At 61.7% G+C, this 110066-nt stretch carries 120 protein-coding genes and 4 tRNA genes (2 of these 124 running past the window's edge); 65 read left to right on the top strand and 59 right to left on the bottom strand.

Features of this window, described 5'->3' with window-relative positions:
- Positions 1-26, bottom strand: the start of a protein-coding gene (locus B208_RS0113055; protein WP_007979784.1) for a creatininase family protein. 712 nt of this gene lie to the left of the window's left edge; 26 of the gene's 738 nt are visible here — the first part of the coding sequence; it begins with the start codon at positions 24-26; its stop codon lies beyond the left edge, outside the window.
- Between the two features lie 81 nt (positions 27-107).
- Between B208_RS0113055 and B208_RS0113050 the strand changes: the two genes are divergently transcribed.
- From B208_RS0113050 to B208_RS0113035, 4 genes are all read left to right on the top strand, one after another.
- A complete protein-coding gene (locus tag B208_RS0113050; protein ID WP_007979786.1) occupies positions 108-422 on the top strand; it encodes a DUF5789 family protein in 315 nt (104 codons plus the stop codon).
- Between the two features lie 189 nt (positions 423-611).
- On the top strand, positions 612-2114 hold the full coding sequence (locus B208_RS0113045; protein WP_007979789.1) for an alpha,alpha-trehalose-phosphate synthase (UDP-forming): 1503 nt from the start codon (positions 612-614) through the stop codon (positions 2112-2114).
- A complete protein-coding gene (gene otsB, locus B208_RS0113040) occupies positions 2111-2956 on the top strand; it encodes a trehalose-phosphatase (protein WP_007979791.1) in 846 nt (281 codons plus the stop codon). Before B208_RS0113045 ends, otsB begins: the two co-directional genes overlap by 4 nt.
- A 109-nt stretch (positions 2957-3065) precedes the next feature.
- On the top strand, positions 3066-3656 hold the full coding sequence (locus tag B208_RS0113035; protein ID WP_007979792.1) for a hypothetical protein: 591 nt from the start codon (positions 3066-3068) through the stop codon (positions 3654-3656).
- 63 nt (positions 3657-3719) lie between these two features.
- Here the strand turns inward: B208_RS0113035 and B208_RS0113030 are convergent, their stop codons facing one another.
- Positions 3720-5675, bottom strand: coding sequence for an ABC transporter ATP-binding protein (locus B208_RS0113030; RefSeq protein ID WP_007979794.1), 1956 nt, complete (start codon positions 5673-5675; stop codon positions 3720-3722).
- A gap of 276 nt (positions 5676-5951) precedes the next feature.
- Positions 5952-6221: a DUF7538 family protein gene (locus B208_RS0113025; RefSeq protein WP_007979796.1), complete on the bottom strand. Its 270-nt coding sequence runs from the start codon at positions 6219-6221 to the stop codon at positions 5952-5954.
- Positions 6222-6306: 85 nt separating this feature from the next.
- Here B208_RS0113025 and B208_RS0113020 point away from each other — a divergent pair.
- The 3 genes from B208_RS0113020 (at position 6307) to B208_RS23895 (ending at position 8894) form a co-directional block, all read left to right on the top strand.
- A tRNA-Val gene (locus B208_RS0113020) sits at positions 6307-6380 on the top strand.
- A 1147-nt stretch (positions 6381-7527) separates the two neighbouring features.
- The gene (locus B208_RS23900; RefSeq protein WP_007979798.1) at positions 7528-8151 is read left to right on the top strand and encodes a hypothetical protein; all 624 of its coding nucleotides are present in this window, start codon (positions 7528-7530) and stop codon (positions 8149-8151) included.
- 2 nt (positions 8152-8153) lie between these two features.
- Positions 8154-8894 carry a hypothetical protein gene (locus B208_RS23895; protein WP_139025505.1) on the top strand — a complete coding sequence of 247 codons (741 nt, stop codon included), beginning with the start codon at positions 8154-8156 and terminating at the stop codon, positions 8892-8894.
- Between the two features lie 431 nt (positions 8895-9325).
- On the opposite strand, the gene B208_RS0113010 is transcribed toward B208_RS23895, so the two are convergent.
- The 4 genes from B208_RS0113010 to B208_RS0112995 all read right to left on the bottom strand — a co-directional run bounded on the left by B208_RS0113010 (position 9326) and on the right by B208_RS0112995 (position 12356).
- Positions 9326-10450, bottom strand: coding sequence for a hypothetical protein (locus B208_RS0113010; RefSeq protein ID WP_007979800.1), 1125 nt, complete (start codon positions 10448-10450; stop codon positions 9326-9328).
- Between the two features lie 273 nt (positions 10451-10723).
- On the bottom strand, positions 10724-10861 hold the full coding sequence (locus tag B208_RS23890) for a hypothetical protein (RefSeq protein ID WP_154652461.1): 138 nt from the start codon (positions 10859-10861) through the stop codon (positions 10724-10726).
- Positions 10862-10969: 108 nt separating this feature from the next.
- Complete coding sequence (locus tag B208_RS0113000; protein ID WP_007979805.1) at positions 10970-11926, bottom strand: alpha/beta fold hydrolase; 957 nt, start codon at positions 11924-11926, stop codon at positions 10970-10972.
- A gap of 1 nt (position 11927) precedes the next feature.
- Positions 11928-12356 carry a hypothetical protein gene (locus tag B208_RS0112995; protein ID WP_007979807.1) on the bottom strand — a complete coding sequence of 143 codons (429 nt, stop codon included), beginning with the start codon at positions 12354-12356 and terminating at the stop codon, positions 11928-11930.
- Positions 12357-12671: 315 nt separating this feature from the next.
- Between B208_RS0112995 and B208_RS0112985 the strand changes: the two genes are divergently transcribed.
- Positions 12672-12745: transfer RNA gene (locus B208_RS0112985), tRNA-Phe, on the top strand.
- Between the two features lie 416 nt (positions 12746-13161).
- A complete protein-coding gene (locus tag B208_RS0112980; protein WP_007979808.1) occupies positions 13162-14547 on the top strand; it encodes an MFS transporter in 1386 nt (461 codons plus the stop codon).
- A 234-nt stretch (positions 14548-14781) separates the two neighbouring features.
- Here B208_RS0112980 and B208_RS0112975 read toward each other — a convergent pair whose 3' ends face one another.
- Positions 14782-15093 carry a DUF7521 family protein gene (locus B208_RS0112975; protein ID WP_007979810.1) on the bottom strand — a complete coding sequence of 104 codons (312 nt, stop codon included), beginning with the start codon at positions 15091-15093 and terminating at the stop codon, positions 14782-14784.
- A 33-nt stretch (positions 15094-15126) separates the two neighbouring features.
- Positions 15127-15492, bottom strand: a complete 366-nt coding sequence (locus B208_RS0112970) for an ArsR/SmtB family transcription factor (RefSeq protein WP_007979811.1) — start codon at positions 15490-15492, stop codon at positions 15127-15129.
- Positions 15493-15664: 172 nt separating this feature from the next.
- On the opposite strand from B208_RS0112970, the gene B208_RS0112965 reads away from it, so the two are divergent.
- Positions 15665-15958 carry a HalOD1 output domain-containing protein gene (locus B208_RS0112965; protein ID WP_007979813.1) on the top strand — a complete coding sequence of 98 codons (294 nt, stop codon included), beginning with the start codon at positions 15665-15667 and terminating at the stop codon, positions 15956-15958.
- A 147-nt stretch (positions 15959-16105) separates the two neighbouring features.
- On the opposite strand, the gene B208_RS23340 is transcribed toward B208_RS0112965, so the two are convergent.
- Positions 16106-17497, bottom strand: coding sequence for an aryl-sulfate sulfotransferase (locus B208_RS23340; protein WP_049940975.1), 1392 nt, complete (start codon positions 17495-17497; stop codon positions 16106-16108).
- A gap of 239 nt (positions 17498-17736) precedes the next feature.
- Between B208_RS23340 and B208_RS0112955 the strand changes: the two genes are divergently transcribed.
- The 6 genes from B208_RS0112955 (at position 17737) to B208_RS0112930 (ending at position 23316) form a co-directional block, all read left to right on the top strand.
- Positions 17737-19434, top strand: a complete 1698-nt coding sequence (locus tag B208_RS0112955) for a glycosyltransferase family 39 protein (protein ID WP_232423793.1) — start codon at positions 17737-17739, stop codon at positions 19432-19434.
- A gap of 118 nt (positions 19435-19552) precedes the next feature.
- Positions 19553-21001, top strand: coding sequence for an MATE family efflux transporter (locus B208_RS0112950; RefSeq protein ID WP_007979819.1), 1449 nt, complete (start codon positions 19553-19555; stop codon positions 20999-21001).
- An 85-nt stretch (positions 21002-21086) separates the two neighbouring features.
- On the top strand, positions 21087-21872 hold the full coding sequence (locus B208_RS0112945; RefSeq protein WP_007979820.1) for a DUF2182 domain-containing protein: 786 nt from the start codon (positions 21087-21089) through the stop codon (positions 21870-21872).
- A gap of 78 nt (positions 21873-21950) precedes the next feature.
- On the top strand, positions 21951-22076 hold the full coding sequence (locus B208_RS24940) for a hypothetical protein (RefSeq protein ID WP_007979823.1): 126 nt from the start codon (positions 21951-21953) through the stop codon (positions 22074-22076).
- 69 nt (positions 22077-22145) lie between these two features.
- Complete coding sequence (locus tag B208_RS0112935; RefSeq protein ID WP_007979825.1) at positions 22146-22340, top strand: cold-shock protein; 195 nt, start codon at positions 22146-22148, stop codon at positions 22338-22340.
- Between the two features lie 265 nt (positions 22341-22605).
- On the top strand, positions 22606-23316 hold the full coding sequence (locus tag B208_RS0112930; protein ID WP_007979826.1) for a DUF2270 domain-containing protein: 711 nt from the start codon (positions 22606-22608) through the stop codon (positions 23314-23316).
- 114 nt (positions 23317-23430) lie between these two features.
- Here the strand turns inward: B208_RS0112930 and B208_RS0112925 are convergent, their stop codons facing one another.
- Positions 23431-24048: a hypothetical protein gene (locus B208_RS0112925; protein ID WP_007979829.1), complete on the bottom strand. Its 618-nt coding sequence runs from the start codon at positions 24046-24048 to the stop codon at positions 23431-23433.
- 111 nt (positions 24049-24159) lie between these two features.
- Between B208_RS0112925 and B208_RS0112920 the strand changes: the two genes are divergently transcribed.
- Together B208_RS0112920 and B208_RS0112915 are read left to right on the top strand one after the other, a co-directional pair.
- Positions 24160-24774: a hypothetical protein gene (locus B208_RS0112920; RefSeq protein WP_007979831.1), complete on the top strand. Its 615-nt coding sequence runs from the start codon at positions 24160-24162 to the stop codon at positions 24772-24774.
- A gap of 59 nt (positions 24775-24833) precedes the next feature.
- Complete coding sequence (locus B208_RS0112915; RefSeq protein WP_007979833.1) at positions 24834-25364, top strand: 50S ribosomal protein L16; 531 nt, start codon at positions 24834-24836, stop codon at positions 25362-25364.
- 56 nt (positions 25365-25420) lie between these two features.
- Here B208_RS0112915 and hisE read toward each other — a convergent pair whose 3' ends face one another.
- The 4 genes from hisE to B208_RS0112895 form a co-directional block, all read right to left on the bottom strand.
- Complete coding sequence (gene hisE, locus B208_RS0112910) at positions 25421-25705, bottom strand: phosphoribosyl-ATP diphosphatase (protein WP_007979835.1); 285 nt, start codon at positions 25703-25705, stop codon at positions 25421-25423.
- Positions 25702-26154 (bottom strand): bifunctional nuclease family protein, encoded by a 453-nt coding sequence (locus B208_RS0112905; RefSeq protein ID WP_007979837.1) that lies wholly within the window; start codon positions 26152-26154, stop codon positions 25702-25704. The genes hisE and B208_RS0112905 overlap by 4 nt, the downstream gene beginning before the upstream one ends.
- 87 nt (positions 26155-26241) lie before the next feature.
- A complete protein-coding gene (pdxT, locus tag B208_RS0112900; RefSeq protein WP_007979839.1) occupies positions 26242-26826 on the bottom strand; it encodes a pyridoxal 5'-phosphate synthase glutaminase subunit PdxT in 585 nt (194 codons plus the stop codon).
- A gap of 36 nt (positions 26827-26862) precedes the next feature.
- Entirely contained in the window at positions 26863-27027 is a 165-nt protein-coding gene (locus tag B208_RS0112895) for a preprotein translocase subunit Sec61beta (protein ID WP_026177836.1), read from the bottom strand.
- A gap of 102 nt (positions 27028-27129) precedes the next feature.
- On the opposite strand from B208_RS0112895, the gene B208_RS0112890 reads away from it, so the two are divergent.
- Complete coding sequence (locus B208_RS0112890) at positions 27130-28101, top strand: phosphotransferase family protein (protein WP_007979843.1); 972 nt, start codon at positions 27130-27132, stop codon at positions 28099-28101.
- 102 nt (positions 28102-28203) lie between these two features.
- Complete coding sequence (gene trxA, locus B208_RS0112885; RefSeq protein WP_007979845.1) at positions 28204-28473, top strand: thioredoxin; 270 nt, start codon at positions 28204-28206, stop codon at positions 28471-28473.
- A gap of 70 nt (positions 28474-28543) precedes the next feature.
- Here trxA and npdG read toward each other — a convergent pair whose 3' ends face one another.
- Positions 28544-29212, bottom strand: a complete 669-nt coding sequence (gene npdG / locus B208_RS0112880; protein ID WP_007979847.1) for an NADPH-dependent F420 reductase — start codon at positions 29210-29212, stop codon at positions 28544-28546.
- 123 nt (positions 29213-29335) lie between these two features.
- Here npdG and B208_RS0112875 point away from each other — a divergent pair, with 123 nt between their 5' ends.
- The 3 genes from B208_RS0112875 (at position 29336) to B208_RS0112865 (ending at position 33188) form a co-directional block, all read left to right on the top strand.
- A complete protein-coding gene (locus B208_RS0112875) occupies positions 29336-30151 on the top strand; it encodes an aldo/keto reductase (RefSeq protein WP_007979849.1) in 816 nt (271 codons plus the stop codon).
- An 88-nt stretch (positions 30152-30239) separates the two neighbouring features.
- Positions 30240-31193 carry a bifunctional 2-dehydro-3-deoxygluconokinase/2-dehydro-3-deoxygalactonokinase gene (kdgK1, locus tag B208_RS0112870; protein WP_026177835.1) on the top strand — a complete coding sequence of 318 codons (954 nt, stop codon included), beginning with the start codon at positions 30240-30242 and terminating at the stop codon, positions 31191-31193.
- Positions 31194-31739: 546 nt separating this feature from the next.
- Entirely contained in the window at positions 31740-33188 is a 1449-nt protein-coding gene (locus B208_RS0112865; protein WP_007979852.1) for a dihydrolipoyl dehydrogenase family protein, read from the top strand.
- 46 nt (positions 33189-33234) lie between these two features.
- Here the strand turns inward: B208_RS0112865 and B208_RS0112860 are convergent, their stop codons facing one another.
- Positions 33235-33600, bottom strand: a complete 366-nt coding sequence (locus B208_RS0112860; protein ID WP_007979854.1) for a DUF7344 domain-containing protein — start codon at positions 33598-33600, stop codon at positions 33235-33237.
- Between the two features lie 127 nt (positions 33601-33727).
- Positions 33728-34213 carry an Lrp/AsnC family transcriptional regulator gene (locus tag B208_RS0112855; RefSeq protein ID WP_007979855.1) on the bottom strand — a complete coding sequence of 162 codons (486 nt, stop codon included), beginning with the start codon at positions 34211-34213 and terminating at the stop codon, positions 33728-33730.
- Between the two features lie 208 nt (positions 34214-34421).
- Between B208_RS0112855 and B208_RS0112850 the strand changes: the two genes are divergently transcribed.
- The 3 genes from B208_RS0112850 (at position 34422) to B208_RS23010 (ending at position 36947) form a co-directional block, all read left to right on the top strand.
- Positions 34422-34718, top strand: coding sequence for a DUF6432 family protein (locus B208_RS0112850; RefSeq protein ID WP_007979856.1), 297 nt, complete (start codon positions 34422-34424; stop codon positions 34716-34718).
- A gap of 42 nt (positions 34719-34760) precedes the next feature.
- The gene (gene ygfZ / locus B208_RS0112845; RefSeq protein ID WP_007979857.1) at positions 34761-35879 is read left to right on the top strand and encodes a CAF17-like 4Fe-4S cluster assembly/insertion protein YgfZ; all 1119 of its coding nucleotides are present in this window, start codon (positions 34761-34763) and stop codon (positions 35877-35879) included.
- 144 nt (positions 35880-36023) lie between these two features.
- Positions 36024-36947 carry a sulfide-dependent adenosine diphosphate thiazole synthase gene (locus tag B208_RS23010; protein WP_049805642.1) on the top strand — a complete coding sequence of 308 codons (924 nt, stop codon included), beginning with the start codon at positions 36024-36026 and terminating at the stop codon, positions 36945-36947.
- 73 nt (positions 36948-37020) lie between these two features.
- Here the strand turns inward: B208_RS23010 and B208_RS23885 are convergent, their stop codons facing one another.
- Both B208_RS23885 and B208_RS0112830 read right to left on the bottom strand, forming a co-directional pair.
- A complete protein-coding gene (locus B208_RS23885; protein ID WP_139025506.1) occupies positions 37021-37581 on the bottom strand; it encodes a hypothetical protein in 561 nt (186 codons plus the stop codon).
- 170 nt (positions 37582-37751) lie between these two features.
- On the bottom strand, positions 37752-38432 hold the full coding sequence (locus tag B208_RS0112830; RefSeq protein ID WP_007979860.1) for a class I SAM-dependent methyltransferase: 681 nt from the start codon (positions 38430-38432) through the stop codon (positions 37752-37754).
- A 172-nt stretch (positions 38433-38604) separates the two neighbouring features.
- Here B208_RS0112830 and B208_RS0112825 point away from each other — a divergent pair, with 172 nt between their 5' ends.
- Both B208_RS0112825 and B208_RS0112820 read left to right on the top strand, forming a co-directional pair.
- A complete protein-coding gene (locus B208_RS0112825) occupies positions 38605-38847 on the top strand; it encodes a hypothetical protein (protein ID WP_007979861.1) in 243 nt (80 codons plus the stop codon).
- 172 nt (positions 38848-39019) lie between these two features.
- Positions 39020-39355 (top strand): hypothetical protein, encoded by a 336-nt coding sequence (locus tag B208_RS0112820; protein ID WP_007979862.1) that lies wholly within the window; start codon positions 39020-39022, stop codon positions 39353-39355.
- Here the strand turns inward: B208_RS0112820 and B208_RS0112815 are convergent.
- The 3 genes from B208_RS0112815 to B208_RS0112805 are packed head-to-tail and all read right to left on the bottom strand — an operon-like array spanning position 39352 to position 41603.
- Positions 39352-40251, bottom strand: coding sequence for a thiamine-phosphate synthase family protein (locus B208_RS0112815; RefSeq protein ID WP_007979864.1), 900 nt, complete (start codon positions 40249-40251; stop codon positions 39352-39354). The genes B208_RS0112820 and B208_RS0112815 overlap by 4 nt on opposite strands.
- Positions 40248-40838: a dCTP deaminase gene (dcd, locus tag B208_RS0112810; RefSeq protein WP_007979866.1), complete on the bottom strand. Its 591-nt coding sequence runs from the start codon at positions 40836-40838 to the stop codon at positions 40248-40250. The genes B208_RS0112815 and dcd overlap by 4 nt, the downstream gene beginning before the upstream one ends.
- Before the next feature lie 42 nt (positions 40839-40880).
- Entirely contained in the window at positions 40881-41603 is a 723-nt protein-coding gene (locus tag B208_RS0112805) for a Yip1 family protein (protein WP_007979868.1), read from the bottom strand.
- Between the two features lie 81 nt (positions 41604-41684).
- Between B208_RS0112805 and pth2 the strand changes: the two genes are divergently transcribed.
- The 4 genes from pth2 (at position 41685) to truD (ending at position 45966) form a co-directional block, all read left to right on the top strand.
- Positions 41685-42023, top strand: a complete 339-nt coding sequence (pth2, locus tag B208_RS0112800; protein ID WP_007979870.1) for a peptidyl-tRNA hydrolase Pth2 — start codon at positions 41685-41687, stop codon at positions 42021-42023.
- A gap of 111 nt (positions 42024-42134) precedes the next feature.
- The gene (locus tag B208_RS0112795) at positions 42135-44126 is read left to right on the top strand and encodes a PAS domain S-box protein (RefSeq protein WP_007979872.1); all 1992 of its coding nucleotides are present in this window, start codon (positions 42135-42137) and stop codon (positions 44124-44126) included.
- A 117-nt stretch (positions 44127-44243) separates the two neighbouring features.
- Positions 44244-44603 (top strand): DUF7344 domain-containing protein, encoded by a 360-nt coding sequence (locus tag B208_RS0112790; RefSeq protein WP_007979874.1) that lies wholly within the window; start codon positions 44244-44246, stop codon positions 44601-44603.
- Positions 44604-44640: 37 nt separating this feature from the next.
- Positions 44641-45966: a tRNA pseudouridine(13) synthase TruD gene (truD, locus tag B208_RS0112785; RefSeq protein ID WP_007979877.1), complete on the top strand. Its 1326-nt coding sequence runs from the start codon at positions 44641-44643 to the stop codon at positions 45964-45966.
- 96 nt (positions 45967-46062) lie between these two features.
- Here the strand turns inward: truD and B208_RS23005 are convergent, their stop codons facing one another.
- Positions 46063-47493: a DUF2339 domain-containing protein gene (locus B208_RS23005; protein ID WP_007979879.1), complete on the bottom strand. Its 1431-nt coding sequence runs from the start codon at positions 47491-47493 to the stop codon at positions 46063-46065.
- A gap of 95 nt (positions 47494-47588) precedes the next feature.
- Between B208_RS23005 and B208_RS0112770 the strand changes: the two genes are divergently transcribed.
- Positions 47589-48305: a DUF2103 domain-containing protein gene (locus tag B208_RS0112770; RefSeq protein WP_007979881.1), complete on the top strand. Its 717-nt coding sequence runs from the start codon at positions 47589-47591 to the stop codon at positions 48303-48305.
- Between the two features lie 806 nt (positions 48306-49111).
- Here the strand turns inward: B208_RS0112770 and B208_RS0112765 are convergent.
- The gene (locus B208_RS0112765; protein ID WP_007979884.1) at positions 49112-50089 is read right to left on the bottom strand and encodes an ROK family protein; all 978 of its coding nucleotides are present in this window, start codon (positions 50087-50089) and stop codon (positions 49112-49114) included.
- A gap of 130 nt (positions 50090-50219) precedes the next feature.
- Here B208_RS0112765 and B208_RS0112760 point away from each other — a divergent pair, with 130 nt between their 5' ends.
- The gene (locus tag B208_RS0112760) at positions 50220-50612 is read left to right on the top strand and encodes a hypothetical protein (RefSeq protein ID WP_007979886.1); all 393 of its coding nucleotides are present in this window, start codon (positions 50220-50222) and stop codon (positions 50610-50612) included.
- Positions 50613-50646: 34 nt separating this feature from the next.
- On the opposite strand, the gene B208_RS0112755 is transcribed toward B208_RS0112760, so the two are convergent.
- A complete protein-coding gene (locus tag B208_RS0112755) occupies positions 50647-51096 on the bottom strand; it encodes a universal stress protein (protein WP_007979889.1) in 450 nt (149 codons plus the stop codon).
- A gap of 105 nt (positions 51097-51201) precedes the next feature.
- Here B208_RS0112755 and B208_RS0112750 point away from each other — a divergent pair, with 105 nt between their 5' ends.
- Entirely contained in the window at positions 51202-51939 is a 738-nt protein-coding gene (locus tag B208_RS0112750; RefSeq protein WP_026177833.1) for an SDR family NAD(P)-dependent oxidoreductase, read from the top strand.
- 8 nt (positions 51940-51947) lie between these two features.
- On the opposite strand, the gene B208_RS23880 is transcribed toward B208_RS0112750, so the two are convergent.
- Positions 51948-52721 carry a transcriptional regulator FilR1 domain-containing protein gene (locus B208_RS23880; RefSeq protein ID WP_139025507.1) on the bottom strand — a complete coding sequence of 258 codons (774 nt, stop codon included), beginning with the start codon at positions 52719-52721 and terminating at the stop codon, positions 51948-51950.
- A gap of 139 nt (positions 52722-52860) precedes the next feature.
- Here B208_RS23880 and B208_RS23875 point away from each other — a divergent pair, with 139 nt between their 5' ends.
- Positions 52861-53724 (top strand): hypothetical protein, encoded by an 864-nt coding sequence (locus B208_RS23875; RefSeq protein WP_139025508.1) that lies wholly within the window; start codon positions 52861-52863, stop codon positions 53722-53724.
- 91 nt (positions 53725-53815) lie between these two features.
- Entirely contained in the window at positions 53816-53986 is a 171-nt protein-coding gene (locus tag B208_RS23870; RefSeq protein WP_154652462.1) for a hypothetical protein, read from the top strand.
- A gap of 212 nt (positions 53987-54198) precedes the next feature.
- Here the strand turns inward: B208_RS23870 and B208_RS0112740 are convergent, their stop codons facing one another.
- Positions 54199-54777 (bottom strand): LURP-one-related/scramblase family protein, encoded by a 579-nt coding sequence (locus tag B208_RS0112740; RefSeq protein WP_007979893.1) that lies wholly within the window; start codon positions 54775-54777, stop codon positions 54199-54201.
- Positions 54778-54822: 45 nt separating this feature from the next.
- Positions 54823-56712 (bottom strand): ABC transporter ATP-binding protein, encoded by a 1890-nt coding sequence (locus tag B208_RS0112735; RefSeq protein WP_018128906.1) that lies wholly within the window; start codon positions 56710-56712, stop codon positions 54823-54825.
- A gap of 188 nt (positions 56713-56900) precedes the next feature.
- On the opposite strand from B208_RS0112735, the gene uvrA reads away from it, so the two are divergent.
- The 4 genes from uvrA (at position 56901) to B208_RS0112715 (ending at position 62692) form a co-directional block, all read left to right on the top strand.
- On the top strand, positions 56901-59843 hold the full coding sequence (gene uvrA / locus B208_RS0112730; protein ID WP_007979897.1) for an excinuclease ABC subunit UvrA: 2943 nt from the start codon (positions 56901-56903) through the stop codon (positions 59841-59843).
- A gap of 253 nt (positions 59844-60096) precedes the next feature.
- On the top strand, positions 60097-60642 hold the full coding sequence (locus B208_RS0112725; RefSeq protein WP_007979899.1) for a DUF7344 domain-containing protein: 546 nt from the start codon (positions 60097-60099) through the stop codon (positions 60640-60642).
- Positions 60643-60696: 54 nt separating this feature from the next.
- Entirely contained in the window at positions 60697-61785 is a 1089-nt protein-coding gene (locus B208_RS0112720; protein ID WP_007979901.1) for a geranylgeranyl reductase family protein, read from the top strand.
- Between the two features lie 310 nt (positions 61786-62095).
- On the top strand, positions 62096-62692 hold the full coding sequence (locus tag B208_RS0112715; protein ID WP_232423792.1) for an N-acetylmuramoyl-L-alanine amidase: 597 nt from the start codon (positions 62096-62098) through the stop codon (positions 62690-62692).
- Positions 62693-62819: 127 nt separating this feature from the next.
- Here B208_RS0112715 and B208_RS0112710 read toward each other — a convergent pair whose 3' ends face one another.
- The 5 genes from B208_RS0112710 to B208_RS24395 all read right to left on the bottom strand — a co-directional run bounded on the left by B208_RS0112710 (position 62820) and on the right by B208_RS24395 (position 66372).
- Positions 62820-64331 carry a carboxypeptidase M32 gene (locus tag B208_RS0112710; RefSeq protein WP_007979906.1) on the bottom strand — a complete coding sequence of 504 codons (1512 nt, stop codon included), beginning with the start codon at positions 64329-64331 and terminating at the stop codon, positions 62820-62822.
- Between the two features lie 71 nt (positions 64332-64402).
- Positions 64403-65485, bottom strand: a complete 1083-nt coding sequence (locus B208_RS0112705; RefSeq protein WP_007979908.1) for a M20 family metallopeptidase — start codon at positions 65483-65485, stop codon at positions 64403-64405.
- A 24-nt stretch (positions 65486-65509) separates the two neighbouring features.
- Complete coding sequence (locus tag B208_RS0112700; protein ID WP_232423791.1) at positions 65510-65770, bottom strand: hypothetical protein; 261 nt, start codon at positions 65768-65770, stop codon at positions 65510-65512.
- Positions 65771-65824: 54 nt separating this feature from the next.
- Positions 65825-66151 (bottom strand): DUF7344 domain-containing protein, encoded by a 327-nt coding sequence (locus B208_RS0112695; RefSeq protein ID WP_007979912.1) that lies wholly within the window; start codon positions 66149-66151, stop codon positions 65825-65827.
- A gap of 59 nt (positions 66152-66210) precedes the next feature.
- Entirely contained in the window at positions 66211-66372 is a 162-nt protein-coding gene (locus tag B208_RS24395) for a hypothetical protein (RefSeq protein ID WP_007979913.1), read from the bottom strand.
- 81 nt (positions 66373-66453) lie between these two features.
- Between B208_RS24395 and B208_RS0112685 the strand changes: the two genes are divergently transcribed.
- Positions 66454-68286: a PINc/VapC family ATPase gene (locus tag B208_RS0112685; protein WP_007979915.1), complete on the top strand. Its 1833-nt coding sequence runs from the start codon at positions 66454-66456 to the stop codon at positions 68284-68286.
- 33 nt (positions 68287-68319) lie between these two features.
- Here B208_RS0112685 and B208_RS0112680 read toward each other — a convergent pair whose 3' ends face one another.
- On the bottom strand, positions 68320-69339 hold the full coding sequence (locus B208_RS0112680; RefSeq protein ID WP_007979918.1) for an NAD-dependent epimerase/dehydratase family protein: 1020 nt from the start codon (positions 69337-69339) through the stop codon (positions 68320-68322).
- 86 nt (positions 69340-69425) lie between these two features.
- Positions 69426-69704: a winged helix-turn-helix domain-containing protein gene (locus B208_RS0112675; RefSeq protein WP_026177832.1), complete on the bottom strand. Its 279-nt coding sequence runs from the start codon at positions 69702-69704 to the stop codon at positions 69426-69428.
- Between the two features lie 284 nt (positions 69705-69988).
- Here B208_RS0112675 and B208_RS0112670 point away from each other — a divergent pair, with 284 nt between their 5' ends.
- The 4 genes from B208_RS0112670 (at position 69989) to B208_RS0112655 (ending at position 74256) form a co-directional block, all read left to right on the top strand.
- On the top strand, positions 69989-70300 hold the full coding sequence (locus tag B208_RS0112670; RefSeq protein WP_026177831.1) for an EMC6-like membrane protein: 312 nt from the start codon (positions 69989-69991) through the stop codon (positions 70298-70300).
- A gap of 2 nt (positions 70301-70302) precedes the next feature.
- Positions 70303-72114 carry a ribosome biogenesis/translation initiation ATPase RLI gene (locus B208_RS0112665; RefSeq protein ID WP_007979924.1) on the top strand — a complete coding sequence of 604 codons (1812 nt, stop codon included), beginning with the start codon at positions 70303-70305 and terminating at the stop codon, positions 72112-72114.
- 126 nt (positions 72115-72240) lie between these two features.
- Entirely contained in the window at positions 72241-72957 is a 717-nt protein-coding gene (locus tag B208_RS0112660; RefSeq protein ID WP_007979926.1) for a DsbA family protein, read from the top strand.
- A gap of 45 nt (positions 72958-73002) precedes the next feature.
- Complete coding sequence (locus tag B208_RS0112655; RefSeq protein WP_007979928.1) at positions 73003-74256, top strand: hypothetical protein; 1254 nt, start codon at positions 73003-73005, stop codon at positions 74254-74256.
- On the opposite strand, the gene B208_RS0112650 is transcribed toward B208_RS0112655, so the two are convergent.
- On the bottom strand, positions 74253-75623 hold the full coding sequence (locus tag B208_RS0112650; RefSeq protein WP_007979930.1) for a cytochrome P450: 1371 nt from the start codon (positions 75621-75623) through the stop codon (positions 74253-74255). The genes B208_RS0112655 and B208_RS0112650 overlap by 4 nt on opposite strands.
- 81 nt (positions 75624-75704) lie before the next feature.
- Between B208_RS0112650 and B208_RS0112645 the strand changes: the two genes are divergently transcribed.
- The gene (locus B208_RS0112645) at positions 75705-76364 is read left to right on the top strand and encodes a helix-turn-helix domain-containing protein (RefSeq protein ID WP_007979931.1); all 660 of its coding nucleotides are present in this window, start codon (positions 75705-75707) and stop codon (positions 76362-76364) included.
- On the opposite strand, the gene B208_RS0112640 is transcribed toward B208_RS0112645, so the two are convergent.
- Positions 76352-76888: an archaemetzincin family Zn-dependent metalloprotease gene (locus B208_RS0112640; protein ID WP_007979933.1), complete on the bottom strand. Its 537-nt coding sequence runs from the start codon at positions 76886-76888 to the stop codon at positions 76352-76354. The genes B208_RS0112645 and B208_RS0112640 overlap by 13 nt on opposite strands.
- Before the next feature lie 39 nt (positions 76889-76927).
- Here B208_RS0112640 and B208_RS0112635 point away from each other — a divergent pair, with 39 nt between their 5' ends.
- Positions 76928-77317, top strand: a complete 390-nt coding sequence (locus B208_RS0112635; RefSeq protein WP_007979935.1) for a UPF0146 family protein — start codon at positions 76928-76930, stop codon at positions 77315-77317.
- 15 nt (positions 77318-77332) lie between these two features.
- Here the strand turns inward: B208_RS0112635 and B208_RS0112630 are convergent, their stop codons facing one another.
- A complete protein-coding gene (locus tag B208_RS0112630) occupies positions 77333-77944 on the bottom strand; it encodes a methyltransferase domain-containing protein (protein WP_007979937.1) in 612 nt (203 codons plus the stop codon).
- 99 nt (positions 77945-78043) lie between these two features.
- Between B208_RS0112630 and B208_RS0112625 the strand changes: the two genes are divergently transcribed.
- From B208_RS0112625 to B208_RS0112600, 6 genes are all read left to right on the top strand, one after another.
- On the top strand, positions 78044-78916 hold the full coding sequence (locus B208_RS0112625) for a TIGR01548 family HAD-type hydrolase (RefSeq protein ID WP_026177830.1): 873 nt from the start codon (positions 78044-78046) through the stop codon (positions 78914-78916).
- Positions 78917-78941: 25 nt separating this feature from the next.
- Positions 78942-79331, top strand: a complete 390-nt coding sequence (locus B208_RS0112620; RefSeq protein WP_007979941.1) for a hypothetical protein — start codon at positions 78942-78944, stop codon at positions 79329-79331.
- A gap of 128 nt (positions 79332-79459) precedes the next feature.
- Positions 79460-80899 (top strand): PKD domain-containing protein, encoded by a 1440-nt coding sequence (locus B208_RS0112615; protein ID WP_007979943.1) that lies wholly within the window; start codon positions 79460-79462, stop codon positions 80897-80899.
- Between the two features lie 73 nt (positions 80900-80972).
- Positions 80973-81521, top strand: coding sequence for a GMP synthase subunit A (locus B208_RS0112610; RefSeq protein ID WP_007979944.1), 549 nt, complete (start codon positions 80973-80975; stop codon positions 81519-81521).
- Between the two features lie 36 nt (positions 81522-81557).
- Positions 81558-83411 carry a DUF2070 family protein gene (locus B208_RS0112605; protein WP_007979946.1) on the top strand — a complete coding sequence of 618 codons (1854 nt, stop codon included), beginning with the start codon at positions 81558-81560 and terminating at the stop codon, positions 83409-83411.
- Positions 83412-83476: 65 nt separating this feature from the next.
- Positions 83477-84868 (top strand): FAD-binding oxidoreductase, encoded by a 1392-nt coding sequence (locus B208_RS0112600; RefSeq protein ID WP_007979949.1) that lies wholly within the window; start codon positions 83477-83479, stop codon positions 84866-84868.
- A gap of 633 nt (positions 84869-85501) precedes the next feature.
- Here B208_RS0112600 and B208_RS0112595 read toward each other — a convergent pair.
- From B208_RS0112595 to B208_RS0112585, 3 genes are all read right to left on the bottom strand, one after another.
- Positions 85502-85753: a DUF3194 domain-containing protein gene (locus B208_RS0112595; RefSeq protein ID WP_007979951.1), complete on the bottom strand. Its 252-nt coding sequence runs from the start codon at positions 85751-85753 to the stop codon at positions 85502-85504.
- A gap of 3 nt (positions 85754-85756) precedes the next feature.
- Positions 85757-86155: a prefoldin subunit beta gene (locus B208_RS0112590; protein ID WP_007979952.1), complete on the bottom strand. Its 399-nt coding sequence runs from the start codon at positions 86153-86155 to the stop codon at positions 85757-85759.
- Between the two features lie 193 nt (positions 86156-86348).
- Positions 86349-87017 carry a helix-turn-helix domain-containing protein gene (locus B208_RS0112585; RefSeq protein WP_018128904.1) on the bottom strand — a complete coding sequence of 223 codons (669 nt, stop codon included), beginning with the start codon at positions 87015-87017 and terminating at the stop codon, positions 86349-86351.
- An 84-nt stretch (positions 87018-87101) separates the two neighbouring features.
- On the opposite strand from B208_RS0112585, the gene B208_RS0112580 reads away from it, so the two are divergent.
- Entirely contained in the window at positions 87102-88088 is a 987-nt protein-coding gene (locus B208_RS0112580) for an NAD-dependent epimerase/dehydratase family protein (RefSeq protein WP_007979958.1), read from the top strand.
- 18 nt (positions 88089-88106) lie between these two features.
- On the opposite strand, the gene B208_RS0112575 is transcribed toward B208_RS0112580, so the two are convergent.
- From B208_RS0112575 to B208_RS24390, 5 genes are all read right to left on the bottom strand, one after another.
- Complete coding sequence (locus tag B208_RS0112575) at positions 88107-88397, bottom strand: hypothetical protein (protein WP_232423790.1); 291 nt, start codon at positions 88395-88397, stop codon at positions 88107-88109.
- Positions 88398-88540: 143 nt separating this feature from the next.
- Entirely contained in the window at positions 88541-88807 is a 267-nt protein-coding gene (locus tag B208_RS0112570) for a KEOPS complex subunit Pcc1 (protein ID WP_007979963.1), read from the bottom strand.
- 5 nt (positions 88808-88812) lie between these two features.
- Positions 88813-88947: a DNA-directed RNA polymerase subunit P gene (locus B208_RS0112565; RefSeq protein ID WP_007979966.1), complete on the bottom strand. Its 135-nt coding sequence runs from the start codon at positions 88945-88947 to the stop codon at positions 88813-88815.
- On the bottom strand, positions 88947-89225 hold the full coding sequence (locus tag B208_RS0112560; protein WP_007979967.1) for a 50S ribosomal protein L37ae: 279 nt from the start codon (positions 89223-89225) through the stop codon (positions 88947-88949). The genes B208_RS0112565 and B208_RS0112560 overlap by 1 nt, the downstream gene beginning before the upstream one ends.
- 42 nt (positions 89226-89267) lie before the next feature.
- Positions 89268-89423: a hypothetical protein gene (locus B208_RS24390; RefSeq protein ID WP_007979968.1), complete on the bottom strand. Its 156-nt coding sequence runs from the start codon at positions 89421-89423 to the stop codon at positions 89268-89270.
- A gap of 194 nt (positions 89424-89617) precedes the next feature.
- On the opposite strand from B208_RS24390, the gene B208_RS0112550 reads away from it, so the two are divergent.
- A complete protein-coding gene (locus B208_RS0112550) occupies positions 89618-91156 on the top strand; it encodes an LVIVD repeat-containing protein (RefSeq protein WP_007979969.1) in 1539 nt (512 codons plus the stop codon).
- Positions 91157-91238: 82 nt separating this feature from the next.
- Positions 91239-91625 carry a NifU family protein gene (locus B208_RS0112545; RefSeq protein ID WP_018128903.1) on the top strand — a complete coding sequence of 129 codons (387 nt, stop codon included), beginning with the start codon at positions 91239-91241 and terminating at the stop codon, positions 91623-91625.
- A 371-nt stretch (positions 91626-91996) separates the two neighbouring features.
- Here the strand turns inward: B208_RS0112545 and B208_RS0112540 are convergent, their stop codons facing one another.
- Complete coding sequence (locus B208_RS0112540) at positions 91997-93424, bottom strand: DUF402 domain-containing protein (RefSeq protein WP_007979971.1); 1428 nt, start codon at positions 93422-93424, stop codon at positions 91997-91999.
- Positions 93425-93541: 117 nt separating this feature from the next.
- Positions 93542-93715, bottom strand: coding sequence for a hypothetical protein (locus B208_RS24385; protein ID WP_007979972.1), 174 nt, complete (start codon positions 93713-93715; stop codon positions 93542-93544).
- A 161-nt stretch (positions 93716-93876) separates the two neighbouring features.
- Between B208_RS24385 and B208_RS0112530 the strand changes: the two genes are divergently transcribed.
- Positions 93877-95103, top strand: a complete 1227-nt coding sequence (locus B208_RS0112530; protein WP_007979973.1) for a PrsW family intramembrane metalloprotease — start codon at positions 93877-93879, stop codon at positions 95101-95103.
- On the opposite strand, the gene B208_RS0112525 is transcribed toward B208_RS0112530, so the two are convergent.
- Positions 95100-95693, bottom strand: coding sequence for a riboflavin synthase (locus B208_RS0112525; protein WP_007979974.1), 594 nt, complete (start codon positions 95691-95693; stop codon positions 95100-95102). The genes B208_RS0112530 and B208_RS0112525 overlap by 4 nt on opposite strands.
- A 90-nt stretch (positions 95694-95783) precedes the next feature.
- On the opposite strand from B208_RS0112525, the gene B208_RS0112520 reads away from it, so the two are divergent.
- Positions 95784-96026 (top strand): DUF7533 family protein, encoded by a 243-nt coding sequence (locus B208_RS0112520; RefSeq protein ID WP_007979975.1) that lies wholly within the window; start codon positions 95784-95786, stop codon positions 96024-96026.
- 545 nt (positions 96027-96571) lie between these two features.
- On the opposite strand, the gene B208_RS0112515 is transcribed toward B208_RS0112520, so the two are convergent.
- The 5 genes from B208_RS0112515 to cca all read right to left on the bottom strand — a co-directional run bounded on the left by B208_RS0112515 (position 96572) and on the right by cca (position 102062).
- Positions 96572-98083 carry a carboxypeptidase M32 gene (locus B208_RS0112515; protein WP_007979976.1) on the bottom strand — a complete coding sequence of 504 codons (1512 nt, stop codon included), beginning with the start codon at positions 98081-98083 and terminating at the stop codon, positions 96572-96574.
- A 99-nt stretch (positions 98084-98182) separates the two neighbouring features.
- On the bottom strand, positions 98183-100009 hold the full coding sequence (locus B208_RS0112510; RefSeq protein WP_007979977.1) for a UvrD-helicase domain-containing protein: 1827 nt from the start codon (positions 100007-100009) through the stop codon (positions 98183-98185).
- Positions 100010-100079: 70 nt separating this feature from the next.
- Complete coding sequence (locus B208_RS24380) at positions 100080-100238, bottom strand: DUF7563 family protein (RefSeq protein WP_198292366.1); 159 nt, start codon at positions 100236-100238, stop codon at positions 100080-100082.
- A gap of 139 nt (positions 100239-100377) precedes the next feature.
- Positions 100378-100557 carry an HVO_0416 family zinc finger protein gene (locus B208_RS0112505; RefSeq protein WP_007979979.1) on the bottom strand — a complete coding sequence of 60 codons (180 nt, stop codon included), beginning with the start codon at positions 100555-100557 and terminating at the stop codon, positions 100378-100380.
- A gap of 155 nt (positions 100558-100712) precedes the next feature.
- A complete protein-coding gene (cca, locus tag B208_RS0112500) occupies positions 100713-102062 on the bottom strand; it encodes a CCA tRNA nucleotidyltransferase (protein WP_018128902.1) in 1350 nt (449 codons plus the stop codon).
- A gap of 102 nt (positions 102063-102164) precedes the next feature.
- Here cca and B208_RS0112495 point away from each other — a divergent pair.
- Both B208_RS0112495 and B208_RS0112490 read left to right on the top strand, forming a co-directional pair.
- Positions 102165-102237 (top strand) — tRNA-Asn (locus B208_RS0112495).
- A 102-nt stretch (positions 102238-102339) separates the two neighbouring features.
- Positions 102340-102414: transfer RNA gene (locus B208_RS0112490), tRNA-Ile, on the top strand.
- A 219-nt stretch (positions 102415-102633) separates the two neighbouring features.
- Here the strand turns inward: B208_RS0112490 and B208_RS0112480 are convergent.
- From B208_RS0112480 to B208_RS0112470, 3 genes are all read right to left on the bottom strand, one after another.
- Positions 102634-103140, bottom strand: a complete 507-nt coding sequence (locus B208_RS0112480) for a DUF7519 family protein (RefSeq protein ID WP_007979985.1) — start codon at positions 103138-103140, stop codon at positions 102634-102636.
- Positions 103130-103384 (bottom strand): hypothetical protein, encoded by a 255-nt coding sequence (locus tag B208_RS0112475; protein WP_007979987.1) that lies wholly within the window; start codon positions 103382-103384, stop codon positions 103130-103132. Before B208_RS0112475 ends, B208_RS0112480 begins: the two co-directional genes overlap by 11 nt.
- A 76-nt stretch (positions 103385-103460) precedes the next feature.
- Entirely contained in the window at positions 103461-104240 is a 780-nt protein-coding gene (locus tag B208_RS0112470; protein ID WP_007979989.1) for an SDR family NAD(P)-dependent oxidoreductase, read from the bottom strand.
- A gap of 141 nt (positions 104241-104381) precedes the next feature.
- Between B208_RS0112470 and B208_RS0112465 the strand changes: the two genes are divergently transcribed.
- Positions 104382-105107 carry an HAD family hydrolase gene (locus B208_RS0112465; protein ID WP_007979991.1) on the top strand — a complete coding sequence of 242 codons (726 nt, stop codon included), beginning with the start codon at positions 104382-104384 and terminating at the stop codon, positions 105105-105107.
- A 15-nt stretch (positions 105108-105122) separates the two neighbouring features.
- On the opposite strand, the gene B208_RS0112460 is transcribed toward B208_RS0112465, so the two are convergent.
- Positions 105123-106340: an acyl-CoA dehydrogenase family protein gene (locus B208_RS0112460; RefSeq protein ID WP_007979993.1), complete on the bottom strand. Its 1218-nt coding sequence runs from the start codon at positions 106338-106340 to the stop codon at positions 105123-105125.
- Positions 106341-106519: 179 nt separating this feature from the next.
- On the opposite strand from B208_RS0112460, the gene B208_RS0112455 reads away from it, so the two are divergent.
- From B208_RS0112455 to B208_RS0112445, 3 genes are all read left to right on the top strand, one after another.
- The gene (locus B208_RS0112455; protein WP_018128901.1) at positions 106520-107650 is read left to right on the top strand and encodes a phosphotransferase family protein; all 1131 of its coding nucleotides are present in this window, start codon (positions 106520-106522) and stop codon (positions 107648-107650) included.
- 158 nt (positions 107651-107808) lie between these two features.
- The gene (locus B208_RS0112450; protein ID WP_007979998.1) at positions 107809-109770 is read left to right on the top strand and encodes a 3-hydroxyacyl-CoA dehydrogenase/enoyl-CoA hydratase family protein; all 1962 of its coding nucleotides are present in this window, start codon (positions 107809-107811) and stop codon (positions 109768-109770) included.
- 1 nt (position 109771) lies between these two features.
- Positions 109772-110066 carry the 5' portion of a MaoC/PaaZ C-terminal domain-containing protein gene (locus B208_RS0112445; protein WP_026177829.1) on the top strand. 143 nt of this gene lie beyond the right edge of the window, so the window shows 295 of its 438 coding nt (coding positions 1-295); its start codon is at positions 109772-109774; its stop codon lies beyond the right edge, outside the window.

The following is a 110066-nucleotide window of genomic DNA, read 5'->3' as shown; positions in this document are numbered from 1 at the left end:
GTCCACGTCGCATCGGAGAGGTGCATACGGGTTTCGTGTTCGGCAATCCCCTTGTAATCGCGGGGTCGGCCGGAAGGACTTACTAACTCAGTGCTGTCGTTCCGTCCATGTCCGACCGCGAGCGAGAGCAAGGTGTGGAATTGGGGGAACTGAGCGGCAAACTGGAGGAACACGACTATCCCGCGGACGTGGACGAACTCGTCTCGGAGTACGGCGAGTACGAAATCGACTATCCGAAGGGATCGGAAACGTTCGAAGAAGTGCTCGGACCGATGAACGATACCTTCGATTCGGCGGAGGAAGTTCGACAATCAATCATGACAATGGTTGACAGTGATGCGGTCGGTCGCCAACGCTACTCCGACCGCGGCGGCGTCGAACAGTCCGCGGCCGACGAAGACCCGGATACGGAGTCGTTCTGACGGAATCGTAACGAGAGGATTACCGCGACTAGTTGTAGCCTACGAGCGCTGTAAGTGGTCGTTACCATCGTTTTTCACGGCGAAACCAGTTGAACGGACGACTGCCTTATTCGTCGCAGTCACGACCCACCGATAACTGATGAACGAATACAGACGTGCAAGTCTCGACCGGGGGTCAGAAGCGAAATCATGACAGGGGATGGACCGACGGCCGAAACCGTCTCCTCGCTCCTCGGGGACCGGGAACTGATAGTCGCATCGAATCGCCAACCGTACAGCCACGAACGTGAGAACGGCGAGATTTCCGTCAGCCGTCCGGCGGGGGGGCTCACGTCGGCGCTCGACCCCGTGATGCAGTCCGCCGGTGGGACGTGGGTGGCGTGGGGGAGCGGCGACGCCGATTTCGACGTGGCCGACGAGGACGGGCGCGTTGGCGTACCACCCGAGTCGCCAGCCTACGACATTCGGCGCGTCGAACTCACGGACGAGCAAGTTGAGGGATACTACTACGGCTACAGCAATCAGGTGCTCTGGCCGATCTGCCACATCGACCCGGCGAAGATGAACGCCGACACCGCGTTTTGGGAGCATTATCAGCGGGCGAACCGCGCCTTCGCGGACGCCATCGCCGACGAGACGACCGAGGAGTCGGTGGTCTGGTTTCAGGATTACCATCTCGGGCTGGCTCCCCGGATGGTGCGCGAGGAACGACCGGACGCGTTCTGCATGCAATTCTGGCACATCACGTGGCCGTCGTGGGACGCGTTTCAGGCGTGCCCGCACTACGAGCAACTGCTCGACGGATTGCTGGCGAACGATCTCGTCGGATTCCACACGGAGCGATACTGCCAGAACTTCCTCGACTGTGCCGCGATGCTCTCGGGGACGCGAGTCGATAGAGCGACGCGAAGCGTGGTCTACGAGGGCGGGCGGACGTTCGTTCGACCGTTCCCGCTCGGCATCGACGCCGACAATCGACAGGAACTCGCCGACTCGACGGAGACGACGGCGTTCTGGGAGTCGTTCCGACGGGAGCACGACCTCGGCGAGACGGTCGCGGTGGGGGTCGAACGACTCGATTACACCAAGGGAATTCCCGAGCGACTCACCGCGCTGGAGCGGTTCTGGGAGCGACACCCGGAGTGGCGCGGCGAGTTCACGTACGTCCAAAAGGCGAGCGAGAGCAGGAGCCAGATAGACGCGTACGGGGAGTTACAAGCGGAGGTCGAATCGGAAATCGAGCGAATCAACGACCGGTTCGGGACCGACGACTGGGTGCCGGTCGTCTATCTGAACGAGCATCTCCCGAAGGAAGGGTTGGCGGCGCTGTACCGCGAGGCGGACCTCGGTATCGTCAGTCCACGGCGCGACGGGATGAATCTCGTGGCGAAGGAGTTCGTCGCCTCGCAAGTGGACGAACCGGGCGTGCTTCTTTTGAGCGAGCTGACGGGCGCGAACGAGGAACTCGGCGACGAGGCGGTGACCGTACACCCCCATCACACGAACGAGTTCGTGGAAGCCATCGAACGCGCGCTCTCGCTCCCCAAGTCGGAGCGAAAACGACGGATGCACGACCTCAGAAAACAAGTGCATTCGAACGATGTGTACGCATGGATGAACGCCCAGTTCCGAACCATCGAAGCGATTCGACGAGGCCGTGAAGTGGCCGCGAAATCACCACAGAGACGATGAGTGAAGACGTACCCGACCCGCTCCACCACCACCTCTACGCGTTGGTACGGCGATTGCGGGACACGGACGGGATGTTGTCGATGTTCGATTTCGACGGGTCGCTCGCACCGATAGAAGACCACCCCGACGACGTTCGGCTGCCACCGGCGACCCGGACCGTCATCGAAGACCTCCGCGATTCGCCGGACGTCCAGGTTGGCATCGTCAGCGGACGGGGATTGGACGACCTCCAAGAACGAGTCGATGTGGACGGCATCGCCTACGCCGGAAACCACGGGTTGGAAATCGGAACGAGCGACGAACGACATACCCACCCGGTCGCGGAAGACGCGACGGACGAAATCGGACGCCTCTCCGCAACTCTCGATTCGAAACTCGCCGCGATAGACGGAGCCTTCGTCGAGGACAAGGGCGTCACCGCGTCGATTCACTACCGACTCACCGACGACGACCGCGTTCCGGAGGTTCGGGAGGCGGTCCGCGATGTCGTCGCGGACGTAGAGGACGTGCGCGTCACGACCGGAAAGCAGGTCATCGAACTGCGCCCGGACGTCGATTGGCACAAGGGACGGGCGATTCGGTGGCTCTACGAGCGGCGCGTCCCGGACGACGAAACGTGGCTTCCGCTGTACGTCGGCGACGACCGAACCGACGAGGACGCGTTTCACGTCCTTCCCGACATGGGACTCGGGGTCAAAGTGGGACACGAACCGCCGACGATGGCGAGCTATCGCGTCGCCGACCCCGCCGCGGTGCAAAAAACGCTCTCGTGGTTGGCCGAGTACGGAGTCAAGTTTCTGCAATCCGAACCCGCGATGAACAGGACATCGCCACAGAGCTAAGGAAACCCTCCGTTACCCGTTTCGAAACAGCCGACGGAACTCCGACAAACCGTCTGAACAGTCACGCCGGTTTATTCGCTATTTGCGAGTATTTCGGGCCAGAGAGACAATGGTATCAGACGAGAACACCGGACGGGAAACGGAAGAGGAGCGAATCACGGACGAGACGACGGAGGAGATATCGGACTACGACGAGGAGCGCGGCGAGGAAGGACGACGAGAGGTAGAAGGACGACGAGAAGTGAAACGACGGCGGGAGGAAGAGCGACCGCATCCACCGGCGGGTCCGGCGCGGTACGAGGGAAAACGACAACCGGAGGGCGAGTACGAACGACCGGCGAAATCATCCTCGTACGGCGGACGGTACGGAAGCAGGGTTCCGAAACGCGGGGCGGAGGAAAACGAACAGAATGCACGCGAACAGCGCGAACGGGAAGGACGCGCGCCGCGAGAGAGCGAGGAGGAAGTCGCCACTGAATCGTCGGAGGAACCGGTCCGTAAATCGGAGACAGGCGAGATACCGAAGTACGGCGGTCGCCGCGACCCGAATTGGAAGCAGCAACGACAGCGGGCGAAAAGCCGACAGCGACAGCGCGAGGAGGTGGTTCGACGATACGAACGACAGGCGAACGCGGCGCTTTCCCGACAACGGGATTTGCAGGTCGAAAAAGGCGGACGACGGTACCACCGCGGGCGGTGATAACCGCCTTCGAGTCGGACCAAATCGCCGCCGTCAGTGACCGTCAGCGGTGCGTAACCGCGGTCAGTCGTTGGCGTCCGTTCGCGCCGTTCTCCGGGCGGCGCGGTCGATGAACTCCTGTGGAAGCTCGTCGATTTCTCCGGCCTGAACGCCCCAGAGATGCGCATACAGGCCGTCGTTGCCGATGAGTTGGTCGTGGCGACCGCGTTCCACGATTTTGCCGCCTTCGAGGACGACGATTTTGTCCGCGTCCTTGATGGTCGAGAGGCGGTGGGCGATGGCGAACGTCGTCCGGTTCTCGGTGAGTTTGTCGAGGCTGCGCTGGATGAGCATCTCCGTCTCCGTGTCCACGTCGCTGGTCGCCTCGTCGAGGATGAGGATTTCCGGGTCCTTCAGAATGGCGCGGGCGATGGAAATCCGCTGGCGCTGACCGCCCGAAAGCTTCACGCCGCGCTCGCCGACTTTGGTGTCGTAGCCGTCGGGCAGATTGGTGATGAACTCGTGCGCTTCGGCGGCCTTGGCGGCCGCCTCTATCTCCGCGTCGGTCGCGTCGAACGTTCCGTACTCGATGTTCTCCTTGACCGTCCCGTAGAAGAGGAAGGTGTTCTGGCTGACGTACCCGATGTTCCGGCGGATGCTCGGCAAACTCACGTCGCGGATGTCGGTGCCGTCGATGCGGATGGCACCTTCGTTTACGTCGTACATGCGGAGCAGGAGTTTGAGGACGGTGGATTTTCCGGCCCCGGTCGGGCCGACGAGCGCCAGCGTGTCGCCGCCCTCGACTTCGAAGGTGATGTCCTCCACGATGGTTTCGCTCTCGTCGTAGCCGAAGGTCACGTGGTCGTAGACGACCTCTCCCTCGGTGACGTCGAGGTCCTTCGCGTCGGGGTCCTCCTGAATCCGACTCGGTTCGTCCATCAGCCCGAAGATGCGGGCACTGGAGGCGTACGCGCGCTGGTACATGTTGATGATGGACCCGAACTGCGCCATGGGCCAGATGAACCGCTGGGTGAGGAGCATGAACGTGACGAACTCACCGGCTTCCAAGTTCCCCGAAAAGAACCACGGTCCTTCGCCGTTGAACACCCAGAGGCCGCCGACGATGAACGTCAGTGCGAAGCCCAGCCCGGAGAGAATCTGGAGCGACGGGAAGAACTTTATCCGGGTGACGATGGCGTCCCAGTTCGCGCCGAAGTAGTCGTTCGACACGTCGTCCACGCGGTCGGACTCGAAGGACTCCGTGTTGCTCGTCTTGATGACCTGAATGCCGCCGAGGTTGTTCTCCAGTCGGGAGTTGACCTTGCCGACCGACGAGCGGACGTCGGAGTACTTGGGTTGAATTATCTGGATGAACTTGTAGGTGAACGCCGCGATGAGCGGCACCGGCACCATCGCCACAAGCGCGAGTTGCCAGTTGATGGTGAAGAGGATGGCCGCGATGGCGACGACCATCACGCCGAGTCGGAAGGCGGAGTTCATCCCGTCGTTGAGGAACCGCTCCAAGCGGTTCACGTCGTTCGAGAGGATGGACATCATCTCACCGGTCTGCTTGTCCGAGAAGAACTCCATGTCCAGTCGCTGCATCTTGTCGTACGTGTCGGTGCGAATCGAGTGCTGGATGTTCTGGGCGAACGAGTTCCAGCCCCAGTTACGCCCCCAGTGGAACATCGCCCCCACGCCGAACGCGAGCGCGATGACGACGACCGAGAACCAGAACTGACCGATTTCGGTGCCCGGTGTAATTCCCTGGGCCATGCTCGCGGACAGGAACGGAACCTGCCCGGAGAGCGCCTCCGAGTAGGGTATTTTCTTGTTCGTGTTGATGAGAGAATCGAGGGCGACGCCGAGAATTATCGGCGGTAAGAGGTTGAGAATACGGGCAAAGAGACTGGAGACGACCCCGACGACGAAGGCGAAGCGATTTTCGCCCCCGTATTCGACGAACAGACGCCGCATCGGATTGTCGGCGTTCTCCCGCTGTTCCTCGAACGGGTCGTCTTCGTCCGTGTGTATGCTCATTATTCTCTCTCAAGGGACACCGTATTGATAAGAGTTTCCTACGAACCGAAACACCGTCACTTCAGTCGATGTTGCACCAACGCAGGAACGGCCAAGTCACGCATAAGCGTTCGGGCAGGGAGGATATCCGAAGCGATGGTCGCTATCGCGGAGGGACGGATACACCAGGGTTCGTTCTCCGTCCGATCACAGGGAGAGAAGGAACAACTGCGGGAAAGATACATTGTTTCTAGAAACGAGATACGTGGTCACTCGAAAACGGAGACGTAGCGGCGGTTACAGGCTACGACTTTCGACGTCGGGGTCGATACCGGCTTCAGTCAAATCCATACGCACGCGTTCCCGGAGCGGGCCGGGCACCGTCCCGCGGCCGACCGGAACCGCCACGTCGCCGTCCCCCTTCACTTTCCAGTAAAGCACGCATTGGCTGGGGTGATAGTACTCGATGCTGTAGTAGTCGTCAGCGCCGCGGTAGTGGACGCGGGCGGCGAACCCGTCCACCTTCCAGCCATCCTGTTCGCCGAGTTCGGAGAGCGTGTCGTCCATACTTGCGGATTGCTAGCGAGCGTGGTAGTCGTTACGAAACCGAGAAAGTAACAGTTATTCCTCCGGAGCGATTTTTCCACGGTACGGGTTCGTGGTCTAGTTGGTTATGACGCGGCCCTTACAAGGCCGAGGTCGGTGGTTCGAATCCGCCCGAACCCATAATTCTGCGCGATGCAACGTGACGAGCGAAGCGAGTCACCGCATCGCGGAAAATTCTCGTGAGGGCGATTGGAAGTAGACCGGGCACGCGCAACGTAGTGAGCATGTCCGGGCGTCGTTCGAATCCGCCCGAACCCATCCACATTCTGCACGATTTTGAGCCAACGGATTTGTGCCCTACAGGGCTTCTATCCGTTATTTTCTGCTTTTGGGGTCGGAGACTAGTTTCAACCACTTCTGAGTTCAACCATTCAGTCTCCTCGGGTCGCTCCTGTCTTGCCTTCACTGCGAGCCGACGGTTCGATAGGAGGTAATCAATCGCCGATTGCGTGACCTGCAGCGTCAATTTTATTGATCAATTCACGATTGATGACACAACTGAATTACGAGTAGTAGTTTAGTCAAATAGAAGAAAAATGGGGTTGTATTATTTGTCTTCAGTCGTACTCCCAACATCACGGGAAACGGCTTTTGCTCCGTCAGGGTTTCCAAAAAGTGGACAAATCGAAACGTTCGACGCACCGACAGTGTTAGTAGTAATCAGACGCCACAATCGAGGATATAATTTACTTAAGTTGAGAATTTATTCCAGAGCCATTACTTTGCTCGATGTCAACTGCCCCCCACTACCTATTTTAAAGGAAATATTTTCCCCCCGTATTTTTCCATCTCTCTTTTGAAGTGTTATTTTCATCGAAGTTTTTGATGCACCCGATAACAAACGACATTCAACTATGTAGGTACCTTCCCAACGTAGAAATTCGTGAACGGCCTTTCGCTTGTGCGATTGGATCGTGAATGATGTGTGTGAGAAGGTTCCTGCAATCGGTTCATTAGCCGGTGCTCTCGTAACCCGAATAGCAACCACGTGAGGAAAAGAGTGATTGTTTTCTACAATAACCCCTCCGGCTTGAACTGGGTTCGATTTCTGTAATGAAGGGAAATCCGAACATCCTGCAAGGGATGAGATTCCAGTGAGTGCGGTGATTCCAAAAAACCGGCGAGTACAGCGCATTTCATACTTCACTACGAGTGAACGAGATATAAAATCTACCGAATTTATTTGAGCTGCAATCTATTCTCAAATATATATTTATATATTAAAATTATAAAAATTTTAATTTTTATTATTTCTTGAATAGTTTGCATGGCGTTAAAAGATAGCCATAAAAATAGGCGTACCGTCCTCAAGACAATCGGTGCGAGTGGGTTTGGTATCGTAGCAGGTACCGGGATCACCAGTGCAAAGAAGGGCTCTCAGTATGTGGGTTTCACCTACGATCCCGTTACTAGAGAGATATACGAGCCAGCATCCGCAATTATCAACAAATCTGGCGATGAAATCTCAGGTCGGTTTCAGCTGAATAATCGAACAGGTATCATCAATACAAAAGAGCAAAAAGTAACGGTCCCACTTGCAAAGCTAAACCCGGTCAATCGATTCTCTTCCACAACTGTTCCAAGCTCCACCATTTACGAAGACCGGTCGAAGAACTTCGGAAAACAAGTTCCCACCTCGAAAGCGGTTGGGTCTGATAGCAACAAGATAGTACCGCTGAGTATTGAGATTCACGATGCACAAAACCTCACTGGTGTATTCAAGTATCCAGATGAACGGCACGGTCTTGGCTATGCGCTCGAGCCGGTCGAAGAATTCACGACGAAAGCAAAGGCACGTAAGTCAATCAAACACTCGCTGAAACTGCGACAGCAGGTCGAATATGGCGAGCGTACGGAGTACCACCCAGCTGCCAATAAACTCAACAAATAACGATGAGTAAAGATATACATCCGATTACGACAGGAACCGTTCCCCTACGCAATACTAGCTCCCAGGGAGGGCAAAGCTATACGACGACCTGTGAGATTGCGTATGGTACGAGCGGATATGACCGAGAGATCGGTGAGACACGGTATTATCAACTCCCATCACAAGGCAGAAATAAATGGGTTCAGCAGATCTGGTTTTCCGACAAACCTTCGAATCCATATGAATACGGCGACTACATCTATCAGTGTGAGTTTACACATTCGATCAATGTCTTACCGACAACGGCCCCGGACGGCAAGTCTATTAGCGAACCGGCCTATCTCGAATACCCACACCCCGATAATGACGAGTGGGTTTCCCATGGCTTGGTCATCCAACCAAGTGCAGCGATTGGTCCATTCTCAGTGACATCAGAGCAGGGATACGTTCTAGATATTGGTCCGACTTCAACAGTAAAACAAGACAATGAGCCATATGGTAAGATCACGTGGGATCGCTCACATTTAACTACCAACTCTGGTTGGTCGGACTCCCAAGACACTGCAAGGGGCGTTCGTGTCGATGTCGTTGCCACCAACCTTGACCCAAGCAAAGATTATGCGCCAAATGGCAACGAATATCAAAGTGGAGATATCGGTGTCGAGAGCACGGGAACGTTGTCGTACACATACGATATCGCGGGTACACGGATCTATGAGACTGCAGATCCGGGTCCGTGGTATGAGTGGATCTCACTAGTGTAACTGATCCCCATATCTTTTTACATCATATCATCAGAATTATTTACAAAGTAGAGACATTTCTTTCGCAGTCAACGGGTCAAGGGGGTCGAGGTCTGATCCAATAGTTGAGTCCTATCGAGGGCGACAGAACCCGAATCCCAAACCCTCGTTTGAGGGCTTGCAACGCTGGAGAACTGATGGCTGAGCCGTCCGAGGAATCTGGATTAGTCCAACCCATTGGATTTTCGTGGCATTTCGTGGTGAGCGAAGCGAACCACCGAGGCCACGAAAGGAAACGTTCGGCGGTTCGAACGAAGCAAGTCACAGCCCGCGGAGCGAGCAACGCGAGTGAGCAGGAATGTCTTGCACGTAGTTCGAATCCGCCCGAACCCATAATTCTGCGCGATGCAATCCACCAAAGAGCAGTGCGACACCTTCGACGGCGAACGCTTCTATCGCGGGGAATCGTCGTGCTGACCGCGAGCAGGAGGTCGCTCACGACCAGTGCGCCGACGTTCCTCCGACGACGAGAACCCGTCCCGGCCGATCGTGAAGAACTGCTGATAGCCGATACTCGCTAACAGAGCGAGGAAGGGAAGCGGGTACAGCCAGTACGCGCGATAGGCGCGGACGAACAGGGGAATCGTCATCGCGAACGCGAGGAGGGTCGCCGTGACGACGGGAGCGTTCGTCGAACGAAGGACGCGTTTCGAACCGCGTTCGGTGACGAGTTGGTGGACGACGACAGCGGCCGGAACGAGGAGGAAGAGGTGTTTGATGGTTTCACGGTAGAGAGCGGCGAGCCACCGGCTCGTGTCGCCGATGAGCGACGGAACGGCCGGGTTGGTCGTGTACTTCTTCGCGGCACCGAACGACCAGTAGAGCGCGCCGTGGAAGGACGCCGACCCCCATACGGCGTACACGAACGCGAAGGAGACGGCGACGACGACGAGCCCACCGGCGACGAATTTCGTGAGCCACGCCGTCCAATCATCGCGTTCGAGGTAGCGAAGACCGTCGTAGGCGAGAACGGGAACGGCGAACACCGCGTGCTGGGAGAACAGACCAGCCGCCGCGATGACTGCACCGCGTGCGAGGGGATGTTTGACCCAGAGCGCGAGGAGGATACCCGCGATGGCGAACGAGCGAACGTTGACTACGGTACCCCCGGTGGCCGGAACGCTCGTCAGGAACAGTAGTCCGGCCATCAGTCCGACGCGGGAGGCGTTGCGCTCGGCACAGATTCGCCAGAGGAGGATGGCGGAAAACGCGTTCACGATGCCGATGAGCACGAAGAAGACCAGCAGATACTGGCCGGTCGCCGCGACGGCGACGTTCAGCAGTTCGAACAGGGGCGGTTTGTTGTCCACCGCCGGACGGACGTACATCGGCTTCCCGGCGAGGACGGCCTCGGCGAAGGGTCGCCAACAGCACCGGACGTCGATGTGCGCCTGCCGTCTGCCGGATAGAATTCGAAAATACCGATTCAGCGTTTCGAGGATGCCCAACAGGATGAAACCGGGGACGATGAAGGCGGGTGATTTGAGCGTTTCGCGTTCGAAGGATGAGACGTGCATTGTACTAGCGGGGAAGGAATCTGAACGGTGACGGTGGAGGGTCCGTCTTCCCGTTCGAACCTGTTTGCATATTCACACCAATTGGTAGAATAAATATTTTCTCTTGTTATCCGACGATATGGTCAAGTAAAATATGTATCTGGATTTGCCACCAATTAGCCATTCCAAGAGCGGTCGAGGGGGGGGGAACGGTCGCAACGCGAGGGGAGCACTCGCGTGTTCACCAGCCGGAAATCGCTCGTTACTCGGGTGCAGCTCGATAGACCGCCGAAGTTACGCTTCCCACGAGAGTTCTACGCCGAGATCGGACCAAATCCACGCGTCTTCGTTTTCAGGGTCGTACAGTTCGACCCCGCCGTCGATTTCGCGTTCCAAGCAATCATCCCATCTATCGGTGTTCTCTTGCACCATTTGGGTATCTCGAACTGCGGTACCGTGTAGCAATAAGCTTTCTCCCGGTCGCGGTATTCACCGCTTACTCCGTTCCTGACGGCGACCAGACTGAAAAATGAGACGACACTATTCCGCGGGTTTTTCCCGAGCGGGTGCGGGTGGTTGGAGTTCGATTCCCACGTCGTCGGGCGTCAGAACGTCCGGGAGCGTCTCGTCTCGGTCCCCGGTAATGTCCGCGAGTATCTCTTTCAGGTACGCGTTGAACAGTTCCGGGTGCTCGCTCATCGGGAAGTGGCCGATTTGGGCCATCTCGACGGCAGTCGCTCCGTCGCCGACCCCTTTTGCCGTTTCCCGTCCATCGTCCGGCGTCGTGAGGTAATCGTACTCGCCGTTGACGATGTACAACGGGCACTCGTCGGCGTTCACTTGGTCGAGTTTGTCCCGGTAGTCGTGGTCAACCGAGTAGTAATAGAGGTCGCCCTTGAACACGCCGTTCGCACCCTGTTCGTACAGGTACATCGTCTCTCGTCGCGTCTGCTCCGGGCTCTGTGGAGCCATCAATCCCCAGCAGGAGTAGGCGTTCACCTCGGTGGTGTTGACCTGCGGATGGTCGAGCCAGTCGATGTAAAAGCCCGGACTGTGCGCACCACACTCCAGTCCGATGAGCGCTCGGAACCGGTCGGGATACCAATCGGCCAGTTCGAGCGCGATGTTGCCGCCCATCGACGACCCCATGTAGATAGGGTCGTCGAGGTCGAGCGCGTCCGCGAGCGCGACCAGCGTCTCGGTGAACTGCTTCGCCGTCATCGTGTAATCTTCCTCCCACCACGATTGGCTGGTCGGGGGAACCGACTTCCCGTGATACGGCAGGTCGTGGGCGATGACGCGGAAGTCCTCGGTTATCTCCTCGTCGGTGAGGAGGTGGCGCCACTCCTGACAGTTGTTGCCCGCGGTGTGCTGACAGAGGAGCGGAATCCCGTCTTCCGGTCCGTTTTCCTCGAAGTAAATCCGGTGGTCCGTACCGCCGATCTCCGTGTGGACGTACTTGCCCGTGATCGGCTCGACGGTCCCGTGCTCGGCCATGTTAGCTCCCCCCGTTGTTGTGTGCGACGCGCATCAAATCGAGGGTTCGCTGAAACGCGCGCAAGTTCTGGAATATCTTCTTGTTGTCTCCCCGCATCTGGAGGTGGCCGTCCTCGTTTCTCACCGCGCTGCGATAGTGCGAGGCGACGATTTCGTGATTGAACGCGGGCGGGTTCTCCTGGACGAACTCCTCCCACGCCTCGCGGGAGCCTTCGACGCCGAACGACCAGCGGTCGTTCAAGGTCGGATTCGGCATGATGTCTCGAACCTTCCCGCCCTGCATCTCGACGAGGAATCGCTCGTCGCCGATCTCAACGTAGAAGTTGTCGTTGAACTTGTCGTGGCCCCGAACGCCCATCTCGGGGTCGCTATTCACCGTTTCCTTGTATCGTTCCCACCACTCGTGCGTGGCGAGGTCTGTGTCGTTCATGCTCTCCCCCCAAGACAGGGGGACAAGACCCAGCGTGATAAAAAATCACATAATCAATCCGGTGCGTGAGACGCGGAATCAGACAGCGATCTCCCGCAGTCGGGACACTGCTCATCGACCATCGTCACCGATGCGTCGCACGCGGGGCAAAACTCCAGATAGCAAGCACGTTCACCCATGCGAGAACGTACCACGACAACGGATAAATGGCTTCTGTTACCCGTGCGTGGGTGCGTTAGGAGTTTTCCCTCCGCCCGCCTCCCCTCCGGTGGATTTCGAAATCCTTTTTTGTACCATCCGCCTTTTCCAGAATGAGCCGCCTTAGCTCAGACTGGGAGAGCACTCGACTGAAGATCGAGCTGTCCCCGGTTCAAATCCGGGAGGCGGCATGTTTCTACGACCGACAATGTGAACGAGCGGAGCGAGTGAGCCGTCGGTCGTAAAACTGCACCCGAGCAGATTTTTGAACCCTGCAAGACACAGCCCGCGAACGAGCGTAGCGAGTGAGCCGGAATGTCTTGCTTCGGTTCAAATCCGGGAGGCGGCACTTCTGCGATTTCAAACCGACGAGCGGAGCGAGTCGCGTTGAAATCCAGAGTGGTCCCGAACGGATTTGAAGTAGACCGGACGTAGCGCCAAGCGATAGCGAGGCGACCGTCCAGGCGTAGTTCACAATCCGGGAGGCGGCATTTTCCTGCGAACAACGTGAGCAACAGAAACGGCATCATCCAATCACAGCCACGAAGGGATATCTTTCCAACCGTAACCCTCCAAATTCATACGGAATCCATACAGAGTCCCAACTATGAAAGAACGGTGGCTCTACTCGTGGGCGCTCGGTTCGATTTCGTTCGGCGGTGCGTCCCTGCTGATACCGCTCTACATCGTCGAACTCGGTGCCTCAACGGTGGAGCTGGGTATCTTGGCGGCGACGGCCGCACTCATCGGTGCCCCGGGAGCGATAGTGTTCGGCCGACTCGCCAATCGTGTCGACCATCGGCGGCCACTGGTGGTGATAACACTCGCTACCGTCGCCATCTTCCTCGCCGCGATTCCCTTGTTGAGCAGCGTGACTGCGGTCATCGTCGCCAACGCCGTCATCTGGCTGGTCGTTTCGTCCATCGCACCCGTGTTGACGATGCTGGTCGTGGACGACGCGCCGGAATCCGCGTGGAGTGAGCGTATTGGGGTGCTGAACAAATATCAGGGCTATGGCTGGGCTGGTGGTCTCGTGCTTGGGACCATCTGGCCGTTTGTCGGGGGACAACTCGTCGGGGAGGAAACCGTCACTCGCGCGCTCTTCTGGGTGTTCGCCCTCAGTGCGGGGATGAGCGTGATAGGGGCTGTCCGGTCGCTTCCGCGTCCCGACCCGAGCGCCCACGTCACGAGCGAACGAAAAATCCGCAAGGTTGCGCGACTCCTCTCGACCTCAAATCGAGGCATAAAGGGAACCGCCTTCGTGTTCTCACCGAACCGGTTGTACTGGACCACCCGACAGTTCCATCCGCGCAGACTCCTCAACCGGATCAATCCGGCCTTGGCGACCTACCTAGTTGCCGCCGTGCTTTTTTTCACTGGGTTCGCTGTCTTCTGGGCACCACTGCCCTTGTTTCTCACAGAGACCGGCTTCGACTCCGAGGAGGTGTTCGCCCTCTACTTGGCTTCGAGTCTCGCCTCCGCGGTTCTCTACGAGGGCGTCGGGACGTTCGCATCGCGATACGATGTTCGGCTCCTTCAATCTGGTGCGCTCGCGGTTCGTAGCGTGCTCTTTCCGGGAACTGCACTGGTGGCCGGTTTGGGGGCCGTGACGCTCGGATTCGGGGCCGCTGGCGTCGGTCTCGCCGCGATCGGCTTGACGTGGGCGGTCATCGCCGTCGTCGGCACTGCAATCGTCACCCGTCTCGCACCACGGAACGTCCGTGGCGAAGTTCTCGGGGTCTACACGGCCCTCAGTGCCATCGCAGGTGGTATTGGTGGGGTACTCGGTGGGTGGGTCGCTACCTTCGGTTACGGCGTCGCGTTCGGCGTCGCGGGCGGATTGGTGCTCCTCGGAGCCATTCTTGTCCTATCGCTCCGAGCACTATCGAAGGAGGGTCATGCGACCGAACCACGCCCGGATACGGATGCTTCTCGTGTCGATACGGCCATTCCGACATCGACGAGCGAAGGTAGTGAGAAGCGCGCCGGATGACATCGATTCTCTCACTCACGAGGTCAGTCGCCTCGACCAACTCATCGAGAGCGGAGCGAACTAACATGCACCCGACCGCGATTTGAATTAGACGAGACGCAGCGGGAGCGGAGCGAGGCGACTGTCTCGACGTAGTTTCAAATCCGGGAGGCGGCATTCTTGTGATTCTGATCCGCGAGCGAAGCGAACGACGGCAGAATCACGAATACACGCAACAGTGATTCCCACACCCGCTCACGACCGGTCGGGAGTCATCAGCGAGTAGAACAGAAAGACGAGTCCCAGACCGATGAGTGCCGATTCGCCGGTACGGAGGACGAGCAGTTCGGTCATGTCGAGTTCGTTACTCCGCTTTATCAGGAGTTCGTAGACGAGTTCGGTCAGCGAGCCGACGGTCACGGTGCCGAATCCGAGAATCGCGTATCGGAAGGAGCGCTGTCCCACCCGTCGGTACGCCGCATAGCTCAGATACGTGAGCGCCGAGCCGACGACGAAGACGAACAGGTTCGTGAGGACGAACGTCCAGAAGAGGACGCCGTTCACCACGAGCGCTCACCTCCGGTGTGGACGAGCGACACGTCAATCAACTCCGTTTTCCGGCCCTCTGAGACCGGTCCACGCCGATACGAATCGGTCGATGAGGTCCTCGTCGAACCGAATGGTGACGACGAATTCGCTGTCACTGATTTCGAAGCAGATGCGGTCCATGTTCGTCCGGTACGTGTTGTAATGGTTCCCCCTTTCGTCGATGACGACCTCCTGTTCGAGCAGGTCGTACTCGTGGAGTTTGTTGATACGCCGATACACGGTGGGTTTCGACGCGCCACACTCCTCCGCGAGTTGCTGTACGGACATCGCCGCGGAGCTGCTCAAGAGTAGTATCTCCCTCGCCGTTCCGCTCGCCAGAACGTCGAAGATGTCGTCAGGTCCCCATTCCTTGCTCACAGACGAACGTAGGGCCGCATCGGATAAAAACGTCGGTCCGGTAGGCGGGCGATTTCGGACCCCGAAATAGCGCGCCTGTCTTTAATCACGTGGCGCTCCATACGTCGTTACAGGGCGGGTCGAAATCCGAGTGGTTTGCTCTTAACGTTCGACTCGCCAACGAGTGAGACCCATGAAGGAATCAACGAGCAGCATGCCGGTCGAACCGGCCAACACTCAATCACGGGACAGTTACGAACGCGGTATCGGTTCGGACGAATCCGTCTGTGAAGCCGTGGTATCGGCAGTAATGGCGGCGGAAAACGCCGACATGGACGACCTCGATCCGCTCTACTTCGTCGTCGATGGCGATGCCCTCGAACGGATCACCTCCTCCGACGCGGTGTCGTCCGTCGCGTTCGACTATCTCGGTTATCGGGTGGAAGTGACGGGGGATTCGCGCGTGGTTCTCACCCCGGAGACGTGAGTCGAGACGGAAACAGAAACGGAACGATGCGAACTCCCACTTCCCTTACCGCATCTGAAAAGAACTTTTAGTTTCGATTCGAAACAACCTTCGTGGACGCTCGTTTCCCGAACCGCGACATCCTTCAGCAGCAGTAGTATCCTCGAGTTACCGATGAACGCGTACAGGTGACTGAATGGAGATAGAAAGGGTTGTCCACAGTAATTCGAGGCAGACCCAAGCGGCGATTACGATACCGATACCGATCATCCGTCCGATATCAGAGAACGTTAGCCAGGTGGGCTTTACGAACATTATCGCGTTAAGTATTTTCGTCGGGAGTACCTGTTTCACGCCAGACCACAGGTTTTGTAGTCGAGACCGTTCTATGGTGTGTGACGCTTTTCCATCGACAGTTGTCATACCTCGGCTCTGTAGATTTGCTGTACGGGCGCTCGGACCACCCGCGCTTTCATCACCGGTACCAACTCGCTCGGATTCGTATATTCGACCCGGACCGTGGTAGTTAATCACCGTCTTCTTCTTCCCAGATTTATTTACCTCGATGATACGTCCGGAGTTGGTGTCGGTGATAAGTGTATTTCCGTTCGGAAGGCGATCAGCGTCACGAGGCCAGAGCATTTCACTATCGCTCCAAACCCACGTTTGTTCCCATTTTCCATCGGTTCGTTGATATTCCACGATACGATTATTTTGGGAGTCAGCAAGTACGACAGCGGGGCCACCGTTACTTTTGGAGATATAATCCGGGTTGTGTTGTTCGTACATTATATCATACTCGTTATCAGACCCCAAAGTCCAGTTCTTTTGGAAACCAGTCGTTCTATTGATGAAAATTACCGCATCCTGGTTCCGAAGACTGAGCATGATTCGACCATCATCGAGAACTTCTATATCGTTCAGATGTGTCCAATCGCCAGGGAAATTCGTCCCAAACGCGTTCGAACCCCCCGAAGACAAAGGAAACGCATCTTGTGCATTCCACCGCCAGACGGTTACTCCGGTCCGAACATTTACGATGTATGCCTCGTTTCGTTTGATATCTGCGATGGCGTAGTGAGTGTCATTAATTCGATCAATATCATGCCACTCATTATTTATCGTACCTCGACGAATCCTAGAGAAGATAGAGTTGACACGTCCAGTAGTCAGATTGATTTCTTCCACGACATTGCGGACACATTTCGTATCTGCATGACATTCTGAGCGGGTGAGAACATCTGTTGCGGAATATACATACGTGGACTTCGTTCCCCTGACGGGATCAACATCCCAGTAAGAGTGGTGTGACCTGTTTCGATATAGAAGACCACCACTCCGATTATAGACAGAAAGTGGGCCGTGGAACGCCGTAACAATAGTCAATCTAGATTCATTTTTAAACGTTGAAGGAGATATATTTGAGCCGGCGGACGTTTTCTCGACAGAACGACCACCAGTGGTAACGATAGCTGCAGAGAGGAGCACTAAAATAACGAGAAATAAAATACGGAGCGTAATTTTCGTTCGTTTTGAGAGTACTGAAATTCGATCAATCATATTTAGGAAGGGAATGACACATCACGTAACTGTTTTGGATTAGTAGCGGAAAGCGGTCCTATTCGAGAGATGAATAGAACGATCTGATACTGGAATGTAAAAAGTAGATTCTCGATACAGAATAAAGGGCGTCGACAGGAAGGAATTCTAATGCGAACCGCAAGGTGTGTTTAGATATGTGAAACAGTAGAGTGGTGAAAAGCAAAATACTCATTTCCAGTAGGTCAAATATTCGGGATATGGTTGTTAGAGACATACATCAAACTCTTCGGCATAGACTCCAAAGCGAAGGAGAGATTTGGCTTATTCTATTATTTACTGGAATCTGGTACGGTATGAACATGGACGGAGCCATCTTCATGGATGGAGCCATATTTGCACGAGCAAGTAAATCGATGTTAGAAGGATACATATATGGAAATCCGACTCATTCGCATGCACCCGTAGCAAAATATTTTATGGCGATTAGTCAGGCAGTGTTTGGTCCGACCGAATTCGGAGTGAAATTACCAAGCGTCGTATTCGCACTCGGAACACTGTATGTAACATACCACCTTGGGGAAGAACTCTTTTCACGACGAGTAGGAATAGTAGCAGCAGTCGCGCTTGCTGGCAACCCAGTGTTCACACGATGGACCGCAACCGCCTATCTCGATATAACGTTCACGTTTTTCGTAGTGCTCCTTATGTATTCCCTCGTCAGATGGAGTTCTACCAACTCACTACACACGAAATACGGACTCCTCGTAGGTGCGTTGATAGTAACGACTGCTGCAACGAAACTACAAGGGGCGATATTCGCGCTTGCAATCGCCGTCGGGGTTCTCTATACTATCAAACATCGAATGAACGATAGGCGCGAGGCATTGGAAGATGTTAAAAGACTGCTTACGGGAGGAGTCATCGGTCTCGTAGTTATCTACATTCCATTTCTGTTCTCACCGCATCCCGACTACTATGCGGGACATAGTTTCCCGTTGGTGGTTGAGTTGATATTTCAGATTCCACTTTTGAGTAACATCGTGTATGCTTTTGGAGAAGCCTTCGCACACAACATGGACCACATAAATACGGGGCATCGAGTTCTAGTCGCAGGAAAAGAGTATCAGAAGCCGCCATTTTGGTCGTATCTCTACTGGATGGCCAACGGAAACGGGATTATTCCAGCACTAGGTCTTATCGGACTGCCATACCTGTTCCTCCGCTCGGGTATCAAAAAGAGAGTTCCCGTAATCAAACGCCAAAAAATCGTTCTGATCACCATCGTTACATTGTCCCCACTGATACTCATCAGTTCAGTCAGCGTTAAAAATCCGAAATACGTTCTTCCACTCTATCCTCTCCTCATCATCATTGCGTCCGGGTTCGTCTTCGGAATTCTCGATGAAATACTAGACTTCAAAAATATAGTTCCCTATCGGTACATGGCAACCATAGCTATCGCTCTTTTGTTAGTGTTTTCTGCGCCAGTTCTTGGAATCAGCGGAACTTTCACTAAATCCCCTCGTTCGGATTCTCAGTACGATGATGTGACATCATACGTAATAAATGACACGATGACACGAGAATCAAAGCAACCGGTCCGCGTTGCTGCGGGTGTCCCACTTCCCATTCGTTGGTATCTCGGAGATAAACGAACTATCGACTACTCGTTTGAATCAGAAGCGACAAAACGCTATGACATCGATAATGACGGATCCACGGATCTGGTTCTATCAGGAATCGGATATCAAAACGCTAGCGTCGAAAAAAAGACACGGAAAGCGATACAGGAAAATAAACTTTGCTTCGCGATTGATACGGTTGGCCGGACACCAAAACGCGATGACACGATGCGAAAATTGATATCGTCGAACGGAACAGCCGTGCTTGAACTTGAGAGGACCAGTAAAGGAAAGAAACTCGTGCTGTACCGATTCAAATCAGGTTGCAAATAATTCTGAATGGGAACCATTCAAATCGATTGATATAGAGAGTATATATCGGAATATCCAAACACCCCAGTCTTTTACCGCATCTGAAAAGAACTTTTAGTTTCGATTCGAAACAACCACTGTGGACGCTCGTTTCCCGAACCCGGCACGGTGGACTATTCTCGCAATCGGTCTCGTACTCTCCCGTCTGGGCCTCGTCGACGCGAAAAACGTGCGGCGAACGACGGATTTAGCGTGGCCGCGCATCGTCACCGGCATCGCTCGAATGTCGAAAAACGCCGTCGACGTGGCGTTCGTCGGCATCGCCATCGGACCGGCGGCCATCGCGGGCGTCGGCTTCGCGGCACCGTTTTGGGGCATGGCGTTCTCGCTCGGCGGCGGCTTTGCGGGCGGGACAATCGCGCTCGTCTCACAGCGATACGGGGCGGGCGCGTACGAGGAGATGGGCCAAGCGATTCGGTCGAGCGTCGCGCTCGTGCTGCTGGTCTCGCTTCCGGTTGCGGCCGCCTTCTGGCTATTTCCAACGGAACTCGTCTCGTTGATGACGGGCGACGAGATGACCGTCGAACTGGGTGCGCGATATCTGCACATCGTCTCGCTCGGAGTTCCGCTCGCCGCCCTCAACCTCGTCGGAAGTCGGATTTACATCGGCGCTGACGACGCGTGGACGCCGATGCTGCTTCGGGCGGGCGGCGCGGTGACGAACATCGTCCTGAGCGCCGTGTTCGTCTTCCAGTTCGGGATGGGCGTCGCCGGTGCGGCGTGGGGAACGGTCCTCTCGAACGTCGTCGTGACCGCGGTGTTCGCCGTCGGGGTCGTCGCCGGTCGGCTTCCCGGCGTGGGCGAACTGCCCGTGAAGGTGGACCCGACCGGGACGTATCTCGACGTGGAAACGGTCCGGCAGGTGGTGCACATCGGCTTGCCGGTCGTCGGGCGGAACATGGTGTGGACGGTCGCCAAGTTTCCGATGCTCGCCATCGTCGCCCTGTTCGGCCCGAGCGTCGCGGCGGCGTACGTCATCAGCCGTCGGATTTGGGGCCTGATGAACACGCCCGGCTGGGGATTCGGCTTGGCGTCGAGCAGCCTCGTGGGGCAAGAACTCGGAGCGGGAGACGAGCGGAGTGCCGAGACGTACGCCCGCGATGTCATTCTCTTCTCCGTGGCGACGTACGTCGTCGCGGCCGCTCTCGTGTTCGCGTTTGCAAAACCCATCGTGCTCTCGTTCGTCGCCGACTCGGGAGACCCGTCGATTCCCGTCGCGGTGTCGCTCGTGTACGTCTCGTGCGTCGCCATCCTAGCACAGGGAGTGAACGGGTCGGTCGCGGGGCCGCTCGACGCCAGCGGCGACACCCGCTGGCCGTTCATGGCACAGGCGGTTGGGATGTTCTGCTGTTCGATTCCGCTGGCGTACCTCGGGGCGACGACGGCGCTCGGAATAACGGGGTTGTACCTCTCGTTCGTCGCCGAGACGACGATTCCGGCGGTCCTCAACTACTATCGGTTCTCGACGGGACGGTGGAAAGTCATCAGCCGACAGTTCCGCCCCGAAGCGTCGTACGCGGACGACTGAGCGGGATTCAGCGAGAGCAGAGCAGTCTTATGCCGACTGCTATCGTATGTCTGTTGAGCGATGGCGGAACCACTCGGAGGAAACTATGCACGTCTGGAATACCTCACGTCGGTTCTTCGCCCGCCAACGACATCCCGTCGTCCTGTTCACCTACGGCGTCGCGCTTCTCGCGTGGATACTGCTCGCAACTCGCGTCCTTCCCATGCCGGGGTCGGCGATGGCGATGCACATGTCCGCTCCCGGAGTCCCGGAGGCGATGGCGCTGTCGAACGGGGTGGCCGGTGTCGGCCTCTATCTGGTCCTGTGGGGGGCCATGATGACCGCGATGATGTACCCGTCGTCCGCACACGCGTTTCGAGCGTACGCCGACGCGGTTGGGCAGACGACGAAGGTGAGACGGACGGCGACCGTCGTGTCGGTGATGGGAACGTACACGCTCGTCTGGGTCCTCACGGGGGTCGTCCCGCTCGCGTTCAATCTCGTTGTTCCCATCGGATCCATCGCGCCGGAGAACCGCGTTTTCCTGCTGGCGGCGACGCTGTTGGTGCTGTCCGCGTATCAACTGTCGCCGTTCAAACGCCACCATCTGGAACACTGTCGGCGACCCAGCGGGTTCTTCGAGGGGGACGTTTCGGGGATTCGCGGTGCGCTCCGTTCCGGATGGCGACTGAGCGTGGATAGCGTCGGGTGCTGTTGGGCGCTGATGGCGTTGATGGTCGTCGTGGGTTCGATGAACCTTCTCTGGATGGTCGCCGTCACCGCGCTGATATCCGTCGAGATACTGGCACCCGACGGCGAACGACTGGCACGAGGCATCGGGGCACTCTCGGGTGTCGCTGGAGTCGGACTGGTGGTCTTCGCGGTCGTCTGACGAAACCTCGCTCGACTCCCGTTATGTCCCTTTTCGCCCACAAACCGTAACCGTGGGCCGGATGAATCCCAGTTCGTCATGAAAACATCCACGCTCGTTCTGGTCCTCGGTCTCGCCCTGTTCGTCCTCCCGGTTCCCGGGACGTTCATCACCGGTGCGCTCGTCCTCATTGCGGGAGTAGTTGCACGGATTCTCGGGGAGTAAAAAACCGACGGTCGTGGTAACACAACTCTCGGAAGTGTTATCCGTGGGGCACCATTCCATACAAAAGCAATGGCGAAAGGCAAAGTTGATTTCTTCAACGACACTGGCGGCTACGGTTTCATCTCGACGGACGACGCGGACGACGACGTTTTCTTCCACATGGAAGACGTGGGCGGCGCTGACCTCGAAGAGGGACAGGAGATCGAATTCGATATCGAACAGGCCCCCAAAGGCCCCCGAGCGAAGAACGTCACCCGTCTGTAATCGGGCGACGATTTTGTGAGGAATACCCTACTACAACACTTTTACCGACGCGAACCCGCATAGCAGCGCGGCCGAGCGGTTCGTTTGCGTCAGTTGGAACTAATCACGAATCTGAACGCGAGAGCGACGGTTATCGACGGAGAGAGAGACGACAAACGACCGAGAAAGGGACACGGTGAGACGAAAGTCGGCGATACGGAACCACGACGGTTTTTACTCTACAGCACAATACTGTAGACATAGAAACCGACACCTCTCACCGATTATGACTGACGAAGATACACCCGAACCACCGGATACCAGTGGCACAGAGATCGGCGCGGGACTGCTGGAGCAGAACATGGGGCCGAGTTCCTCGCTCGCGCACCTGTACCGTGGCGAGATTCACCGAATGAAGTTCTGGCGCGAGCGGTTGGACCGGACGAGCAACTGGGCGATAACGCTGATGGCGGCCATCCTGACGTGGGCGTTCTCCAGTCGAAGCAATCCCCATTACATCGTCCTCCTCGCCATCATCACGGTGAGCATCTTTCTGCTCATCGAGGCGCGTCGCTACCGCGCCTACGACATCTGGCGCTCGCGGGTCCGGATGCTCCAGCAGAACGTGTTCGCACTCGGACTCGACGACTCCAAAGGCGTCGTGGACGAGGAGTGGCGACGAAAGCTCAGCGAGGACTACCGCTATCCGAAGATGAAGGTCTCACTGGAAGAGGCGCTGGCACACCGTCTCCGTCGAGTGTACACGCCGCTCTTCTTCGTCCTGCTCGTGGCGTGGGTGTTCCAGCTGACGGCCTACACGAACGACACGTGGCCGGAAGCGGCCGCCATCGGTCACATTCCCGGAACCATCGTCACGGGCATCGTCGTCGCGTTCTACGCGGGCATCCTCGTCGTCGCCTACCGGCCCCGGACGTGGCACATCAACGGCGAAATCCTCCCGAGCGACGTGACGGGGTGGGATTACTCGCGGGAGTGAGTCGGAACGGCTTCGCCGCGAGCCACGTCCCGTTCCGGGTCGGGAACGAAACGGAACAGCAGCACTGATTTTTATCGATATTTCGCCCCAGCGAACGGGCACGAACGGTGTCGGTCAGTCGCTCTCCCTCGAAAACCGGGCGAGGAGCGTCTCGACCGTCTCGGAGAGGACGCTGGTTCCGAACAGCGCGACTAGCACCGCGCCCGCGGCGTCGAAGATGAGGTCGACGATGGTGTCGTCGAGTCCGTACTGAATGAGCACGGGTTTTACACCGATGATGTGAGCACTCCCTCGCGCGGCGAACTCCAGAACTTCCCAGAGGACGCCGGACGCGAGCGTGAACAGGAGGACGTAGACGAACATGAACCGGGGCGGGAAGAACACCGCGTCGGAGTGTTCGTCGAAGGCGCGCGCAGTGGAGTATCCGACGCCCGCGACGAGCGTCGCGGAGAGCAGGTGCGTGAGGTGGTCCCACCACCAAACCTCGTCGTAGAGTCCGAGCATGCCGATTGCGTGGAGGAAGACGGCGGCCGTAATCCACAGCGTCAGCGACGTGTCGAGCGAGAGGCGATAGTCGCGCCGCAACACCCCGGGGAGAACGGTGATGCCGAATGCGAAGACGCCGTTCACGAACACTCCGACGTTCCTCGTCACGAGGCCGACGAACGTGATGCCGAGGATGGCCAACTGCATCAGTCGGACGAGACGAGACGAAGAGATGCCGATTTTCATCCCGATTTGCGCTAAGTGTCGGGAGAAGTAAACAGTGGCTATCGACGTGTGCTATGTAGTACCACGAATTTCCGACAGGTGTTTATGCGAACCTTGCGTATCGATGGTACTATGATGGCAACGACGCACGCCCTTATCGGCGTGCTGCTCGGGAGTGCCTCGCTCTTCGTCGCACCGGAGTTGGCTCCCGTCGCCGTTTTCGCCGGGCTCGCCGGTGGGGTGTTTCCCGATTTCGACCTGTATTCGGGACACAGGAAGACGCTGCACTTCCCGGTGTACTACTCGATTGCGGCGACAGCGGCGCTCGCCGGGGCGATGTTGGTACCGAACCCGTGGACCTTCGCGCTCGGGTTCTTCCTCCTCGCGGCGGCCGCACACTCCGTTTCGGACGCCTTCGGAGGCGGGTTGGAACTGAAACCGTGGCTCGGCCAGTCCGAACGTGCGGTGTACAGCCACTTCCACGGGCAGTGGATTCCGCCGCGTCGCTGGATTCGGTACGACGGCGCGCCGGAGGACTTCGCGCTGGGTGTCACACTCGCGGTGCCGAGCCTCGTGCTCTACGACGGGACGATTCAGACGCTCGTCGTCCTCGCGGTCATGATTTCGGGGGTTTACGCGCTCCTTCGGAAGCCCCTCGTGAACATCGCGGAATGGCTGGTCGGGCGGATTCCGTCGCACATGCTGGCGTACGTCCCTGACCGCTTCGTCGGCGATTTCGTCCAGTAAGCGTCGAACGCGCTTCGAAGGGTTTATTCACGCCCTGACCAACAGATTCAGTAGTAACTATGTCCGACAAACCTGCCTCGATGTACCGGGCCATCGACAAGCCCTCGTACACGCGACGCGAATACATCACCGGAATTCCGGGTTCGAAGATCGCACAGCACAAGATGGGCGAAGTGGACAGCAACGAGGACGACTACCCCGTTCAGATTTCCCTCATCGTCGAAGAAGAATGCCAGATTCGCCACGGTGCGCTGGAGGCCTCCCGCCTGTCCGCGAACCGCTTCCTGCTCAAGAACATCGGCGAAACCGGCTACAAGATGATTCTCCGCAAGTTCCCCCACCAGGTCCTGCGCGAGAACAAGCAGGCGACCGGTGCGGGTGCGGACCGTGTTTCCGACGGAATGCGACAGGCGTTCGGTAAGCCGGTCGGAACGGCAGCACGAATCGCCAACGGTGATCGAGTGTTCACCGCGTGGTGTACCGTGGACGACGCGCCCCTCGTGAAGGACGCGCTCCGCCGTGCCTACAACAAGATCTCCCCGCCGTGCCGCATCATCGTCGAGCGCGGTGAAGAGAAACTCGTCAGCTAAATCCGATTCGTTCTTTTTGCTGCGACGTGCTTTCAGGTGAGCGATAGCGCCGCGATTCAGCGCCGCGATTCCAGTTCCGCGCGCAAGTCTGCGGGTTCCATGTCCTTCATCGAGAGCAGAACGAGCAGGTGGTAGATGACGTCCGCGCCCTCGTAGGCCATCTCCTCCCGGTCGTCGTCCTTCGCGGCGAGGATGAGTTCCGTCATCTCCTCGCCCAACTTTTCGAGGACGGCGTTCTCGCCCTTCTCGTGGGTGAACAGCGAGGCGGTGTAGGAGTCCTCGGGGAGCGTTTCCTTCCTGTCTTCGATGACCTCGAACAGGTCGTCCAGTACGTCGTTCATTGGCCTATCTGGGCGACTTCCCGGATGTCTTGAAGGTCGTCGAACTGTGCGCGTTCCTGGTGGCCGTGGTCGAACACCTCGTCAGCGACTTCGATGGGCGTGCCGGTACGGGCGGCGAGCGCGAGCGAGTCGCTGGGGCGGGCGTCCACGACTTCGTGGCCGCGCGGCGTCTGGATGTGAAGGTCGGCGATGTAGGTGTTGTCGTCCAACTCGGTGACGACGACGCGCTCGATGCGGCCACCGAGTTCCTCCATCACGTCGAGCAGGAGGTCGTGGGTCAGCGGTCGCCCGATATCCTCGGCTTCCATGCCACGGGCGATGCTGATACCCTCCTCGAATCGAATAAAAATCGGAAGCACGTCGTCGCCGTCGTCCGGTGCGAGGACGACCACGGGGAGCGGACCCTCCCCCGTGGCGGCGACACGTACCGCGTCGATTGTAACGTCCATAGCGGACCGAAGCGGCCCAGCGGCAAAAATCTGCTTACCGCGGGCGAATGGAAGCGCCCACAAAACCCGCGCCGACCGCCGAACGCCCTACTCGTCGGCGAAAAACGCGAGGCCGTGAATCCGACTGTCGGGGGTGAGTTCAGGGTGGAACGACGTCCCGACCACCGGTCCGTCCTGGACGGCGACGGGTCGGCCGTCCCACTCGGCGAGGACGGTCGCCGACCCGACGTCGCTGATGAGCGGCGCACGGATGAAGACGGCCGGGTACGGTTCGTCCAAGCCGGTCACGTCGAGGGGAGCTTCGAAACTGTCCTTCTGGCGGCCGAAGGCGTTGCGCTCGACGGTTACGTCCAGCAGGCCGAGGTTATCGACTCGCTCGTCATCGGCGTCGGTCGCGGCGACGATGAGACCGGCACAGGTGGCGAGAACCGGCTTTCCGGCCTCCACGTGAGCCTGTATCTCGGGGGCGATACCCTCCGACTGCAGGAGTCGAGAGATGGCGGTCGATTCGCCGCCCGGCATACAGAGGAGGTCACAGTCCGGGACGATACCGGACTGGCGGATTTCGGTGACTGCGACGGATTCGCCGTGGGCGGTTCCGGCCCGTCGAATCGCGTCGGCGTGTTCGCTCACGTCGCCTTGGACGGCGATGACGCCAGCGTTGAGACTCATATCGGCACTTCGGAACAGGTCGGGAAAAGGGCCTCGTTACAGCGCGAGGAAGTTCAGCACCATGATGAAGACGCCGAAGAAGACACCGAACGCGAATATCGTCTTGGGGTTGATTCGAATCGCGTTCCGGTCTTCGGCATCGAAGTATCGCACGAGTCCGGCGCTGGACATCAGCCCACCGGAGTTTTGACCACTGCTCATGGTTTCGGGTCCGAGAGCGGTCGGGGTAAACCTTTCGCAATGCTATCGAATCCGGTTCTCCAGACACCCAACCCATTTATCGGGGCAGGAGAATTAATGTCTATGGACGAACAGATCGCGGCGGCGCTCGACGACGCGTTCCCCGACCGCGACGTGGACGCGGTACATCCCTCCGGCCCCTCGTGGAACGACGAGAATCGAACCGTCGGCATCGACTTCCGCGACGGCGAGTCGGTGTATCTGAAGATGTCGAACGTCGGCGACGGGTCGCGTATCGCCCGCGAACGGGCCGTAATCGATTACGTGGACGAACACGGCGACGTACCAGTCCCGACGGTGCTGGCGAGTGACAGCGCCGGAGCGGTTCCGTATCTCGTGACGGCACCGGTGGTCGGAGAGAACCTGCTGTCTTCGTGGTCCGACGCGAACGCGACGGAGCGCGCGGAACTGGCCCGACAGGTCGGACTCTCGCTGGCGAACGTCCACGCGCTTCGTTTCGAGGAACACGGCCGCATCGTCGGCGGGAGCGCGGACGGTCTGGAACTGGAGACGAAACCGTGGACGGACGTGCTCGTCGAGACGATGACCGAGATGAGCGACATCGGGTCGCAAGACCGCTTTTCACACCACTTCGACGCCGTTATCGAGGCCGTGGAGGACAACCGAGAACTGCTGGACGACACACCAGCGACGCTCCTCCACGGCGACCCGGCGCGTCCGAACTGCTTCCACGCCGAGGGGCGAAACAAGGGGGAAATCGGATTTCTCGACTGGGAAATCGCGCACGTCGGCGACCCGGTGCGGGACGTAGAGCGCACGCGGGGCCTCCAGTTCGACTCGCTCCGTGCCGACGGTCCCGAGGAGATAGTCCGCGCGTTCTACGACGGCTATCGGGACCGGGCGGGCGGCCTCCCGGACGGGTTCGAGGAGCGCCGCCCCATCTACGACGCGGTTCGGTTTCTGGGACACACGGGATTCTATGACAAGTACGCCTCGTTCCGCGACGAGGACCCCGAGGAACTCGCCGCGTGGATGGACGGAGAGATGGAGCGACGAATCGAGAAAATCACCTGACTGGAGGGCGGCCGATGCGACTGAGAGTGACGAACAGGCGGCAGAGGACGAGGAGGAAGAAACCCTTATGCACGCGGCGACGGAACCTTCCAAGAGCAACGCATGACCGTCAAGTTACTCGACTTCTACGCAGATTGGTGTGGGCCGTGCAAGACACAAGACCCGATCCTCGACGAACTCGAAGAGGACTGGGACGAGAGCGTCGAATTCGAGAAAGTAGACGTGGACGAGCACCAAGACATCGCCAACGAGTACCAGGTTCGCTCGATTCCGACCATCGTCATCGAGGACGACGAGGGCGTCGTCGAGCGCTTCGTCGGCGTGACCCAGCGCGACGACTTGGAACGCGTCTTGGAGAAAGCCGGCGCATAATTCCGGTCCCGCCACAACGCAGTCTTTTTCGAACAGCTACGAACCGTCCGGGATTCACGACCAGCGGACGCTATTCGAACCGCACGCCGACGTCGTGCATCCCCTCGTTTTCGAGCGCGAGGTTGATGAGGAGCGGCGTCATGCTCTCGACTTCCGCGCTGTTTCCGATGCCACCGGCGTCGAGCGCCCGCAGTCCGTCTATCTCTTCGGCGAGTCGTCCGACGAGTTCCTTGGCATCGTCGTCGTCACCGACGAGGAGCGTGTCCTGGTCGAGGTCGAGGCTGAGGTCGGCGAGACGGTCGGCCGAGAGGTTGTGGAACGCGCCGACCACGGGAACGCCGTCCGGTGCGGTGTCCGCGACGAGTTCGCTGACGCTTCCGACGTTCGGCGGCTTGTAGTGGAACCCGGTTTCGTCGCGGTCCATCCCCACGGCGGGGGTGACGAGGACGTCCACGTCGTCGAGGCGGTCCGCGACCGCCTCGATAGTGTCGCGGATGTGGAACGGCGGAACGGCGAGCACGACCATATCTCCGCGTTCGGCGGCCATGCCGTTGGCGAAGCCGTTGATGGAGCGGGAGACGCCCAGACTGTCGAGTTCGGTTTCGTACTCTGTCGCCTTCGTGCGGGCTTTTTCGGGGTCGCGCGAGCCGATGATGACCTCGTGGTCCGTGTCGTACGCCCAACGGAGCGCGAGTCCCTGCCCGATGTCGCCGGTACCCCCTAAGAGTGCGATTCGCATACACGGCCAGTCTGTCGGAGCGCGGTTAAGTTCTCCGGAAGCGGGAATCGAAGGGACGATTCCCCCCACAGGATTTCCGCCGCCACAACCCCTTTTTCGTTGCTTCCCCTTGCAGGAAATACGATGACATACGACGCCAACAGCGACGGAATTCCGAAACTCGGACTCGGAACGTGGGAGAACACGGACAGCGACGAGTGTGCACACAGCGTCGCCTACGCCCTCGATTTGGGCTACGAACACGTCGATACCGCCCAAGCCTACGGGAACGAGGAGGACGTCGGCAGAGGAATCGCCGACTCGTCGGTGGACCGCGAGGACTTCTTCCTCGCCACGAAGGTCTGGATAGACAACCTCGCACACGACGACGTGCTCGAAACGACCGAGAAGAGTCTGGACAAACTCGGCACGGACTACGTTGACCTGCTCTACGTCCACTGGCCCGCTCGCGAGTACGACCCCGAAGAGACGCTCGCGGCGTTCAACGAACTGTACGACGAGGGCAAAATCAAGCACGTCGGCCTGAGCAACTTCGAACCCGAGCATCTGGAAGAGGCGAAAGAAATCCTCGACGCACCCATCTACGCCAATCAGGTCGAGATGCACCCGCTCCTCCAGCAGGACGAGCTGGTCGAGTACGCGCAGGAAAACGACATCACGCTCGTCGCGTACTCGCCGCTCGCCCGCGGCAACGTGTTTAACGTGCCCGAACTGACCGACATCGCCGAGAAGCACGAGACCAGCGAAGCGCAGGTCAGCCTCGCGTGGCTCATGTCGAAGGACAACGTGGTCGCCATCCCGAAGGCCACGGGTGAGGACCACATCGAGGACAACTACGACGCGCTCACCCTCGAACTGGACGACGAGGACATCGAGAAAATCGACAACATCGAGCGGGAAGAGCGCCAAGTTGACCCCGACTTCGGACCGTGGAACTGACTCGCTGAAGTCGGCACGGAGCTGAAACGAACTCGTTTTTCGACCCCGCACCGGGGAAACTATGGGCACCGGGGTGCATCTCGCGGGTATGACCGACCTCGTGACATTCGGCGAGACCATGTTGCGGCTCTCGCCGCCCGACCGCGAACGCATCGAGAGCACCTCGTCGCTCGAACTCCGTGCCGCCGGCGCGGAGAGCAACGTCGCTATCGCCGCCCACCGACTCGGTGCCGAGGCGATGTGGACCTCGAAGCTCCCCGACTCGCCGCTCGGACGGCGCGTCGTCGCCGGACTCCGACGGTACGGCATCGACACCGAAATCGCGTGGAGCGACGAGGGACGACAGGGGACCTACTACCTCGAACACGGCACCGACCCGCGCGGCACGAACGTCATCTACGACCGCGCCGACGCCGCGGTCACGACGGCAACCGCCGACGACGTGGCGCTCGACCGGATTCGAGACGCCCGAACCTTCTACACTAGCGGCATCACGCCCGCGCTGTCCGCGACGCTCGAATCCACCGTGGACGAGGTGCTCGCGGCGGCACAGGACGCCGGGACGACCACCGCCTTCGACGTGAACTACCGGTCGAAACTCTGGTCGCCCGCCGAAGCGCGCGAGTCGCTCACCGCGCTGTTCCCCCGCATCGACGTGCTCGTCACGGCCGAACGCGACGCCAGAACCGTCCTCGACCGCTCCGGCGACGCCGCCGACATCGCCCGCGGCCTCGCTGACGACTGGGACTTCGAAACCGTCGTCGTCACCCGCGGGTCGAACGGCGCGCTGGCGCTCCACGACGGCGAGATTCACGAGCAGTCCGCCTTCGACACGGACACCGTGGATCCCATCGGCACCGGCGACGCCTTCGTCGGCGCGTTCCTCGCCCGCCGCCTCGACGGCGAATCCGTCCCGACCGCGCTGGAATACGGGGCCGCCACCGCCGCCCTCAAGCGAACGATTCCGGGCGACGTGGCCGTCGTCACGCGGGCGGAAGTCGAGGGCGTGATGGACACGGAAGCGCGCGAGATTTCCAGATAGCACCGCGCGACCGCACTGTTCACGGCCGTTTCGACCTGCCGGTACACGCACCGTAGCGATTGACTCGTTCCCCGCATCTCGTCCGTTCATCGTGGCGCGCGCTGGCGGGGCGGCGCGGCCAGCTGTCGGCCGCGTCGCCTCGGTGAAGTTGCGCGAGGGATGAGCGAAGCGAATCGGTTGGGGAGGGTGTGGCTGATGCGGTTTGCGGTTGCGGTTTCAGTGACGTCTGTATTTGCAGTCCCGGACAAACCAATACCAACTCGTAACGAGCGTGGCGGTGGCTTTCGGCGTCTTCGTTACGGCAGTCCCGTTCGGAGGACTCCCGTAAGCGAACTCATTTCCGAGCGAGCGGTGATACTGAATCCCATCGCGTAATACTGAACTCCAGTTTAAAATCCCAAAGTGCACTGAATAATACTAAAAGATACTAAAACCCCCTGTATAGTACTGGAAAAACCGATTTCGAGCCGCCAGAGGCGGTTCGAGAAACCCACCATCCTCGCCGCCGCCTAAACCGCTAACATCCCTGACCGAGACTGGATACACATGACAACGCACGTCGTCATCATCGGCGCGTATGGAAGCGCGGGGGTCGCCGTGGCACAGAGTCTCGCGGAGGACCCGACCGTTCGACTGACCCTCGTCGATGACGGCGACCCCGGCGGCGGGTTGTGCATCCTCCGCGGCTGTATGCCGTCGAAGGAGGTGCTGTCGGCGGCGAGTCATCGGTATCAAGCGCGTCACGACCCGCGGCTGTCCGGGACGCCGGAGGTTGATTTGGAGTCGGTGGTGGAGCTGAAAAACGACCACGTGCTCGGCTTCGCGGAACACCGGCGCGCCGCGGTACACGACCTCGCCGAGCGGGAGAACGTGGCGTTCTATCACGACACCGCACGGCTCGTAGACGACCACACGGTCGAAATCGACGGGCGAGAAATCGAGGCCGATTACGTCGTCATCGCCACGGGGTCGAAAGTGAACGTGCCCGACCTACCCGGCATGAACGACGTGGACTACATGACCAGCGCGGACGTGCTGGACGCGACCGAGTTCCCCGACTCGGGCGTCGTGATGGGGTTCGGATACACCGGCCTCGAACTCGTCCCGTACCTCAGCGAGGCGGCGGGGATGGACCTCACCGTCATCGAACACGACGAGCATCCGCTGGACGAGGCCGATTCGCCGTTCGGCGACGAACTGCTCGACATCTACCGCGAGGAGTTCGGAATCGAGATACTGACCCGAACGTACGAAAAGCGGGTCGAATCGACGGGGGACGGGGTTCAGCTCCACGTCGAACAAAGAGGGAGTGGGAACGGAGGTAGAAACGGCGGCGGAGGCAGAGACGGGGACGGGGAATCGAGGACCATCGACGCGGACGAGTTGTTCCTCTTTACGGGACGGCGGCCAAACCTCGACGGACTCGGACTGGAGAACACCGCACTCGAATTCGGTGGCGGGTGGGTCGAAGACACGATGCAGGCCCGCGACGACCCCCGAACGTTCGTCGTGGGGGACGTGAACGGCAAGGAGCCGATTCTCCACGTGGCAAAAGAACAGGGCTTCAAAGCCGCCGAGAACATCCTCGCACACGCTCGCGGAGACGACCTCGAACCGTACGAGAACGTCCGCCACCACGTCATCTTCTCGGCGGTCGGGGTGTATCCCTTCGCCAGAGTGGGACTGTCGGAGACGGCGGCGGAAGCGACTGGGAGGAACTACGTCGCCGTTAGCCGACGCGCGGCAGACGACGGCGTGTTCAAGACGAAACAGGCGTCGAGAGGGCTGGCGAAACTCGTGGCGGATGCGGACGACGGCACCGTTCTCGGCTATCAGGGGTTGCACTACCACGCCGACGTGATGGCGAAGACGATGCAGGTCGTGATAGAGCGCGGTATGGACGTCCGCGACGTGCCGGACAGGGCGTACCACCCGACGACGCCGGAGATTCTGGACGGCTTGCTTCGGGACGCGAGCGAGCGGGTCGAAGAATAGGAATCCCTACCGCTGGCCGTCAAAACCGTGTTCTAGCGGGCGACGGTCACCCGTCGAACGCCGTAATCTCGTCCAACAGGCGTTCGAGCCGAGCGTCGGACCGATATCGCACGGCATCGGTCTCGGAGTCGTATGCCAGTAGCCCTGCATCGGCCATCTGTGGGAGGTGGGTGTGGTGCAGCGCGACCAGCAGCGACTCTCGGGACGTCGCGTCCCGTTCGGCAAGCAGTTCGTCCGCCAGTTCGTCGATGGAAATCCACCCGTCGCCGGAGGACAACAGGAGGAGTAGCCGCCGCCGTACCCGGTCGCTCAGTATCCGGAAGAGCACGTTCAATGGGACGTCGGAACGGGACGTCGAGTGAGACCGTTCCGCGAGTTCTCGGTTCGTGAGTCGCTTCGGTGCGCTGGGCATCGTTCGACGATGACGTATCGATATGCCAATCGCATAACTCATTTTGACGGCTCGGGCACAGAAGCTGTGAAAGTTTCAATTCGACTTATACCCAGTCGAAACTGTTTCGACCGCGGCGGAAGACGGGTCATTCCTCGCCGGTTCGGTCCTCGTCGATTCTGAACTGCTTCAACGGCTGAAAGTACTGGTCCCGAATCAGAATCTCGTCTTTGAGTACCAGCCCCAACTCGGGGAGCGCGGTTGCGATTCTCGTCAAATCGTCGTTCGACGTGCCGACGGTTTCTATCCGTATGTTGTTCTCGCCGATCATCAGTTCGCGCACGTTCACGACGCCGGGGATGTCGAGCACCCGTTGAGCCAATTCGCTCCGTTCGCCGACGGGCGCGGAACAGACCATCAACACGTTCAGCGGAAATCCGGCCCGTTCGTAATCGACCGTCGCTTGATACCCCGTGATGATGCCGTCGGATTCGAGTTGGTCGATTCGGTTACTCACCGTGCTGGCCGACACGCCGAATCGGTTTCCGAGGTCGGTCGTGGTCGAACCGCGGGCATCGCGCTGGAGCGCGTACAGGATTCCTTCGTCGATTTCGTCGAGCGCGCTGGATGTCATGAGTTAACAAATGTTATCATACACCATGATAGTTTCCTGGAGAATATTTGATACGGTTCCGCTATCGACAGTCGCGTTCCGGAGCACGTCGAAACCGTGCGGCGAGACGCTCCGTCGAGGCCGACGACGTGCTGATTTTTTCGGGGTCATCGGTCGCCGAGGTCGAACGGGAGGTAAGGCTAAAAACCGGGGTGACATAGGGACAAACATGAAGGCCAAGCGGGAGTACCGACGTCGGCCGGACATCGAGGTCCGGGTACTCGACGCCCTCGTCGACCGGAGTGAAGACGGCATGACGGTCTTCGAACTGCGCTCTCACGTGGAGGCGGGCATCGACGAGTTGGAGGACGCGCTCGCGAACCTGAAACAGGATGGGCTGATAGAAGCCGGAATGGAGGAGGGACGAACGCTCATCCGCCCGGACGAGCGCGTCGTTCCCGACCCCGAGGAGGTAGACGAGGAGCCGTCGTTCGTGGACAAGCTCATCGAGCGCCTGCCGCTGTAGCGCATCCGACGTTTTTACTCCCCTACGCACCCGACTACGTGTATGAGCCTCGAAGCGCTACACGAAGACCACGGAGCGACGTTTTGCTCGGTCGGGAATCGTCGGGTGCCACGCGACTACGGCCGACCCGAACGGGCACACAGTGCAGTCAGGAACGGCGTCGGACTCACGGAGATGCCCTACGGCGTCCTCGTCGTCTCGGGCGACGACAGAATCGAGTACGTCGATAATATCGTCTCGAACACGGTTCCGAGCGAGGACGGACGCGGAACCTACGCTCTTCTGCTCGACCCGCAAGGAAAGGTCGAACTCGACATGTACGTCTACTGTGCGGGCGAGCAACTCCTGCTCTTCGTGCCGCCCGGGGAGGCGACACCGCTCGCCGAGGAGTGGCGAGAGAAGGTGTTCATTCAGGACGTAGAAATTTCCGTCGCGACCGAGCGCTTCGTCGTCTTCGGCGTCCACGGGCCGTACGCCACCGAAAAGGTCGCCAGCGTGCTGAACGGCGCGAGCACCCCGGACGAACAGCTCTCGTTCATCCGCGGGAAGATGGCCGACGTGGGCGTCACGGTCATTCGAACCGACGCGCCGACGGGCGAGGAGGGTTACGAAGTGGTCTGCACGACGGACGAGACGGCGGACGAAATCGGACGCGAGCGGCCGAACGTCGAACTCGTCTTCGACGCCCTCGTCACGCGAGGGATGAACGCCGCTCCCTTCGGCCGGGTGACGTGGGAGTCGCTGACGCTCGAAGCCGGAACGCCGCTGTTCGAGTACGAACTACGGGGTGAAATTCCGAACGTGCTCGGCCTCCGGAACGCCCTCGACTTCGAGAAGGGGTGTTACGTCGGCCAGGAAGTCGTCTCGCGCGTCGAAAACCGCGGGCAACCGAGTCGGCGACTCGCGGGACTGCTCCCCGAATCCGTACCGGAAGCAGGCGCGGCGGTCTTCGCGGGCGATGAAGTCGTCGGCGAAGTCACCCGCGGAATCGAGAGTCCGTCGCGCGGGGAACCGGCCGCGATGGCGCTGGTGAACTACGACGTGGAAATCGGGTCGGGACTGACCGTCCGCATCGATGGTGAGGACGTCGGCGCGGAATTGGTGTCCCTGCCGCTGGTGGACGGCAGCGACGAATCCGGGCGCGTGCCGACCTACGACTGAGCGGTTCTCTCCGTGCCCGAAATCGACGCGAGACGCCACTGAATCGGAGTTTTTCGGCAAAATAGAGTCGAACCGATAGCGACGGCCACGTATCACCGACGGAGGAAAACCCTTTTCAACAACTTAGTAATATCACTGAGTGGTATGCAAGCATTCGATGGCTTTGCGGACGTGAGCGAGGCGGAAGTGACGCGAGCGATCGGCACCGCGTGGAGCGACGAGTTCACCGAGTTCTCGGAGACGGACGTCATCATCGTCGGCGGCGGCCCGTCCGGGTTGGTCGCGGCGAAGGAACTCGCCGAGCGCGGCGTCGAGACCATGGTCGTGGAGAAGAACAACTACCTCGGCGGCGGGTTCTGGCTCGGCGGATTCCTGATGAACAAGGTGACGGTCCGCGACCCGTCGCAGGCCGTCCTCGACGACCTCGGCGTCCCCTACGAGGAATCGGACGAGGCCGACGGACTGTACGTCGCAAACGGCCCGCACGCCTGTTCCGCGCTCATCGAGTCGGCCTGTGCCGCTGGCGCGAAGATGCAGAATATGACCGAGTTCACCGACGTCGTGGTCCGCGAAGGTCACCGCGTCGGCGGCATCGTCATGAACTGGACGCCGGTCCACGCCCTGCCGCGGGAACTCACCTGCGTGGACCCCATCGCGGTCGAGTCCGACCTCGTTATCGACGCCACGGGCCACGAAGCGGTCGTCGTCTCGAAACTCCAAGAGCGCGGCGTGCTCGACGCACCCGGCCTTCGCCACGCACGAGAGCACAACACGGGCATGGACAAGTCGGGAGACGGGGAGTACGGCGCGCCCGGCCACGACTCGCCCGGTCACGACTCCATGTGGGTCGCAAAGAGCGAAGACGAGGTGGTCGAACACGCGGGCAAAGTTCACGACGGCCTCGTCTCGACCGGCCTCGCCACCGCGACGACGTACGGCCTCACCCGGATGGGACCGACGTTCGGCGCGATGTTGCTCTCCGGCAAGCGCGCCGCACAGGTCGCGCTTGACGAGTTAGAGGTCGGCGGCACGGTGATGCTGCCGACCGTTACGGACGCCTCTCGGTGATCCACTCGAGGGATATACTGTTGGTGTTAATTCAGTCGTTTCGTGATCGAGAAGAGGTAGGGGAGGGAAACAACTACTTTATGTTGGCCTGTTCGATCAACATCTGTGTGTCATTTGTGGTAGCGTTAATGATCTTTATAGACCCTTCTCCATCCCAAACATCCGTATCGTCTCCATTCATATCACCGGTGCACTGATTCGTTGCCTGGATATAGTCTGTCGATTCGAGATCTGACTTTTCAGATATTTTGCTGGTCGTTCCAATGGTATAGTTGCCGTCTTGCCCGCTGACAGTAATATCCCCATATCGATTGAGACCATAAGAACCCATATCGAATCGCTGGATGAGCATACTACCGCGCAGGTGTGCAGCGTAAATATTCCCGTTTACAACGTAATTGTGATATGACCCATCACTGGTGGAACCCTCAAGCCACGAGATACCCGGAGCAGGGTGAGAGATGTTAGAGTTACTAACACCTTCTTTCGGAGCCACATCCTCGGTATTGACTCTAATAGTGTAGTAACCGGAATTCCGACCGTTGATTTCGAGTGTTGGTTCCGCCGCAGCCACTGTCTGAGCGCTACCGAGGAGGCCACCGGTAATCCCTGTTGTCGCTACTGCTTTCTTCATGAACGAACGTCGTGTGTCGGAGTTGTTTTGATTCATCTTAGTGCTACATTTTTATATTCCTCATATTACTTAATAAGTCTTTATATATAAATAATTTAATGATAAATTGTTAATATTTTATCAGACGATTCTTCTAACCAATTCTCGATCGCCTCAAGCATTTCAGTCAATCATTCCGCCACTCGTCCACCCGTAATCCGCACCACCCCGAGCGCGTGCTGGCTGTCGCGCACCGCCACCGTGCGGTCCGACAGCGCCCGCCGCGATTCCGCGATTCGTTCGTCCAGCACGTACCACGGCGGTTTCTCGAAGCCGCTCGTTCCGCCGGGCGTCGAGGCGAGCACGAGGCCGCGGAAAGCCTGATTCACGGGCCACGAGTAGGCGCGCGAACTCTGCCCGGCGTCGAGCAGGGCGAGACCCCCGCCCGGACGGATGCCGTCCAGCCACCGGGAAACGGTGCTATAGGGGTCGTCCAGCATGCCGATGACGAACGTGGCGAGCACGGCGTCCACATCCTCGCGGAGCGAGAACGTGGCGGCGTCGGCCTGCACGATGTGGACGTTCTCCCACCCCTCGCGGTCGATTCTGTCCCGCGCCTGTTCGAGCATTCCGCGGGTGAAATCGACGCCGATGACCCTACCCTCGGGACCGACGCGCCGCCGGAGGTGCGGGAAGTTCGCTCCGGTCCCACATCCCATCTCGACCACGGTATCGCCGGGCGAGAGTCGGAGTTCGTCCACGACTCGACTCCGGAGTCGGGAGAGGCCGGGAGTCGCTACTGCGAGCAGGTCGTAGAGTCGCGCCCAGCGGCCGTAGAACTGCTGGGCGGTTGACGGTCCGCGCCGTGACATGGTTTGCGGTACGACGGAGGCGGGCAAAAGGTGTTGGGCGGTCACTGGACCGTCGTCAGATGAGCCGATAGCACGGGTGGCGGGAATGGGCATTAATCAGACAGCTCGTGAAATAGAGTAGTCAGAAAAAATCCATAGTGCTAAAGGACCCTCCCGTTGGAGTTTATATTACATGACAACTGCCCTGACCGAAGACGACCAGGGAAAGCGTGTCATCGAGGCGGATGGTACGGCAGTCGGAATGGTCACGGAGGTACGACACGGGACGGCGCACGTCGAAGCCGACCCGAGCGTCGTCGAGACGTTACAAACCGAACTCGACACGGGGGGAAACAACGAGAACACGTACGCCCTCTCGGAGGGGGACATCGAACGAATCGAGGACGACACGATAGTCCTCCGGACTCGCGACTGAGCGGATAGTTTCGAAGAAAAAATTACCTCGTGTACCCCTACCCGAGGTAACTAAAGAGTGCGACCGGATTGGTATATACTTTGTGTGTGCCAATTCGATCGCTGGAGATAAACAGCTCGCACAGGCAAGCACGAGGCAAACATAAATGAGACAACGAAGAAACAAACGAACCATGAACGGTCAGCCGGATTCCGGGGATATCCCCGCTGGCTGGGAACGAGCACCCATCAGGGGGGACGAGATTCAACTCCAGCACGAGGACGGGAGCATCGCGGTGAAGGCGGTCAAAGCGACGATTTCGGACGAGTGGGAACTCGAACTGGAGGACAGCATCGGCAACAGATACACGACGATTCGGCCGGTCGGCCGCGTGGCGACGCGCGACCGCGCTGTTTCGGCGCTGGTATCGTTCGCACGGGAGGTCAACGACCTTCGTCACGAACGCGGGGAGGTGCTGCCGGACGACATCGTTCGGGAAGTACAGCGCAGCGAGCGAGTACCCGTTTAGACGATTTTTCGCGCGACTTCGGCCACGGCCTCGGCGGAGTCGCCGAGGATGTAGACGATGGGTTCGATGCCGTAGCCGCCGGTGTGATAGAGCACCGTCGCGTCCGGCGACTCGTCGAGGGCGGTGCCGACCGCCTCGCCGAGGTCGTCGTACTCGGCGTCGAACTCGGCGGTCACGTGGCCCGCCGATTCGAGGCGGGCCACGATGTCGGGGTCGTAGCGGACGTTGAGCGCGGCGTGAACGTCGGCACCGTTGTCCCGCGCCGCGAGCAGAAGGGAGGCGACGTGTGCGCTGACGCCGAACTCGGGGTCCGCCGGAATCGTCGCCCGACCCTTCACGTCGAAGATGCGGCCGGGGATACCAGCCACGTCGTCGATGCTCTCGGCGTTGGGCAGACTCTCACAGAGGTTCGAGCCAACCGCGGGGATGAGCGAGGTGAAACCGCTCGTTCCCTCCACGATGTGAATCCCGCGGCGCATGGACGAGAGGACGCGCTCGGTCGCCCGGAGCTCGTCGTCCGGGTCGTGGACGTTGAAATCGCCGCCGTGACCCGCCAGTTCGGGCATCGCCTCCTCGTGCAGCTGCGCGATGAGGTCGTGGTCTTCGAGCCGCCGGATGAGTACCTCCACTTCCACGAGCGCCTGCACCTGACTCATGCTTCCCGTCGCCAGCCCCTCACCGACCTCGGTTACGAGGCGGGAGACGCGCTCGTCGTCCCGAATACGGTCGTTTTGCGCGACGTCGCCGTGCGCGTACTTCGAGACGGCGCTCTGGCTGATACCGAGGGCGTCGGCCACCTCGCTCTGGGTCAGGCCCCGCTCGCGCAGGTCTTCCGCGAGCATCGAGCGAAACGTGGGCAGGAACTCCTCGACGACGACTTCCTCCGCGAACTTCACAGTTGGTCACCACCGAACTCGTGGTCGCTCCCGATTCGGGACGCCTGCGGTCCGGCTTGGTCCTGATATTTCGACCCGCGTTCGGACCCGTACGGCCGCTCCGACGGGTTCTTGAGTTCCGTGAAGATGAGCTGTGAGATGCGCGTGCCGGGTTTGAGCGCGACGGGAGCGGTCCCGAGGTTCGACAGTTCGAGGGTTATCTGTCCGCGATAGCCGGGGTCCACGACCCCCGCCGTAGCGTGGACGACGACGGCGAGTCGGCCGAGCGACGAGCGCCCTTCGACGTGGGCCAGCAGGTCCGACGGGATTTCGACGCGCTCCTTGGTCGTTCCGAGGACGAAATCGCCCGGATGGAGGATGAACTCGTCGCCCTCCTGGACGATGGTTTCCGTGACGTAGCTGTCCACCTCGTCCTCGCTATCGGGGTGGATGCACGGGATGTTGGTGCGCTGGAATTCGAGGAACTCCTCGCCGAGTCGAAGGTCGATACTCGCCGGTTGAATCTGCAGGTCGGGTTCGTCAATCGGTTCGACCACCAAGTCGCCGGAATCGAGACGGCGGCGGATGTCCGCGTCCGAGAGTATCATTGTCGGAAACAGGGGTGGGGGTGTGTAAAGACCCACCGGTCGTCAGGCGAGCGTGGGGAGGAACGAGAGGAAGGCGATGGCTCCGGCGGCCGCCGCGGCCGCCGCCGTCGAGAGCCGTCGCGCGTGTTTCAATCCGAACGTCCAGACGACCCACTGCCACGCCGTCCCGAGCGCGGACACGAACAACGTTCCCCCGCGCGCCGTCGCCACGAGCGATTGCAGTTGGTCGAGGACGACCTGCGGGTTGCTCCCCGAGAGGTCCGCCCCCCGAAGCGCGAGGAAGAACAACCCGATACCGACGAGCATCTGAACGAGGGAGGGGAGCATCCCCCATCCGGCGACCGCGAGCGTGTTCGAGAACGACCCCTCACCACCCGCCACCGCCGACGCGACGTGAAGGCCGACTGCAATCAGCGGCCACGCCAGGAGGACGGTGATGAAGACGAACGGGATTTTCTTCTGGAACCCTTCCCAGATGAGGTCGCCGATGACGACGGTCTTCTGTTCGGGTCTGTCACACCCCGTGGAGAAGTTCGCCGCACCACCGGCCGCGAACCCGTCGCAGAACACTTCATCCGGGCGGTTCGGATTGTCTATCTTCGTCGTTCCGGTCATCCGCTGGCTCATAGACCAACCGACAAATCCGAAGACGGCGGTCGTGACGAGCGCGACCACGAGGACGACGCCGAACGCGCTTGCGAGGCTCGGCCGGGGGGCACGGTTCTCGAAGAACCGATCGGGACGGACGAGGGCATCTAAAAGCATAGTTCTCGATGCTTGTCATGTGGTATAAGCTTTCTCGAATCGAGTAGCCAGCGTTTTGGTTCGCTACTACGACGCTCGACTATGAAGCAGGCAATCGTCGCCCGAACCGACATCGGAATGGGCAAGGGAAAACTGGCCGCGCAAGTGGCACACGCGTCCCTCTCGGCGTACGAGGACACCGGAGAGCGAGCGCGAAAGCAGTGGAAGGGAGAAGGGCAGAAGAAGGTCGTCCTGAAGGCCGGAGGCGAGGACGAAGTGTTCCGCCTCGCGGAGAAGGCGCGGGCGGAGGGACTCCCGCACGCCATCATCCGCGACGCGGGTCACACGCAACTCGACCCGGGAACCGTGACGGCGCTCGCCGTCGGCCCGGCCGACGACGACCTCGTGGACCGAGTGACGGGCTCGCTGTCGCTGTATTGATATCGAGCGCAACCTCACTAAAATATATCAGGCCACAAACCTTTTGCTGACCGAGTTTCTCACATCCGGTAGGCTACGAACTGTGTTACCAAAGACCTCACCCGACCACTGATGGACGAATCGACCGTCAACGCCGTACTCGACACGCTGCCGGACGTGTTCTATGTTTTCGACGCGGACGGGACACTCGTCGAGTGGAACGACCGACTCACGGAGGTAACAGGCTACGATGACGACGAACTCGACGGAATGGCACCGCTCGATTTTATCGCGGAGGAGGACAAACAGGAGATAGCGACGGCCATCGACGCGGTACTGCTGGGCGAGAGCACCGAGACGCGCCAGTCGGCGCTCGTAACGAAGGACGGCGAGCACGTTCCGTACGAGTTCAACGCGACGCGGGTCACCGACGAGGACGGGACCGTCACCGGGTTCACCGGAACGGGACGCAATCTCTCCAAACGCCGAAAGCGCGAGCGCACGCTTCGCAGGGAGCGCGACCGAACGAGACAGCTGCTCGAAACGAGTCCTATCGGCATCCTCATCCTCGACGGCGACGGCCGGTTCATCGAAGCGAACGAGCGCGCCGCGACCATTCTCGGCCTTTCGAAAAGAGAGATACTCGACCGAACGTACGACGACGACCGCTGGAACGCCACCGACGAAACGGGAGCACCCATGCCACCCGCCGAGTGCCCCTTTGCCAAAACCATCCGCAACGAAGAACCGGAGTACGACACGGTGATGGGTGTCGAACGGCCCGACGGAGAGCGCGTGTGGCTATCGGTCAAAAGCGCGCCGGTATTCGACGACGAAGGAACCCCCGTGGAAGTCGTCGCGTCGATTTCGAACATCACCGACCGCCGCCACCGTGAACGCGAGCTCCGTCAGCAGCGCGACGAACTGGAGACGCTGAACCGTATCAACGAACTCGTGCGGGAGGTGATTCACGAACTCGTCGGCGCGGCGACGCGCGAGGAGATAGAAGAGACGGTGTGTACTCGACTCGCCGACTCCGACCTCTATCGGTTCGCGTGGGTCGGCGATCAGGACCTCGTCGAGGGCAGTCTCGTCCCGCAAGCACTCGCCGGGGACGACCAAGCGTTCCACGAACTCGTCGGAGAGGTCGAGCGAGAGAACGAGGTGTGGGAACGCCCCGCGACGAAGGCATTCCGGACGGGACGACACGTCGTCGTCCGCGATTTCTCCAAAACGACCGTCCTCACCGACCGTCTCCGTGAGGGGGCGTTAGAGCGTGGACTCCATTCGGGAATCGCGGTCCCGCTCTCGTACGGGCAGACGACGTACGGCGTGTTGGTGGTGTATGCGACACGAACCGACGCGTTCAGCGAGCGGGAAGCCGCCGGGTTCGACACGCTCGGCGAACTCGTCGGGTTCGCCATCAACGCGACCGAGAACAAGAAACTCCTGGCGACGGACCAAGCGGCCGTCGAACTGATGTTCCGCGTCACGGACGAAGCACTGCTGGTTGACTTATCGCGCCAAATCGACGGCACGCTCGTCCTCGACGGTACCGTCCCGACGTCCGACGGTCGATATCTCTACTACGTCCGCGTCGAGGACGCGCAACCGAAACAGGTGGCGGATACCGCCGAAACGTTCTCGACCGTGAACAATTCGCGCGTCGTCTGGATTCACGACGACGAGGGGCTTCTCGTGTTGACGGTTTCGTCGTCGCTCGTCGAGAACTTCATCGAATCCAGCGCGAAGGTGCTGACGGCACGGGCACACGACGGCGTGGAGGATGTCGTCGTCGAGGTGACGCGGGAAACAGATATTCGAACCCTATTAACGTCGATTCAGTCCACCTATCCCGATATCGAACTCGTCGCAAAGCGTGACGTAGAGCGAACCGAACGGTCGGAGCGGAGGTCCCGAAACGTGCTTTCGACGGAACTCACCGACCGACAGCGGTCTGCGTTCCACGCCGCGTATCTGGCCGGATACTACGACTGGCCGCGCGAGAGCACGGCCGAACAGGTCGCGGAGTCGATGGGAATCGCACCGGCGACGCTTCATCAACACCTTCGAAAGGCGGAAGGGAAGCTCGCGTCGTCGTTTTTTGACAGCATGATGGAGTGAGGTGCGGTTTCGAGTACGGTGAATCGAGACCCGGTATCGATGTTCCCCGTGATGCGGGAGGCGAGCCAACGTACGTAGGTACTGCGTACTTACCTACGACGTACCACTACACGGGTAATGGAGAGACAAACAACGACCCGAACATCCCCGCCGAACACGCGAACCGAGATATCGGTCGAGACGTTGTTCGACGTGCTTAGCAGCCCGTACCGACGATACGTCCTTTCGTTCCTCTCCGATGCGACGACGCCGACCACGATGGGAGACCTCGCCTACCACGTCGCGGCGTGGGAGGCCGACACCAGCATCACCGAAATCGACGACGAGGACGCGACGGAGGCGGAGATACTGCTGTATCACGTCCACCTGCCCAAGATGGAGACCATCGGACTCGTCGACTACGACGCCGAATCGGGGGTCATCGAACCCGGAGAGCGCATCGAAGTGGCGACGGACTGCATCCCGGCGAGCGAGTAGGGTTTTTTAATTCGGTTCGGACGTAAGGTCCGGACGAATGCGCGAGTCACATCCCATCGAGACCGCGGTCGGCATGGAGTATTACGTCAGCGACGAGGACGGCGTGGGGGGAACCCTCCGGGAGACGAACGAGGACTTCCGAGTGAGAGAGATAGAACGATTCGACGCCGACCCGCTCGACGCGGACCCCGGCTCGTACCCGTATCTGATACTCCGCGCGACGCTCCACGGGTGGGATACCAACGACTTCGCCCGGAGCCTCTCCAGCGTGCTCGGAATCAGCCGCGAGCGGGTGTCGTGGGCCGGGACGAAGGACAAGCGCGCGGTGACGACCCAACTGTTCAGCCTCCGAAAGGTCGAGCCGGACGACCTTCCGGAGATGCGCGCCGCCGAACTCGAACCGGTCGGCCGCGCGGGGCGAGAACTCCTGTTCGGCGACCTCGTGGGCAACGAGTTCGAAATCACCGTCTCGAATCCCGACCACCCGGAGAACGCGGACGAAATCGCGGCCCAACTGCGCGCGTTCGCCGGCGGGGACGGGGCGCTCGCGGTTCCCAACTTCTTCGGCCAGCAACGGTTCGGCAGTCTCCGGCCGGTGACGCACGAGGTCGGCCTGCACGTCGTCCGCGAGGAGTGGGAGGAGGCGGTGATGGCCTACGTCGGCAACCCGTTCGAGACGGAACCGGAGGACACGCGGGAGGCCCGCGAGCGGGTCGAGAACCTCGCGCCGGACTGGGACGCCGTGCTCGATGCCCTGCCGGGACGACTCGGGTTCGAGCGCTCGATGGCCCACCGCCTCGTCGAAAACGGCGGTACCGACCCCGAGGACTTCCGGGACGCGCTCGAATCGCTCCCGACGAACCTCCAACGGTTGCTCGTCAATGCCGCCCAGTCGTACGTGTTCAACCGCATCCTGAGCAAGCGGCTTCAGCGCGGGCTTCCGTTCGACGAGCCGGTCGCGGGCGACGTGGTGTGTTTCGCGGAGGAGGTAGACGGCTTCACCGTTCCCGACATGGACCGCCAGCAGACCGTGAGCGAAAAGCGCGTCCGAACCATCGAGCGCCACTGTCGGCGGGGCCGGGCGTTCGTCACCGCGCCGCTGGTCGGCACCGAGACGGAACTCGCCGAGGGGGAGCAGGGAGACATCGAACGCGAAATCCTCGACGACCTCGACCTCGAACCGCACGATTTCAACCTCCCGGGCGAGTTCCACTCGACCGGCACCCGCCGCGCGATACTGCTCGGAAGCGACTTTTCGCTCTCCCACGACCCGCTCTCGTTCGAATTTTCGCTCCCCTCCGGGTCGTACGCCACCGTCTTCCTCCGGGAGTTCCTGAAAGCGAATCCCCTCGATATGGGATAGGCGACCGCGGGCCGCCTATGCCTCGACGCTCCCCTTCTTTGACTCCACCTCGCGTGCTCTATCGCCCTATTTACTCGACCATACCATCCCCCGAGCCTACCGTCCGTTCGGAATCGTGCGTCCGAGCAGGAACGCCGGGAGTCCGACCAGCGCGACGAAGACGAGGAGGTACACGAGCAAGAAAACGGAGAACAGGAAGTCGTTCGGACCTCTGACCCGAGTGACCGGTATCGTCAGGGCGAGTACGACGGCGAACGCGACGGGCGGAATCCCGAGGACCACCCGCCTGTAGCGACGAACAGCGGCGGCGTAGCCGACCGCGGTCATGAACGATGCCAGAAGGACCGAAAACGCCGCGAACAGGAATTTGCGTATCGCGTACGGATTCGAGGCGAAGAGCCGAGCGCCGACGGCCGAATCGACGGCGACGGCCGCCAGCATCGCCACGCAGAGACCGACCACCCACGCGAGGAGGACGGCGGCCACCGTACGGTAAAACGTCGGCCGGACGTGGCTGAACGCCAGCAACCCGAGGACGGCGTAGGTCCCACCGGCCACGACGATGCCCATCGAGTAGCCCGAGACGGTGTGGTTCAATCGGAGGGTTCCGACGAACAACGCGAGAACGCCGAGGACGCTGACGATACCCGCGACCAGACGAGGCGTCCGTTCGTTTCGGCTTCCCTCCCGACCGCCGAGTCGAACGAAGCCGACGAGGAGCGCGAACAGGACGCTCGCCGGGAGGAGAACGTCGGAGAGAAGGTTAAACGCGATGTCACCGGACAGCGGTAGCGTGACGGCCACGAAACTCCACGCCTCACCGGCAATCCCGTCCGACCGCGCGAACGCGACGAACGGACCGTCTCCGGTGTCGCGGAAGGCGGTCAGGGAGAAGGAATTGCCGTCCACGCTCGCCCCTCGCGGCGCGCGGGTGACGACGGTTCCGGGCGGCCCGACGACCGTCAGTCGGTCGGCACCGAGTCCCGAAATCGACCCCTCCCGTGCGTGTCGGAAGCCGTCGAATCGGACGACGCCACCGGGGGCAGTCGCGGCGGCGCTCGTCCGGTACCGAAGGACGACCGTCTTCGCGCCGACGACGCGAGCGTCGAGGAACGGTTCGGGGTCGAGGGAGGAACCGGGAGCAGCGTTCTCGGCGATTTCGTCGAGCACCCATCCGTTCTCGCGGAAGTACCGCGCCGTTTCCTCGCTCGCAAGCCGGTTTTTCACCGTCCACGTCGCGGTGCCGTTGTCGTGGACCCGAATCGTGGCAGTGGTGCGCTCGACGTCGAACGTCACGTTTTCGACGCCGAGGGTTTCGGCGTACTGGTGTGCTTCTTCGGTGAAACTACCCCCGCACGGGCCACAGAACGGCTCCGGCGGTGGCCTACTCGAAGCGGGCGTCGCCACAACCATCGTGAGAATCGACAGGAGGACGAAAAGGGAGAGGAGTGAGCGCCGGGCGGTGAGGGAGAAGAGTAAACGCCGGGCGGAGAGTGACCGCTTGGAGAGGGTCGTTCGGAAACGCATATCCACAGTTGTCTTTCATCCGATATTTTTCTTTCCCTCACCGAACACATCGTCGAAACGCCGAGGTTAAACGCCGCGATTGGGAAAGAACGCGCATGAACTGTCGGCAGTGTGCGTCCTCGCTCGAACGTCCGGGCGACTACTGCCTCGTCTGTCGAACGCAGAACGCCGATTCCGTCGTTCTCGCCGTGACCCGCGACCACGCCGACATCACGATGCTCAACGACGAAACCGTGGTCGGGAAGACGGGCGTCAGCACCACGCCCGAGGAGGGCGAAACCGAGGTCGTCGAACTCCGTAACTTCGCGGGGCGCATCGCCGACGAAGTGCGACGGAAACACCCCGAGGACGTGTACGCGGCGGGCGACCGCGGCGTGATTCGCGCCGTCCGCGCCCAACTCCACTACGACTTCTACCGCGTCGGCGACGAGAACCCCGTCGAGGAGGTGCTGGCGCGGCGCGGCGAGCGCTCGCTCGAAGTCGTGGACCTCGACCCGGCCGAGAAAATCGGCGGAACACACACAACCCTCATCGGCAACCGCGACGGCATGCGCGTGATTCGTGAGGTCGCCTGCCATCCGCACGTCAAGAAAATCATCCCCGGCCCGATCAACGCGGGGGGTGCGAGTTCCGACTCCGGCGTCCGCGCCAAGGCCACCCGCGCCGACGAGAACGGGAACGTCCGACTCCTCCTCCGCGACGGGTCCAGCGTGCAGGAAAACCGCGTCGTTACCACCGCCATGGACCGCGACCTCGGCGAGCGGATTCGGGAGGACCTGAACGAGGCCCTCCAAGAGAGCGGCTTTCGCTGACGGGGAAGGGCAGGGAATCACTCCGAACGCTCGGTACGAAATGGTTTTGCTTCCGAGACTGTGACCGAGATTACTGAAACGCGGACTTCGAAAGCCCCCGCCCGCTCGCTACGTGTGATAGCCGAGAGTAACTGAATCACAACCACCGGAGAGACGGCCTTGAAAGCCCCCGCCACGCTCGCGGCACCGGAAGACGGTCCTGCTCGGTCGCACGCTCCCCGTGCGGGCATGCGACTTCCGTGCTCACACTCACTGCGTTCGCGTGACCCGCTCGGCGACATCTCGACTCGGCACAAACCGCGTGCCTCGTCGAGAGAGGTCGCCGAAACGACCACGACAAGCGCGAGCGGGCGGCCCCTTTCATTCCACCCACGATACCGCCACCGCATCAGCCACATCCTCCCCAACCGATTCGCTTCGCTCATCCCTCGCGCGAACTGTAACGAGGCGACGCGGCCGAGAGTGGCCGCGTCGCCTCGTCAGCGCGCGCCACGACGGAAATTCGAATGCACGATACCCATAGCCGCTGTGGCGCGTGCGCCAGCAGGTTCGTGGTCAGCGGCCGGCCACGAACCTGTCTGAGTATCACGTGAGGGATGACGACCGAGGAGCAGCGCGACGATGGGAGGAATCGGTTGGGGAGGGAGTGGCTGATGCTGTGCGGTGGCGGTCTCATTGACGTCTGTACTCGCACTCGGAGAGAAGTTACAACCGACACTCGGAGAGAAGTATAGACGAAACCACAGCAGTCACACTGACCCGAAAGTCCGAATCGACCGCATCCCCCGAACCTCACGTCGCGAAAATCAGTCGGCGAGACGTGTTTCGTCGCCGGTACCATCCGTCAGCGCGCTCGCGATTGCACCTTTCAACACGACTTCATCGCCGAGCGTCGTGAGCTGGACGTCCGGCTGATTGTTCAGCAGGTGGTTGCCGACGCGCTCCCGAATCGGGTCGACGACGAGTTCCTCGTTGTTGAGCACGACGGCACCGCCGAGGTAGACGACCAGCGGCGCGTAGGCTTGGACGACGTTCGCCACGCCGACCGTGTTCCAGTGGGCGAGTTGTTCGATAACGTGGTCGGCGAAGGGGTCGATACCGGCGTTCTCGAACACGTCTTTCGCGGAGAAATCGGGGTCGTCGAGCGGGAGCGCGGTCGATACGGTTTCGTCCTCCTCGGCGAGCATCCGGGCGTACTCCGGGATGTTGTTGCCGGAACAGTAGGCCTCCCAGTGGCCCTCCTTGCCACAGCCACAGGTTCGCCTGCCGTGTGGGTCGACTATCATGTGCCCCACTTCTCCCGCGTTGCCGTCCCAGCCGGTGAGGACGTTGCCGTCCACGGTGACGCCCGCGCCGATACCGCTCGAAATCGTGATGTACACCATGTCGTCGGGGTTGCGGTCGCTGTAGAACCGCTGTCCGATAGCGCCCGCGTTGGTGTCGTTGTGGAGGGTCACGCGCTCGCTGTGGATGAGTTTCCCCACCGGTCCCGTCAGGGGGATTCGGTCGATGGTGTCCGGCAGGTTCGCCGGGTTATCGACCGCACCCTCCGCGAGGTCCAACGGGCCGATGCTGCCGATGCCTGCCGCCCGAATCTCACTGGGGTCGATGGTCGCGTTCGAACACGCCCCACGAATGCATTCGAGCACTGCTTCAGTAACCGCGATGCCGGTCGGTCCCTGTGGCGTACCGCGGTCGTACGTGCTGACGACGTTGCCGCCTTCGTCGGCAACCGCCGCCCTGACGTTGGTCGCCCCCAGGTCTACACCCGCGTAGTAGGCCATTCAGGTGAACAAACGTCGTCCGTCCCACTTAACTACAGGCATTTACTCGCCGTCGAGTTTCTTTCGACGGCCCGAGAGGTTCGGCCGGTCGCCTGTCGGAGTTAACTGGTTCGACGGCGTTAATCAGGACATGGCGGACGACCTCCCGGCCATCGACGACGAAACGGAATCCGCGCTCCACGAACTCGAACTGGGTATCGAAGGGCTCCGGAAGGGACACGGCTACCTCGTCCAGTTCCATCACGCCACCGGCCACGCGATGGAGCACTTCAGCGAGGCCGAAACCCACCTCCGGGACGCCGGGCACGACGACCTCGCGGACCACATCCGCGACGAAATCCTCCCGTGCGGCGTCCTCGGCGGCGACCGGTGGACCTACGAGTTGGTCGAATCGTTCGAAACGGAGTTCCTCCGCAACATCGAGGCGTTCGAACGCACGACGCGAGAGGAAGTCGCCGACGGGGAGCGACACATCCGCGAACGGCGAATCCAACGACGCTGGCAGGAACGCGCGGAGGAGTGAGAGACAAAAAAGCGCGACGTCCGATTGCGGGGGTTCAGTCCTCGCGGACGAACGTCACAGGGCAGGGAGCGGAAAGCATCACTTCCTGTGCAGTGCTGCCGAAAACGGCCTTCCCGGTCGGTGAGCGCTTGCGGCCGCCGACGAAGACGCTATCGGCGTTCACGTCCTCGGCGAGTTCGACGATGGTTTCGCCGTGCTCGCCGATTGCGCCCCGAACCGAGTAGCCGATGTCCTCGGCGTCCAGCGCGTCCGAAAGCGAGCGAATCGTCGCGTGTCGCGCCGCCACCTCGTCCGAGTTGGGTTTCCCGGCCGGGTCGTAGTCGAGTCGGTCTACAACGTCGTCGAACTCGTCGTCCGTGAAGACGTGTGCGAGGACGACCGTCGCGCCGGTCGGTCCGGCCACGTCGATAACGGCGTCTGCGAGTCGCCCGGTTCGGTCCGCGTCGCCCGGTCCTACCGCGAGAAGAATCGTCTCTATTGCCATGGTAGCACCTCTCCATGGAGAATATTAAATATAGGGGGAGATTCACTCAAAATCGAGATAATCGGGATGTCAAGATAGTTGGGACTCCGCCGCGAAGCGGACCGTATGATAACGCCGAAACTGGACGGACGAGTCGCGCTGGTCACGGGAAGTTCGAAGGGCGTCGGGCGGGAACTCCTCCTCTCGCTCGCCGACTGCGGGGCGGACGTGGCCGTTCACTACCATTCGAGTGCGGACGAGGCGCGGGACGTCGCCGAGACCGCACGGGAGAACGGCGTCGAAGCGACAACCGTGCAGGGGAACGTCACCGACCCGGACGAAGTGGACGCCCTCTTTTCGACCGTCGAGTCCGAACTCGGAAGCGTGGACGTGCTGGTGAACAACGTCGGCCCGTTCGCTCCCGACCACTGGGAAGACATCTCGTTCGACCGATGGAACGCCGTGCTCGACGGCAACATCAACGGAACCTACCTCTGTTCGAAGCGGGCGCTCCCGGAGATGCGCGAGGCGGGATTCGGTCGAATCGTCAACGTCGGCTACGCCAGCGCGGAGAAGGGACTCATCAACCCGAAGAACGCCCCGTACTTCATCGCCAAGGCGGGCGTCCTGATGTTCACCCGAATGCTCGCCGCGGACACCCAAGCGGACGGCGTGACCGTCAACGCGATTTCGCCCTACGTGGTCGAAAACTCGGACGTGTTCCCCGACGACCTGCCTCGCGGTGAACCGGCGAAGTTCGAGGACATGGGGCAGGCGCTGCGCTTCTTCGTGGACGAAGACAGCGACTACCTGAGCGGCGTGAACGTCGAAGTGGACGGCGGTTGGTTGCCGGAGAAGGTCTAACTTGACTACTATTCGGACAACTCTGGTTTGTATCGATTGAATAATTTATTTGCCCATTCTACAGCTTTAATTGATTTATTTAAGAAAGTATTAATTACATTCCCTCGCTCATCGTGGAAGCGAACCCATACCTCAGAGTGATCAAGGATATATAAACAGAAAGAGATTTGCTGTGAAGTCGGTTGAGTCGAATATTTCGAAATATTAACAGAGTCTGATTTGACAGAGGAGCATTTGTCAAGCAGATGTGCGTGAGACACATTATTTACCAAGATATCAACATCCATCTGTTCAGTGGCAATTTTATCAAGATAGAGCTCAATATCAATCGGAAGGATAACTGGTAGTATGGCAGACATGTCCTCTGATTCTAAAATTCGAGATGAGAGATCTCTAATCGCTCCCAGAGGGGTCTGAGTAGACGAATGTATAATTCGAGCATCCACGAACAGATTTAGAGGGATATTGTTCAGTACTCCATCTGGAAGATTATTAAAAACTTCGCTTTTATTTGAAACATCATATATAAATTTTATAAAACTTTTGTATTTATCCCATAAAATTTTTCCAGAAGTTGTCATTTGATATTGACCGTGTTCGTCTCTGATTAGTTTGAACTCTTCTAGCTCTAAAAGCGCACGTCCGACAGTTGATCGTGATATATCAGTTTTATCGGTGATATCTCGCGGAGTAGAGGGGGATGTGTAAATGACAGATAAAATACTGCTTCGTTTGAGTAGGAGGGACAGCACTTCTTCAGTGTCAGGGTACACCTGGTGCATGACTTATATTTTTCTTCTACCCACATAATATTTGAGATTATATTTGGGCCAATTCCATCTTATGGGTCGGTTCCCATGTTCTGGGAATATTTTCAGTAATTAGCTAAAAGTAATACTACCAGAAATCTGCATCTGTAGCATGAGCAAGAAACTTGGGCAAAATCAAACACGACGTAACATTATCAAATCAGCTGCAGGACTTGCAGTAACTGCAGGTTTTACTTCTGCAGGAGTAAGCGCGAAGCAAGAAAAGACAGGGATTGTTAACGCTGGCATCAAAAATGAGTTTGTTTCCTTAATGAAAAGCGGAGAAAGGAAGAAAGCGTTTGACTTGCTTGATGCACACGATGTAGAATACTCGGTTACAACTCAATCACCACCCAGTGATGGAGTCTCGACTCAAGATTATTTCGACAAAAGCGATAGTAGTGCGTCATTCTTTACTGGAGTCTGGAATGAAAACAAGAACGAATATGCTATCGGCTTATCGTGGGACCTCAAGAACACAAAAGGTGACGTAGATGGTCCAGCACCTGTTGATGTCGGGATTTTGGGATATGAGCAAGATGTTTTCGGATATAAAGATGATAGCATCATTTACAGTGGAACTCTCAAGGATCCGAATACATCGAATTCCGTGAGCGGCGTTACGGACTTAAAGAGCGAACCGAACGCAGCCAACATAGACGCACCAAACAACGCTTCCGTTGTGACTTTTAACGATAAGAGAAATCAAGGAGATGTCGACGGAGACGGAGTTAGTGAGTGGTACCCAGTTGGCACAGGATACGCCCAAATGGTATTAATAAAACAAGATACTCGGACTGTTGGTAACGTTTCAGGGTTGTATAAACATACTTGGAGCTATGGTAATATTGCAGACTGGAATATTCTGCAGAACGTAGCTGTACCTGTTATCGGTACTGGAATTAGTGTTAGCCTCCCTGTAGGGGCAGATTCATGGACAATACCGGGGAATAGACAGAGAGACGACACTCTATAAGTTAATCGCAAAAAATAAACAACGCTTTATCAAATCCTTCTACATGAATATAAACTATCGTGCCATCCAATCAGGAGTTGGTATAGTACTGATGGCGGTAATAGCGTATTTTGCAATTAATAACCTGTTAGTTGCCATCTCACCAAACATCATCTCTATCGGAGGAAGTGGAGATATCGGTGCGGTTGTGAGCGTGGTGATATTTACAGTAGGTGCAGTGCTCACATCTCACGCATTCCTTGTTACGATACATTCTGATTGAGAACCGACAATCGGCTTTAATTTATCCATTCGTGAAATTTCATCGAAAAAACTCTTCACTTGCTTAAAGGTGCACTGTACCTCATGGCTGAGCCAAACGTCTTGATGTTCTTCCAAATACTCACGTATGATGTGTAATTAGATGACAATTATTTAAGCGGCGTGAACGTCGAAGTGGACGGCGGTTGGTTGCCGGAGAAGGTCTGAGTCGGGTCAGTTCCCTTCCAGCGCGTCGATGGCTATCGCTCCCGCGACGAGCGCCGTTTTCGGTATCGACCCCGTGTCGTGGATGCGAACGTCGTACTTATCGCGGAGCGAGAAATGGCCCTGGATTTCGCCGATGGAATCTCCCTCGGGCGAGGTGATGGAGTACTTGTGCGGGAGGAACGAGAGGACGTCGATGAGTGACCGCAGCGCTTCGAGGACCGCACTTCTGGAGGCGACTTCCGCGAGTTCGGTTCCGTCCGGGAGTTGTATCGTCCAGCGGTGGTGGAAGAAGGTGAAGTTCTTGTTGAGCACTAAAACGGGGTCGCCAGAGCGTTCGTCCACGAGGACGTAATCACCGGCGACATCGAAGACGTTCTTCGCCTTCACCCGAAAGACGACGTTCCCGTCGGCGTCGTAAAACGGGAACTCCTCTTTCATCTTGAACAGCTTCTGTTTCGACTTCAGGACGAGGTTTCCGGCGGAATCGTACACCTTGTACTTGTTCCGGAAGTGGCTCTGTTTGACCGTGTACGTGTCGTCGTCGAGAACGACGCCGCCGATGTCGCGCCGCGTTGGAGGTTCCATTGTTCACAGCTTGTCGTGTTATTGTATTTAAATATGGGGGCGAGGCTATCGCTCTCCGCCGTCCGCCTGTGCCTCCGTTCCCTCGACGTCGCCGTCTTCGATTTCCGCCTGCCGTCGAATCGCCCGCTCGATGAACTCCCGCGGAAGGGCTTCGATTTCGCCAGCCTGCACATGCCAGAGATTCGCGTACAGGCCCTCGAACGCCAGCAGTTCGTCGTGAGTGCCGCGTTCGACTATCTCGCCCTCGTCCAAGACGACGATTTCGTCCGCATCCTTGATAGTCGAGAGGCGGTGGGCGATGGCGAACGTGGTCTTCTCGTCCACGAGCGAGGCGAGGCTTCGCTGGATGAGGGCTTCGGTTTCGGTATCGACGTGGCTCGTCGCCTCGTCGAGGACGAGGATGTCGGGGTCCTTCAGAACCGTCCGCGCGATGGAGAGTCGCTGGCGCTGACCACCCGAGAGTTTCACGCCGCGCTCGCCGACCTTGGTGTCGTAGCCGTCGGGCAGATTGACGATGAACTCGTGTGCCTCGGCGGCTTTCGCGGCCGCCTCGATTTCGTCGTCCGCGGCGTCGAACGTCCCGTAGGCGATGTTCTCCTTGACCGTCCCGTAGAACAGGAACGGTTCCTGACTGACGTGACCGACCGCCCGCCGCAAACTGCGGAGGTTCACGTCGCGGATGTCGGTGCCGTCGATGCGGATTGCCCCCTCGTCAACGTCGTACATGCGGAGCAGGAGTTTGAGGACGGTGGATTTCCCGGCCCCGGTCGGGCCGACGAGCGCCAGCGTGTCGCCGCGTCCGGCACGAAAGTCGATGTTCGAGACGACTTGCTCCTCGTCGTAGCCGAATCCCACGTCGTCGTACTCGACGGTGCCGTCCGTGACCACCAAATCCGGCGCGTCGGCGCTTTCGTCCAGCGTTCCCCGTTCGTTCATCAGCGAGTACACCCGGTCGCTCGACGCCTCGGCGCGCTGGTAGATATTGATTATCTGCCCGAACTGCGCCATGGGCCAGATGAACTGCTGGCTCAGGATGACGAAAGTGACGAACACGCCGGGTTCGAGCGCGCCGGTGAGCGGCCCCGGCGCACCCGAGAGCAGCCAAAAGCCGCCGACAGCGAAGGTGACGGCGTAGCCGATGCCGGTCAGGAGGCTCAGGCCGGGGAAGAAGGTGATTCGGGTCGTGATGGCGTCCCAGTTCGCGTCGTAGTAGTCGCCGGACGCCTCCTCGATTCTGCCGGATTCGTAGGATTCCGCGGTTTCGGACTTGATGACGCGGATACCGCCGAGGTTGTTCTCCAGTCGGGAGTTGAGCGCGCCGACGCTCGCCCGCATCGCGGCGTACTTCGGCTGGATGGTCCGCACGAACAGGTACGTGAACGCGGTGAGGAAGGGAACCGGCAGCAGCGCAACGAGCGCGAGCGCCGGATTGAGGGTGAACAGGATGCCGCCGATGCCGACGATGAGCACGGCGATTCGGAGCGCCGAACTCAGCCCGTCGTTCAGAAACGTCTCCAACTGGTTCACGTCGTTGTTCAGGATGGACATCAACTCGCCCGTCTGCTTGCCGTCGAAGAAGTTCATGTCGAGCAGTTGCATCCTGTCGTAGGTGTCCACGCGGAGCCTGTGCTGGACTCCCTGTGCGAACGCGTTCCAGCCCCAGCCTTCCAGCCACGAGAACGCCGCCCCGACGAGGAACGAGGCGAGGACGATACCGATGGAGAGCCAAAGCTGGCCGCTCGGCGTCGTCGGCGTCCACGCCGCCGGAATGAATCGAATGTGGAACGCCTGTTCGTTCAGGAAGATGGAGTCGATGGCGATACCGAGGATGACCGGCGGCAGGAGACCCGAGAGGCGTCCGAGTATCGTCCCGACGAACCCCGCGACGAACTGCGGCCAGTAGCCGCGGCCGTACTCGGCGAAGAGTCGCCACATCGTGTGCCGTTCCGCTTCCTCCGGTATCGCTGTGTTCGATGGCACTTACGTTCGGTAAGGACCGAACGAATATGTCCCGTTCGGTGGTCCGTCTCAGCTCCCGGTTCCGTCTCCTCACGCTTCACTTTCACTCCGCTTGCATTCCCAACCGATAGGCATACCCTCGTCCAGTCGCTGTCTGAGTATAGATGAGCAAGGACTACATCGAAGTGCGGGGGGCCGAGGAGCACAACCTCAAAGACCTCGATGTGAAGATTCCGCGCGAGGAGTTCAACGTCGTCACCGGCCTGTCCGGGTCGGGGAAGTCCTCGCTCGCCTTCGAGACGGTGTACGCTGAGGGACAGCGACGCTACATCGAGAGCCTGTCGGCCTACGCCCGGAACTTCCTCGGGCAGATGGACAAACCGCAGGTCGAGAACGTCGAAGGCCTGTCGCCCGCCATCTCCATCGACCAGAAGAACGCGGCGAACAACCCGCGTTCGACGGTCGGTACCGTGACGGAACTGCACGACTACTTGCGACTGCTCTACGCCCGCGTCGGCACGCCGCACTGTCCGCAGTGTGGACGAGAGGTCGGCGAACAGAGCGCCCAGAACATGGTTCGTCGGGTGCTTGATTTGCCCGAAGGGACCAAGGCGAAAATCGCCGCGCCGGTCGTCCGCGACCAGAAGGGCGCGTTCGCAGACCTGTTCGACGACCTCGTTTCGGACGGCTACTCGCGCGTCGAAGTGGACGGCGAGGAGTTCGATTTGACGCTCGACCGGCCGGACCTCGACAAGAACTACGACCACACCATCGACGTCATCGTGGACCGCGTGAAGGTCAGCGAGGAGGCCCGAAGCCGCATCAACGACAGCGTGGAGACCGCGCTGGAGGAGGCCGAAGGCGTGATGAAACTCATCGTCCCGAACGCACCCGAAGACGCGAATCTCGGGTCCGAATCCCGTTCGACGGGCGACTTGGCCGGGGACGGCGACGACCGACTCGTCGTGGAGTTCTCCGAGGAGTTGGCCTGCACGAGTTGCGGCATCGACTTCCGCGAAATCGAGACGCGGAGCTTCTCGTTCAACAGTCCGCACGGCGCGTGTCCCGAGTGTGAGGGTATCGGCGAGACGAAGGAGATAGACGAGGACCTCGTCGTGGAGGACCCGTCGAAACAGCTCAAACACGTCTTCGAGCCGTGGAGTTACCAGCGGACGTACTACCGCCGCCAACTCGATTCCGTCGCCGAACACTTCGGCGTGGAGTTGACGACGCCGTTCGAGGACCTCAGCGAGGAGGTTCGACAGGGATTCCTCTACGGCACCGACGAGGACGTGCTGTTCAAGTGGAACACGAAGAACGGCATCCGCCGGAAGGAGGAACCGTTCGAGGGCGTCATCCCGAACCTCGAACGACGCTACGTCGAAACTGACAGCGACCGGGCGCGCGGCCACATCGAGGACTACATGGCCGTAACCGAGTGTCCGGCCTGTGACGGCACGCGACTCCGCCCCGAAAGTCGCTCGGTGTACGTCGACGGCACGTCGATTTCCGAAGTCAACCGGATGTCTATCGGGGACGCACTGGAGCACTTCGAAAACCTCGAAGCGAACCTGACCGACCGCCAGAACCGCATCGCCGAGGAGATTCTCAAGGAGATTCGCGCGCGACTCGGCTTCATGGAGGAGGTCGGCCTGCAGTATCTCACGCTCGACCGGGAGGCCTCGACGCTCTCGGGCGGGGAGAGTCAGCGGATTCGACTTGCGACCCAAATCGGCTCGGGACTCGTCGGCGTTCTCTACGTGCTGGACGAACCCTCCATCGGTCTTCACCAGCGCGACAACGACCGCCTGCTGAACACGCTGTGTGAACTCCGCGACTTGGGCAACACCCTCATCGTCGTCGAACACGACGAGGAGACGATGCGCCGGGCGGACAACGTTATCGACATCGGTCCCGGCCCCGGCAGACGCGGCGGCGAAGTCGTCGTGCAGGGCGACGTGGAGGACGTGATGGCCCACGAGGAGAGCATCACGGGCGACTACCTCGCCGGACGAAAGGAGATTCCCGTGCCCGAGGAGCGTCGGGAGAGCGACGCACACCTCACGGTTCGAGGAGCGCGCCAGCACAACCTCAAGGACCTCGACGTGGAGATTCCGGTCGGGAAGTTCACGGCCATCACGGGCGTGTCCGGGTCGGGCAAATCCACGCTGATGCACGACATCCTCTACAAAGGACTGGCCCGCGAGATGAACGACAACACCTCGGTGGACCCCGGCGAGCACGATGCCATCGAGGGGATGGAGAACATCGAGAAGGTGCGACTCATCGACCAGTCGCCAATCGGTCGGACGCCGCGGTCGAACCCCGCGACCTACACGGGCGTGTTCGATTACGTCCGCAAATCGTTCGCCGAGACGAAACTCGCCAAACAGCGCGGCTACGAGAAGGGTCGCTTCTCGTTCAACGTCAAGGGCGGGCGCTGTGAGGAGTGTGGCGGGCAGGGCACCGTCAAAATCGAGATGAACTTCCTCTCGGACGTGTACGTTCCGTGCGAGGAGTGTGACGGCGCGCGCTACAACGACGAGACGCTGGACGTGACCTACCGCGGCGCGACCATCGCGGACGTGCTCGACATGTCCGTCGAGGAGGCCCACGACTTCTTCGAGCACGACTCGCGCATCCGTCGGCGGCTGAAACTGCTGAAGGACGTGGGACTGGACTACATGAAACTCGGTCAGCCGTCCACGACCCTCTCCGGCGGGGAAGCCCAGCGCATCAAACTCGCCGAGGAACTCGGCAAGAAGGACACGGGCGAGACGCTGTACCTGCTGGACGAACCGACGACCGGCCTGCATCACGAGGACGAGCGCAAACTCGTTTCGGTGCTCCAGCGACTGACGGACAAGGGCAACACCATCGCCGTCATCGAACACGAACTCGACCTCGTGAAGAACGCGGACCACGTTATCGACCTCGGTCCCGAGGGCGGCGAGAAGGGCGGCGAAATCGTCGCCACCGGAACGCCGGAGGAGATCGCGCGCGCCGACGACTCCTACACGGGGCAGTATCTCCGCGATAAACTCCCGCACGTCGAACTCGACGGCCCCCGTGCGGACAGACCCGCACCCGCGGCGATGGACGATTGAGGACCGGCGCGCGAGACCGCTCGCAAACCGGGATGCAACTGTTCTCGAGCGAGATACGGAACGATTTTTCGAAGCGGAATGGCGGGCTTACCCGGGAGAATCGGCCGCTTAAGCCCGGTTATCGTAATTAGTTTGAAAACTACAGGCAGCTAAGCACTGGATAACAAAGTGTCGTCCGCGGTAACTTCGCACTCGTGTTACGTCCGGGTGGCGGTGGCATAGCCGAAACAACCGATTGCGACTCTCCGGTGGCATGAGTTCGACTGATGGAACCCCTCAAGAACTGTCCGAAGATCTCATCTTCGACGTTCTGAAAAATAGACGACGACGGTACACGCTCCACTACCTCAAGCAGCAGGGCCGGCCGGTGGAACTGAGCGAGCTTGCTGAACAGGTCGCCGCGTGGGAGAACGACACCACGGTCGAGGGCCTGTCCGCGAACGAGCGCAAGTCGGTGTACACCTCGCTGTACCAGACACATCTCCCGAAGCTCTCGGATGCGGGTATCGTAGAGTACAACCAGAGCCGCGGCATCGTCGAACTCTCCGACAACGCCGCGCAATTGGAGGGATACTTGCGGCCACAGGACGAGTTCCCGTGGATTCGGTATTACCTCGGTCTCGCCATCGTGAGCGCGATTCTCGTCTTCGCCGACTTCCTCGGTATTCCGCCGTTTTCGGCCATCCCCGACAAGATTTGGGGCGTCCTCATCGTCGCCGCGTTCGCGCTCTCCGCGCTCGTTCATTACCTCCGACGTCGGCAACTCGGGACGGGAGAACGACCGCCATCGGCGCGGTAGCGACCCCGACCCGAGAAAGAAGCTATTTTGCCCCGCGGCGAACAACCGACGATAATGTACGATTTCGTGGTGGTCGGTGCCGGTCCCGCCGGGTCGCGGTTCGCGCGACGGGCCGCGGACGCGGGACACGACGTTCTCGTTCTCGAACGCGGGCAGGTGGGAACGCCGCTCGCGTGCTCCGGCCACGTCAGTACCGATATCTGGAAGTTCACCCCCGAGGGTGCCCGTGACGACCTCCTCCAGAACGAAGTCTACGGCGCGCGCTTCCACATCGACGGCCCGCGGTCCCCCGAACATCCCTTCTACAAAGACGAGGTTATCTCGAACGTCATCGACCGGGTGGGACTCGACCGGACGCTCGCGCGCGCCGCGGAGGACGCTGGAGCCGATTTGCGCGAAGGACACAGCGTCTCGGACGTGGACGAACACGGCGAGTACGTGGACGTCACCGCCAACACGCCCGACGGAACCGAGACGTTTCGCGGGAAGATGGTCGTCGGCTGTGACGGTCCCGTCTCGCGCGTCCGTCGGGAACTCCACCTGCCGGAACCGGGCGAGAAACTGCAGGGCGTACTCGGGTTCACGACCGACACGCACAACGGTAATTTCGTGGACGTCCACCTCACCGCGCCGCGATTCTTCGCGTGGCGAATCCCCCGCGGGACGGCCGGTGTCGAGTACGGACTGGCCGCACCGCCGGGTGAGAACGCCCGCGAGCTGTTCGACCGGTTTACGGCCGATTACGGCGTCGAAACCGAGAATTTCTGTGCCGGGATGATTCCCATCGGCCCGGCCCGGAGCGTCACCGCCCACCGAGGCTTCCTCATCGGGGACGCCGCCGCACAGACGAAGCCCTTCACCGGCGGCGGCATCCTCTACGGCATGACCGCGGCGGACCACGCCGTCGAAACCGTGGACCCCGACGACCCCGCCACGCTCGCCGACTACGAGCGCGCGTGGCGCGGGGAGTTGAAAAACGAGATTCGACTGGGCCACTGGGTCCGCCGAGCGTACTCCCTCCCGAAACCCGTCCAGAAGGTGGGACTCACGGCGATGGAGGGCGAAATCGGCGTTCACATGGACAAACCGACCTCGTTCTTCTCGACGGACCACCTCCGGAAACTCCTCTCGCGCTCGTCGTAGGGTCGGACTATCCCGACGGTGTGTGACACCGTTCCGAACCTGCGGTCATCGTCCCGCTCTGTTTCGGGATATAGCCCGGCCCATCGTTCCGCGTTCGAAGCGGCGCACCACCGCCATCCCCACGCCCGTCCCGGACGACGCACGCTGCGCAGACCGGAATCGACCGAACGGTCTCGACAGCGGTTTCCAACGCGTGACGTCGAGCGAGCTAGCCCATTTTCAGTCCTATCTATCGATTCAACAGATAATTAATTGATTAAATTTCTAGAAAAAATATTTTAAATCAGAGTTTGTAAGGTTTAATTGGACCATGACATCCAGACGTAACCTACTCAAGACGATCGGAGTGGCAGGAACGGCAGGTCTCGGTGCGGCCGCGTTCAGCGGAACCGCCGCGGCCAAACCGACGGTCGATTGGGAAGTGGCGGATTCGAGCAACTACACGGCAGCGAACCGCGGTGCGGCAGAAATCGATTGGGTCATCATCCACACCGTTCAGGGGTCGGCCAGCGGTGCGGTCAGCTGGTTCCAGAACCCCGACGCGGACGTCAGCGCCCACTACACCGTCTCCGAGAGCGGCTACAAGTACCAGAGCGTCAGTGACATCAACATCGCGTGGCACGCCGGGGATTGGGACTACAACCAGTACTCCGTCGGCATCGAACACGGCGGCTACGTCAGCGAAACCTACGAGGACGCTCAGTACCGTGCGTCGGCCAAACTGGCCAGTTGGCTCTGTGACCAGTACGGCATTCCGAAACAGCACCCGACGAGCGTCCCGAGCGACGCGGCGAACCCGGCCAACGGCGGCATCATCGGCCACGAGCAGGTTCCGGCCAGCAGTCACACCGACCCCGGCAGCAACTGGGACTGGGACTACTACATCGACCTCGTGAACTCGTACTGAGACAGGGAGCGAACCGCATTATTTTGCGACGGCTTCGAAACGGACGCGAAGTAGCCGCGGGAGGGGTCGAACGACGACGGGAGAAAGATCAGTCTCGACCCATTGTTACGGAAAGAAGGTTTCGCGCCTATTCGAGGTCGTACAGCGCGCCGTACTTCTCGGTCACGTAGTCGAGGAAGTACTCGGCGGTGAACGACTCGCCCGTCGCGTGTTCGATGAGGTCGTCCGTGGTGTACAGACAGCCGTACTCGTGGATGTTCTCGGTGAGCCAGTCGTGGAAGTCGTCGAACTCGCCCGCACGAATCTGGCCGTCGAGGTCGTCGATGTCCTCGTCGGCTTTCGCGTACAGTTGTGCGGCGAGGACGCTGCCCAGCGAGTAGGTCGGGAAGTAGCCGAAACTCCCGTGGCTCCAGTGGATGTCCTGCAGGCAGCCGTCGGCGTCGGTGTCGGGACGGACACCGAGGTACTCCTCGTACTTATCGTTCCACAGTTCCGGCACCTCGTCCACCTCGATTTCGCCACGGATGAGCGCCTTCTCGATTTCGAAGCGCACCACGATGTGCATGTGGTAGGTCAACTCGTCCGCCTCGACGCGGATGAGGTTGTCCTCGTAGACGCGGTTCGCGGCCTGATACATCTCGTCGACGGGGACGCCGTTCGCGTCCGCGAAGCGCTCTTGAACGAGCGGCAGGAAGTTCTCCCAGAAGGCGCGCGACCGACCGACGTTGTTCTCCCAGACGCGTGACTGTGACTCGTGGACGGTCAGGTCGCGGGCTTGGCCGAGCGGCGTGCCGTACTGGTCGTCCGGCAGACCCTGCGTGTACGTCGCGTGGCCGAACTCGTGAACGGTGCTCATCAGCGCGCCGAGCGGGTCGCTCTCGTCGAAGCGCGTCGTCACGCGGGCGTCGAACTGCGTCCCGCTGGAGAACGGGTGCGGCGCGGTGTCGAGACGGCCGCGGTCCCAGTCGTAGCCGAGCGTGTCGAGCACGTCGCGCGAGAGCTCCTCCTGCGTCTCGGCGTCGTAGGTGCCCTCGAACGGCGTGGCGAGTTCGACGTCGCTCTCGCGGACGTCCTCGATGAGCGGGACGAGTTCGTCGCGGAGTTCGGCCAGCGTCTCCTCGGCGGTGTCGATGCCGAGGTAGGGTTCGTACTCCTCGAACAGGACCTCGTAGGGGTCCTTGTCCGGGTCGATGTGGTCAGCGTACTCGCGCTCCAACTCGACCAGTTTTTCGAGCGTCGGGGCGAAAATCGAGAAGTCGTCCTCCTCGCGCGCCTTCTTCCACTTCGGCAGCGCCTCGGACGTGGTGCGCGAAATCTCCTCGACCAACTCGCCGGGGACGCGGGTCGCCCGCTCGTACTCGCGTCGGACCTCGCGGACGACGGCGGCCTGCTCGTCGTCCAGGTCCTCGCTCTCCAGTTCGTCCAACAGCTCACCCATCTCGTCGTCGGTGAGCAGTTCGTGCGAAATAGCCGACAGGGCCGACCGCTGTTGTGACCGCGCGGGGGTGCCACCCTCGGGCATCACGACTTCTTGGTCCCAGCCGAGAATTCCGGCGGCGTTCTGGACGTTCGAAATCCGTTTTACTTTCCCGAGAAACTCCTCGTACGTGGTGTTTTCCGCGGTGGCTTCAGTTGCCATCACCGGGTGTTTGCTGTCACCGATTATCAATGAATGGGTTTCGGTACGAAATAGGTTGGCGGCTCGGTTCGTTATAGTCGCTCCGCCGTGGTCCGATAAATCCGGTAGCAGCGTTCCAGCACGCCGATGCCGACGCTCTCGTCTTTCGTGTGTGCCTCGCCGGGTTCCGAAGCTCCGCAAACGACGCACGTGACGCCCGCTTGTGCCAGCCATCCGGCGTCCGTCGCGTGGGGTTTCGTCACCTGTTCCGGGTCGCCGTCCTGCGCGTCGCGGGCGGCGGCCAGCACCGCGTCCGCGAAGTCGGGGTCGTCGCACTCCATCGGCGGCAAGTCCTGTTCGACGGTCCACTCGACGCCTTCGATGTCCTCCACGGCGTCGAGGTCGGCGCGCTCGCCGGGGACGGTTCGCTCGTCGATGGTTATCTCGCACGTGTCCGGGATGACGTTCCACGCGCTCCCGCCGTGGATTTCGGTGGCGACGACGCTCCCCGAGAGGTCGTTGCCCAACACGGAGACGGTCGGGACGTCGCAGTCCCGAACGACGTCCACGGCGTCGCTGGCGCGGTAGATGGCGTTCACTCCTGCTTCCGGTTCGCTCGCGTGCGCGGCGGTTCCGTGCGCCGTGACGGTGCTCGCCCGCCGTCCGCGGTGGGCGACAACGACGTCCGTGACGTCCGGCCCCGAGTAGTTCGTTGACCCTTCGGCGACGATAGCGCAGTCGGGCGAAAAGCCGCCCTCGATGGCGTGACGCGCGCCGTCGCCGCCCAACTCCTCGGCGACGAAACTGGCGAACACGAGGTCACATGACGGGTCGGCGTCGCGGAACGCGAGCATCGACGCGGCCACGGCACCCTTCATGTCCGCCGCGCCGCGGCCGTACAGTCGTCCGTCGCGCTCCTCGACCACGTACTCTTCACCATCCGCTTGCGAGTCGTCCGGGGGCACGACGTCGTGGTGGCCGACCAAGGCGAGAGAGGTATCGGAGTCGCCGTCTGTGGCCGGTTTTCGTGCGATGACGTTCCCGATGTCGTCCCGCGTTACGTCCGCGTCAGTCTCGGAGCGAAGCCATTCTTCGATAAAATCCCCCGCCGCCGTCTCGTCCTCGTGACTCGGAATCGAAACCAGGTCACGGGTCAGTTCGACCAGTTCGTCCATGCACCTTCCAGTTCGGCGAGGGGGTTAATATCCAACGTCCTCGGCAAGAACGTGGATGTCCTCCTGCAGCGTGTGCAACCGTTCGGCGACCGACCTGTCGGCTTGATGCTCGATTTCCGAAATCCTGTCTTCCGTCTCGCGGAATTGCGTCCGTCTCGCCTCCTTGTCCTCCGGGATGTTGGTCAGCCCCTTCCGAATCGACCGGATTTCTCCGGCGACGTCCGGCGAAGCGTCGTCGGCGACCGAATCCAAATCCATCCGAATCTCGTCGAGTTCTCGTGCCATGGTCGGGACGATGGTATCCGAAAACAAATCGATGCTGGCCCGAAGTGTCCCGTTTTACGCTTGCGGCGTTCGGTGTTCGAAACAGCAGTCCAATAGCTCCTCGAGAAGCGGGGTCTCCCGATACCGAACCGTCTCGCTCCGCTCGTCGTATTCGACGAGCGAAAGCGATTCGAGGTGCGGAAGGTGGACGTGTCGAAGACGCGTTTCGGTCCGGCGCGAATCCCCATCGAGCACGTCTCGAAGTTCGTCGACCGTCGCGGTCCCGTCCGACGATTCGGAGAGATGGCACAGCAATTGGCGGCGTTGGTCGTCGGAGAAGGTTTCGAACACGCTGTCGAGGTTCGACGAGTCCGGGGAATCCCTGAATTCGAATGGCAGCATCTACCAGTGTTTGGGAAAACATTCCCCTAATCCTACTGCCTGAACTCGCAAGGACTCACTCAGATGGCGCAGTCGTCGACGAACTCGTACTCGTCGTATCGGTCGAGTTTTCGCTCGATGGCGTCCAGCAGCCACACGTCGACGGTTTCGTCCGCGAGGTCGGCCTCGATTCGGTCCCGAGTCTCTTCGTCGACAGTAAGCACGATGTGGGCGTGGCGCATCGACCGTCGTACGTCACCGAGGGGCAAAAGGATGACCCACACGCTGAAACCCTTATCAGGCTACCACACGAACCGACAGCCATGAACGTAGTGCCGGACACGAGCGCCGTCGTCGATGGCCGCATTTCCCAACGAGTCGATGACGGCGACTTCGCCGGGGCGACGGTTCTCATCCCCGAGGCCGTCGTCAGCGAACTCGAATCGCAGGCGAACAAAGGAGAGGAGAGCGGGTGGGACGGACTGTCCGAACTCCAGCGGCTCGCGGACCTCGCGGACGCTGGCGATATCGACCTCGATTACGTCGGGGTGCGCCCCGGACCCGAAGAACAGGGTTACGCCCACCGCGGAGAAATCGACGCGCTCATCCGCGAACTGGCGGACGAACACGACGCCACGTTCGTCACCAGCGACCTCGTGCAGAGCGAGGTGGCGAAAGCCAAGGGATTGGAGGTCGAATACATCGCGCCGAAAACGGAGGACGTGGGGCGACTCAGCATCGAGGACTTCTTCGACGAGCAGACGATGAGCGTCCACCTCCGGTCGCGGGTCCCGCCGATGGCGAAGCGCGGCGAAATCGGCGAGATGCACTATCAGCGAATCCGCGACGACCCCTCGACGGACGAGCAGTTGAAGGAGTACGCCCAGGAGATAATCCAGAGCGCGAAACAGAGCCACGACGGGTTCATCGAAATCGACGAACCCGGCATGACCATCGTCCAGTTCCGCGATTACCGCATCGCCATCGCGGAACCGCCGTTCGCCGACGCGTGGGAGATAACCGCGGTCCGACCCATCGTCAAGACCTCGTTGGACGACTACGAGCACGCGGACGAACTCCGCGGGCGACTCCTCGAACGCCAGCGCGGCGTCCTCATCTCCGGCGCACCCGGTGCCGGGAAGTCCACCTTCGCGCAAGCCGTCGCGGAGTTCCTCGCGGACAACGACTTCGCCGTGAAGACGATGGAGAAACCCCGCGACTTGCAGGTCGGCCCGGAAGTCACCCAGTACACCGAACTGGCCGGCGAGATGGAGAAGACGGCGGACTCCCTGCTGATGGTTCGCCCCGACTACACCATCTACGACGAGGTGCGCAAGACGAACGACTTCGAGGTGTTCGCCGACATGCGCCTCGCCGGTGTCGGCATGGTCGGCGTCGTCCACGCCACGCGGCCCATCGACGCGCTCCAGCGACTCATCGGCCGGGTCGAACTCGGCATGATTCCGCAAATCGTCGATACCGTCGTCTACATCGAGGCCGGACAGATAGAGAAGGTCTACGACGTGCGGACGCAGGTCAAGGTGCCCGCGGGCATGACCGAGGAGGACCTCGCCCGCCCCGTCATCCTCGTGGAGGAGTTCGAGACGGGAACGCCGGAGTACGAAATCTACACCTTCAACCGGCAGGTCGTCACGGTCCCTTTGGAGGAGGGTGACGAGAAGGAGACCGGCGTCTCGCGCCTCGCCCGACAGGAAATCGAGCGCGAAATCCAGTCCGTCTCCCGCGGTCACGTCGACGTGGACCTCCAGGGCCAGAACAAGGCCGTCGTCTACGTGGACGAAAACGACATCTCCTACGTCATCGGCAAGGGCGGCGGCCGAATCGACGACATCGAGAACCGCCTCGGCATCGACATCGACGTGCGCACCCACGACGAGAAACCGTCCTCGGTCGGCACGACGGCGACGACCCCGAAGGGCGACGTGGTGACGCCGGAAATCACCTCCCGCCACATCATCATCCCGTTGGACGGCCACGCCGGGGAAACCGTCGAAGTGCAGGCCGACGGCGAGTACCTGTTCACCGCGACGGTCGGCCGCGGCGGCGACATTCAAGTCTCCCGCGGCAGCGCCATCGCGGAGGAACTGGAGTACGCCATCGACCGGGAGCGGCAGATTACGGTCGTGTCGGCGTAACCGCCGACACCGCGGTCGTCTCTCGGTTTTCGATTATCGATACGTCCCCATTTCCGCGACCACGTCGGACGTGGCGGCCCGCCACTCCTCGATGAGCGCGTCCTCGAACGGTTCTTCCTCCCAGTCGTCGATTCGGTCCCGCTCGTCCAGCCATTCGACCGTCCGGGCGACGCCCGTCTCGAAGTCTATCGTGTACTCGAAATCGAGGTCGCGTTTCGCCTTGCGGTTGTCGAACGTCGTCGCGTACTGGAAGTGGTCCCGGAGCATCGCGGTTCGCTCCGGTGCGACGGCGGTCAGCACCTCGGTCGGGACGTGGACGAGTTCCGGTTCGGGCGCGCCGATGGCGCTGGCGACTCGGCGGTGGTACTGGTTCCACGTGATGAACTCCTCGCTCGTGACGTGGTAGGCCTCGCCGAAGGCGTCCTCGTTGCCGACGGCGTTCACGAACGCGCGGGCCACGTCGTCGCGGTGGCACGGCCCCCAAATCGAGGTGCCGTCGCCGTGGACGACGACGGGCTTTCCCGCCCGAAGACGGTCGAGGTAGTACGTGTCGTCGCCGAAGGTGTGGAGGACGCCGCCGCCTTCGCCGTAAGTGCTCCACGGGCGGATGACGGTCGTCTCGAATCTCCCGTCCTCGTGGGCATCCATGAACACGTCCTCGGCGTCGGCCTTGTTGCGGCCGTAGTCGCTCACGTTCGGGTGTCTAGCTGCGTCCTCGGTGATGGGGTTGCGCTCTGGCGGGCGGTGGTAGACATCGACGGTGCTACAGAAGACGTACTGGTCGATGTGGGGCGCGACTGCATCGACGGTCTCACGCGCCGTTTCCGGCGAGAAACAGACCATGTCCACTATCGCGTCGGGGTCGGCGTCCGCGACCGCTTCTTCGAGGACGTCCGTATCGTGTCGGTCCCCTTCGACGTGCGTGATGCCGTCCGGCAGTTCCTCGTCGTGATTCCCGCGCGTGAACACCGTCACGGTGTCGCCGTCGTCGGCGAGTCGAGCGACGATTCCGGTGCTGATGAGTCCGGTACCGCCGATGACGAACGCGTTCATATCCGGTCATCCACGCGGGAACACAAAGCGGTGTGGATAGCGGGCACTGCGGCTTTTGTGAGAGACAGAAAAGAGAGACGGCGCGACTATTCCGCGCACTGGGCGTCCGCACACTGGTCCGGTTCCACTTCGGTCGGCACGTCGATTTCGTAGAGGTTCTGCCGCGCGTCCGCGAAGTAGATGTCCTCGTCCACGACGCCGATGTCTTCGAGTCGTTCGAGCGCGTAGCGGACCGTCCGTGCGGACAGCATCGACTCGTCCACGATCTGCTTCTGGGTGAGCGACCCTTTGTATTCGAGAACCTTGAAAACGAGTTTGGCACTTGGGGGGAGATCGTCGATTTGCTCCCGTTCGGTCTGGCTCATCATCGTTACGAATCGAAACACGCCATCGTGATAAAGCTATTGAGACGCAATGGCACGGAGACGCTCCGAGGGCACCGCTACGGCAAGACGAGTTCGAATGACGAAGCCGGTCTCGGAGCGTTTTCGACGGCACCCTGTGCCGACGTTGGTACAGTATCACACGCATGCCCCAAAAGTCACCCACCGTCAGTATTCGGGTCGGCGTTCGCGGGGAGCATCTCGAACGGCGAGAAGAGGTATGGACAAGCGAACATCTTTTGAGGCCGGGTACCCGATTGCCACTCATGGCGACTGAAAAGGCATCAGAGCGACGGGCGGCCCATCTCAGGAGCATCACCGTCACGTCGCTCGCTTCGATATCTGGCATCGTTGCCGGGTTCGCCTCCGCTATGATAGTGGGGACGTCGGAGACGGCGGCGACAGACCAGATGGGATTGACCATCATGCTCGCGTTCGTGGTCGTCCAACTCCCGCTATTGTATCTCATGGGCTATGAGTTGGACGGAATCAAAGACACACTCTTCGTCGCGTTCATGACGTTCTCGCTCTGGTACATCACGTGGGGTATTCTCCTCATCAACAACGTGAGCCTCTAAACATGGCGGACGACAGTATCGCGGTCGTGGACCTCGAGCGGTGTTCCCCCGACCGATGCAACTACGAGTGTAAGAACTTCTGCCCGCCGAACCGGACGGGCAAGGAGTGTATCACGCTCCGCGGCGAGGACACCGCCGAGGGACAGCCCGACCAGGTGCACATCAGCGAGGAAATATGCCTCGGCGAAACCTGCGGCATCTGCGTCGAGAAGTGTCCGTTCGACGCCATCGAGATCATCAACCTCCCGAGCGAGCTGCAGGAGGACCCCGTCCACCGCTACGGCGAAAACGCCTTCTCGCTCTACGGACTGCCGGTGCCCCAAGAGGGACAGGTCACGGGGATTCTCGGACCGAACGGGAGCGGGAAAACGACGGCCGTGCGAATTCTCGCGGGAGAACTCGCGCCGAACCTCGGCCAGTTCGAGGACCCGCCGGGATGGGACACCATCCTCGACCGCTACCGCGGAACCGAGCTTCAGGACTACCTGAGCGAAGTCCGCGACGGCGACGTAACCGTCGCGCGAAAACCGCAGTACGTCGATAAGATTCCCGACCAGTTCGATGGAAGCACCGCCGACCTGCTCTCCCGAACCGACGAGCGCGGCGTCCTCGACGACCTCCTCGAACGGCTCGAAATCGAGCACGTGATGGACCAGGACATCGACAGCCTCTCGGGCGGTGAGCTCCAGCGCGTCGCTCTGACGGCGGCGCTCGCCCGGGACGCCGACTTCTACTTCCTCGACGAAATCACGCCGTACCTCGACATCAGCCAGCGGGTCACGGTCGCCCGCCTGCTACAGGAGATGGCGAACGAGCAGGGTCGTTCCATGCTCGTGGTCGAACACGACCTCGCCATCCTCGACCTCGTGGCCGACAACCTGCACGTCGCGTACGGCGAACCCGGCGCGTACGGTGTCATCACGACGCCGAAATCGGTGCGCAACGGCATCAACGAGTACCTCAAGGGGTACCTCAACAACGAGAACATGCGGATTCGTCCGAACGCCATCGAGTTCGACGAACACGCCCCGCGGGAGACGGTCACCGCCGACCCGCTCGTGGAGTACCCCGACCTGCGAAAGTCGTACGGCGAGGGCGAGTTCTCGCTCGACGTCGAAGGCGGCACGATTTACGAAAACGAAGTGCTGGGCATCGTCGGCCCGAACGGTATCGGGAAATCGACGTTCGCAAAGCTCCTCGCCGGACGGCTCGAACCGGACGAGGGCGACGTGGACTTCGCGCTCGACATCTCGTACAAACCGCAGTACATCGAAATCGACCAACCGATGCGCGTGGACGTCTTCCTCTCGTCGCTGACCGACGACATGGGCACGTCGTACTGGGATACCGAAATCGCCCAACCGCTCCAACTCGACCGCATCATGGAGCAGGACCTCACGGACCTCTCCGGCGGCGAGCGCCAGCGAGTCGCCATCGCGGCCTGCCTGTCGAAGCCCGCCGACCTCTACCTGCTGGACGAACCGTCGGCGTACCTCGACGTCGAACAGCGCGTCCGCGCGACGCGCGCCATCCGCCGCTACGCCGAGATTCAGGACGCGACGGTGTTGGTCATCGACCACGACACGTACATGATAGACCTGCTCTCGGACCGCCTGATGGTGTTCGATGGCGAACCCGCGGAGCACGGGCACGCCGGACGCCCGAAGGGAATGCGCGACGGCATGAACGACTTCCTCGCCAACCTCGACATCACGTTCCGCCGCGACGAGAACGTGGGTCGGCCGCGCATCAACAAGCCGGGCAGTCAGCTCGACCGCCAGCAGAAAAACGACGGCGAATATTACTACAGCTAAGCGGTCCGTTTCGGTCGAGGCGGTCCGTTTCGGTCGAGGCGTTCGTGACGGCTGGTTTTCCGGTCCGTAATCGACTCCCGGGAATGGACGAAAGATTCTCAATCGAGAGGTTCGAACGGTAATCAAATGGTCCTCTCACGGCGACAACTTCTCGCAACGACCGGCGTAACCGTTCTCGGTGGCTGTCTCGGGGGCAATCAGGACGGTGCGTCGGGCGGGGACTCCACCGACGAAACTACGTCCGCGACGAACGGGAACTCGAACCCCGTTGCGAGCGCACCGATTCCGAAGAACCCTGACGAACACGAGTACGCGATTGCGGGCACGGGCACGGCGGACACGACGGTACGGTATTTCAGCAACTGGAAGTGCCCGTACTGCGCGCAGTTCAGCACGGGATTTCTGGGCGAGATAGTGAGCGAGTACGTCGAACCGGGCGAAATCGACATCGAACTCCGAACGCTCGGATACTTCGGGGACGAGCCGTTTCTGGGGCCGGACGCACCGCGCGCCTCGGAAGCGGGACTCGCGGTGTGGAACGTCGACCCGCAGTCGTTCTGGGGGTACTACGAGTACGTGTTCTCCCACCAACCCTCGGAGAAAAAACAGTGGGCGACGACGGACAAACTGCTCTCGTTCATGGAGAAAGCGGGCGTGAAACGCCGGGACGAGATCAAAACCCAAATCGAGTCGAACGAGTACGAGTCGCTCCTGCACCAGTCTGACACAGCGGCGCAGCGAGCGGGCGTCAACAGCACGCCGATGCTGGTCATCAACGGCGAGGCCGTCGTCGCGCTCAAGAAGGACGAAGTGAGAAAACGGCTTGATTCCGCGACGAAGTGAGCGAGAACCGAATCGCTTTTTTCCCCCTCGTCGTAGTTCCGACTAGTGATTTCAGCGCTCTCCTCGTGGCTTTCGACCTCCGACAACCGAGCGAAACTCTTCGCCGCCCTCGCGGTCGTGCTGTTCGCCACCGCCGGAGTCGGGGCGCTCACCACCCACGACCGACCGTCCCTCTCGGTCGACGAGCAACGTCCCGCCAACAACACCCTCATCGCATTGCAGGGGTACCAACACGAGGGGCGCGCCATCGAGGTGAACCCGGCCGGAGAAACTGTCTGGGAGTACACCGAAGCGGACGACGTGTTCGACGTGGAAGCGCTCGGGACGAACCGGGTGCAGATAGCGGTGGCCGACGAACTCCCAGATTCGGACTGCCCGACCGAATATCGGGACGACGGCTACGACAACTGCGTTCGAAACTCGCTCCGCGTCGTGGCGCAGGACACGAACGAAACCCTGTGGGAGTACTCGTGGTTCGACGCGAAACTGCACGCCCACGAACTCCACGACGCGGACCACTACGTCGTGAACGGCGAGGACCGCTGGGTGATGGTGGACATGGGCAACGACCGCGTGTTCGCCGTGAACCGCGACAAGGAAATCCTCTGGCAGTGGAACGCGACCGACCGCTACGACCGGCCGGAAGGGATGGACGAGGAGGGCGACTGGACGCACGTCAACGACGTCGACCGCATCCGACCGGGCGTCTTCCGCATCAGCATCCGGAACTTCGATACGGTCGCGGACCTGCACGTCGAGAACGGGTCGGCGCACCTCGAACCCGTCGTCGGCCCGGACTCCTACTCGGCATCGGGCGACATCCTCTACGAACAGCACAACCCCGACACGCTCGGCGACACGCTTCTAGTGGCCGACAGCGAACACGACCGCATCGTCGAGATTCGAAACGAAAGCGTCGTCTGGGAGTACGGGGGCAGCGGCGTCTTCGACTGGCCCCGCGACGCCGACCGCCTGCCGAACGGCCACACGCTCGTCGCCGACTCGTACAACGACCGCGTGGTTGAACTGAACGAGAAGGGAGAAATCGTCTGGTCGGTCGAAACCGGGTCGCTCCCCTACGAAGCGGACCGCCTGCCGGGCGAGGGGAGCGACGGCCCGACAGCGAGCGAGGCGGGAATTCCGAACCGGACCCAGGAAGCGTCCCCCGTCAACGAACGGGTCGCGTGGGGGATTTCGATGGCCAAGTACGTCGTCCCCAACAATCTCGCACAGGAGTTGGTCATCATCCTCTTCGGCTTGATGGCGCTCGTCGGCACCGCCGTCGAACGCTGGCGCTAACGCGTTTTCACGGTCATCTCGATGGGATTCGTCGGTTCGAGCGTCGTCCCCATCCGTAAGTCGAGTTCGTCGGTAGTGGTGTCGAACTCGACTCGTTGCGCGATGGTCGCCAACACGAGTCGAATTTCGGCGTTCGCAAAGCGCATCCCGATGCAGTGGCGCGGCCCGCCGCCGAACGGGAAGTAGGCGTAGTCCGGCAGGTCGGCTTTCATCTCGGGGGTCCACCGGTCGGGGTCGAACGTCTCCGGGTCGTCGAACCAGCGGTCGTCGTTCTGAATCACGAACTGCGGGAGCGTCAGCGATGTCCCCTCGGGAATCGTGTAGCCGCCGAGGATGACGTCCTGCTTCGTCTCGCGGAAGACGACGTAGGCGGGAGGATAGCGACGAAGGGCTTCGGTGACTATTTTGTCGGTGTAGTCGAGCGCCCGCAAGTCGGCCATCGTCGGCGCGTCGCCGTCCAGCACGGAATCGAGTTCGTCGTTCAGTTTTCGACGCACCCGCGGATGGTTCGAAAGCAGGTACAGGCAGTAGGTGAGCGCGAGCGCGGTGGTCTCGTGGCCCGCGAAGAGGAACGTCGCCAGCTCGTCGCGGAGCGCCTCGTCCGACATACCCTCCCCTCGGTCGTCCGTCGCGTGGAGGAGAATCGAGAGGAAGTCGTCGCCCGGCGGTTCGTCGCGCCGCTCGTCGATGAGGCGCTCGACGGCCTCGTCGAACCGAGTTATCGCGCGCCGGTACCGCCGATTCGTCGCGGTGGGAACCCAATCGGGGAGCAGCGAATCGACTGACCCCGCGTCGCTCTTCTCGTTGATGGCCCGCGCGATACCGCGCGCCGCGTCGTGGATGGACGAGTCTGCTCCGCGAACGTCGTGGTCGAACAGGGCCGTGGCGAGGATTCGAAGCGTCAACCGTTTCATCACCTGCTGGAGTCGAATCGCCTCCCCGTCGTCCCACGAGTCGGCGGTTTCGGCCGCGAACGCGACCATCGGCTCCGCGTAGGTTCCGATGCGTTCGCGGTAGAACGCGGGTTGCATCATCGTCCGCTGGCGTCGCCAGAACTCGCCCTCGCTGGCGAAGAGTCCGTTCCCGATGAATTTCTCACCCGCCTCCCGAATGAACTCGCTCTTTCCGAACTTCGACTCCTCCGTGACGAGCACCCGCTCGACGTGCTCGGGGTGGAGGAGCGTACAGAAGTCCTCGCCCGCGACGGAGTACGACACCACGTCGCCGTACTCGCGGAGGCCGTCGTAGAACGCGAACGGGTCGCGGAGGAAACCGATGGTGTTCCCCACGCCGGGGTACGATGTCGGTCCCGGCGGAAGCGGGGGGTCGTCCGAGCGCTCGGTCGGCGCGGTTTCGGAGGTCGTCATACCTAGATGTCGGAGAGACAGACCGAAGCCGATTCCGTCGAATCCACTAGGGAATTTATGAGGGGCGGTGTATGGTCGGGTATGAAGTACGTTCGGCTCACGCTTCGCCATCCGCGGGAGATGCGGAACCCGATGCGGTCGTTCATCATGGAGCACGACGCGATGGAGCGGGCGGAACTACTGAACTGGAACCTCTCGCACGAGGACCGGGATTACGTCCTCTTTCGAATCGTCGGCGAGATGGAACCGTACGCCGAGGCGGTGGACGCCGCTCCACTGATCCACGACTACGAGTTGACGCCGCTCGACGACGCCTCGTTCTACGCCTACATCGAACACGAAAAGCGCGACGTGGACGCCGACTTTCGCACCGCGTTCGCGGGGACGAGCATTCTCGTGATTCCGCCAATCACGTACACCAGCGACGGGGCGATGCGGATGGAACTCGTCGGAAAGTCCGCGGACATGCGCGCCGTGATGGAGGACGTGGACGCCGACATCGACGTGTCGGTCGAACAGGTCAGCGAGTACGACACGCCACAGATGGGACTCTGGGCGGAGTTGACGGAGCGCCAGCGGTCGGCGCTCGAAACGGCCGTCGCGGTCGGCTACTACGACGTGCCGCGAGAGGCCGGTGTCGAGGCGGTGGCGAAGGAAATGAACTGTGCACCGAGCACGGCTTCGACGCACCTTCGAAACGCGGAATCGAGAATCGTCAGGAAACTCGTTCAGAGCACCTGACGCTGGCAGGTGCCACAGAGGTTCTCCTCTTTCACGTCCACCTCGCGGACGGTCGGCGAGAAGTTCATTACACAGCGGTTGTTGTCGCAGTGTTCGAGGCCGAGCGTGTGCCCGATTTCGTGGACGACTTCCTTTCGAACGCGGTCCGAGAACACCTCTTCCCGCGGCTTGGTGGAGATGCCGCCGTCGGAGGACAGACCGTCGGTCGCGGGTTGGAGTCGGTAGGTGGAGATGACGCTGCCGCTGCCGTCGAGATAGGCGAGACCGAAGACGTAGTTGCGACGGCGGTAAAAGAGGTCCTGTGGTGTGATGGCGATGTTCTTCTCGCCGGTTCCGATGCGACTCGCCAGTTCGATGAAATCCTCGGCGCGAAACTGGTCGCGGTTGGGGTCGTGGGACCCGGAGGGGATTTCCTGTCGCTCGTGCACCATCACGTCGCAATCGTATATCGCCCGAAGGGCCGCTGACGCCTCGCGTTTGACCCGCCCCGTAACGTCCCCCACGGGGACGATGTCAATCAACATGGCAACTCCTATGAGCGGACGACGCATAAACATCCCGCCGTGAACCCGCACATCCGCGACGAAATCGTCACCCGCCTCGCCGATTATCCGCGCGCAGTCGAGGTCGGAATCGGCAATCGACCGGACGTCGCCGACGAACTCGCCGCAACCGGCGTCGCCGTCACCGCGACGGATATCAGACCGCGAACGGTCCCGGAGGGCGTCGAGTTTCGACTGGACGACGTGACCGACCCGGTGGTGGACGTGTACGAGTCGGCGGACGTGATTTACGCTCAAAACCTGCCGCCGGAACTCCATCGCCCCGCGCTCTCGGTGGCCGAGGAGTGCGATTCTGTCTTCGTCTTCACGACCCTCGGCGGCGACCAACCGTCGGTTCCCGTTCGACGGGAGACGATTCCGGGCGAGACGCTGTTTTGGGCGCGGGAGTAGGGACCGCGGAGTCGATTATTCGTCGGGCTTCTCGACGATTATCGTCTCCGCGGCGTGCTGGTGCGGTTCCCCTCCCGAATTATCGTCGAAGACGAGTTCGTCTTCCTCCAGAACTTCCCAATCGTCGTAGTAGCCCCGGAGTTCGCCGGGCTGGTAGAAGTGCTCGTTGTCGCCCCAGTCGGGCGGGGTCGGAATCCCGGGGTGGTCGACGAACGCGAACAGGACGTGAATCCCGCCGTCCGTGGTCGCGGCTTTGAACCGCTCGAATTGCGCGTCGCGGTTCTCCGGGCGGAGATACTGGAGCGCGCCACAGGAGTACACCACGTCCATCGACGGGAAGTCGAGGTCGTTGATGTCGGCCTCCTTCGTCTGGAGTTGGACGCCTCGCTCCTCGGCGAGGCGCTCGGTCTTCTCCAACCCGTTCGGAATCGGGTCCACCGCGAGGACGCCGTAGCCCTGCTCGGCGAGGTACACCGCGTCCCGTCCCTCGCCGCTACCGATGTCGATGGCGGCGGGCGCGGTTCGCTCGGGCGCGAACTCCAGTACCGTCTCGACCAATCCGTTCGGCTCCGTTCCCCAGTAGAATTCGTCGCGACCGTAGCGTCGCTGGAGTTCGTCGTGGTCCATGGAGGGTCGTTCAAAGGGCAGGACCATAGTCGGTTCGGCGGGGCGGCGGCACACTCGGCGATTCGGCAAACCCTTATCGCCGCGGACGAACGCGAGGGTATGAACGTGGATGCAGTCGTACTCGACATCGACGGGGTACTCGTGGACGTGGCCGACTCCTACCGACGGGCGATACTCGAATCCGTCGAACGGGTCCACGGCGACACCATCCCCAAGGACGCGATTCAGTCGTTCAAGGACGCATCGGGCTTCAACAACGATTGGGAACTGACCTACGCCGCGGCGCTGTACGTCCTCGCCTCCCGCGAGGGGCTGGACAGCACGATAGAGGAATTCACCGACGATATCGCGGCGAACGGCGGCGGCCTCGACGCCGCGGAGAACGTGGTTGCCGAGGAACTGCCCGACGACGCCCACGAAACCGTCCGCGCGGCGTGGGACCCCGAACACCTCCGCGAGGTGTTCCAGCAACTCTACCTCGGCGCGGAACTGTACGCGGAACTCGAAGGCGAGGACCTGAAGCTCGACACGCGAGGGTACATCAACGACGAACCCGTCCTCCTCGGCTCCGAGACGGTGGAAGCGCTCACCGCGAACTACCCGGTCGGTATCGTCACCGGCAGGCCGAGCGCCGAGGCCGACATCGCCCTCGAACGCGTCGGTCTGGACGTGGCCGACGAGCACCGATTCACCATGGACGACTGGGAGCAGGGCAAACCGCATCCCCACGCCCTGATGACGCTGGGAGAGCGCTTCGGCGCCGAACGCGTCGTCTTCGTTGGCGACACCTTGGACGATATTCGAACCGCGGTGAACGCGGACGAGACGGACTCGAACCGCGAGTACGTCGGCGTCGGCGTCCTGACCGGCGGCCTGACGGGCGAGTCGGGTCGCCGAAAGTACGAGGAGGCGGGCGCGGCGGCGGTCATCGACTCCATCGACGACCTTCCGGCGCTCCTCGGGGAAAACTGATATCTTTCGGTCACGAGTCTCTCGTATGGTATCCATCGACCGTCTCACTCGTATCCTCGTCCTCGCCCTGCTGTCGGCGTTCGTCTTCAGCGCACTCTTCAGTCCCCCCGACCCGTTCACGCAAATCATGTTCGCGCCCGTGCTGTTCGTCGCCTCCCTCCCGGTCGCCCGTCTGGCGTCCGACGACCGGTGGACGCTTCGCAACCACAGCCTGTTCTTCCTCGTCGCCTGGCTCATCGGGGTCGCGGGACAACCGCTCATCCGCGGGCTGACCCTCGACGGCACGGCGTGGTTTCTCGTCAGCGTCGGGTGGCTCGCCGTCGCCATCCTGTTCTCGGGATGGTTCACCTATCTCGGCCCGGCGACGACCTTTTTCCGGAAGGAACCGCCTAAAACGGACACAGGCGGGACATAACAAAGCCAATCACGACCTTCCTGTGATGCGATACGCCACGCCCGACAGCGTGGTCTTCGGAGAATCGTGTCTATGACGGCTTACACACTGCTACGCAACCAGTATCGCACTCGGAGGCGACCCGTTCGATGAAACTCCGTCCCGTGCTCGTCGCCCTCCTCGTCCTCTCCCTGTTCGGAACCGCGGTCGCGCTTCCACCGCCGGGACTGCCCGGCGACGACCTGCCCGACGCGCCGACGAACCATCACAGCACCTACGCCGTCGAGCAAGGTGCATCCTGTACGGAGGTCAGTCCGATTCACGGCGACACGAACGTCGTCGATTTCTACGACTACCGCACCCCGTACACGAATTCGAGCAGTTGGGCGTACGGCTACTTCGGTCCGAAAGCGTTCACCCGCGAGAACGGGAGCACGATGTTCCTGTACCAGGCCCCGAGCGGCGTGACGAGCCTCGTGATGATCCACGACAAGATGAACAAGAGCCGAACCGGCGACAACAACCCGATGAGCACGGTGACGTTCGGATTCGACGGCCTGCCGAGTTCCGGCCAGTGGGTGCTGATGGACGATACGTACCCCCACCGTGACGACCGCTGGTCGCGGACGCGCCTCGATTGGATCTGGGCCGGGTCGCGCACCGACGGCGGCGTCTTCCGCGGCGTGTCCGGCGATTCGAAGATAACCGTCACGCCCTCGTGGAACGATGATGCGACGCTCTACAACCCGCAACTCAAACACGAACCCGTCACGTCGTGGGCGTTCCTCTCGGGCGGATCGGGGAGTCCGAGCGCGACGGAACTCGACATGGGCTCACCCGTGACCATCCGGCCGGGAACGTGTGGTGGCTCGCTACAGGCGTCGTTGCGGGCCGCGGGGACGGCCAGCGCCGGAACGCCCATCACCCTCGACGCGAGCAGGTCGAGCGACTCGGAGGGGACGCCGACGAAGTACCGCTGGGATTACGACGACGACGGGACGGTAGACGAGACGACGACGCGACCGACGACAACCCACACCTATTCGAAACCGGGCGAACACATCGCCCGCGTGACGGTCGTCGATAGCAACGGGCACACCGCCAGCGCGACCACGCCCGTAACGGTGGAGCGGACGAAAGCGGACATCCACGTCACGGACGTGTCACTCGACCGAAAGCAGGTGTCGAAGGGGGAGAAGGTGACGGTCAGCGCGACGTTCAAGAATACCGGCGACGGCGACGGAACGATTCCGGCCGTCCTCGCGGTCGGTAACTCAGTCGGAGCCAGAAAGCGGGTCCACGTCGCGGCCGGGAAGACGAAGACGGTTACCTACACCTACGAAGCGACGGCGACGGGCAAACAGGAGGTGGCCGTGAACGGCGTTTCGGCGGGGACGCTCGCGGTCGGGCAGCCGACGACGACCGGTGAAGCGAACACGACCACGCACGCCAAACCCGGCGGCGAGACGACCCCCGGTTCGAACGGATCGCATTCGTTCGGTCCGAACGTCGTGTTCGACCACCCCGGCATGAGCGGGTTCGTGGTCGCGGTCATCCTGCTCGGCGCGGCGCTCGTGGTCCGTCGGTGACCCGCGACCGAGCGCCGCGCGCGGCGCGACGGTGACGAGGCGTTTTTATCCGTGCTCTCCATACCGCCCGGCAATGACGAAAATCCTCGTCGTGGACAACCACGGACAGTTCACCCACCTCGAACACCGGGCGCTTCGGGACATGGGCATCGAAACGGAACTTATCGACAACGACACGCCGCCGGAAGACATCGACGCCGACGGCCTCGTCCTCTCGGGCGGCCCGTCGATGGACGACATCGGCAACTGCGCCGAGTACCTCGACCTCGACATCCCAGTCCTGGGCATCTGTCTCGGCATGCAGGTGATGGCGCACGTCCTCGACGGCGAAATCGGGGAGGGCGAGTACGGCGGCTACGCCGACGTGACCGTCGATATCACGAACGAAGACGACCCGCTCGTCGGGTCGCTGGCACCCGAAACGCGCGTCTGGGCCAGCCACGCGGACGAAGTGAAGCAGGTACCGAGCGGATTCGAGCGAACCGCCACCAGCGACGTGTGCGGCATCGAGGCCATGAGCGATTCCGACCGCGACCTGTACGGCGTCCAGTGGCACCCCGAGGTGGCACACACCGAAGAGGGCGAGGAAGTGTTCGAAAACTTCCAAAGCGTGTGTGAGTAGTATACTTTAACTCTCCGGGGCGTAGCGTTTCGACCAATGACAGCGACCCAGAGCGACCTGGCGAGCCTGTCCCGATACATCTTCCGTGCGCCGCGGTGGTACGCGAGTCTGGGGTTCGCGCTCTTCATCGCTGCGATTGCGGGTGTCGGGGCGTTCGACTCGCAGTACATCCTCCAGGACGCGTGGGAGGGAATCTTCTTTATCGGGGTGCCGACGGTCGTCGCGAGCATCTTCACCACGCCGGTCGACCGGCGTCTCGGCGGGCAGTTGACCTACAACCGGTCGTCGCTGCTCGCGCTGACGTGCGAAATCATCGTCGTCACCGTGCTCTCGGTCGCGGGCATCATCTCGGCGTTCACGGGGATGGGCCAGCAGTTCGTCTTCGACGTACTCATCTTCAGCCTCGCGTCCGTCTTCGCCCTCCGACTCCTCGTCGTGATGGCCGTCTCGCGCGCCTCGTTTCCGGTCGCACTGGTACCAGCGAGTATCCAAACCGGCACCGCCGCCGTCCTGTTTTTCATCTACAGCGAGACGATTCGCGTCCTCGAAGTCGGCGGGCCGCTCGTCCAGAACCTGCTCGCCCGCGGGGACAAAGCCCCGGCGGCGCTCGGCATCATCGCGCCGCGGGATTTCATCCTGCTCGGGGTCGTCAGCGGGATGTACGCGCTCGGGGTCTACGGGTTTCTCACCGTCATCGACCGACCGTGGCGGCGCAGTCTCGGCGTCAGCGCGCTCGATTTCCTCCGGGGATTCATCGGCCACATCGCGGAGGGGACTCGCGAACTGGAGGACTTCTTCGAGCAGATCGGGCAGCAGGCGGTCGTCCCCGTCACCGTCCTCTCCTTTCGCCGCGAGGACGAAAGCGAGAAGGCGCGGTTCGTCCTGCCGATGATTCATCCGGGTCCGATGGGCGAAATCGGCGGCGGAAACCTTCCGCGCCGGGTCGCCGCCGAGTCGGACGGGCTGGCGTTCCCGCCCCACGCCACCGCCGGACACGACTTCAACCTCGTCACCGAGCGCGAAGTGGACACCATCCTCGAAACCGCACACACCGCTTTCGAGCGAATCGAGTACAGCGACGACGCCACCCAGAGCGTTCGAACGCGGGAGGGCGACGCCAAAATCGTCGGACAGTCGTTCGGCGACGACGCGCTGCTCGTCGCCACCTACTCCCCGACGTTCGCCGACGACGTGGAGTACGCGGTCGGTCTCGCCGCCGCCGCGGAGGCCCGGTCGGGCGGAGTGGACGAGGTGATGCTGGTCGATGCGCACAACTGCAACAACGGTCTCCAAGGCGAGGACATCGGCCACATCTACCCGGGAAGCGAGCGCTCGTTCCACATGATTCAGGCCGCGCGAGCGACGGCCGACGAACTCGGAACCGCGAAGCGCGGTCGTCCGAAACTCGGCGTCGCGTGGGACGAGACCGAGTGGACGCCCGCCGAGGGAATCGGGCCGCTCGGCGTTCGCGTCGGGGTGCTCGACGTCGCGGGACAGCGGACGGCCTACGTCCTCGTGGACGGCAATAACATGGAACCCGGCCTCCGGGACCGCATCGTCGCCGCCGTGGACGCGGACGACGTGGAGGTGATGACCACCGACACCCACATCGTGAACATGGTCAAATCCTCGAATCAGGTCGGCGGAGCCATCGACCACGACGAACTCATCTCGCTCGTCACACGGTTAACGGATGAGGCGACCGCGGACCTCGAACCCGTCGAAGCCGGAATGGCGAGCGAGTACGCCGAAGTGACCGTCTTCGGTAACGACCGCACCGAGACGCTGGCGAGTCACGCGAACGCCGTCATCGCCATGGGCGCGGCGCTCGCCGGGGCGGTCATCCTCGCGGTGACGGCCATCAGCGTCCTCATCTTCTTCCTCGCCTGAGGCTGTCGGACGAATCACAGTCGCGTTTATCGACGCCTCTCGCTTACCTCCACACGGTGGGGACAATGGCGATAGAGACGACCGAAACCGGAGTGGAACCACTCCGCGCGCAACTGAAGGGCGAACTCGTCACGCCGGACGACCCGGACTACGACGAGGAGCGCTCGGTGTGGAATGGCATGATAAACAAGCGTCCCGCGATGGTCGCGCGGTGCGACGGCGTCGCGGACGTCCGAGCCGCCGTGAACGTCGCACGGGAATACGACCTCCCGGTGGCGGTCCGCGGCGGGGGACACGGCGTCGCCGGACGCGCGGTGGTCGACGGCGGCCTCGTCATCGACCTCGAACCGATGCACTGGGTCCGGGTGGACCCCGAAACGCGTCGCGTCCGCGCGGGTGCCGGAGCGACATGGGGCGACGTGGACCGAGAGACGCAACCGTTCGGCCTCGCGGTCCCCGGCGGCGTCGTCTCCGATACCGGCATCGCCGGACTCACGCTCGGCGGCGGGATGGGACACGTCCGCCGGAAGTACGGCCTCTCGTGTGACAACCTCGTCTCGGCCGACGTGGTGACCGCGGACGGGGAGTTCCTCACGGCGAGCGAGGACGAACACGAGGACCTGTTCTGGGCGCTCCGCGGCGGCGGCGGAAACTTCGGCATCGTCACCGCCTTCGAGTACGAGGCCCACCCAGTCGGTCCCGACGTCGCCACGTGCTTCGTCTGGTACGACGGCGAGCAGGCGGAAGAAGTCCTCCGGAAGTTCCGGGCGTACGCGGCCGACGCACCCGACGAGGTGAGCCTCCTGCCGTTCTACGCGTGGGTACCGGACCTCCCCGAGTTCCCCGAGGAGTCGTGGGGCGACTCGACGGTGGCCCTCCTCGGGTGTTACGCGGGCGACCCGGCGGAGGGCGAAGCGGAACTCCAGCCGGTTCGGGAGTTCGCAGAACCGATCACGGACTTCAGCGGGACGATGCCCTATGTCGAACTCCAGTCGATGTTGGACGAGGACTACCCGAACGGGCGCTACTACTACTGGAAGTCGCTCTACATCGACGAGTTGAGCGACGACATCATCGACGCCATCGGCGGCTGCGCCGAGCGCTGTCCGGTTCCGCTCTCGACCGTCGATGTCTGGCAGGGCGGCGGTGCACTTTCCCGCGTCGGCGAGACGGAAACCGCGTTCGCACACCGTGACGCGCCGTACGGACTCAACTTCGAGGCGAACTGGGACGACCCGCGACAAACCGACGCGGCGGTCGCGTGGGTGCGCGAGTCCGTCGCCGAGATGCGGGAGTTCCCCGCCGTCCGCGGCCAGTACGTCAACTTCCCCGGACTCGAAGAGGAATCTTCGGAGGTGCCGTTCGGCGAGAACGCGGACCGACTCGCGGAGATAAAGGCCGAATACGACCCCGAGGGCGTCTTCCGCGCCCACGGGAACCTCGAACCGCGAGCCTGAACGAAACTCCTTTTTCGGTGCTTCGCTAACGGACGGGCGTTCGCCTTCTCAAATGGGCGCTCGCGTGGCTGTCCGCCTGTTCCCTCCTCACCGTCTTCGAGGCGGTTCCTGCTCGCCGGTATCGTCGTCGGGTCCCTCGGAGTCGTCGTCCTCGTCGCCATCGCGTCCGTCACGATGTAGACGCCCGGAAAACAGTGGCTGCCCCGCCGCTAGCCCCCATCGCTATCCCGTCGCTCGCCCGAAAACCGTCCCACACCTATCGGTTCGATACCGAACCTACTCCCCCCCAGCGTCTCCGCCGAGGGTTTTCGGGTCGTCACGTTCGGCCTGTCCCGGCGTGCAATCGTTCGCGTCGGTCCCCGCGTTCTCCCGTGAGGGAGGGCGTTTGCCACTCGATTGCCACCGGTTCGCCCGAGGGAAATGTCTCCCGGTCGTCGGTTGTCCCGACGAGTGACGGGTGGGCGGGTCAGCCCGGAGAACGCTGTCTCACGGCGCGAGGAAAGCGCGCCGATTCCGCCGTTTTTGGCGGTCGTCCCCCGAGCGGGCCAGTGACTGACGACACGTCACAACGTATTAAAATAGAGTCGTAGTTATAATAATTCGGCTTGAATACGCCAGTCAGGAAAGTAACGCTTACGCCGATTCTTCGGCGTCGGCGAACAGATCATCGACCGCCGCGCGGGCGGCCAGTGCGGCGTCGTTCGCCACCTTCTCCTCGTCCCGACTCGCGTTCGGCGCGTTGACGTACACGTCCACTTCGAGGATACCCTCCTCGAACGTGACCGTCACGTCAACGTCCTTGACGTCGGACTGCTTGATTCGGTCGAATATCAGGCCCTCGGCCGCTTCCGAGGCCGTCTGGACGACCGTCTCGTCGCTGACCATCGCTTACGCGCCGCCAGCGCCGCCGGGACCGGTCGGGCCGGACGGACCGCCCGCGCCGCCGCCGCCGAGCATGTCCTGCAGTTCGCCCTGCAGCTTCTCGAACTGCTCGCGGACGCGCTCTTCCTGCTTTTTGAGCGTCTCGACGCGAATTTCGAGGCTGTCAACCTTGTCTTCGAGGTCGGACTGGGCCGTCTCGTAGTCCGTCTTGATGAACAGTTCGCCGACTTCCTGGAACATCGTCGCGTCCTCGTCGATGTCGTCGAGCTCGTCGAGCGCGTTCTCCGACTCGGAGAGCTGCGTCTCGGCCTGGTTCTTCTGCACTGCGACCTGCTGGGCCGTGTCCTGAAGGTCCTGCAGCTGTTCGAGCTTCTCCTGTGCTTCCGGTGGAAGATTACCCTGCATACCCGTCCCTTGTCGCCCGGACTGAAAAAGCCCCGCTTTTACGTTCGTGGAGGCACAGGACGGTTCGGCGAGGTATCGATTAGAACGGGGCGTTTGACTCGCGGGAACGCGTCGAAACGTGCTTCGACTGGCCCTCGTTCGTTCCTTCGTCACTCACGAGAACACACCAGAACCAGTTCAGGCTGGCTCCCGCTCACTCCGTTCGCGAGAACACCTCCCCGAAGACACGCGACTCGGCCTTGCGAAGGTGTTCCGCGGCCGTACTCGGCGCACAGCCCATCGCGTCGGCGACGTCCTCGTGGCTTGCCCGCCGCGGTACGTCGTAATACCCCAGTTCGACCGCGATTCGGGCGGCCTCCCGCTGACGCTCGCTGAGCGACCGCACGACGGACTCGTGGCCCGTCGCTCCGTCGCCGACGAGTTCGACGTCGAGGTCGACACCCTTCGGTACGTCGCCCATGGCGTCCTGGAGCGCGGCCGCCGACCCGCCGACGGCGAACGTGGCTCGACCGTCGTCGTGATACTTCACGGGGGACAACTGAACGATACTTTCCCGGGAGAACGCGGAGAACAACGCCCCGTCGACCGCCGTCGTCTCGTTGTGGACGTAACAGTAGAACTCCTCGTCCGAGATGGACGTCACGTCGTACGTCAGCACCTCGGAAATTTCGTCGAGGGCGGCGGTGAACCGCTCGACATCGCCGCGAACGTACAAGAGGAGGGTCACGATGTCTTCCGGGAGGTCCGACGGGTTGCCGTGGAGCGCACGGGCGTCCTCGACGTACTCCGCACCGGTCAAAATCCCGTACACGGGATGAACGGGCGTCTCTCCGGGGTCGAGCACCAAACGGAGATATTTCATACCGTACGTCACGTTCGGGAGCTTATAAATCGTCCAGAGGACTGCGGCAGAACCGCTATCGGCCGCTCGAACGAACTATCGAGTATGAACGTCTTCGTCGCCGGTGCGACCGGCGTCCTCGGTCGCGAACTCGTCGCAGAACTCGCGGTACGGAACCATCGCGTCGTCGGACTCTCTCGAAATGCGCGAGGAGACGAACTGGTCGCCGAGCGCGGCGGGGAACCGCGACGCGGGGATATCCTCGACGAGGAGTCGCTCGTTTCCGCCGCCGAAGGGTGTGACGTGCTGATTCACGCCGCGACGGCGATTCCGACGAGCAGGAAACCGACCGACGACGAGTGGGTCAAAAACGACCGCGTGCGCGCCGAAGGGGCGCGAAATTTGGTCTCGGTCGCAGACGAAATCGACGCCGACCGGCTCCTCCTCCAGAGCATCGTCTGGGTCGCCCGCCAACCGGACGGACGGACGTTCGACGAGGAGGCTCCGCCCAACCCCGACCGCACGACGCGCTCCGCGCTCGACGCCGAGCGAATCGTTCGGCGGGGCGGAGAGGACGGAGACTTCGACGTCGGTATCCTCCGCTGTGGCTGGTTCTACTCCCCCGAATCGGCGCACACCCGACAGATGGGGTCCGGCCTGCTCGACCGGAAATTCCCGATTCTGGGCGACGGCCCCCTCGGGCGACGGGATGCGGCGCTTTCGATTCTCCACGTCGAGGACGCCGCGCGAGCGTTCGCCGCGGCGGTCGAGTCCGACGCGACCGGCCGTTGGCACGTCACCGACGACGAACCGGTTTCTCTCGCGACGATGCTGACGGCGTTCGCGAACCGTCTCGGAGCACCGACACCGCGACGGATTCCCGGCTGGGTCGCCCGACCGTTCGTCGGTGAGCACTCGGTGCGCCTGCTGACGAACTCGATGCCGACGACGAACGAACGGTTCCGGGAGACGTTCGACTGGAACCCGCGATATTCGAGTTATCGGGACGGACTGGACGAGGTGGTCGAAACGTGGCGAGACGACGGACTGCTCGTCGCGGATGGAGACGACTACGAGTGGCGTAGAAAATGAATCGAGATTCGCCGCGTTTCACTCGCTCTCGAACAGAATCACGTCGTCCTCGTCGTCCTCGTCGTCCAGACAGAGCGGCACCGGCGGCCCCCAGAGATAGCGGTGCTGGTCGCCACAGGCGGGACAGTCGTAGGTCGCAATTCCTTCGCCATCCGCGACGCTGGAATCCCAGTCGTCGGGGTCGGTGTGCTCCGTGGCGATGGGAGTCATCGTCTCGGGGCATCGAATCACGATACGATGGTCGCGGTCGAAATCACCCGTTTCGTCGTCGCTCTTTTTCCGTCCGAACGGGTTGAGTCGGTCGAACACGCCTATCGCCACCCGAGGGGAGTCGGTGGGTACACCCATTCGTGGCGGTTACTGGTTTCCCATCTCTTCTGCAGCACGGTACCAGCGTAAGGAACCCCACGAACACAAATCCGTCGATACAATCGACAAAGTATCTGAACAATCTAGAGTGACAGTTCGCGTACCGAATCACCCGTTTCGGCGACCGTCTCGGCGACGCCCACGAGCGTTTGCCACGTGTTCAGCGCCGCGCGGAGGGCGATGAGGTCCTCGGCCTCGACGCGGACGGAAACCGTGTTCCCGTCGCGTTCGACGGTCGTCCAAGAACGGTCGTCGTCTATTTCGCCGATCTCCTGCTCGACGCTCCGAAAAACGAGGACCGCACGCTCCTCGGCGTCGTACTCGAAATCGAGAAGCGCGTCGTGAGACACGGGCGCTACCGGACGTTGACTTCCTTGACGTCGCGGCTGCGCTCTTTCAGCAGGACGCGGTGTCCACAGTACGGGCAGCGAACGCCGCCGTACTCGTCCAGTTCGACATCCCGCTTACAGCGCGAACACTTGTAGCTCATTATTCGTCGTCAGCCAATGCGGCGCGGATGGAACGCTTGACGGTCCGTCCGGCAGGCGTCTGCGGGCGGTAGGTACCACCGGCGAACGTGTAGCCGCACCGACCGCACTCCCAGATTCCCGTACCCTGTCGGTCCACGGTGTCGTTACCGCAGTCCGGGCAGGTGTGGTTTTCGTTCATGTCCGCTTCGATTTCGGAGATGCGCTTGCGCGCGACGCGACCGTATCGCGCCCCGAACCGACCGGCGCTACCGGTTCGTGATCGAGAGTCTTCGGCCATAGTACCGAGAAATAACCCGAGAGGACTGATAAAGCCTTTGAGTTAGACCGGTGGTCGAGCCAACGCGTACCCGACGACCAGCACCGCTCCGAGCAGGCCGAGTATCGTCATCGGAAACGACGTGAACTGCCCGGCCACGAATCCACCGCCCGATAGCGTCGGAATCGCCGCGAGTACCGCGTCGTAGCGTGAGGCCATGTAATTACATATAATTACGCAACCCCAAAAACGCTGGGGCTGCTCGACGAGTGCGAATGCGGAAGCAACGGGAACGGTCGAGAGCGGGAAACACAAAACCTTCGGCTAGGTCGGAACCGGCATCCAGCACGAACGGTCCACGCCATCGTTTCACCACCCTCGTGTTTATTCCGTTTCCGACCGATTACCGTGTCATGCATCGGCGAGAGTTTCTCCGTACCGCCGCTGTTGGGGGTGGGGCCGCGTCTCTGTTCGCGTCGGGTGGGGTCGTATCGGATGGCGTCGCCGACACCGAAGCGTACCGACCGCTCGGACGGGTCGCCATCAGGAACGCCAAGGAAGCGGTGGTCGGAAACGACGGGAAGACCGCGTTCGTCGCCACCACGGACGGATTCGCAACGGTGGACATCCGAAACCCGAAACAGCCGACGGTGATGGCAGAGCGCCACGACCTCCTCGCCCAGCGAGACGGCGGCCCGCTCCTCCAAATTTGGGACGCGAAGGTGGACGGGGACCGACTGCTCGTCGCCGGTCCCGCGAACCCCATCGGAAGCGACGCGGTGCACGGCGTCCTGCTGTACGACGTGCGCGACCCGACCGACCCGAAACGAGTGGCGTTCCACGAGACGACGTTTCCGATTCACAACGCCTTCCTGAAGGACGACATCGCCTACCTCACCGGCAACGACGGGGACGGAAATCCGCTCGTACTGGTGGACGTATCGAACGACGCGCCGACGGAAGTCGGCCGGTGGTCGATGGTGGACTACGACGAGGACTGGAAGGATGTGGACTCGTGGGTGCGGACGCTGCACGACGTCTGGGTCCACGACGGACGGGCGTACCTCGCGCAGTGGGACGCCGGAACGTGGGTCGTGGACGTGTCCGATCCGAAACGACCCACGTACGTCTCGCATTTCGGCGGGCGGTCGGTGGACGACCTCGCTTCGATTCCGTCCTCGCAGGAACAGGAAGCGGTCATCGGCCTGCCGGGAAACGCCCACTTCGTAACGACGAACGAGGACGCCTCCCTGCTCGCCTGCAACAAGGAGGCGTGGGACACCGACGGCCCCGACACGACCGGTCCGGGCGGCATCGACCTCTGGGACATCTCGGACGTGACGAAGCCACGAAAGCTCGCGACCATTCGGCCGCCGAAGACCGACGACCCGAGTTACGACTTCGCGGCGTCGCTCTCGTCGGTCGCCGCATCGCTCTCGCCGGTCGGCGTCGCGTCGGGCCACGACTGCCACGAGTGCGGGCAGGGGAGTTCGGCAACTGGGTGGACGACTTCGCACAACTTCGATTTCGTCGGCGACCGCCTCTACACGTCGTGGTACAGCGGCGGCGTGAAGCTGTTCGACGTGAGCGACCCGGCCAACCCGACGGAACTCGCGTGGTGGCGAAAGCCCAGCGAAGCCGCGTTCTGGACCGCCCAGCGCGTTTCCGACGACGTGTTCATCGGCGGCAGCATGGGTCAGGAAGGCGACGGCCGAGGCGGTCTCTACACCTTCCCGAACCGCGGGGGCCAACAACGAAACCCGCCGTCGCTCACGGGGACGGGAACCGCCTCGGAAACCACGACCTCGAAACCCGTCACGGGAGGCGACGGGACCACGGACTCGGACGACGGCGGGACCTCGTTGACCAAGGAAGGCCGATTCGGCGCGGGCGTCGCCGGACTATCGATACTCGGGGTCGGCGTCTGGAAGCGCTTCCGGGGGCAAAACTGAGCCGATTGTTCGGGAACGATTTCCGCCGAAATCCCGACCGCGAACCCCAAGCTTACCATACTTCGAGTTCCTACGATACGGTATGAGCGAGAACAGCACGACCGACGCCGCGGAGTCGGCGGACGACCTCACGTCACGGGTCGAACGCTGGCTCACCGCCCAGATGCCCATCATCCAGATGCACGGCGGGACGAGCGCGGTTCGGAAAGCGGACCCCGAATCGGGCGAGGTCGTCATCGAACTCGGCGGTGCCTGCGGCGGGGGTTCCATCACCCCGATCACCTCCCAGAACATCGAAGTCGAACTCCTCAAGAAGTTCGACGAGGTGGACGACGTGACCGTCCGCATCGCCGACGACGGCACCAGCCAGTGGAAGACGGACCAAGCCGAGAGCGTCATGGGCATCGACCGCTCCGAGGGCGGACGCGGCGGGAAACTGAACACGCCGGGCGAGAACGAGCACTTCTAGAACCCACCTTTTGCTGCGGTCGTGAGCGGAGAGCGAACGCGCTTGCGTTCGCTCTCCGCCTTACTCCCTGGCAAAATCTGGACCAAAAGAACTCCTCCTTCCCGTTGGTCAGTCGTCGGCCCGGAAAATCTCCGATTTTCCGGTGAGGATACTAGCGACAAGGGGACTGTGTCACCGGCCGTTTCTGGCGGTTGTGTAGCGTGCCGTTTCTGGCGGTTGTGTAGCGTGCCGTTTCTGGCGGTTGTGTAGCGTGCCGTTTCTGGCGGTTGTGTCATCGACCGTTCCGTGTGGCTGTGTCATCGACCGTTCCGTGTGGCTGTGTCATCGACCGTTTCCCCGGCTGTGTCGCCTGCCGGTTTCCCTCGGTCGCGCTACTTCGACAGTACCTTCTCGACGCTCGCCGCGACGCTTCGGGCCTTTTCAGCGAGTTCCTCGGAGATGTGGCCCGTTTCGACGGCAGCGTCGAGTTCGTCGTCGTCCACCCGCTCGACGGTTCCGTCGGGGCGCTTGACGACATCGACGTGGAGGTCCACGTAGCGGACCGACCGGGGGAACAGTTCGACGGGCGTGCAGACGTTGACGTAGGTGCCCTTCGATTTCCCATTTTCGCTCCGGTAGGCCGTCGGATACCACCATCTTCCCTCGCGGAACTTCGTGATCGCCACGTCGCCGCACTCGCGGTCGGTGCCGATGGCGTCGTAGGTCCCCGAACTCCCCATCTCGCGGCGGACGGTGTACTTTCCGGCCTCGGGGTCCGCCTCCGCGACGGCCCCTTTGCCCAGCGAGAAACAGCGACCGTCGGGCTTGCCGTGGTCGATGAACACCTCGTCGTCCGCATCGGGGCCGAACCCGCGAAGGGTCGCGCCGGTCGGCATCCCGTCGAACGCCTCCTCGCTATCGCCGTAGAGGTCCTCCGCGAAATCGACCGCCGTGCTCGCCGACGAGTCGGCGGCCTTGATTCGGTGATGGCCGGGAAGCGTCGTCGTGACCTCCCGGCGAGCCTCGTCCAGTTCGAATCGGGATTCGCGGCCGAACCACAGCCACGCCGTTTCCTCGGGTGCGGCGACGGTTCGCGGACCGTCAACGTCGGTCTCCTCGGCCAGCGCGCCGTCGATGGTTTCGGCCCGTTCGACGGCCGCGGAGAGGGCGGCGTTCATCTCGTCCAGCGTGGCGTCGGCCGCGGCGTACTCCCAGCGGACGCCCCACTCGTCGGGAACGTCGGTCGGAAGCATCTCGGTCGTGCGGGTGAGTTCGCGCCTGCTGGCGTCGTCCGGCGCGCTGGCGACGACTTCGTTCACCCCCTTCGAGAGGCTGGCGACGCCGCCGAACACCTGCATGTCGGTTCCGAGGAGGGAGCGGTCGCGCGACCACGGCGGTTCGGGGTCGTGGACCTGCACGCGAACGTGGTCGCCGTCGTCGATTCGACGGTCGATGGCGCGGAACGGGAGGAAGCCCTCGCCGTGGTCGTCGCCGAGGTCCACGACGGCACCGCTTCCGAGGGTGTCGCTGACTACGCCATCGAACAGTGCCCCGCGCGGGGCCGAGTCCTGCCAGTGGAAGGTGTCGATGGCGGTATCCGCCACCCGACGTGCGACGTGGGAGACGGTTTCGGGGTCCCCGGAGATGCCGACGCCCTGCCTGTCGTCGGTCGTCTCGACCGTGGCGTCGTACTCGCCGGTGTCGAACGACTCGTCGAACCGACGCCTGATGGGCGGTGAGGCCTGCACCACCTCGAACTCGTCACCGAGCAGGTGCGTGAGTGCGGTGGTGTAGATTCCTCTGATGCGGATTCGGCTCATGGCTGATAGAGAAACGAACGGGGGTCGGTCGTCGTATCGAGCGAGAGAGCGTGCATACCCGCCGGTTGGCGGGCAGGGGTTTTCAGGATGACGAGGTTCGGTCGGTCGCGGGAGAAATCAGTCGTCGGCGGGGACGGTACCGGTCCAATTCGCGTCGGTGACGCTCGAATTGGGGTCAGCCACGGACGGCGTTTCCACGTCGTCCGACGGTTCGGTCGCGTCATCGGCCGCTTCGTCAGCGGCGTCGTCGTTGTCTCGTCGTGTCGTTTCTTTCGGCGGTGCGGAGTACATAATTCCTCGGCTCTGGCTGACGGGTGTCATGGTGTGACGTGATGTGCGATTCTACTTATTAAGAGTGACCCTACAGGAATAATACGTCATATATACCCATACTAGGAATCAAAGGAAACTCGTGCCGAACGATTTACTCTTCGGCTGTGCGAACTCGAAACATGGACGAGAAACGGGACCCGGTCGCTCGCGGGATGGACGATTCGGTCGATCTATACGGCATCTCGACGTGGGAGGAACGGACGCGTCTCGATTGGTTTGCGACGAAGTTGTACGGCGCGCTCGTAGTCTCGACGCGCGCCTTGATCGTTCTCCTCGCCGCGGCGATTCTCCTGGTGCAGTTCGTCTTCGGCGGATTGGCGGTGTTGAGCGACCCGGAGGTCGGCGCGTTCGTCCTCCTCTCGGTCGTTCCCGCGTTCGCGCTCGCGGCCTACATCTGGTACGCCGACGTCACCATGTCGGAACCGTTACCGCTTCTCGTCGGGACGTTCCTCCTCGGCGTCCTCTTTGCCATGTTCGCGGCCGTGTTCAACTCCGCTCTGCAACCGGTGTTTACCGGCGTTCCGCTCTTCGGGGCGGTACTCTACTTCTACCTCATCGTCGGCCCGGTCGAGGAGACGGTGAAGTGGCTGGCCGTGCGGTTGTTCGCCTACCGGAGCGACAAGTTCAACGCCGTCATCGACGGGGCCGTCTACGGCGCGATGGCCGGGTTGGGTTTCGCCACCATCGAGAACGCTATTTACATCAGCCAAAGTGTTCTGTCGTCCACGGGCACCGACTCGATTTTGAACGTCGGGCGAACGGCCGTGTTTCGACTGTTCGCCGGACCGGGTCACGTCATCTACTCCGCGTTCGCGGGCTACTACCTCGGCTTGGCGAAGTTCAACCGCGAGAACGCGGGTCCCATCGCGGTCAAGGGCCTCCTCATCGCGGCGTTCATCCACGCGACGTACAACACGCTCGTCGGGTTCGTTCCCAACGTGATATCCGCCTTCTACCCCACCGTCTCCGTCGAAATAGCCTACATCGCGTTCGTGTTCGTCTACGACGGCTTCTTCGGCTACCTGCTCTACCGGAAGATATCGCGCTACCGCGTCATGTACGCCGAGGTGGAAGAAAAGCAAGGAGACGGCGCGGACGAGCGACGGGACGCACCCGAACCGCGGAAGCGACGCGAACCCGTGCAGTTCGACTCGGGCGACGGCAGCGGACTGCTCGGCGACGAAGCCGAAAGCGGCCTACTCGGGAACGACGGCGACACGGACTTCGCCAACGGTGGGTGGAACGACACCGAGAGCAACGAGGAGAACGAAAGCGACGAAAGCAACGAAGAGGACGAAAACGCCGAAGACGAACGTTCCGACGAGTTTTCGAACTTCGACTTCTAACGCCGCTCCGCGAGCAGTTCGTCGGCGTACTTCGCCAGCACGTCCACTTCGAGGTGCACGGGGTCGCCGGGTTCCTTCTCCGAGAGGTTCGTCACCCGCCGCGTCGTCGGGATGATGGCGACGGTGAACGTGTCCTCCCCTTTCTCGGCCACCGTGAGGCTGATGCCGTCCAGCGCGACCGATCCCTTATCGACGATGTACTGGCCGAACGCCTCGGGGACGGCGAACTCGTACTCCCAATCTTCACCTACTTCGCGCACGTCCACGACCTCGGTCGTCGTATCGACGTGCCCCTGCACGAAGTGCCCGTCGAGGCGGGCGTCGGCCCGAAGCGCGCGTTCGAGGTTGACGACATCCCCTTCCTCGATTTCGCCGAGGTAGGTCTTCGCCACCGTCTCGGCCGCCAGAAACACCTCGAACGAGTCGTCGTCGAACTCTTCGACGGTCAGACAGGCCCCGTTGACGGCGATGCTCGCGCCGTCTGCCACGTCCGAAAGCACCTCGTCGGCCGCGATGGTGAGCCGACGGCCGCCCTCGGTCTCCTCGACGCGACGAATCTCGCCGACTTCCGCAACGATTCCGGTAAACATAACGGAACTGTTACGCCGAGCGGTTGAAAACGGTTCCGAATCGGGAGGCCGTGACGGCGGATTTTTGGTCGGGGGGACGGAAGTACGGGCATGAAACTGGGCATCCTCGACACCGTGAGTCTCGCCGCGACGCTGGTGCTCGCCCTCCCCATCGCCCTCTTGGGTATCGACCGCATCATCGCGGGGGAGGCCGCCCTCGGCGGCGCGTTCGTCGCCATCGGCGTCCTCATGGTCCTCCTCCGCGAGAAACTGACGACCCCCTCCGACGTGCCCACCAGCGCGGCACAGAAGGTCGTCGGCAAGGTTGCGAAAACCGACGATGACGAGGAGTAGGACGAAAAACGGAGATTTTCGCACACGAGCAAACCGGGAGAACGTCGGCAAGGATGGACGACGCAGGGGGATAAACGACGACGTCGCAACCGGAAACTCGAACGCGGCAGTTACGACCGCGACTGCTAGGGACCACCCACCCCGCCGCCTTTTCCGCCGCTCTTTCCGCCACCCTTTCACCGCCTGTTCCACCATTCCGGACGGCAGGCGGGCGCGGTCGCCGACCGCGCCCACCAAGCGGTTGCACGAACTGCCATCGTTTCGGCCGGACGGATAACCGCCGAAAGCGCCCGTGCGGGGAGCGAGGACCCCAGTCCGCGGTCGGCACGGTATCGTCCGTTCTCCTCGTTAGGGAACAGTACGATAGGATAGCAACTAGTAGAATGAGAAGAATGATAGTATAATTTGAGAGTAGATAGTGGGATGAAGTATATTTTAGTAGTATCCAGTATCACACAGTATATTCACGACGAGAGCACGGTCGAGCGTCAAAAGCGGGGTTTCGGAAATCCGCGACGAAATCTGCGTCTCCTCCCTCGTGCCGCTCAGTCCAACTCGTAAATCTCGCCGTACTTCTCGGTCGCGTAGTCGAGGAAGTACTCCGCCGTAAGCGGTTCGCCGGTCGCCTCCTCGATGAGTTCGTCGGTGGTGTACTTTTGCCCCTGTTCGTGGATGTTCTCGGTCAACCAGTCTCGGATGGGGGCGAAGTCACCCTCGCGGATGAGTTCCATCGGGTCGTCCAGTTCCTCCTCGATGGTCGCCCAGAGTTGGGCGGCGAAGACACTGCCGACGGTGTAGTTCTGGAAGCTGGCAAAGCCGCTCGTCCAGTGGATGTCCTGCAGGCAGCCCTCCGAGTCGGTGTCGGGGCGGACGCCGAGGTACTCGTCCATGAGTTCGTTCCAGCGGGCGGGGATGTCGTCCACGTCGAGGTCTCCGGCAACGAACTCCTGCTCGATTTCGGAGCGGAGGATGATGTGCATGTGGTAGGTCAGTTCGTCCGCCTCGACGCGAATGAGGTTGTCCGTGAACACCTGATTGGCCGCTTCGTAGGCGTCCTCGGCCGTTACGTCATCGAACTCGGGGAAGTGCTCGGTCACGGTCGGGAGGAAGAACTCCCAGAAGGCCTCCGTCCGACCGACGTGGTTCTCCCAGAACCGCGATTGGGATTCGTGAATCCCCGAACTCCGCGACTGGCCGAGCGGCGTGCCGTAGGCGTCGTCCCGCAAACCGAGTTGGTAGGTGGCGTGGCCGAACTCGTGAATCGTCGAAAAGATGGGATCCACGAACTCGTCCTCGTGGAATCGGGTCGTCACCCGGGCGTCGAACTGCGTCCCGGACATGAACGGATGCGGGGCGATGTCGAGGCGGCCGCGGTCCCAGTCGTAGTTCAACAGGTCGAGCGCATCCCGACAGAGCGCCTCTTGGTCCGCCGGGTCGAACGTCCCGGCGAACGCGTCGGCTGCGATGTCCGCGCCGTTCTCCTCGATGTCCTCGATGAGCGGAACCAATCCCTCACGGAGTTCGTCGAATATCTCGTCGACGCGTTCGAGCGGGAGATACGGCTCGCCGTCCTCGAACATGACTTCGTAGGGGTCCTCGTCCGGAGCGATGTGCTCCGCACGCTCGATGTGGAGTTCGCGGAGTCGTTCGAGATAGGGGGCGAACGTCTCGAACTCGTCTTCGGCCTTCGCCCGCTGCCACGCCGGTTGCGCTTCGCTCGTCGTTTCGGAAATCTTCTCCACGAGGTCGCTCGGGACGGAAACCGCGCGGTCGTATTTGCGCCGGACTTCGCGCACGACGGCGGCCCGCTCGTCGTCCAAGTCCTCGCTCTCCAGTTCGTCGAGGAGTTCGCCCGTCCGCTCGTCGGTGAGCAGTTCGTGGCCGATGGACTGGAGCGCGGACAGTTGCTTCGCACGGGCGGGGGTGCCACCCTCGGGCATCTTCGTCTGCTGGTCCCAGTAGAGAATCATCCCGGCGTTTTCGACGTTCGAGATTCGTCGTTCCCGGTCGAGAAGCTCGGCGTAGGCGGAGTCCGATTCTTGTTCGGCTGTTGCCATGAGAGGAGTGTGCATCGTGAAACGGTATCAATGCACGGGTATCGGAAAAGACGAAAAGACGAAAGAGCGGGACAGAACCGCGGTGTCGATACCGTTCGGCTATTTCGCTTCCGCGGCGTCGAGGATGTCGTCCACCGATTTTCCGTTCGGTTCGTTGTACAACAGCACGTCGAGTTCGAGCGTCGGCGCGCCGCTGACGAGGTTCTCCATGACGACGAGGCGCTCGCGGGCGCGGCTCATGCCGACGTAGAAGACGCGGCGTTCGTTGTCAGTGAGAATCGGAACGGGGTCGGTTCCGGCGGTGAACTCGTCAACGCTGGGCACGTCGATGCCCTCGTTTTCGACGGTCGCCGCCATCTGCTCGACGACCTTCTCGGTCAGGTCGGTGCCGATGAACACGTGGTCCGCTTCACGACCTTTGGCGCTGTGGATGGTTCCGATACGGACGCGGCTCCGGTCCATATCCTGATATCGGCCGCTGAAGTACGCCTTCATGGAGCGCTTCTGGTAGCTCGTGACCTTCCGAACCATGTCCGATGCGGATTTCGGACCGGGCATGAACGGCGCGAAGTTCCGCACGAAGTCGGCGTCGAACTCCAGTTCGGTGAGGTCGTCCACCTCTTCTTCCTCCTTGCGTTCGTCGATGGCGTCGAACATCTCGTCGCGCTCGTTCGTACCGAACGTGGATTCGGTCAGCATGTCCGCGAGGCGTCGGGCCTGAAGCCCGTCGATTGGTTCGTCCTCGTGAATCTGCTCGACCGCATCGACGTACTGGTTCAGTCGGTCGGTCCACATCCGCTGGTCGGTCAGCGTGCGGAACGGAATCCCCTCGTCGATGAACTCGTCCACGAAGCGGAACATCTGGTAGCGAGCGCGGAACAACACCATCACGGTGCCGTCGAACTCCTCGATGGTGTAGCGGACGTTGCGCACGAGGTCCAGCATCGACGGATTCTCCACCGCCTCGACGGTGCCGCCCTCCTTGCGCGGTTTGAGGTTCTTCTCCTGTCGCTCGTCGATGTGGGTGACCTCCTGCTGGACGACCTTGAGGACGCGGGAGGGAAGTCGGTGCGAGGTGTCGAGAATCACGTCTTCGCCGCCCTCGCCGAGGAGCAGTTTCGGGTCCGCGCCCTGCCACGCGTAGACGACCTGGTCGTCGTCACCGGCGATGAGGACGTTCTCCATGTGGTCTTTCCACTCCTCGTAGATGTCGAACTGGAGTTGGGTGATGTCCTGAAACTCGTCGATGACGAGGTAATCGACGCTCGGGAGGAGCGAGCGTTGTTTCACGCGTTCGAGCATGTCGGCGAAGCCGACGAGTCCCTCGTCGCCCTTGTACTTCCGCCACGCACGGATGGCTTCGGGAACGTCGAACCGGTCGTCGCTGCTCGGCCACGTCGGGGTGTACTTGTTCCCTTCCTGTGCGTTCGGGTCGATGTCCGGCGGGAGGCGAACCGTCTCGACGTCCCACTGGAAGGGAACGTCGTACCAGTCGGCGACCTGTCGTCGGGTTCGCTGGAGCCACTGGGAGGTGGCGATAATCTTGTTTCCGAGCGTCGTGGACCGGGCGGTGCGGCGGCCAGAGCCGCTGTACTCGTCCTCGTATTCGAGACCGTAGTCTTCACAAAACTCCTTTTTGTCCTTCTCACCGACGACATCACCGCGAGAGAGATTGAGTAGTTCGTAGGCTTTCGCGTGCATCGTACAAACGTTCCCCTGCAGGGAGCGCGGGTCGACGTCGAGTCGCTCGGCGAGGCGCTCTCGAACTTCGTTTGCCGCGGCGCGAGTGTACGAAACGACGAGGAGGTCGTTTACCGTGACGCCATCCTGTGAAAGAATGTCCTCTACCCTGTCGAGTAGTTCGGTGGTTTTACCGCTCCCCGGGCCACCGAACAACCGGGTCACTTTTGCGTCCGTCTCTGCCATTGGCGTGGTCATTACACCAGCACAAGTGCTGGGAACGTATAAAACGACGTGAATCGGATTCAGGCACCAGTCACGTGCCGCGAGATGAACGCGCCTCGCGTACGTTCGCGCCGTCTCGAACCTTGTCCTCGCAGTTCGGACAGACACGAGGGTCGGTCACGTCAGGGGGCGTAAACACCCGTGCGTACGCCGTCGTCACGAACGAGCCGCAATTCTGACATTCGGGCATATACTCAACGCCTAAAGTTTGGAAATAATACATCAAATGTCTATCGACACGCAGTCAAGGAATGTGCGCCGGAACGCCGAAAAATCGAAGGGTAGTGGTCGAAAGACGATACGAGGGAAGTTCGAGGAATCAGGACGGGTTACGGATTCCAACCACAGACCGTACACTCGGTCGCGGACCGGTTATGAAGTCCACCACATTCCGGACACTGCTTTTTATTATACTCCTGTTCCCAGTCTACTCGGTCGGTTTCGTGGCCGCGATCTTCGAGGAACTGGTCGAACACGGATTCGTCGTCTCCGGTTGGTGCGGAGGCCATACATGCTATGGTAAGGCACACCACCCATATAACCCTGATGGTCAAACAGACCCACACGTAGCGATAGCTGCGAAAATCGGCGAATCGAAGCTCGGGGATTGGGGTGGAGTACCGAGAAGTGGGTCGGGGATTGGGGGAAAATACCGAGGGCGACCTCAGGGTTTGGGGTCGAAATACCGGGCGAGTTCCGTCCCGAACTCCTCGGCCAACAGCCCAGTCTCGTCGCCGGAGAGGACGTCGTAGCCCGTTTTCAGCGTCGATTCGACGTGGACGCCCAACGCGGCGTCGAGGATTGCGTCGCTCCGGAGGAAGTCCACGGCGCTCGTGAACTCGCGTTCCCGTTCGACCGCGTAGCGGTCGCCGTCGATGAACGGACCGTAGGCGTCCGAATCGGCGTACTTCTCGTAAAAACCGGTCGCGTGAGCGCGGACGTGAACCGGCGGCCCGTCGTGGCGTTCGATAGCCGGGCGTTCGGCGACCGCGAGTTCGAAGAAGAGGACCGCGGACTCGTCGGCGAAGAGGTCGGCCCGAAGCACGTCGAAACCACGCCGCGAAAGGGCGTCACCGACGCCCGCGAGCGATTTCTGGAGTTGCGGATACAGTTGGTCATCGACGACATCCGGCGCGTCGAAGCGAACCGCGACCGGGGTCGTCCCCCGCTCGGCGATGAAATCGTGGACTTCCTCGGGCGCGAGAGGGTCCGGCGGCTCGGGGAAGAACACGGATTCGCGCGGCGTTTCGAGCAGGTCGCGGGCGTAGTGTTGCACCCGTGCGACGTTCTCGGCCGAGAGGACGGCGGCGACGTTGCGCTCCGGGTCCGTCGGGTCGATGACCACCAGCGGGTCGTCGAACGTCGCCGTCCCGTGGTCCTCCGGGTCGAACCGGACGGGTGGGTGCCACTCCGCCGTCGCTTCGAGCACCTCCCGAAAACCGCCGTATTCGAGGACGAGCAGTTCCGCGAGATAGCCCGAAAAGCCCTTCGTCCGAAGGTCGCTGCCGTACGCGCAGATGCCTTTGAGGAACTGCTTGAACAGCAACACTTCGTCGGCGAGGTCGTCGTCCAACCGCGCTTCGAGATACGTCGTGTGGAACGGCGTGCGGTCCACCGCCGACTGGATGTCCGTCGCGGACTCGACGCGATAGCAGGGAACGAAATCCACGTCGAAGCCGTCGAATTGCCCCTTCACGTACGGGTGTTCCGCGTACTCCTCGTGACCGTCCGGGAGGACGGCGTGCCCGAGTTCCAACCCGAGCGATTCCAACTCCTCCCGGTCCATCTCCGGCGGAAACCGAACGAACAGGTCGATGTCCCGGTCGCCGCTCGTCCACGTCCCGCGGGCGGTGCTCCCCACCTGAATCACGTCGGCGTCCACCGACAAGTCGGCAATCGCCTCCTCGGCGCGTTCCGTCAACTCCCCGACCGCCGCTCGAAGTCGCTCCCGTTCGTCGGCGTCGGGTCGTATCCGCGCTCGAACCGCTGAGACGACCTCCTCGAACCGTGCCATCGAGCGAAAGTTTTCCACGAAGGCGTGAAAGCGTATCGATGCGTTCGAACGAAAACGAAAGCCCTATCAAAGGACTCCACCTACCTGGGAATGCAGTTGGAAGCCGCCGTAGCTCAGTTGGTAGAGCACCTGGTTGTTACCCAGGTTGTCCCAGGTTCGAGCCCTGGCGGCGGCGCTTCTTTGATTATTTGTGTTCGGTAAGAGCGTTCTACGAACGGCACGGCCCATCCGAAACCCGGTACGCTAAAGAGGTATGCCAGATTACGATTGACTGACCGGGCCCTTAGCTCAGTCTGGTTAGAGCGCTCGGCTCATAACCGGGTGGTCATTGGTTCGAATCCGATAGGGCCCATTTGCTGGTGCGAACTTCGTTCGTGAGCACCAGCAGTATGCTGCCCGAAGATTCGAACGAGGCGAGTCGCATGCCCGCGTAGTCGAACCGAAGGTGAGACGAGCAGGAACGTCTCGACGTTGTTCGAATCCGATAAGGCCCATTTCTTGTCGAACAATCCGCGAGCACCGCGTAGCGTGTGTGAGCGTCAGCGATTTACAGGCCATCCTTCGAGAATCCTCATTCCTGAAGCGCTATCAACAGCGCGACTGCGCCGACGAGGAGCGCGACGAGGGCGAGGAGCGACTGCTCGCCGGTCGCGGTGCGAAACACCGCGTACCCGATAGCCGCTCCGACGGAGAGCACGACCAGACTGCTCGCCGAACGGACCAGTTCGATGCGGAGCGTCGAAACGCCGCGACCCATCTCCTCGCGGATACCGAATCCGGTGTGGCCGACGTCCCACGAGAGAACCGTGAAGAAGCCCGCGAGGAGGAGAAACAGCGGTGACATCCCGAGCAGACCGGCGACCACGACGGCGACGAAGAGCAGGGCGATTCCCAGGGAGAAGACGCCGGACGAACCGCGGACGAGGCCGACGAGAAGGAAGAGGAGGCCGAACACACCGGCGGTGAGCGTGTACACGGAGATGGCGGTGAGGAAGAGAACGGCGAACGCCGAGAGGAGCGTCACGGCACTGCTCGAAAGCGGGGGCGTCCCGTCGGCGAGTCCCGGGTTACGAATCACGATACAGCACCTCCTCGAACGGGTCGGTCGGGTCCCAATCGAGGACGGGGATGCCCGCGCTTCGGAGGTCGTTCAGTCGGACGTCACGGGCGAGGGACGCGTAACCGTGTGCGGCGTCCGGTGGCGACGACGACGGCGCGGTCGGGTCCGGACTGATGACCGTGACGGGATAGCCGTACGCGTCGAGGCGTCGTGCCGCCCGTTTCGCACCGTCGTCACAGGCGGGGGATATCAGGACGACCAACTGTCGGCAAGATGAGATTTTTGAAACGGTCGAATCCGAGTTCGAGCGGAAAGCAAACGAGGCCCGCCGAACCGACTCACACGTCCGGCGTTTCGAGAATCGGCGGGACACCGGCGGCCGTCACGGTCTCGCCGACGAGGTACGAGGAGGCGGGACTGGCGAGGAACTGCGCGAGGTCGGCAATTTCCTCGGTGGTTCCGATGCGGCGCTTGACGCTCTCGCGGTCGATGTCGTCCGCGCTGACGCCCATCTGGCTCTCGACGCCCGGCGTGGCGACGAATCCGGGCGCGATGCAGTTGACCCGCACGTCGTCGTCCGCCCATTCGTAGGCGAGCGTGGATGTGAGGTTGATGACGCCCGCCTTGGCCGCGCCGTAGTGACTCATGTGGGGCGAGCCCTTCTGTCCCGCGACGCTGGCGAGGTTGATGACGGTCCCGCCGCCGTTCTCGCGCATGTGCTCTCCGGCGACCTGCGTGCAGTGATAGGTTCCGTGGAGGTTGATGTCCACGATGGTCTTCCAGCCGTTCTCGCTGATGTCCTCGAAGGGAGCCATGAAGCTCGCTCCCGCGTTGTTGACGAGGATGTCCACGCCGCCGAACTCGGAGACGGTGGCGTCCACGAGGGCGTCCACGGCGTCGCGGTCGGTCACGTCGCACTCGACCGCGACCGCTCGTCCCTCGCGGTCGCTTTCCGCGATGCCCTCGGCGACGGGTTCGACGTTCTCCAGTTCGCGCGAGCAGACGACGACGTTCGCCCCGTCGGCGGCGAATCGCTCGGCGATGGTCTTCCCGATACCGCTCGACGCGCCCGTCACGATTGCGGTCTTGCCGGTGACGCTGAACTGTTCGACGGTCATGCGATTTCCTCCGGGGTCGGCTGATTCGAAGCGAGTCTTTCCATTGGTAACTACAACGACTACTATCTCGCCTCGTGTTAATAAATATGGGCTGTGGTTTGTAATCGTTATTTTGATTCCCGAGGAGAGCGGACCCGTGGCATGGTCGAATCCGCGAGCGGAACGAAGTGGCGAGCGGTGTTCTGGGACATCGGCGGCGTCATCCTCGACAGTAGGTCGGTTCGCCGAGCGCACGAGGCGTTCGTTCGGACCATCGTCGAGCGGCACGCACCGGAGACGTCGGTGGAGGACGCGCTCGCGCGGTGGCGCACCGCGGTTGGGACCTACTTCCGGGAACGCGACGGGACCGAGTTCCGCCGCGCGCGAACCGCCTACGACCGCGCCGTGGACGAGATTACCGGGGAGCCGATACCCGAGGACGAGTGGCGGCCGGTGTTCGAGTCGGTGACGACCGAGATGCTCCGGCCCAATCCCGGTGCCGTCGAGGCGATAGAGCGACTGGCGGGGGAAACGGAAATACACGTCGGCGTCGTCAGCGACGTGGACACCGAGGAAGGGATGCGAATTCTGGAGACGTTCGGCGTGAGAGAGCGGTTCGATTCCATCACGACGTCCGAGATGGTCGGGCGGACCAAACCCGACCCGCGGATGTTCGAGACGGCCCTCCGAGCGGCGGACGTGTCGCCGAGCGACGCGGCAATGATAGGAGACCGCTACGAGCACGACGTCGCCGGTGCGTCCGCGGTGGGGATGACGGCCATCGGGTACGGTGCCGAGGAGGGTCCAGAGACGGACTACGCCATCGACGACCTTCGAGAAGTGCTCTCGATAGTCGGCGTAGAAGACGAAGGGACGAGCGAAAACTGAGTCGGTCGCGCCGAACTACTCGGCGTCGTACCGGGTCAGGTGTTCGACTTCGCTCGGGTCGAGGTCGGAAAAGGCGTTCCTGGCGATGACGCGCTCGTGCACCTCGTCCGCGCCGTCCACGATGCGGAACTGCCGGACGTTCTCGTAGAAATCCGCGAGCGGCAGGTCCTTGCCGATACCGTTCCCGCCGCAAATCTGGATGGCCGCGTCGATGGCGTCCTGTACGACGTTCGCGGCGTACACTTTGCTCATCGCCACCTCGATGCGGGCCTCTTCGCCCGCCGCGATTTGACGGGCGGCGTGGCGGACCATGGTTCGGACGGCGTGAAGTCGCATCTCGATGTCGGCGACCTCGAACCGTATCGACTGCTTCTCCGAGAGCGGGCCGTCGAACGCCTGCCGCTGGTCGGCGTAGGCTTTGGCGATGTCGATGGCCCGTTCGGCCATGCCGGAGTAGCGCATGCAGTGGGTGAGTCGCGCCGGGCCGAGTCGCCGTTGGGCGATGGCGAACCCGGCGTTCTCCGCGCCGAGCAGGTTCTCCTCGGGGATTCGAACGTTCTCGTACTTGATTTCCGCGTGGCTCATCCCGGTGACGCCGCCGCCGACGTGCGGGATGTCCCGGACGATTTCCACGCCGGGCGTGTCGGCGGGCACGAGGAAGATGGAACAGCCATCGTACGGATGAGCGTCGAGGTCGGTGAGCGCCATCACCAACAGCACGTCGGCCTCGCTTCCCTGCGTGGTCCACCACTTGTGACCGTTGATGACCCACTCGTCGCCGTCCTGCTCCGCGGTCGTCCGGAGCATCTTGGGGTCCGACCCCGCCCCCGTGTTCGGTTCCGTCATCGAGAAGCCGGATTTGGCCTCGCCCGCCACCAGCGGGTCGAGCCACCGTTCTTTCTGTTCCTCCGTTCCGACGAGTTCCAGCGTGTGCATGTTCCCTTCGTCGGGCGCATCGACGCGGATGGCGGTCGGGCCGAGAAGGCTTCGCCCGGCCTCCTCGAAGACGGGCAGCACCTCACCGAAATCCATTCCCATGCCGCCGTGTTCCTCGGGAATCTGGGGTGCGTACACGTCGTACTCGCGCGCCGTCTCTCGAAGCTGTCGAACGGTGTCGTCCGACACCGGCCCCTCGCCGAGGTGGTCCCGTTCGACGGGGATGACTTCTTCGCGGACGAACGTTCGGACGCGTTCGGCGACTTCCGTCCCGCGTTTCGGGTCGTCGTACTCCATACCCACAACCCCTATTCACCAGTGTAAAAATATTTCCCCGTCAGAATTACCCTCGTAAGTTCTATACCGAAGTTGGACGTACAATCGACACGAAACCCGTCGTCGGGATGGCGGTCTGAGCAGCCCCGAGAGGGCGGCGTAACGATCAAGAACCGACGGCAGACACGGGAGAAGGACCAATGACAGAGGACGACCAGACAACGGACGACCAGACAACAGACGACCAGACAACAGACGACCGGACAGCCGACGACCGCGATTACTTCGATCGGCTCGTCGATAGGAACGCGCTACGGAACTACCTCGCGGCGGAACTGGGGGAGGCGACGGAGTACGCCGTCTCCCACCACGCGGAGGGGCACTCCAACGAGACCCTGTTCGTGACGTGGGGCGACAGGGAACTCGTCATCCGGCGGCCGCCGCCCGGCGAGACGGCCGAGACGGCCCACGACGTGCTCCGCGAGTATCGGGTGATGGACGCGCTCCAAGGCACCGACGTTCCGGTTCCGGGGACCGTACTGGCCTGTGAGGACCACTCGGTCATCGGAAGCGACTTCTACGTGATGGAGCGTCTCTCGGGCGACGTGCTCCGCGACGAGGAACCCGAGCGCTTCGGGACGGCCGACGCGCGGCGGCGAGTCGGCGAGGAACTGGTCGGAACGCTCGCGGCGATTCACACGCTCGACTACGAGGCCGTGGGGCTGGGCGAATTCGGCTACCCGTCGGGATATACCGAACGACAGGTCGAGCGGTGGACCAAGCAGTTGGACTGGGCGTTCGAGCGCACCGCCGAGGAGCGGGCCGTCCCGGAACTGGAGACGGTCGGCGAGTGGTTGGTCGAACACTGCCCGACGGAGCACGAACACGCGCTGGTTCACGGCGATTACAAACTCGACAACGTGATGTACGGGCCGGAGACGCCGCCCGAAATCGTCGGCGTCTTCGACTGGGAGATGGCGACGCTCGGCGACCCGCTGGCCGACCTCGGGTGGATGCTGTCCTACTGGCGCGACGCCGGGGACCCCGACCCGGCGACCCCGGAACTGACGGCCACGTTCATGGAGGCGGCGGCGTATCCGACTCGCCGAGAACTCGTCGAGCGGTACGAGCGCGAGACGGGCATCGAGTACGACCACGACCGGTTCTACCGGGCGCTCGCGGTGTACAAACTCGCGGCGCTCGGCGAGATGTTCTACCGGCGCTACCTCGAAGGCAACAGCGACGACCCGATGTACCCGAAGATGGAGGAGCGCGTTCCGGACCTCGCCCGACGCGCGAAGGGGATATTGGACGGCGAGGAACCGCTGTGAGGACTCCGCGACGGGGTGAACGGAATGGGGGACATTTAACAAACTGTTTTTGAAAAGCCCTCTATAGCACCGATACTTGTGGAATGTGCATTTTTCGCTTACAGAAATAACATCCCCGCGGTGGAGTTAAGATACCGCGGGCCGAAACGGTCGGTCGCATGACGGACACGGACATTGCGCGAGTGACGGTTCTCGGGGCCGGAAACATGGGGCACGGAATCACGGAAGTCGCCGCCATCGCCGGATACGACGTGACCATGCGCGACGTGAAAGAGGAGTTCGTCGCGGACGGATACGGGAACATCGAGTGGAGTCTGGAGAAGTTGGCCGAGAAAGGACGACTCGACGAACCGGCCGAGGACGTGCTCGACCGCATCGACACGGGGGTCGAGTTGGAATCGGCGGTCGCGGACGCGGACCTCGTTATCGAGGCGGTGCCCGAGCGGATGGACCTCAAGAAGGACGTTTTCGCCGACCTCGACGAGTTCGCGCCGGAGGGCGCGATTCTGGCGTCGAACACGTCCAGTCTGAGCGTCACCGAGATGGCGGGTGCGACCTCACGGCCGGAGGACGTGGTTGGAATGCACTTTTTCAACCCGCCGGTGAAGATGGATTTGGTCGAGGTCATCTACGGCGACCGGACGAGCGACGACACGGCCGAAGCGGCCTACGAGTTCGCACAGTCGCTCGGCAAGACGCCGATTTACGTGCGCAAGGACGTCCGCGGATTCGTCGTCAACACGGTGCTCGGGCCGTTCGGCGACGAACCGGCGTGGATGGTGTCGAACGACGAGGCCACGATACGCGAGGTGGACGCCGCGATGGTCCACCAGCGGGGCTACCCGATGGGGCCGTTCGAACTCATGGACCTCACGGGCATCGACGTGGGCTACCACGTCCGCAACGAATCGGGGCGAGAGATTCCGCCCATCATGGCCGAAAAGGTCGAGAACGACGAACTCGGTCGAAAGACGGGGCGGGGGTACTACGAGTACGAGGACGGCGAAGGGGTCAACTACGGACCCGGTGACGGCGAGGGATTCGACACCCTCCGAGTCGAGGCGCGGATGGTCAACGAGGCGGCGCGACTGGTCGGCGACGGCGTGGCGCGACCCGACGAAATCGACACCGGCGTTCGCCTCGGCCTCGGCTTCCCAGAGGGAATCTGCCGACGCGGGGACAAACTCGGCCTCGATGTCGTCCTCGACAAACTCGAAACCCTGCACGAGGAGACGGGCGAGGACCGATTCGAACCCGACGACTACCTCGTCGAACTGGTCGAGGCGGGGAAGACCGGCGAGGACGCAGGAGAAGGCTTCCACGAGTACGGCACGAGCGGCGACGGGCCCGGCGACTACCGATTTTTGAACTACGACCTCACAGGGGACGGACTGCTCGCCGTGGAACTCGACCGGCCGGAACGGATGAACGCCCTCTCTGCGGACCTGCTGGGCGAAATCAACGATCTGCTCACATCGGTCGACGTGGACGAGGTTCGGTGCGTCACGTTCGAAGGCGCTGGCGACCGGGCGTTCAGCGCCGGGGCCGACATCGGCGGGTTCGTCGACGCCACCCCGACGGACTTCATGGACGTGACGCCGACGTTCGAGACGGTCAACGACTTCGAGCGCCCGACCGTCGCCAAGGTGGACGGCTACTGTTTGGGCGCTGGACTGGAGTTGGCGCTGGCCTGTGACCTCAGAATCGCCACGGAGGAATCCGAGTTCGGGTCGCCCGAGATTCGCCTCGGCCTGATTCCCGGCGGCGGCGGCACCCAGCGCCTCCTTCGACTGCTCGGCGAGACGCGCGCCAAGGAACTCGTGTTCCGAGGCAACCGCATCGACGCCGACCGCGCCGAGGAGTGGGGTCTCATCAACCGCGCCGTCCCCGCCGACGAGTTCGAGGACGTCGTTGCGGAGTTCGTGGACGACCTGCTCGAAGGGCCGCCGCTCGGCCTGAAGGTGGCGAAGAAAGTGATGAACGAAGGGGGCGACGCCAGCCTCGACGCCGCGCTCGCCATGGAGAGTCAGGGCTTCGGCCTGCTCATGAGCACCGACGACGTGCGCGAGGGGACCGCCGCGTTCCGCGAGGACCGCGACCCCGAATTCACGGGTGAGTGACGTGGCGCTCTCGTTCGAGGAACTGGACGTCGGCCGTCGGATGACGACCCCTTCACGAACCATCACCGAAGCGGACGTGGTGAACTTCGCGGGCGTGAGCGGCGACTTCAACACGCTCCACACCAGCGAGACCGAGATGGAAAATTCGGAGTTCGGGGAGCGAATCGCCCACGGCGCGCTCGTATTCTCGGCGATGACCGGACTCACGCGGCGCATCGCCGACGACCGTGCGGAAGTAGTCGCGTTCTACGGCGTGGACCGACTCCGCTTTCGAGCGCCCGTCTTCTTCGGCGACA

This window comes from Haladaptatus paucihalophilus DX253 (genome assembly GCF_000376445.1).
GTDB classification, from domain to species: domain Archaea; phylum Halobacteriota; class Halobacteria; order Halobacteriales; family Haladaptataceae; genus Haladaptatus; species Haladaptatus paucihalophilus.
This window is presented reverse-complemented; position numbering and strand designations above follow the sequence as displayed.

Bases quoted from the DNA above. Each gene is read 5' to 3' on its own strand.
- B208_RS0113050 (WP_007979786.1), top strand. From the start codon at position 108: ATGTCCGACCGCGAGCGAGAGCAAGGTGTGGAATTGGGGGAACTGAGC.
- B208_RS0113045 (WP_007979789.1), top strand. From the start codon at position 612: ATGACAGGGGATGGACCGACGGCCGAAACCGTCTCCTCGCTCCTCGGG.
- otsB (WP_007979791.1), top strand. From the start codon at position 2,111: ATGAGTGAAGACGTACCCGACCCGCTCCACCACCACCTCTACGCGTTG.
- B208_RS0113035 (WP_007979792.1), top strand. From the start codon at position 3,066: ATGGTATCAGACGAGAACACCGGACGGGAAACGGAAGAGGAGCGAATC.
- B208_RS0113030 (WP_007979794.1), bottom strand. From the start codon at position 5,675: ATGAGCATACACACGGACGAAGACGACCCGTTCGAGGAACAGCGGGAG.
- B208_RS0113025 (WP_007979796.1), bottom strand. From the start codon at position 6,221: ATGGACGACACGCTCTCCGAACTCGGCGAACAGGATGGCTGGAAGGTG.
- B208_RS23900 (WP_007979798.1), top strand. From the start codon at position 7,528: ATGGCGTTAAAAGATAGCCATAAAAATAGGCGTACCGTCCTCAAGACA.
- B208_RS23895 (WP_139025505.1), top strand. From the start codon at position 8,154: ATGAGTAAAGATATACATCCGATTACGACAGGAACCGTTCCCCTACGC.
- B208_RS0113010 (WP_007979800.1), bottom strand. From the start codon at position 10,450: ATGCACGTCTCATCCTTCGAACGCGAAACGCTCAAATCACCCGCCTTC.
- B208_RS23890 (WP_154652461.1), bottom strand. From the start codon at position 10,861: ATGGTGCAAGAGAACACCGATAGATGGGATGATTGCTTGGAACGCGAA.
- B208_RS0113000 (WP_007979805.1), bottom strand. From the start codon at position 11,926: ATGGCCGAGCACGGGACCGTCGAGCCGATCACGGGCAAGTACGTCCAC.
- B208_RS0112995 (WP_007979807.1), bottom strand. From the start codon at position 12,356: ATGAACGACACAGACCTCGCCACGCACGAGTGGTGGGAACGATACAAG.
- B208_RS0112980 (WP_007979808.1), top strand. From the start codon at position 13,162: ATGAAAGAACGGTGGCTCTACTCGTGGGCGCTCGGTTCGATTTCGTTC.
- B208_RS0112965 (WP_007979813.1), top strand. From the start codon at position 15,665: ATGAAGGAATCAACGAGCAGCATGCCGGTCGAACCGGCCAACACTCAA.
- B208_RS23340 (WP_049940975.1), bottom strand. From the start codon at position 17,497: ATGATTGATCGAATTTCAGTACTCTCAAAACGAACGAAAATTACGCTC.
- B208_RS0112955 (WP_232423793.1), top strand. From the start codon at position 17,737: ATGGTTGTTAGAGACATACATCAAACTCTTCGGCATAGACTCCAAAGC.
- B208_RS0112945 (WP_007979820.1), top strand. From the start codon at position 21,087: ATGCACGTCTGGAATACCTCACGTCGGTTCTTCGCCCGCCAACGACAT.
- B208_RS24940 (WP_007979823.1), top strand. From the start codon at position 21,951: ATGAAAACATCCACGCTCGTTCTGGTCCTCGGTCTCGCCCTGTTCGTC.
- B208_RS0112935 (WP_007979825.1), top strand. From the start codon at position 22,146: ATGGCGAAAGGCAAAGTTGATTTCTTCAACGACACTGGCGGCTACGGT.
- B208_RS0112930 (WP_007979826.1), top strand. From the start codon at position 22,606: ATGACTGACGAAGATACACCCGAACCACCGGATACCAGTGGCACAGAG.
- B208_RS0112925 (WP_007979829.1), bottom strand. From the start codon at position 24,048: ATGAAAATCGGCATCTCTTCGTCTCGTCTCGTCCGACTGATGCAGTTG.
- B208_RS0112920 (WP_007979831.1), top strand. From the start codon at position 24,160: ATGATGGCAACGACGCACGCCCTTATCGGCGTGCTGCTCGGGAGTGCC.
- B208_RS0112915 (WP_007979833.1), top strand. From the start codon at position 24,834: ATGTCCGACAAACCTGCCTCGATGTACCGGGCCATCGACAAGCCCTCG.
- hisE (WP_007979835.1), bottom strand. From the start codon at position 25,705: ATGAACGACGTACTGGACGACCTGTTCGAGGTCATCGAAGACAGGAAG.
- B208_RS0112905 (WP_007979837.1), bottom strand. From the start codon at position 26,154: ATGGACGTTACAATCGACGCGGTACGTGTCGCCGCCACGGGGGAGGGT.
- pdxT (WP_007979839.1), bottom strand. From the start codon at position 26,826: ATGAGTCTCAACGCTGGCGTCATCGCCGTCCAAGGCGACGTGAGCGAA.
- B208_RS0112895 (WP_026177836.1), bottom strand. From the start codon at position 27,027: ATGAGCAGTGGTCAAAACTCCGGTGGGCTGATGTCCAGCGCCGGACTC.
- B208_RS0112890 (WP_007979843.1), top strand. From the start codon at position 27,130: ATGGACGAACAGATCGCGGCGGCGCTCGACGACGCGTTCCCCGACCGC.
- trxA (WP_007979845.1), top strand. From the start codon at position 28,204: ATGACCGTCAAGTTACTCGACTTCTACGCAGATTGGTGTGGGCCGTGC.
- npdG (WP_007979847.1), bottom strand. From the start codon at position 29,212: ATGCGAATCGCACTCTTAGGGGGTACCGGCGACATCGGGCAGGGACTC.
- B208_RS0112875 (WP_007979849.1), top strand. From the start codon at position 29,336: ATGACATACGACGCCAACAGCGACGGAATTCCGAAACTCGGACTCGGA.
- kdgK1 (WP_026177835.1), top strand. From the start codon at position 30,240: ATGACCGACCTCGTGACATTCGGCGAGACCATGTTGCGGCTCTCGCCG.
- B208_RS0112865 (WP_007979852.1), top strand. From the start codon at position 31,740: ATGACAACGCACGTCGTCATCATCGGCGCGTATGGAAGCGCGGGGGTC.
- B208_RS0112860 (WP_007979854.1), bottom strand. From the start codon at position 33,600: ATGCCCAGCGCACCGAAGCGACTCACGAACCGAGAACTCGCGGAACGG.
- B208_RS0112855 (WP_007979855.1), bottom strand. From the start codon at position 34,213: ATGACATCCAGCGCGCTCGACGAAATCGACGAAGGAATCCTGTACGCG.
- B208_RS0112850 (WP_007979856.1), top strand. From the start codon at position 34,422: ATGAAGGCCAAGCGGGAGTACCGACGTCGGCCGGACATCGAGGTCCGG.
- ygfZ (WP_007979857.1), top strand. From the start codon at position 34,761: ATGAGCCTCGAAGCGCTACACGAAGACCACGGAGCGACGTTTTGCTCG.
- B208_RS23010 (WP_049805642.1), top strand. From the start codon at position 36,024: ATGCAAGCATTCGATGGCTTTGCGGACGTGAGCGAGGCGGAAGTGACG.
- B208_RS23885 (WP_139025506.1), bottom strand. From the start codon at position 37,581: ATGAAGAAAGCAGTAGCGACAACAGGGATTACCGGTGGCCTCCTCGGT.
- B208_RS0112830 (WP_007979860.1), bottom strand. From the start codon at position 38,432: ATGTCACGGCGCGGACCGTCAACCGCCCAGCAGTTCTACGGCCGCTGG.
- B208_RS0112825 (WP_007979861.1), top strand. From the start codon at position 38,605: ATGACAACTGCCCTGACCGAAGACGACCAGGGAAAGCGTGTCATCGAG.
- B208_RS0112820 (WP_007979862.1), top strand. From the start codon at position 39,020: ATGAACGGTCAGCCGGATTCCGGGGATATCCCCGCTGGCTGGGAACGA.
- dcd (WP_007979866.1), bottom strand. From the start codon at position 40,838: ATGATACTCTCGGACGCGGACATCCGCCGCCGTCTCGATTCCGGCGAC.
- B208_RS0112805 (WP_007979868.1), bottom strand. From the start codon at position 41,603: ATGCTTTTAGATGCCCTCGTCCGTCCCGATCGGTTCTTCGAGAACCGT.
- pth2 (WP_007979870.1), top strand. From the start codon at position 41,685: ATGAAGCAGGCAATCGTCGCCCGAACCGACATCGGAATGGGCAAGGGA.
- B208_RS0112795 (WP_007979872.1), top strand. From the start codon at position 42,135: ATGGACGAATCGACCGTCAACGCCGTACTCGACACGCTGCCGGACGTG.
- B208_RS0112790 (WP_007979874.1), top strand. From the start codon at position 44,244: ATGGAGAGACAAACAACGACCCGAACATCCCCGCCGAACACGCGAACC.
- truD (WP_007979877.1), top strand. From the start codon at position 44,641: ATGCGCGAGTCACATCCCATCGAGACCGCGGTCGGCATGGAGTATTAC.
- B208_RS23005 (WP_007979879.1), bottom strand. From the start codon at position 47,493: ATGCGTTTCCGAACGACCCTCTCCAAGCGGTCACTCTCCGCCCGGCGT.
- B208_RS0112770 (WP_007979881.1), top strand. From the start codon at position 47,589: ATGAACTGTCGGCAGTGTGCGTCCTCGCTCGAACGTCCGGGCGACTAC.
- B208_RS0112765 (WP_007979884.1), bottom strand. From the start codon at position 50,089: ATGGCCTACTACGCGGGTGTAGACCTGGGGGCGACCAACGTCAGGGCG.
- B208_RS0112760 (WP_007979886.1), top strand. From the start codon at position 50,220: ATGGCGGACGACCTCCCGGCCATCGACGACGAAACGGAATCCGCGCTC.
- B208_RS0112755 (WP_007979889.1), bottom strand. From the start codon at position 51,096: ATGGCAATAGAGACGATTCTTCTCGCGGTAGGACCGGGCGACGCGGAC.
- B208_RS0112750 (WP_026177833.1), top strand. From the start codon at position 51,202: ATGATAACGCCGAAACTGGACGGACGAGTCGCGCTGGTCACGGGAAGT.
- B208_RS23880 (WP_139025507.1), bottom strand. From the start codon at position 52,721: ATGCACCAGGTGTACCCTGACACTGAAGAAGTGCTGTCCCTCCTACTC.
- B208_RS23875 (WP_139025508.1), top strand. From the start codon at position 52,861: ATGAGCAAGAAACTTGGGCAAAATCAAACACGACGTAACATTATCAAA.
- B208_RS23870 (WP_154652462.1), top strand. From the start codon at position 53,816: ATGGCGGTAATAGCGTATTTTGCAATTAATAACCTGTTAGTTGCCATC.
- B208_RS0112740 (WP_007979893.1), bottom strand. From the start codon at position 54,777: ATGGAACCTCCAACGCGGCGCGACATCGGCGGCGTCGTTCTCGACGAC.
- B208_RS0112735 (WP_018128906.1), bottom strand. From the start codon at position 56,712: ATGTGGCGACTCTTCGCCGAGTACGGCCGCGGCTACTGGCCGCAGTTC.
- uvrA (WP_007979897.1), top strand. From the start codon at position 56,901: ATGAGCAAGGACTACATCGAAGTGCGGGGGGCCGAGGAGCACAACCTC.
- B208_RS0112725 (WP_007979899.1), top strand. From the start codon at position 60,097: ATGAGTTCGACTGATGGAACCCCTCAAGAACTGTCCGAAGATCTCATC.
- B208_RS0112720 (WP_007979901.1), top strand. From the start codon at position 60,697: ATGTACGATTTCGTGGTGGTCGGTGCCGGTCCCGCCGGGTCGCGGTTC.
- B208_RS0112715 (WP_232423792.1), top strand. From the start codon at position 62,096: ATGACATCCAGACGTAACCTACTCAAGACGATCGGAGTGGCAGGAACG.
- B208_RS0112710 (WP_007979906.1), bottom strand. From the start codon at position 64,331: ATGGCAACTGAAGCCACCGCGGAAAACACCACGTACGAGGAGTTTCTC.
- B208_RS0112705 (WP_007979908.1), bottom strand. From the start codon at position 65,485: ATGGACGAACTGGTCGAACTGACCCGTGACCTGGTTTCGATTCCGAGT.
- B208_RS0112700 (WP_232423791.1), bottom strand. From the start codon at position 65,770: ATGGCACGAGAACTCGACGAGATTCGGATGGATTTGGATTCGGTCGCC.
- B208_RS0112695 (WP_007979912.1), bottom strand. From the start codon at position 66,151: ATGCTGCCATTCGAATTCAGGGATTCCCCGGACTCGTCGAACCTCGAC.
- B208_RS24395 (WP_007979913.1), bottom strand. From the start codon at position 66,372: ATGCGCCACGCCCACATCGTGCTTACTGTCGACGAAGAGACTCGGGAC.
- B208_RS0112685 (WP_007979915.1), top strand. From the start codon at position 66,454: ATGAACGTAGTGCCGGACACGAGCGCCGTCGTCGATGGCCGCATTTCC.
- B208_RS0112680 (WP_007979918.1), bottom strand. From the start codon at position 69,339: ATGAACGCGTTCGTCATCGGCGGTACCGGACTCATCAGCACCGGAATC.
- B208_RS0112675 (WP_026177832.1), bottom strand. From the start codon at position 69,704: ATGAGCCAGACCGAACGGGAGCAAATCGACGATCTCCCCCCAAGTGCC.
- B208_RS0112670 (WP_026177831.1), top strand. From the start codon at position 69,989: ATGGCGACTGAAAAGGCATCAGAGCGACGGGCGGCCCATCTCAGGAGC.
- B208_RS0112665 (WP_007979924.1), top strand. From the start codon at position 70,303: ATGGCGGACGACAGTATCGCGGTCGTGGACCTCGAGCGGTGTTCCCCC.
- B208_RS0112660 (WP_007979926.1), top strand. From the start codon at position 72,241: ATGGTCCTCTCACGGCGACAACTTCTCGCAACGACCGGCGTAACCGTT.
- B208_RS0112650 (WP_007979930.1), bottom strand. From the start codon at position 75,623: ATGACGACCTCCGAAACCGCGCCGACCGAGCGCTCGGACGACCCCCCG.
- B208_RS0112645 (WP_007979931.1), top strand. From the start codon at position 75,705: ATGAAGTACGTTCGGCTCACGCTTCGCCATCCGCGGGAGATGCGGAAC.
- B208_RS0112640 (WP_007979933.1), bottom strand. From the start codon at position 76,888: ATGTTGATTGACATCGTCCCCGTGGGGGACGTTACGGGGCGGGTCAAA.
- B208_RS0112630 (WP_007979937.1), bottom strand. From the start codon at position 77,944: ATGGACCACGACGAACTCCAGCGACGCTACGGTCGCGACGAATTCTAC.
- B208_RS0112625 (WP_026177830.1), top strand. From the start codon at position 78,044: ATGAACGTGGATGCAGTCGTACTCGACATCGACGGGGTACTCGTGGAC.
- B208_RS0112620 (WP_007979941.1), top strand. From the start codon at position 78,942: ATGGTATCCATCGACCGTCTCACTCGTATCCTCGTCCTCGCCCTGCTG.
- B208_RS0112615 (WP_007979943.1), top strand. From the start codon at position 79,460: ATGAAACTCCGTCCCGTGCTCGTCGCCCTCCTCGTCCTCTCCCTGTTC.
- B208_RS0112610 (WP_007979944.1), top strand. From the start codon at position 80,973: ATGACGAAAATCCTCGTCGTGGACAACCACGGACAGTTCACCCACCTC.
- B208_RS0112605 (WP_007979946.1), top strand. From the start codon at position 81,558: ATGACAGCGACCCAGAGCGACCTGGCGAGCCTGTCCCGATACATCTTC.
- B208_RS0112600 (WP_007979949.1), top strand. From the start codon at position 83,477: ATGGCGATAGAGACGACCGAAACCGGAGTGGAACCACTCCGCGCGCAA.
- B208_RS0112595 (WP_007979951.1), bottom strand. From the start codon at position 85,753: ATGGTCAGCGACGAGACGGTCGTCCAGACGGCCTCGGAAGCGGCCGAG.
- B208_RS0112590 (WP_007979952.1), bottom strand. From the start codon at position 86,155: ATGCAGGGTAATCTTCCACCGGAAGCACAGGAGAAGCTCGAACAGCTG.
- B208_RS0112585 (WP_018128904.1), bottom strand. From the start codon at position 87,017: ATGAAATATCTCCGTTTGGTGCTCGACCCCGGAGAGACGCCCGTTCAT.
- B208_RS0112580 (WP_007979958.1), top strand. From the start codon at position 87,102: ATGAACGTCTTCGTCGCCGGTGCGACCGGCGTCCTCGGTCGCGAACTC.
- B208_RS0112565 (WP_007979966.1), bottom strand. From the start codon at position 88,947: ATGAGCTACAAGTGTTCGCGCTGTAAGCGGGATGTCGAACTGGACGAG.
- B208_RS0112560 (WP_007979967.1), bottom strand. From the start codon at position 89,225: ATGGCCGAAGACTCTCGATCACGAACCGGTAGCGCCGGTCGGTTCGGG.
- B208_RS24390 (WP_007979968.1), bottom strand. From the start codon at position 89,423: ATGGCCTCACGCTACGACGCGGTACTCGCGGCGATTCCGACGCTATCG.
- B208_RS0112550 (WP_007979969.1), top strand. From the start codon at position 89,618: ATGCATCGGCGAGAGTTTCTCCGTACCGCCGCTGTTGGGGGTGGGGCC.
- B208_RS0112545 (WP_018128903.1), top strand. From the start codon at position 91,239: ATGAGCGAGAACAGCACGACCGACGCCGCGGAGTCGGCGGACGACCTC.
- B208_RS0112540 (WP_007979971.1), bottom strand. From the start codon at position 93,424: ATGAGCCGAATCCGCATCAGAGGAATCTACACCACCGCACTCACGCAC.
- B208_RS24385 (WP_007979972.1), bottom strand. From the start codon at position 93,715: ATGTACTCCGCACCGCCGAAAGAAACGACACGACGAGACAACGACGAC.
- B208_RS0112530 (WP_007979973.1), top strand. From the start codon at position 93,877: ATGGACGAGAAACGGGACCCGGTCGCTCGCGGGATGGACGATTCGGTC.
- B208_RS0112525 (WP_007979974.1), bottom strand. From the start codon at position 95,693: ATGTTTACCGGAATCGTTGCGGAAGTCGGCGAGATTCGTCGCGTCGAG.
- B208_RS0112520 (WP_007979975.1), top strand. From the start codon at position 95,784: ATGAAACTGGGCATCCTCGACACCGTGAGTCTCGCCGCGACGCTGGTG.
- B208_RS0112515 (WP_007979976.1), bottom strand. From the start codon at position 98,083: ATGGCAACAGCCGAACAAGAATCGGACTCCGCCTACGCCGAGCTTCTC.
- B208_RS0112510 (WP_007979977.1), bottom strand. From the start codon at position 100,009: ATGGCAGAGACGGACGCAAAAGTGACCCGGTTGTTCGGTGGCCCGGGG.
- B208_RS24380 (WP_198292366.1), bottom strand. From the start codon at position 100,238: ATGCCCGAATGTCAGAATTGCGGCTCGTTCGTGACGACGGCGTACGCA.
- B208_RS0112505 (WP_007979979.1), bottom strand. From the start codon at position 100,557: ATGGCCTCCGCACCAACCGGAGACGACGAATCCGTGTTCGACCAGTTC.
- cca (WP_018128902.1), bottom strand. From the start codon at position 102,062: ATGGCACGGTTCGAGGAGGTCGTCTCAGCGGTTCGAGCGCGGATACGA.
- B208_RS0112470 (WP_007979989.1), bottom strand. From the start codon at position 104,240: ATGACCGTCGAACAGTTCAGCGTCACCGGCAAGACCGCAATCGTGACG.
- B208_RS0112465 (WP_007979991.1), top strand. From the start codon at position 104,382: ATGGTCGAATCCGCGAGCGGAACGAAGTGGCGAGCGGTGTTCTGGGAC.
- B208_RS0112460 (WP_007979993.1), bottom strand. From the start codon at position 106,340: ATGGAGTACGACGACCCGAAACGCGGGACGGAAGTCGCCGAACGCGTC.
- B208_RS0112455 (WP_018128901.1), top strand. From the start codon at position 106,520: ATGACAGAGGACGACCAGACAACGGACGACCAGACAACAGACGACCAG.
- B208_RS0112450 (WP_007979998.1), top strand. From the start codon at position 107,809: ATGACGGACACGGACATTGCGCGAGTGACGGTTCTCGGGGCCGGAAAC.